Source organism: Verrucomicrobium sp. (genome assembly GCA_028283855.1).
Taxonomy (GTDB): Bacteria; Verrucomicrobiota; Verrucomicrobiia; order Methylacidiphilales; family GAS474; genus GAS474.
This window is the reverse complement of record JAPWJX010000003.1, coordinates 335,940-451,282: the sequence shown is the minus strand read 5'-3', so window position 1 is coordinate 451,282 and position 115,343 is coordinate 335,940. Positions and strand designations below refer to the sequence as shown.

At 68.5% G+C, this 115,343-nt stretch carries 82 protein-coding genes, 1 tRNA gene and 3 pseudogenes (2 of these 86 cut by a window edge); 47 read left to right on the top strand and 39 right to left on the bottom strand.

Annotated features, from left to right (window positions below):
• A protein-coding gene (gene smc, locus PW734_03355; protein MDE1170235.1) for a chromosome segregation protein SMC crosses the window boundary here: on the top strand, positions 1 to 2,257 show its 3' portion. It extends 1,475 nt beyond the left edge of the window; only the last 2,257 of its 3,732 coding nucleotides appear in the window; its start codon lies beyond the left edge, outside the window; its stop codon occupies positions 2,255 to 2,257.
• A gap of 10 nt (positions 2,258 to 2,267) precedes the next feature.
• Positions 2,268 to 2,855 (top strand): hypothetical protein, encoded by a 588-nt coding sequence (locus PW734_03350; protein MDE1170234.1) that lies wholly within the window; start codon positions 2,268 to 2,270, stop codon positions 2,853 to 2,855.
• Here the strand turns inward: PW734_03350 and PW734_03345 are convergent.
• Genes PW734_03345 through PW734_03325 form a run of 5 tightly spaced genes read right to left on the bottom strand, consistent with a single transcriptional unit; the run spans position 2,806 to position 5,728 of the window.
• Positions 2,806 to 3,267, bottom strand: a complete 462-nt coding sequence (locus PW734_03345; protein MDE1170233.1) for a hypothetical protein — start codon at positions 3,265 to 3,267, stop codon at positions 2,806 to 2,808. The two genes, PW734_03350 and PW734_03345, sit on opposite strands and share 50 nt — an antisense overlap.
• A gap of 1 nt (position 3,268) precedes the next feature.
• A complete protein-coding gene (locus PW734_03340; protein MDE1170232.1) occupies positions 3,269 to 3,577 on the bottom strand; it encodes a hypothetical protein in 309 nt (102 codons plus the stop codon).
• Positions 3,577 to 4,194, bottom strand: coding sequence for a hypothetical protein (locus tag PW734_03335; protein ID MDE1170231.1), 618 nt, complete (start codon positions 4,192 to 4,194; stop codon positions 3,577 to 3,579). Before PW734_03335 ends, PW734_03340 begins: the two co-directional genes overlap by 1 nt.
• Positions 4,195 to 4,200: 6 nt before the next feature.
• Entirely contained in the window at positions 4,201 to 5,115 is a 915-nt protein-coding gene (locus tag PW734_03330; GenBank protein MDE1170230.1) for a LysM peptidoglycan-binding domain-containing protein, read from the bottom strand.
• Between the two features lie 55 nt (positions 5,116 to 5,170).
• A complete protein-coding gene (locus PW734_03325) occupies positions 5,171 to 5,728 on the bottom strand; it encodes a thioredoxin family protein (protein MDE1170229.1) in 558 nt (185 codons plus the stop codon).
• A 70-nt stretch (positions 5,729 to 5,798) separates the two neighbouring features.
• On the opposite strand from PW734_03325, the gene recQ reads away from it, so the two are divergent.
• Positions 5,799 to 7,616 carry a DNA helicase RecQ gene (gene recQ / locus PW734_03320; protein MDE1170228.1) on the top strand — a complete coding sequence of 606 codons (1,818 nt, stop codon included), beginning with the start codon at positions 5,799 to 5,801 and terminating at the stop codon, positions 7,614 to 7,616.
• On the opposite strand, the gene PW734_03315 is transcribed toward recQ, so the two are convergent.
• Together PW734_03315 and PW734_03310 are read right to left on the bottom strand one after the other, a co-directional pair.
• On the bottom strand, positions 7,613 to 8,146 hold the full coding sequence (locus PW734_03315) for a hypothetical protein (GenBank protein MDE1170227.1): 534 nt from the start codon (positions 8,144 to 8,146) through the stop codon (positions 7,613 to 7,615). The two genes, recQ and PW734_03315, sit on opposite strands and share 4 nt — an antisense overlap.
• Positions 8,147 to 8,161: 15 nt before the next feature.
• Complete coding sequence (locus PW734_03310) at positions 8,162 to 10,621, bottom strand: DUF3656 domain-containing protein (GenBank protein MDE1170226.1); 2,460 nt, start codon at positions 10,619 to 10,621, stop codon at positions 8,162 to 8,164.
• Positions 10,622 to 10,687: 66 nt separating this feature from the next.
• Between PW734_03310 and PW734_03305 the strand changes: the two genes are divergently transcribed.
• The 9 genes and pseudogenes from PW734_03305 (at position 10,688) to PW734_03265 (ending at position 45,647) form a co-directional block, all read left to right on the top strand.
• Complete coding sequence (locus PW734_03305) at positions 10,688 to 12,820, top strand: cation-translocating P-type ATPase (protein MDE1170225.1); 2,133 nt, start codon at positions 10,688 to 10,690, stop codon at positions 12,818 to 12,820.
• Between the two features lie 42 nt (positions 12,821 to 12,862).
• Positions 12,863 to 13,090, top strand: a complete 228-nt coding sequence (locus PW734_03300; protein MDE1170224.1) for a hypothetical protein — start codon at positions 12,863 to 12,865, stop codon at positions 13,088 to 13,090.
• A gap of 62 nt (positions 13,091 to 13,152) precedes the next feature.
• Positions 13,153 to 14,430, top strand: coding sequence for a serine--tRNA ligase (gene serS / locus PW734_03295; protein ID MDE1170223.1), 1,278 nt, complete (start codon positions 13,153 to 13,155; stop codon positions 14,428 to 14,430).
• An 11-nt stretch (positions 14,431 to 14,441) separates the two neighbouring features.
• On the top strand, positions 14,442 to 16,715 hold the full coding sequence (locus PW734_03290) for a carboxy terminal-processing peptidase (protein ID MDE1170222.1): 2,274 nt from the start codon (positions 14,442 to 14,444) through the stop codon (positions 16,713 to 16,715).
• Between the two features lie 42 nt (positions 16,716 to 16,757).
• Positions 16,758 to 16,964, top strand: a pseudogene (infA, locus tag PW734_03285) (translation initiation factor IF-1).
• Between the two features lie 94 nt (positions 16,965 to 17,058).
• Positions 17,059 to 17,544 carry a YajQ family cyclic di-GMP-binding protein gene (locus PW734_03280; GenBank protein ID MDE1170221.1) on the top strand — a complete coding sequence of 162 codons (486 nt, stop codon included), beginning with the start codon at positions 17,059 to 17,061 and terminating at the stop codon, positions 17,542 to 17,544.
• Positions 17,545 to 17,876: 332 nt separating this feature from the next.
• Positions 17,877 to 38,795 carry a hypothetical protein gene (locus PW734_03275; GenBank protein MDE1170220.1) on the top strand — a complete coding sequence of 6,973 codons (20,919 nt, stop codon included), beginning with the start codon at positions 17,877 to 17,879 and terminating at the stop codon, positions 38,793 to 38,795.
• On the top strand, positions 38,792 to 45,205 hold the full coding sequence (locus tag PW734_03270; GenBank protein MDE1170219.1) for a hypothetical protein: 6,414 nt from the start codon (positions 38,792 to 38,794) through the stop codon (positions 45,203 to 45,205). Before PW734_03275 ends, PW734_03270 begins: the two co-directional genes overlap by 4 nt.
• A 34-nt stretch (positions 45,206 to 45,239) precedes the next feature.
• Positions 45,240 to 45,647: an EVE domain-containing protein gene (locus tag PW734_03265; protein ID MDE1170218.1), complete on the top strand. Its 408-nt coding sequence runs from the start codon at positions 45,240 to 45,242 to the stop codon at positions 45,645 to 45,647.
• Between the two features lie 4 nt (positions 45,648 to 45,651).
• On the opposite strand, the gene PW734_03260 is transcribed toward PW734_03265, so the two are convergent.
• The 6 genes from PW734_03260 to PW734_03235 are packed head-to-tail and all read right to left on the bottom strand — an operon-like array spanning position 45,652 to position 51,698.
• Positions 45,652 to 46,080, bottom strand: a complete 429-nt coding sequence (locus PW734_03260) for a hypothetical protein (protein MDE1170217.1) — start codon at positions 46,078 to 46,080, stop codon at positions 45,652 to 45,654.
• A complete protein-coding gene (gene der, locus PW734_03255) occupies positions 46,077 to 47,507 on the bottom strand; it encodes a ribosome biogenesis GTPase Der (protein MDE1170216.1) in 1,431 nt (476 codons plus the stop codon). Before der ends, PW734_03260 begins: the two co-directional genes overlap by 4 nt.
• A complete protein-coding gene (locus tag PW734_03250) occupies positions 47,504 to 48,097 on the bottom strand; it encodes a CDP-alcohol phosphatidyltransferase family protein (GenBank protein ID MDE1170215.1) in 594 nt (197 codons plus the stop codon). Before PW734_03250 ends, der begins: the two co-directional genes overlap by 4 nt.
• Positions 48,094 to 49,416: a glutamate--tRNA ligase gene (gltX, locus tag PW734_03245; GenBank protein MDE1170214.1), complete on the bottom strand. Its 1,323-nt coding sequence runs from the start codon at positions 49,414 to 49,416 to the stop codon at positions 48,094 to 48,096. Before gltX ends, PW734_03250 begins: the two co-directional genes overlap by 4 nt.
• A gap of 41 nt (positions 49,417 to 49,457) precedes the next feature.
• Positions 49,458 to 50,372, bottom strand: a complete 915-nt coding sequence (gene amrB / locus PW734_03240) for an AmmeMemoRadiSam system protein B (protein ID MDE1170213.1) — start codon at positions 50,370 to 50,372, stop codon at positions 49,458 to 49,460.
• Positions 50,373 to 50,393: 21 nt separating this feature from the next.
• Positions 50,394 to 51,698: a glucose-1-phosphate adenylyltransferase gene (locus PW734_03235; GenBank protein ID MDE1170212.1), complete on the bottom strand. Its 1,305-nt coding sequence runs from the start codon at positions 51,696 to 51,698 to the stop codon at positions 50,394 to 50,396.
• A 579-nt stretch (positions 51,699 to 52,277) separates the two neighbouring features.
• Here PW734_03235 and PW734_03230 point away from each other — a divergent pair.
• From PW734_03230 to PW734_03215, 4 genes and pseudogenes are all read left to right on the top strand, one after another.
• Positions 52,278 to 53,204, top strand: a pseudogene (locus tag PW734_03230) (class II glutamine amidotransferase).
• A gap of 110 nt (positions 53,205 to 53,314) precedes the next feature.
• Positions 53,315 to 54,130, top strand: coding sequence for an SIS domain-containing protein (locus PW734_03225; GenBank protein ID MDE1170211.1), 816 nt, complete (start codon positions 53,315 to 53,317; stop codon positions 54,128 to 54,130).
• A 7-nt stretch (positions 54,131 to 54,137) separates the two neighbouring features.
• Entirely contained in the window at positions 54,138 to 55,109 is a 972-nt protein-coding gene (locus PW734_03220) for a cation diffusion facilitator family transporter (protein MDE1170210.1), read from the top strand.
• Positions 55,110 to 55,281: 172 nt separating this feature from the next.
• The gene (locus PW734_03215) at positions 55,282 to 56,445 is read left to right on the top strand and encodes an NAD(P)-dependent alcohol dehydrogenase (GenBank protein MDE1170209.1); all 1,164 of its coding nucleotides are present in this window, start codon (positions 55,282 to 55,284) and stop codon (positions 56,443 to 56,445) included.
• Between the two features lie 16 nt (positions 56,446 to 56,461).
• Here PW734_03215 and PW734_03210 read toward each other — a convergent pair whose 3' ends face one another.
• On the bottom strand, positions 56,462 to 57,313 hold the full coding sequence (locus PW734_03210; protein ID MDE1170208.1) for a methyltransferase domain-containing protein: 852 nt from the start codon (positions 57,311 to 57,313) through the stop codon (positions 56,462 to 56,464).
• Positions 57,314 to 57,420: 107 nt separating this feature from the next.
• Between PW734_03210 and PW734_03205 the strand changes: the two genes are divergently transcribed.
• Positions 57,421 to 58,437, top strand: coding sequence for a low specificity L-threonine aldolase (locus tag PW734_03205; protein MDE1170207.1), 1,017 nt, complete (start codon positions 57,421 to 57,423; stop codon positions 58,435 to 58,437).
• Here the strand turns inward: PW734_03205 and PW734_03200 are convergent.
• Positions 58,426 to 59,034 carry an HD domain-containing protein gene (locus tag PW734_03200; protein ID MDE1170206.1) on the bottom strand — a complete coding sequence of 203 codons (609 nt, stop codon included), beginning with the start codon at positions 59,032 to 59,034 and terminating at the stop codon, positions 58,426 to 58,428. The two genes, PW734_03205 and PW734_03200, sit on opposite strands and share 12 nt — an antisense overlap.
• A gap of 84 nt (positions 59,035 to 59,118) precedes the next feature.
• On the opposite strand from PW734_03200, the gene PW734_03195 reads away from it, so the two are divergent.
• A complete protein-coding gene (locus PW734_03195; protein MDE1170205.1) occupies positions 59,119 to 60,252 on the top strand; it encodes a thioredoxin family protein in 1,134 nt (377 codons plus the stop codon).
• An 80-nt stretch (positions 60,253 to 60,332) separates the two neighbouring features.
• Here PW734_03195 and PW734_03190 read toward each other — a convergent pair.
• Both PW734_03190 and queA read right to left on the bottom strand, forming a co-directional pair.
• Positions 60,333 to 60,405: transfer RNA gene (locus tag PW734_03190), tRNA-Ala, on the bottom strand.
• Positions 60,406 to 60,452: 47 nt separating this feature from the next.
• Entirely contained in the window at positions 60,453 to 61,475 is a 1,023-nt protein-coding gene (queA, locus tag PW734_03185) for a tRNA preQ1(34) S-adenosylmethionine ribosyltransferase-isomerase QueA (protein MDE1170204.1), read from the bottom strand.
• A gap of 47 nt (positions 61,476 to 61,522) precedes the next feature.
• On the opposite strand from queA, the gene PW734_03180 reads away from it, so the two are divergent.
• The 6 genes from PW734_03180 (at position 61,523) to PW734_03155 (ending at position 68,568) form a co-directional block, all read left to right on the top strand.
• Entirely contained in the window at positions 61,523 to 61,873 is a 351-nt protein-coding gene (locus tag PW734_03180; protein MDE1170203.1) for a hypothetical protein, read from the top strand.
• A 27-nt stretch (positions 61,874 to 61,900) separates the two neighbouring features.
• Positions 61,901 to 63,691 carry a ClcB-like voltage-gated chloride channel protein gene (locus PW734_03175; GenBank protein MDE1170202.1) on the top strand — a complete coding sequence of 597 codons (1,791 nt, stop codon included), beginning with the start codon at positions 61,901 to 61,903 and terminating at the stop codon, positions 63,689 to 63,691.
• A gap of 69 nt (positions 63,692 to 63,760) precedes the next feature.
• Complete coding sequence (locus PW734_03170) at positions 63,761 to 64,411, top strand: CerR family C-terminal domain-containing protein (protein ID MDE1170201.1); 651 nt, start codon at positions 63,761 to 63,763, stop codon at positions 64,409 to 64,411.
• Positions 64,408 to 65,487, top strand: coding sequence for an HlyD family secretion protein (locus PW734_03165; GenBank protein MDE1170200.1), 1,080 nt, complete (start codon positions 64,408 to 64,410; stop codon positions 65,485 to 65,487). The genes PW734_03170 and PW734_03165 overlap by 4 nt, the downstream gene beginning before the upstream one ends.
• A 37-nt stretch (positions 65,488 to 65,524) precedes the next feature.
• Entirely contained in the window at positions 65,525 to 67,084 is a 1,560-nt protein-coding gene (locus tag PW734_03160) for a DHA2 family efflux MFS transporter permease subunit (protein MDE1170199.1), read from the top strand.
• 23 nt (positions 67,085 to 67,107) lie between these two features.
• Positions 67,108 to 68,568: an efflux transporter outer membrane subunit gene (locus PW734_03155; protein MDE1170198.1), complete on the top strand. Its 1,461-nt coding sequence runs from the start codon at positions 67,108 to 67,110 to the stop codon at positions 68,566 to 68,568.
• A gap of 17 nt (positions 68,569 to 68,585) precedes the next feature.
• Here the strand turns inward: PW734_03155 and PW734_03150 are convergent, their stop codons facing one another.
• Together PW734_03150 and PW734_03145 are read right to left on the bottom strand one after the other, a co-directional pair.
• Positions 68,586 to 69,047, bottom strand: a complete 462-nt coding sequence (locus PW734_03150; GenBank protein MDE1170197.1) for an Rrf2 family transcriptional regulator — start codon at positions 69,045 to 69,047, stop codon at positions 68,586 to 68,588.
• Between the two features lies 1 nt (position 69,048).
• Entirely contained in the window at positions 69,049 to 69,978 is a 930-nt protein-coding gene (locus PW734_03145; protein ID MDE1170196.1) for a helix-turn-helix transcriptional regulator, read from the bottom strand.
• Between the two features lie 169 nt (positions 69,979 to 70,147).
• Here PW734_03145 and glpK point away from each other — a divergent pair, with 169 nt between their 5' ends.
• The 7 genes from glpK (at position 70,148) to ptsP (ending at position 79,689) form a co-directional block, all read left to right on the top strand.
• On the top strand, positions 70,148 to 71,623 hold the full coding sequence (gene glpK, locus PW734_03140; protein MDE1170195.1) for a glycerol kinase GlpK: 1,476 nt from the start codon (positions 70,148 to 70,150) through the stop codon (positions 71,621 to 71,623).
• A gap of 25 nt (positions 71,624 to 71,648) precedes the next feature.
• Positions 71,649 to 73,223 carry a glycerol-3-phosphate dehydrogenase/oxidase gene (locus tag PW734_03135; GenBank protein MDE1170194.1) on the top strand — a complete coding sequence of 525 codons (1,575 nt, stop codon included), beginning with the start codon at positions 71,649 to 71,651 and terminating at the stop codon, positions 73,221 to 73,223.
• A 98-nt stretch (positions 73,224 to 73,321) separates the two neighbouring features.
• On the top strand, positions 73,322 to 74,698 hold the full coding sequence (locus PW734_03130; protein MDE1170193.1) for a carbohydrate porin: 1,377 nt from the start codon (positions 73,322 to 73,324) through the stop codon (positions 74,696 to 74,698).
• 33 nt (positions 74,699 to 74,731) lie between these two features.
• The gene (locus PW734_03125; GenBank protein ID MDE1170192.1) at positions 74,732 to 75,460 is read left to right on the top strand and encodes an aquaporin family protein; all 729 of its coding nucleotides are present in this window, start codon (positions 74,732 to 74,734) and stop codon (positions 75,458 to 75,460) included.
• Positions 75,461 to 75,548: 88 nt separating this feature from the next.
• The gene (dhaK, locus tag PW734_03120) at positions 75,549 to 76,547 is read left to right on the top strand and encodes a dihydroxyacetone kinase subunit DhaK (protein ID MDE1170191.1); all 999 of its coding nucleotides are present in this window, start codon (positions 75,549 to 75,551) and stop codon (positions 76,545 to 76,547) included.
• Between the two features lie 3 nt (positions 76,548 to 76,550).
• Entirely contained in the window at positions 76,551 to 77,180 is a 630-nt protein-coding gene (gene dhaL / locus PW734_03115; protein ID MDE1170190.1) for a dihydroxyacetone kinase subunit DhaL, read from the top strand.
• 10 nt (positions 77,181 to 77,190) lie between these two features.
• Entirely contained in the window at positions 77,191 to 79,689 is a 2,499-nt protein-coding gene (gene ptsP, locus PW734_03110) for a phosphoenolpyruvate--protein phosphotransferase (GenBank protein ID MDE1170189.1), read from the top strand.
• A 4-nt stretch (positions 79,690 to 79,693) separates the two neighbouring features.
• Here ptsP and PW734_03105 read toward each other — a convergent pair whose 3' ends face one another.
• From PW734_03105 to PW734_03085, 5 genes are read right to left on the bottom strand one after another with little or no spacing between them, the layout of a single operon-like run.
• Positions 79,694 to 80,842, bottom strand: a complete 1,149-nt coding sequence (locus PW734_03105) for an MFS transporter (protein ID MDE1170188.1) — start codon at positions 80,840 to 80,842, stop codon at positions 79,694 to 79,696.
• Position 80,843: 1 nt separating this feature from the next.
• The gene (locus tag PW734_03100) at positions 80,844 to 81,884 is read right to left on the bottom strand and encodes an aldo/keto reductase (GenBank protein MDE1170187.1); all 1,041 of its coding nucleotides are present in this window, start codon (positions 81,882 to 81,884) and stop codon (positions 80,844 to 80,846) included.
• Positions 81,885 to 81,926: 42 nt separating this feature from the next.
• The gene (locus PW734_03095; GenBank protein MDE1170186.1) at positions 81,927 to 84,200 is read right to left on the bottom strand and encodes a GH32 C-terminal domain-containing protein; all 2,274 of its coding nucleotides are present in this window, start codon (positions 84,198 to 84,200) and stop codon (positions 81,927 to 81,929) included.
• 38 nt (positions 84,201 to 84,238) lie between these two features.
• The gene (locus PW734_03090; GenBank protein ID MDE1170185.1) at positions 84,239 to 84,448 is read right to left on the bottom strand and encodes a hypothetical protein; all 210 of its coding nucleotides are present in this window, start codon (positions 84,446 to 84,448) and stop codon (positions 84,239 to 84,241) included.
• 8 nt (positions 84,449 to 84,456) lie between these two features.
• Entirely contained in the window at positions 84,457 to 85,302 is an 846-nt protein-coding gene (locus PW734_03085) for an NAD(P)-dependent oxidoreductase (protein MDE1170184.1), read from the bottom strand.
• Between the two features lie 64 nt (positions 85,303 to 85,366).
• Between PW734_03085 and PW734_03080 the strand changes: the two genes are divergently transcribed.
• Positions 85,367 to 85,969: a nitroreductase family protein gene (locus PW734_03080; protein MDE1170183.1), complete on the top strand. Its 603-nt coding sequence runs from the start codon at positions 85,367 to 85,369 to the stop codon at positions 85,967 to 85,969.
• On the opposite strand, the gene PW734_03075 is transcribed toward PW734_03080, so the two are convergent.
• The 5 genes from PW734_03075 to PW734_03055 all read right to left on the bottom strand — a co-directional run bounded on the left by PW734_03075 (position 85,966) and on the right by PW734_03055 (position 88,641).
• Entirely contained in the window at positions 85,966 to 86,514 is a 549-nt protein-coding gene (locus PW734_03075; GenBank protein ID MDE1170182.1) for a cytochrome c, read from the bottom strand. The two genes, PW734_03080 and PW734_03075, sit on opposite strands and share 4 nt — an antisense overlap.
• The gene (locus tag PW734_03070; protein MDE1170181.1) at positions 86,511 to 86,948 is read right to left on the bottom strand and encodes a hypothetical protein; all 438 of its coding nucleotides are present in this window, start codon (positions 86,946 to 86,948) and stop codon (positions 86,511 to 86,513) included. Before PW734_03070 ends, PW734_03075 begins: the two co-directional genes overlap by 4 nt.
• An 81-nt stretch (positions 86,949 to 87,029) precedes the next feature.
• Complete coding sequence (locus PW734_03065; protein MDE1170180.1) at positions 87,030 to 88,100, bottom strand: hypothetical protein; 1,071 nt, start codon at positions 88,098 to 88,100, stop codon at positions 87,030 to 87,032.
• On the bottom strand, positions 88,097 to 88,243 hold the full coding sequence (locus PW734_03060) for a hypothetical protein (protein MDE1170179.1): 147 nt from the start codon (positions 88,241 to 88,243) through the stop codon (positions 88,097 to 88,099). Before PW734_03060 ends, PW734_03065 begins: the two co-directional genes overlap by 4 nt.
• Complete coding sequence (locus tag PW734_03055; protein MDE1170178.1) at positions 88,240 to 88,641, bottom strand: cytochrome c; 402 nt, start codon at positions 88,639 to 88,641, stop codon at positions 88,240 to 88,242. The genes PW734_03060 and PW734_03055 overlap by 4 nt, the downstream gene beginning before the upstream one ends.
• Before the next feature lie 66 nt (positions 88,642 to 88,707).
• Between PW734_03055 and PW734_03050 the strand changes: the two genes are divergently transcribed.
• Positions 88,708 to 90,735, top strand: coding sequence for a chemotaxis protein CheA (locus tag PW734_03050; protein MDE1170177.1), 2,028 nt, complete (start codon positions 88,708 to 88,710; stop codon positions 90,733 to 90,735).
• Positions 90,732 to 91,829 carry a hypothetical protein gene (locus PW734_03045; GenBank protein MDE1170176.1) on the top strand — a complete coding sequence of 366 codons (1,098 nt, stop codon included), beginning with the start codon at positions 90,732 to 90,734 and terminating at the stop codon, positions 91,827 to 91,829. Before PW734_03050 ends, PW734_03045 begins: the two co-directional genes overlap by 4 nt.
• Here the strand turns inward: PW734_03045 and PW734_03040 are convergent.
• The gene (locus PW734_03040) at positions 91,793 to 92,317 is read right to left on the bottom strand and encodes an NUDIX domain-containing protein (protein MDE1170175.1); all 525 of its coding nucleotides are present in this window, start codon (positions 92,315 to 92,317) and stop codon (positions 91,793 to 91,795) included. The genes PW734_03045 and PW734_03040 overlap by 37 nt on opposite strands.
• A 29-nt stretch (positions 92,318 to 92,346) precedes the next feature.
• On the opposite strand from PW734_03040, the gene PW734_03035 reads away from it, so the two are divergent.
• The gene (locus PW734_03035) at positions 92,347 to 93,015 is read left to right on the top strand and encodes a hypothetical protein (protein ID MDE1170174.1); all 669 of its coding nucleotides are present in this window, start codon (positions 92,347 to 92,349) and stop codon (positions 93,013 to 93,015) included.
• On the opposite strand, the gene PW734_03030 is transcribed toward PW734_03035, so the two are convergent.
• Positions 92,938 to 93,963 carry a hypothetical protein gene (locus PW734_03030; protein ID MDE1170173.1) on the bottom strand — a complete coding sequence of 342 codons (1,026 nt, stop codon included), beginning with the start codon at positions 93,961 to 93,963 and terminating at the stop codon, positions 92,938 to 92,940. The genes PW734_03035 and PW734_03030 overlap by 78 nt on opposite strands.
• A gap of 136 nt (positions 93,964 to 94,099) precedes the next feature.
• On the opposite strand from PW734_03030, the gene PW734_03025 reads away from it, so the two are divergent.
• The gene (locus tag PW734_03025) at positions 94,100 to 95,188 is read left to right on the top strand and encodes a catalase family peroxidase (protein ID MDE1170172.1); all 1,089 of its coding nucleotides are present in this window, start codon (positions 94,100 to 94,102) and stop codon (positions 95,186 to 95,188) included.
• A gap of 1 nt (position 95,189) precedes the next feature.
• Positions 95,190 to 95,720 (top strand): cytochrome b, encoded by a 531-nt coding sequence (locus PW734_03020; protein ID MDE1170171.1) that lies wholly within the window; start codon positions 95,190 to 95,192, stop codon positions 95,718 to 95,720.
• A gap of 3 nt (positions 95,721 to 95,723) precedes the next feature.
• Here the strand turns inward: PW734_03020 and PW734_03015 are convergent, their stop codons facing one another.
• The 3 genes from PW734_03015 to fumC are packed head-to-tail and all read right to left on the bottom strand — an operon-like array spanning position 95,724 to position 97,940.
• Positions 95,724 to 96,212: a hypothetical protein gene (locus PW734_03015; protein ID MDE1170170.1), complete on the bottom strand. Its 489-nt coding sequence runs from the start codon at positions 96,210 to 96,212 to the stop codon at positions 95,724 to 95,726.
• 14 nt (positions 96,213 to 96,226) lie between these two features.
• Positions 96,227 to 96,523: a YciI family protein gene (locus PW734_03010; protein ID MDE1170169.1), complete on the bottom strand. Its 297-nt coding sequence runs from the start codon at positions 96,521 to 96,523 to the stop codon at positions 96,227 to 96,229.
• Between the two features lies 1 nt (position 96,524).
• The gene (fumC, locus tag PW734_03005) at positions 96,525 to 97,940 is read right to left on the bottom strand and encodes a class II fumarate hydratase (protein ID MDE1170168.1); all 1,416 of its coding nucleotides are present in this window, start codon (positions 97,938 to 97,940) and stop codon (positions 96,525 to 96,527) included.
• A 76-nt stretch (positions 97,941 to 98,016) separates the two neighbouring features.
• Here fumC and PW734_03000 point away from each other — a divergent pair, with 76 nt between their 5' ends.
• Positions 98,017 to 98,394, top strand: a complete 378-nt coding sequence (locus PW734_03000; GenBank protein ID MDE1170167.1) for a hypothetical protein — start codon at positions 98,017 to 98,019, stop codon at positions 98,392 to 98,394.
• A gap of 17 nt (positions 98,395 to 98,411) precedes the next feature.
• Here PW734_03000 and PW734_02995 read toward each other — a convergent pair whose 3' ends face one another.
• The 4 genes and pseudogenes from PW734_02995 to PW734_02980 form a co-directional block, all read right to left on the bottom strand.
• On the bottom strand, positions 98,412 to 99,914 hold the full coding sequence (locus PW734_02995) for a hypothetical protein (protein MDE1170166.1): 1,503 nt from the start codon (positions 99,912 to 99,914) through the stop codon (positions 98,412 to 98,414).
• Positions 99,911 to 101,389: a hypothetical protein gene (locus PW734_02990; protein ID MDE1170165.1), complete on the bottom strand. Its 1,479-nt coding sequence runs from the start codon at positions 101,387 to 101,389 to the stop codon at positions 99,911 to 99,913. The genes PW734_02995 and PW734_02990 overlap by 4 nt, the downstream gene beginning before the upstream one ends.
• A gap of 13 nt (positions 101,390 to 101,402) precedes the next feature.
• The gene (locus PW734_02985; protein ID MDE1170164.1) at positions 101,403 to 103,022 is read right to left on the bottom strand and encodes a hypothetical protein; all 1,620 of its coding nucleotides are present in this window, start codon (positions 103,020 to 103,022) and stop codon (positions 101,403 to 101,405) included.
• A 63-nt stretch (positions 103,023 to 103,085) separates the two neighbouring features.
• Positions 103,086 to 103,931, bottom strand: a pseudogene (locus PW734_02980) (phosphoribosylaminoimidazolesuccinocarboxamide synthase).
• A gap of 87 nt (positions 103,932 to 104,018) precedes the next feature.
• Between PW734_02980 and PW734_02975 the strand changes: the two are divergent.
• The 3 genes from PW734_02975 to PW734_02965 all read left to right on the top strand — a co-directional run bounded on the left by PW734_02975 (position 104,019) and on the right by PW734_02965 (position 109,623).
• Positions 104,019 to 106,538: a glycosyltransferase gene (locus tag PW734_02975; protein MDE1170163.1), complete on the top strand. Its 2,520-nt coding sequence runs from the start codon at positions 104,019 to 104,021 to the stop codon at positions 106,536 to 106,538.
• Between the two features lie 7 nt (positions 106,539 to 106,545).
• On the top strand, positions 106,546 to 108,309 hold the full coding sequence (locus PW734_02970; protein ID MDE1170162.1) for an ABC transporter ATP-binding protein: 1,764 nt from the start codon (positions 106,546 to 106,548) through the stop codon (positions 108,307 to 108,309).
• A gap of 69 nt (positions 108,310 to 108,378) precedes the next feature.
• The gene (locus PW734_02965) at positions 108,379 to 109,623 is read left to right on the top strand and encodes a hypothetical protein (protein MDE1170161.1); all 1,245 of its coding nucleotides are present in this window, start codon (positions 108,379 to 108,381) and stop codon (positions 109,621 to 109,623) included.
• On the opposite strand, the gene PW734_02960 is transcribed toward PW734_02965, so the two are convergent.
• A complete protein-coding gene (locus PW734_02960; protein MDE1170160.1) occupies positions 109,620 to 110,699 on the bottom strand; it encodes a hypothetical protein in 1,080 nt (359 codons plus the stop codon). The genes PW734_02965 and PW734_02960 overlap by 4 nt on opposite strands.
• Positions 110,700 to 110,763: 64 nt before the next feature.
• On the opposite strand from PW734_02960, the gene PW734_02955 reads away from it, so the two are divergent.
• The 6 genes from PW734_02955 to tatC all read left to right on the top strand — a co-directional run.
• On the top strand, positions 110,764 to 111,531 hold the full coding sequence (locus PW734_02955; protein ID MDE1170159.1) for a MotA/TolQ/ExbB proton channel family protein: 768 nt from the start codon (positions 110,764 to 110,766) through the stop codon (positions 111,529 to 111,531).
• Positions 111,528 to 111,974: a biopolymer transporter ExbD gene (locus tag PW734_02950; protein ID MDE1170158.1), complete on the top strand. Its 447-nt coding sequence runs from the start codon at positions 111,528 to 111,530 to the stop codon at positions 111,972 to 111,974. Before PW734_02955 ends, PW734_02950 begins: the two co-directional genes overlap by 4 nt.
• On the top strand, positions 111,949 to 112,797 hold the full coding sequence (locus PW734_02945) for a hypothetical protein (GenBank protein MDE1170157.1): 849 nt from the start codon (positions 111,949 to 111,951) through the stop codon (positions 112,795 to 112,797). The genes PW734_02950 and PW734_02945 overlap by 26 nt, the downstream gene beginning before the upstream one ends.
• 180 nt (positions 112,798 to 112,977) lie before the next feature.
• The gene (locus PW734_02940) at positions 112,978 to 114,129 is read left to right on the top strand and encodes a biopolymer transporter Tol (protein ID MDE1170156.1); all 1,152 of its coding nucleotides are present in this window, start codon (positions 112,978 to 112,980) and stop codon (positions 114,127 to 114,129) included.
• A 25-nt stretch (positions 114,130 to 114,154) separates the two neighbouring features.
• Positions 114,155 to 114,712, top strand: coding sequence for an OmpA family protein (locus PW734_02935; GenBank protein MDE1170155.1), 558 nt, complete (start codon positions 114,155 to 114,157; stop codon positions 114,710 to 114,712).
• 33 nt (positions 114,713 to 114,745) lie between these two features.
• A protein-coding gene (tatC, locus tag PW734_02930) for a twin-arginine translocase subunit TatC (protein MDE1170154.1) crosses the window boundary here: on the top strand, positions 114,746 to 115,343 show its 5' portion. 164 nt of this gene lie beyond the right edge of the window; 598 of the gene's 762 nt are visible here — the first part of the coding sequence; its start codon is at positions 114,746 to 114,748; the stop codon falls past the right edge of the window.

Sequence of the window (115,343 nt, the reverse complement as noted above, 5' to 3'; positions counted from 1 at the left end):
GCTCGACGCGCTGCACCAATTGGAAGAGAGCCACGCCGGCTCTCCCCCCGCCGCCCAGCATCTGCTGGCCTGCGGCGCGCGCGGGGAGATCGCCGCGCGCCTCCACGGCACCCTGGCCGACGCCTGCGCCGTGGCCCCCGGGTATGAGGAGACGATGGCCCTTCTCCTCGGCGACGCGCTCCACAGCCTGGTCATCGAGGACCAGGGCGCGGCGGAGGAAGTCCTCGCCGCCTTCGCCCGCACCGGCGCGCAGGAGGGGCAGGTTCTCCTGGCCCCGCTGCGGCTGGCCCGTCCCGCCGGGCCCTCCCTCGCCGCGCCGACGGCGGCCCGACGCTTCATCGAGGTCGTCCCTTCGGAGGCCCGCTCGCCTGAGTTCACCGAGGCGCTGGGCACCCTGCTCGACGCCCTTTTGGCCGACGCCCACGTCGTCTCCGACCTGGCGCAGGCCTGGGAGTTGAAGGCGGTCTATCTCCAAGCCGTCGTCGCCGTCCACGGCGCCAACGGGGACCGCGGCGCGCTGCTGACCCGCGGCGGCCTGATCCAGGCCGGACGCCCCGCCGCCGATCCGCTGGCCATTCTCCGCCGCCGCCCCGAGCGCCTGGCGCTGGAGGCCGAGCTGGCCGCCGCCCAGGCCGCGGCGCAGGAGGCCCATGAGGCTTCCCTGCAGGCCGCCGAGGCGCTCCAGGCCGCGCACGCCGCCTTGGACGAGGCGCGCTCCGCCGCGAAGGACGCGGAAATCACCGCCACCACCCGCCGCCACACCCAGCAGACGCTGGCCAATTCCGTCCGGGAGCTGGACAACGCCCGCGCCCGCTCCGCCCAGGAGCAGGCCCGCCTGGCCGCCCAGGCGGAGGAGGACGCCGCCCGCCACGCCCGCGTGGAGGAGGAGCTTTCCTCCGGGGAGGCGGAAGCCGCCCGCCTGGAAGAGGAGCTCGCCGCCCTTCAGGCGGAGAGCGCCGCGCTGGAGGCGGAGGCCGCCGCGCTGCGCCAGACCCTCGTCGAAAGCCAGATCGCCCTGGCCACGCTGACCGCGGAATGCCAGTCGACCGAGCAGCAGCGCGCCAGCGCGGAGCACCGCGCCGCCGAGCTGCGCGACCTGGCCGCCACCCGCGGCCGCGAGGCGCAGGACTACACCGCCCGCATCGAGCAGGCCCACGCGGAGATCGAGGCCGCCACGATGGAGCGGGAGGAGGCGGAGGCCCGCTCCGCCCAGCAGGAAACCGCCCTGCAGGAAGTGCAGTCCCGCCGCGCCGAGCAGCAGGCCTTCATCGCCCAGCGGGAGGAAGGCCTGCGGATGCAGCGCCGCAGCCTCTCCGAGGCGCAGTCCCTCCACGCCTCCTGCGAGATCAAGCTCACGGAGCGCCGCATGCACCTGACCCACCTCAACGAGCGGGTGCAGAGCGCCTACCAGAGCGTCCTGGCCGACCTGCCCCCCCTCTCCGAGGAGGAGGCCGCGACCGACTGGGACGTCCTGGGCGCGGAGGTGGCCGACCAGCGGCAGAAGCTCGACGCGATGGGCTCGGTCAACCTGGACGCCATCGCCGAGTTCGAGGAGCTTTCCCAGCGCCTCACCTTCCTGGAAGGGCAGGAGAACGACCTGCGCGGCGGCAAGGACCAGCTCCTGGCCACCATCCAGGAGATCAACGAGACGACGAAGACCCTCTTCGCCGAGACGTTCGAGCGGATCAAGGTGAACTTCCAGGAGATCTTTTCCGAGCTGTTCGGCGGCGGCAAGGCGACCCTGGTCCTGGCCGACGAGACCGACCCGCTCGAGTCCGGCATCGAGATCGTGGCGAAGCCCCCGGGCAAGCAGCTGCAGAGCGTCACGCTCCTTTCCGGCGGCGAGAAGACGATGACCGCCGTCTCCCTCCTCTTCGCCATCTACAAGGTGAAGCCGAGCCCGTTCTGCGTGCTCGACGAAATGGACGCGCCGCTCGACGAGTCGAACATCAACCGCTTCATCCGCATGGTGCAGCGCTTCACGGAGCACTCCCAGTTCGTGGTCATCACGCACAACAAGCGGACGATCAGCATGGCGGACGCGCTCTTTGGCGTGACGATGCCGGAGCGCGGCGTTTCCAAGCTGATGTCCATCAAGCTGACCGCGGAGGAGAAGGCGGCGCACGCCGGGACTCCCGCGCCGGAGCGCGTCGCCGCCCCCGTCATCCCCGTGAAGGGGGAGGACGCCGGGCCGGAACCGGAGGCCGAGGCGGTCCCGGGCGAGGAAGACGAATCCGATCCCGCGCTGACGGCGTAGGCTTTTTCTTATGGGCAGCGCTTATCAGGACGATACGCGGGCGTTCCTCAACGGCCTCCAGGACGGGCTTCCCGTCTGGGGCGCGGTGCGCCAGGGGTTCAAGGGGGCGGTGCTCGCCTCCGTCGGCCACGCGCTGACGCGGGAACCGGACCTCATCGAGGAAAAGAACGGCGGCGTTTCCGTCACCTTCCGCCGGGGACGCGTGGCGCCGGAGGATCGGGAGCGGACGGAGGCGATTGTCTCCAAGCACGGCGCCGCCCTGAAGGGCTTGGGCGTCCGCACCCGCGCCTACGGTTTCCTGGGCCTCGGCGCGGCGGGCTACAATCTTTACGAGGCCGGGACATTCGCGACCGACCTGGTGCGGCACGGCATCGCCGCCGCTTCCACGCGGACCCATCTGCGCGGCATGGGGGAGGCCTTCGTCACCGCTTGCTGCGTCTCCCTGCTCACCGCCGCGTGGGACAAGGACGCGCGCCTGTGGCAGGCGCCGATCGTCCGCGACTTGCGGGAATGGGCGCGGCTCCACCCGGAGCGGCCCGGAGCGCCGGTTAGTGAAGCGCCGCGCGCCAGGCGCGGCGCAGCTCGGGATAGAGGTTAAGCCGCCATTCCCGGCCGTCGGCGGCGGCGAGGAGGAGGACCTGCTCGTTCGATTTTTCGTCGAGCCGCTCGGCGCGCGCGATTTCGGAAAGCGGGGCTTTCCACAATTCCTTCCGCCCGCGCCGGGCGACGACGGCATCCCCCGTGAAGAAGTAGGTGGGGTGGGGAACCAGGAGGGCGAAGAGCCCCAGGGCGATGGAAAAGGGCATCAGCATCCAGGTGGCCAGGACGGTGGGGAGATGGCCGGGGGGCGGCGGCATCTGCCCGGCGGCGAAGATCCAGCAGAGGGGCGCGCAGAATCCCAGGAAGAAGAGGGCGAAGATCCAGCGGCCGACCCGGTCGCGCGCGGAGGGGCCGTAGGCGCCGCGCAGGCGGCTCAGGACGGCGGCTTCATTGGGGGGCGGTGTTTCCATCTCACATGCGTTTGACGAGCCAGAGGAGGAGGAGCAGGAGCAGCCCGGCGGAGACGAAGAAGCGGATGCGGTCCCGGCGGCGCTGCGCGCCGTGGACGCGCTCGGCGCGGCGGACCGACTCCCGCTCGATGCGGCGCGCGTCGCTGGGGCGCAGTTCGGGCTTCCAAACGGGGGGCTTCGGCTCCGGCTTGGGGGGGTTCTTGAGCCGGTCGAGCTCCTCGCGCAGGGAGGCCAGGTGGTCCGCCAGGGCCTGCTCTTCCTTGTCCAGGTCGCGCGCGCGGCGCTTGAAGGGGTCCGCGCCGAACGCCATTACTTGAACAGGATCCGGACGAAGAGGCCCAGGAGGAAGAGGCCGATGAGGAGCGGCAGGGAATAGGCGAAGCCGGCGCCGACTTTGTTCCAGAAAGCGGAGATGGGCGCGCCGCCCTCGGCGAAGGTGCCGTCTTCCAGGTGGGCGTGGTGGCGGACGGAGGCGGTCTCCAGGCGGGTCTGCGCCTGGGAGTAGGCGCCCTTGGCCTGGTCGACGATGGCCAGGGCGTGGGTCAGCTCGTGCTCCAAATCGGCGGGATCCCAGGTCTGGGGGCGGATGGTTTCCAGCTGGCGGAGGTGCTCGGTGAAGGAGGTGCGGATGGTTGTGACTTCCTCTCCCTCCCGCTTCAGCTCGAATTCCTGCTGGGTCAGGAGGACCAGGCCGCGCTTGAGCCGCTCGAGGACCTGGCGCTGGCCTTCCTCGAACTCGTACTGCTTGCGGCGGATTTCTTCCAGCTGGCGCTTCTGCCGCTCGATCTGCTCGCGGCGGCGTTCCAGGTCGAGGAGGACTTCCTCGGCCTGCTGGACCTTCAGGTTGACGTCATCGACGGAGAGGTGCTCGCGCTCGGGCGGCAGCAGCTCGTCCTCGCGGGGATCAAAGGGCTTGGCGGGGGGCATGGCGGATTAGGGGGCGGTGGGTTGCGGTTCCGGCGCGGGGGGCGCGTCGGCGGCTGGGATGGCCGGAGCGGGCGGCGGCAGCGGCGCGCCCGCCGCGGGGATGACGATCTGGGCGCCGATCTTCAGCGGCTTTCCGGCGGGCAGCGCGGCGGCGTTGGCCAGCTTGATTCGCTCGATGCCCTCGTTGATGTGTCCGGGGTAGAATTTCTTGGCGATTTTCCAGAGGGTGTCGCCGGGGGCGATGGCGTAGGTCTGGCCGACGGTGGCCGACGGGGCCGGGACGGGCGCGGGAATGACCGTGGCGGGCACGGGCGGCGGCGGGGTGCCGGCGGCGGGGGCCGTTTCCGCGGCGGGCGCGGGCGCCGGGGCGGCGCCGGGGGCGTTGGTGTCGGCGGGGGTGATGTTGGGCGCGGCGGCGGCCAGCTCCTTTTGCGTGGCGGCGAGCTTGGCGGAGAGGTCGTTGATCCGCTGGTTGGCGGCCTCGAACTCGTTGCGCAGGTTCTGGTTGTCGCTCTGCAGGGCGGCGAAGGCCTGCGCGTTCTGCACGGGGGAGTTCGGCAGGGTGGCGGCGAAGTTGATTTCCGCGGAGTTCAGCCGCTCCTGGGCCTTGGCGGCGTTGTCTGCGGTGGGCCGGGCCTTGAGGTACTGGGCCAGGTGGTACATCGCGCCGAGCGGGTCGTTCAGGTGGTCGGAGTCGAGGAGGCCCAGCTCGTAGTGGGCCTGGGCGACGTTCGGGTTGGCGCGCAGGGCGGCCTCGTAGGAGCGGGCGGCCTCGGTGAAGTTGCGCTCCTGGATGGCGGTGAGCGCGGCGTGGAAGTAGGGATTGGTGTCGTCTTCGGCGGCCAGGGTCTTGTCGTCCTTTTGGCATCCTCCGAGGGCGAGGAGGCCGGAGAGCCCGGCGATCAGGAGCAAACGCTTCATAGTCCGTCCACGGTACCAGCCGCCCCCGGCTCCGCAAGGGCGTAATACGGAAGGGCTAAGCGGCCTTCCACTTGATGTTGCACCCCAGGCTCGGCTTTTGCAGGGAGCTGGGGTGGCGGCCGTCCAGGACGGCGCACATGGCGTAGCGGAGGTCGGCCCCGGTGACGGGGATGCCGTTGCCGGGGCGGCTGTTGTCCAGCTGGCCGCGGTAGGCCAGCTTGTGCGCGGCGTCGAAGAGGAAGAAATCGGGGGTGCAGGCGGCGTGGTAGGCGCGGGCGACGGCCTGGGTCTCGTCGTAGAGGATGGGGAAGGCGATGTCGGCGGCCTTGGCCCATTCGGCCAGGGATGCCGGGGCGTCGGCGGGGTAGGCCTCCGCGTCGTTCGCGCTGATGCCGACGATGGCGATGTTCCCCGCCGCGTAGTCGTAGCCCAGCTTGGAAAGCTCGTGCTCGACGTGCTTCACGTAGGGGCAGTGGCGGCAGAGGAAGATGACCAGGAGGGCCTGGCCGTCGAAGGAGGCCCGGGCGACGGTCTTGCCGGTGACGACGTCGGGGAGGGAAAAGTCGGGCGCAGCGGTGCCCAGCGGAAGCATGGTCGAGGGGGTCAGGGCCATGAAGCGCGAAGGTAGAGCGATTTCCGTTGGAGATCAATTCGCCCTTGTGGAAAATGGCGGGTCCCGACTTATGCCCGACCGCCTCGCCGCCGCCCTCAAGGAGACCTTCGGGTTCGACTCCTTCCGCCCGCTCCAGCGGGAGATCATGGAGGAGATCCTGGCGGGCCGCGACGCCCTGGCCCTCCTGCCGACGGGCGGCGGCAAGTCCCTCTGCTTCCAGCTGCCTGCTCTGGTCCTGCCGGGGCTCACCGTCGTCGTCTCCCCGCTCATCGCCCTCATGAAGGACCAGGTGGACAGTCTCCAGGCGGCGGGCGTGGCGGCCACCTATCTCAATTCCACCCTGGACGAGGCGGAGGCCCGCGCCCGCCTGCGCGGCCTCCACCGGGGGGAATACAAGCTTCTCTACGCCGCGCCGGAGCGGCTCATGCTGCCGGGCCTCCTGGAGAACCTGGAGGCGTGGGGCCTCTCCCTTCTGGCGGTCGACGAGGCGCATTGCATCAGCGAGTGGGGGCACGATTTCCGGCCCGAATACCGGCAGATCTCCACGCTCCGCCGCCGCTTCCCGAAGGTCCCCGTCCTGGCCCTGACCGCCACCGCCACCCCGCGCGTGCGCGGGGACATCGCCGCCCTCCTGGGGCTGGAGAAGGCGCGCCACTTCGTCGCCAGCTTCAACCGGCCCAACCTGACCTACCGCGTCACGCCGAAGAGCGGCGCGTACGACCAGCTCGTCGAGTGGCTGGAGAGCGGCCCCCGGCGCGGGGAGGCGGGCATCGTCTACTGCCAGAGCCGGAAGGGGGCGGAGGCCGTCGCGCAGAAGCTCCAGGCGGACGGCGTGCCCGCCCGCGCGTACCATGCGGGCCTCGACGCCGCCGAGCGCGCCCGGTCCCAGGAGCTTTTTCTAAGGGACGAGGTGCGCGTCGTCTGCGCGACGATCGCCTTCGGCATGGGCATCAACAAGCCGAACGTGCGCTACGTCGTCCACTACGACCTGCCGAAGAACATCGAGGGATACTACCAGGAAACGGGCCGCGCGGGCCGCGACGGCCTGCCCGCCGAATGCCTTCTTTTCTTCAGCGCCGGGGACGCGGTGAAGCAGCGCCGATTCATCGAGGAGAAGGGGAGCGAGGAGGAGCGCCGCGTCGCCTCGGCCCAGCTCCAGCAAATGCTTCATTACGCGGAGGCCAGCGGCTGCCGCCGGGCGGCGCTTTTGGAATACTTCGGCGAGGCGGTGGAGCCGGGCGGCTGCGGCGCGTGCGACAACTGCCTGGAGCCGCGCGAGACGTACGACGGGACGATCCCCGCCCAAAAGCTCCTCTCCTGCGTCTACCGGATCAAGCAGGGCGGCGGCTTTTCCGTGGGGCTGGCCCACGTCGTCGAGGTGCTGACCGGCGCGCAGAGCGAGAAGGTGAAGCGCTGGGGCCACGACAAGCTCTCCACCTACGGCATCGGCAAGGAGCTGCCGCGCGCCCAGTGGCAGGAGATCGGCCGCCAGCTTTTGCGCGCGGGCTATCTGCGCCAGAGCGAGGGGCAGTTCTCCGTCCTGGAGCTGACGCCGGAGGGGGGCGCCGTCCTGCGGGAGCGGACGCCCATCTCCCTCACCAAGCCGCTGGCCCAGGCGAAGGCGCGGCCTGACAGGCGGGACCGGGGCGCCATTTCCTGCGACGAGATCCTCTTCAACCGCCTGCGCGTCCTGCGCAAGGAGCTGGCCGACGCGCGGGACGTGCCCGCCTACGTGATCTTTTCCGACGTGACGCTGCGCATCATGGCGCGCGACCAGCCGACGGACCTCGACGCCATGCGCCGGGTGAGCGGCGTGGGGCAGAAGAAACTGGAGGAATTCGGCGCCGCCTTCGCCGCCTCCGTGCGGGATTATCTGCGGGAGAGCTAGTCCCGGACGCGGCCGGGACCGGCAGCGGCTTGGCGCAGCAGGACGCGGGAGGAGCGCCGCGCGGCGGCGACTTCCGGCACCGCCTCCGCTTCCAGGAAGAGGAGGGCGGCGGCCTGCCCCGCCGCGCCGGCGGCCAGGAAGGGCGCGGCGGCCACGGGGTGCTGATGGTGGACGAGGTTGGCCCCGACGGCGGCGGAGAAGGCGCTGGCGGTCAGCAGCGCGGCCTGCGCGCCCTTGACGAGGAATTCCGCGGCCAGGGTGGAGCGGGTTTCGATGTGGGCGTCGTCTTTGGTGGGGCGGTTTTCGTCCCACGCGCGGAAGGCGCGCCAGTTCTCGTAAGCCAGGCGGGTGTCGACGGCGGCGGGCGCGAAGCCGACGCCCGGCAGCGCCTTGAGGAGGACTTTGCCGAGGAGCGGCGGGTTTTCCCGGATCGCGCGGCCCAGGTCTTTGGCCGACTCGGCGGCGGAGCGGCCCAGGACGGTGACGGCGTTGAGGAGGGCGGTGCGCAGCGGCGTGATTTCCGGGGCCATGGAACGATTTAAAAGCTATTTGCCGAGGACGGTCAACGTTCCGCTGGTGACGCCGAGCTGGTCGGCCACCTGGAGCTGGGCGCGGAGGGTGGCGGGGGAGAGGTCGCCCGCCAGGAGGCGGACGTAGCTCTCGTAGACCCGGCGCGTGGCGGCGGCGTCTTCCCGCAGCAGTTCCAGCCGGAAGTGCCGCGCGCCGAGGGCGCGGAACTCTTCCAGGAAGGCGGCGCCGCTCTGGGCGCGGCCGTGGTAGACGGTGTTGCGGCAGCCGACGTCGGCCAGGACGGGGTGGGTAGCCCCCACGCGGTCGCGGACGGCGATCTGGTGGCGGTCGCACGGGCGGCCGCAGGTGGTGTGGTCTTTCCCTTCGGAAAGGAAGGCGGCGAAGACGCAGTGCTCCATGTGGAACATGGGCATGTGCTGGTGGAGGACGACTTCCAGCCATTCCGGCGGGCAAGCGGCCAGGAGGTCGGCCAGCTGGCGGGCGTTGAGGTCGTAGGAGGCGGTGACCCGCTCCAGGCCCCACTCCGGCGCCATGAGGAGCTGCGCGGTGAGGGGGTTGGCGACGTTGAGGGAGAAGTCGCCGACTTTCCGCAGGGGGGACGCGCGGAAGTGGTGGAGCGCGCCCAGGTTGCGGATGAGGACGCCGTCCGGGGCGGCGTTCTCGATCAGTTTGAAGAAGCCCTGCTCGCCCGATTTCTGGATGCGCGGGGTGGCGAGGTAGACGAGCGCGCCGGGGGTTTCCCGGACAAGGGAAACAGCCTCTTTATAGCGGCGGATGTCCTCGAAATCGACGTAGAGGGTCCGCGCGCCCGCTTCCAGGAGGGCGCCGAGCTGTTCCAGGGAGCGGCAGAGGACGGCGCAGGCGGCGGGGCCGGGCTGCGGCGCGGGACGCGCGGGAAGGAGCCGCTGCAGGACGGGCGCGGACGGCGCGCGGATGGCGGCGGGAGCGGGCGCGGCTTTTCCCAGCGCGGCGACGGCCTCGCGGCGGAGGCGGTTGAGTTCCGCGACGGGGAGGACGACCTGGCCTTCCAATCCGTTTTCCAGCGCGGCCAGGGTGAAGCCGCTGCCCCCGAGCCGCCCCAGCTGGGCGCGGAGCCGCGCCGTGTCGAGGGGCTGGGTGCGGGCCGGTTCCAGGGGCATGGCCGAATCGAGTTCCACGCCGCCGACGCCCGCCTCCGCGCGGAGGCGCAGGGGCGTGCCGGCCTTGCCGGAGACGGTGAAGGAAAGGGGCCGGTCGGCGGGCGGGGCGTCCTGGGCGAAGGTGCGGCGCAGGGCGGCGTCGAGCCGGGGGTCGTCCGTTTGGTAGACGGCCTGGCCGGGGGCGAGGCGGGCGAAGTCGATCCGGCCCCGCTCGAAGGAAATCCGGCCTCCCGCCACCTGCCAGAGGCGGCCGCCCTGCTGGGCGTTCTGGTCGCCGCCGTCGTCGAAGAGGATGCCGTCGCCGGGGCGCAGGGGCTCGCCCTCCCATTCGATTTCCACGGTTTGCCGCCGCGCATCGACGGCGGCGACGCGCCCGGCCAGGGGGCCGCGTTTGTTGGAATGGCGGCCGTGGACGAGCTGCTGGTGGTCGACGCCGTGCATCCAGCCGGAGAAGAGGCCGCGGGAGAAGGTCAGTTCCAGCTTGCGCCGGTCGTCGGCGTCGGGGGCGGCGGGGCGTCCGGCCAGGGAGGCGTCGATCGCCTTGCGGTAGACCTGGCAGACGGCGGCGACGTATTCGGGGGACTTGAGGCGGCCTTCGATCTTGAAGCTGGCGACGCCGCGCTCGATCAGCTGCGGGATCTCCGCCACGGCGGCGAGGTCCTGCGGGGAGAGGAGGTAGCGTTTGTCGCCCAGGTCTTTCAGCGCGCCGTCGACGATGAGGTCGTAGGGAAGGCGGCAGGCCTGGGCGCATTCCCCCCGGTTGGCGCTGCGCTGGCCCAGCGACTCGCTGGTCAGGCACTGGCCGGAGTAGGCGACGCAGAGCGCGCCGTGGACGAAGACTTCCAGCGGCAGCGAGCCGGCCTCGTGCTGGAAGCGCTCCATTTCCCTCAAGGAAAGCTCCCGCGCCAGGACGACGCGGGTGACGCCCAGCCGCGCGGCGATCTGCGCCCCTTCGGGCGAGGTGATGGTCATCTGGGTGGAGGCGTGGACTTCCAGGCCGGGCGCGGCGGCGGCGGCCAGGGCGGCCAGGCCCAGGTCCTGGACGATGATGGCGTCGGTCCCCGCCCGGTCGAGGGCCAGGAGGAATTGTTCCGCCTCCGCCAGCTCGCCGGGGAAGAGGAGGGTGTTCATCGTCACGTAGCCCTTCACGCCGCGCTCGTGGAGGTAGGCGACGATCTTCGGCAGGTCTTCCAGGGTGAAGTTGTCGGCCCGCAGCCGGGCGTTGAACTTGGTCAGGCCGAAGTAGACGGCGTCTGCCCCGTTGGCGACGGCGGCGCGGACGCAATCCCAGTCGCCCGCGGGGGCGAGGAGTTCGGGGGCGGGCGCGGCGGTCATCGGGGTACGATAGGGTCAATCGGGCCCAGTTGCATGCTATTCCTATATAGGATTGAATACTCATTTATGGACGAGACCCGCCTGCGGATCGAGGGGATGACCTGCGCGGGGTGCGCGCGCACCGTGGAGGAGGCGCTGCGGGCGGTCCCCGGCGTCGCCCGCGTCGTCGTCGATCTGGGGGGCCAGGAGGCCCGCGTCGGCTGGGCGGGGGAGCCGGGCTCTTCCGAGGCGCTCTTCCACGCCGTCCGCCGCGCCGGATACCGGGCCCTGCCCGCCAAGGGGAAGGGGGAAACGCAATGGAACGGCGCGCTCCGCCTGGGCCTGCCGGTCACCGCCCTCCTCATGTTCCTGGAATGGGGCCTGGGCCTCGACCACCGCCCTTGGTACGGGATTTTTTCCTTCTGGATCACGCTGCCGGTCCTCCTGTGGGTCGGCGTCCCGTTCTACCGGGGGGCGGCGCGGCAGCTCGCCCGGGGCCGGATGACGATGGACACCCTGGTGACCGTCGGCAGCCTGGCCGCCTGGGGGCTTTCCGTGCACGGCCTCCTGCGGCCCGGCCACCAATTCCACCTCTACTTCATGGAGGCGGCGGCGATCGTCTCCCTCATCGGGATCGGACATTGGCTGGAAGGGCGGATTTCCGCCCGCGCGAACGCGACGCTCCGGCGGCTCTTCGACCTGGCGCCCGCCTGGGCGCGGCGGCTCCGCCCCTCCGGCGAGGAGGAGGAGACCGCCGTCTCCGACCTGGCCCCGGACGACTTGATCCTCATCAAGCCGGGTGACCGCATCCCGATCGACGGCGTCGTTTTCGAGAACCACGGCCAGGTCGACGAGAGCCTGCTGACGGGCGAGGCCGCGCCGGTCGAGAAGGGGCCCGGCTCTCCCGTCTACGCGGGGACGCTCAGCACGCACCGGCTGGTCGTCCGCGTCACGGGGCTGGGGCGGGAGACGGCCCTGGCGCGCATCGTCGCCTCCGTGGAGCGGGCGCTGGCCAGCCGTGCGGCGGTGGAGAAGCTGGCCGACCAGGTCAGCGCCGTCTTCGTCCCCGTCGTCGTCCTCCTGGCCGCGCTGACTTTTCTCTATTGGGTCGACGTGGCACGCCTGCCGTGGGAACCGGCGCTGGTCGTCGCCGTCTCGGTCGTCGTCGTCGCCTGCCCGTGCGCGCTGGGCCTGGCGACGCCCGCGACACTGTTGGCCGCCACGAACGCCGCCGCGCGGCGGGGCATCCTTTTCCGCGACGCGCGGGCGCTGGAAAAGGCGGGCCGGATCGACGCCGTCCTCTTCGACAAGACCGGCACTTTGACCGAGCCGGAGGCGGTGGTGGAAAAGGTGCAGCTGCTCACCCACCGGATGGGCCGGGACGAGGCGGCCGCCCTTGCGCGGGCGCTGGCTTCCTCCAGCACCCATCCTGCCAGCCGCACCGTCGTCGCCCACTTCGCCTATGCGGCGCAGATCAAGCTGACGGAGTGGAAGGAAGAGACCGGCGCGGGCGTTTCCGCGATCTATCAGGGGGAGACGGCCCGCCTGGGCAATCCCGCCTGGGTCCAGGCGCACGGCGTCTTCGTCCCGCCCTATGCCGGGCTGGCGCCGGGGGACGTCGCTCTTTCCCTGGGGCACGAGCTGCTGGCCCTGATCCATTTTAATCCGCACCGGCCCCGGCCGGAGGCGGCGGCGGTCTTGCGCCGGCTGGAGGCGGAGGGATACGCGGCCTACGTCGTCTCCGGCGATACCGCGGTGGCGGCGGAGAAGCTGGCGCACGACCTCGGCATCGCCCCGGAGCGGGTCTTCGCGCCCGTCCGTCCGGAGGGGAAGGCGGAGATCGTCGCCCGGCTCCAGAAGGAGGGGCGCCGCGTCGCCTTCGTCGGGGACGGGCTCAACGACGGGCCCGCCTTGGCCCAGGCCGATCTGGGCGTCGCCGTCCTGGGGGCCAGCGATCTGGCCCGGGAAGCGGCCGACGTGGTTCTGCTTCGCCGGGAGCGGGAGCTGGAGGCGTTGCCGGAGGTCTTGGCCCTCTCCATCGCCACGCGCCGGGCGATCGTGCAGAATCTCTTTTGGGCCCTGGCCTATAACGTCGTCCTCATTCCCCTGGCGATGGCCGGGCGGGTGCCCCCGGTGGCCGCCGCGGTGGCCATGAGCCTTTCCGACCTCTGCGTGATGGGGAACGCCTGGCGGCTCTCCCTCTGGCGGGCGCGCAAATAAAAGCCTCGCCACAATGCACCAAAAGGTGTACATTAATACACCATGCGTGAGCGAGCTTGGTGGCTGGGCGGTCTGGGCGTCGCGGCGGCGGTTTGCGCCGCCCTTTTCGTTTTCCACGGCGGATCCCGGCAGGCGTCCTCTCTTTCCCTCGATTCCCTGGCGGTGACGGCACCGGCCTTGCCGCCGCTGCCCGCGTTGCCGGACGCGGCGGTGCCGGTCCCGCAGTTCCGCCCCCCGGCGGCCCGGCTTTCCTCTTTGGCGGGTGAGTAGCGGGGAGGGTGGACGGCCCCTTGCGGGATGCGGGGGAATTTGCTCTACTGCCGCTCTCTTTCATGCTCGACCTGAAGTATCTACGCGACCACGCCGAGGAGGCGGGCCGCCGCCTTTCGACCCGCGGCCTCGACGGCGCGGCCCAGGTGGCCGACGTCCTTTCCCATGACGCCCGCCGCCGGGAACTCCTCCAAAAGGTGGAAGCCCTCAAGGCGGAGCGGAACAAGGCGAGCAAGGAAATCGGCCAGATGAAGGCCCAGGGCCGGACCGACGAGGCCCTCCTGGCGCGCATGAAGCAGGTTTCCGACGAGATCGCCGCCCTGGACGCGGCGGTCGCCGGGGTGGAGGAGGAGCAGAAGGCCCTCCTTTTGACCGTGCCCAATCTGCCCCATGCCTCCCTGCCCGTCGGGGACGCCGCCGCCAACCGGGTGGAGCGCACCTGGGGCGCGCCGCCGCAATTTTCCTTCGCGCCGAAGACCCACATGGACATCGGCGCGGCGCGCGGCCTCCTGGACCTGCCCGCGGGGGCGAAGGTCTCCGGCTCCGGCTTCGTCGTCTTCCGCGGCGCGGGCGCGCGGCTGGAGCGGGCGCTCATCAATTACCTCCTGGACTTCCACACCCGGCCCGCCGCCGGCTTTGACGCCTATGAGGAGGTCGCCGTCCCCTTCCTGGTGCGGGAGGAGTGCATGGTGGGCACGGGCCAGCTGCCCAAATTCGCCGAGGACATGTACCGCCTGGCGGAGGAGAACCTTTACCTCATCCCCACGGCGGAGGTCCCTGTCACGAACCTCTTCCGGGAGGAGATCCTTTCCGCCGACCAGCTTCCCGTCCGGCGCGTGGCCTACACGCCGTGCTTTCGCCGGGAGGCGGGCTCCGCCGGGCGCGACACGCGCGGCATGATCCGCGTCCACCAGTTCGACAAGGTGGAGATGGTCCAGATCGTCCGCCCGGAGGAGTCCTACGCCGCGTTGGAGCACCTCGTCGCCCAGGCGGAGGGGATTCTCCAGGCCCTCGGCCTCCACTACCGCGTGCTGACCCTGGCCACGGGGGACGTCGGCTTCGGCGCCGCCAAGTGCTACGACCTGGAAGTCTGGGCCCCCGGCCTCGACACCTGGCTGGAGGTTTCCTCCTGCAGCAACTTCGAAGACTTCCAGGCCCGCCGCATGGGCCTGCGCTACAAGACGGCGGAGGGTAAGAACGCCTTCTGCCACACGCTCAACGGGTCGGGCACGGCGCTGGCGCGCCTCTTCGTCGCCCTCCTGGAAACCCACCAGCAACCGGACGGCTCCGTCCGCGTGCCGGAACCGCTCCGCCCCTATCTGGGGCTCGAAACCCTCTAGAAAAAACTCCCGTGAAACGCCTCCTTTCCTTCCGCGCCTTCCTCTCCCTTCTCCTTCTCGCCGGCGCCGGATGGGCGCTGGCCTGGGCGGCGGACGGGAGCGGCGGCCTCCGCGTTCCCGACCCGGAGAAGGTGCCGCAGACCCCGCCGAACGCGGAACGGAGCCACTCCGACGTCCCCTCCCGCGCCAGCCAGCGGACGGCGGCGGAGGTGGAGGACGGAAAGATCGGCGAGGTCGTCGCCCAGATCCTGGAACGCGCCCACTATTCCCAGCGGACCTTCGACGAGGCGATGTCCCACCTTTTCCTGAAGACTTACCTCGACGCGCTCGACTACCGCCACATGGTCTTCCTCCAGGGCGACCTGGACGAGTTCAACGCCAAGTACGGCGGCCGCCTCAACCGGCTGACTCTGGCGGGCGACATCTCCCCCGCGCGGGAGGTCTACAACCGCTTCGTCCAACGGCTGAAGGAGCGCCAGGCGCAGGTCGAGGAACTGCTCAAGGCCAAGCCCGACTTCTCCGTCGACGAGAGCTTCTCCACCGACCGGAGCAAGGCCCCCTGGCCGAAGGACGAGGCCGAGGCGCGCGAGCTCTGGCGCCTCCAGATCAAGTACGAGCTGCTCCAAGGGCTCCTGGCCGACGAAAAGCCGGAGGAGACCGTCAAGACGATCTCCCGCCGCTACGCCCGTCTGGTGAAGTCGATGAAGGAAGTCGACCACACGGAGCTGCTGGGCACCTACCTCTCCGCCCTCACCCATGCCTACGACCCCCACTCCGACTACCTGACGCCGGAGGACGCGGAGAACTTCCAGATCAGCAGCATCAAGATGGCCCTGAAGGGCATCGGCGCCGTCCTCAAGACGGAGGACGGCTACCCCACCATCGTCAGCCTGGTCCCCGGCGGCCCGGCCGACCTGGACGGCCGCCTGAAGGCGAACGACCGCATCGTCGCCGTCACCCAGGAGGGGGGCAAGCCCGTCGACGTCATCGACATGAAGCTGGCCAAGGTCGTCGAGATGATCCGCGGCGAGCGGAACACGAAGGTGACGCTGACCATCCTTCCCTCCGACGCCGCCGAGGGCGTCCGCCACGACGTCACCCTGGTTCGCGACGAGGTGAAGCTGACCGAGCAGAAGGCCAAGGCCCGCATCTACGAGCGCCAGGGCCCGAACGGGACCGTGCAGCGCTGCGGCGTCGTCATCCTGCCGGAGTTTTACGAGGGGGCGGCCAACGACGTCGCCCGCCTGATCGACCGCCTCAAGGAGGAGAAGATCGACGGCCTCATCCTGGACCTGCGGCGGGACGGCGGCGGCATCCTGGAAGAAGCCATCCAGCTCATTTCCATCTTCGTCCCGCGCGGCCCCGTCGTGCAGGTGAAGAACCCCCAGGGCGTCGTGAAGGCCTTCCCCATCACCGACCAGAACCTGACCTGGACCGGCCCCCTCATCGTCATGGCGGGCAAGTCGAGCGCGTCCGCCTCGGAAATCGTCGCCGCGGCGCTCCAGGATTACGGCCGCGCGCTGGTCGTCGGGGACAAGACCACCTTCGGCAAGGGGACGGTGCAGACCCTCATCAACCTGAAGGACATCAACTGGGGCTTCACCAGCGATCCGGGCGAGCTGAAGCTGACCGTGCAGAAGTTCTACCGCATCACCGGCGACACGACGCAATACAAGGGCGTCTCCTCCGACATCGTCCTGCCCTCCCTGGAAGACTACCTTCCGATCGGCGAGGCGACGCTCCCCAACGCCCTGCCGCCCGACCAGGTGGAACCGGCCAAGTTCAAGCGCCTGACGCCCCCGTGCCCCTTCGTCAAAACGCTGCAGGACCGCTCCGTGGCCCGCATCGGGAAGAACCCGGAGTTCGACTACCTCAAGCAGGAGATCGCCCTCCTGCGCCAGCGGATGACGGACAAGACCCTCTCCCTCAACCTGGACAAGCGCCGCGCCGAGCGGGACCAGTCGAAGGACCTCAAGGAAAAGCGGGACAAGGAGCTGGCCTCCCTGCCCCCCTCCAACCACAAGGTCTACGTCCTGGACCTGACCATGCTGGAAAAGGGGGAGTCCCCCAAGCCGGTCACCCGCGCCACCCCGCCCAAGGACGCCAAGGACAAGAAGGAAAAGCCGAAGAACGGCCACAGCCCCGCCGCCGAGGGGATCGAGGACGAGGAGGACGCGGGCGGCAACTCCCCGACCGCCATCGCGCGCGACGTCGATCTGGACGAGACGGTCAACATCTTCGGCGACTACAACTCCCTCTCCGCGGGCGAGAAGCCGAAGCGGTAGTTGTTGACGCCCCGCGGCCTTTCCGGGCAGCATCCCCGTCCGATGTCGGAAAACATGATTGAACTGGAGGGCAAGATCATCACCATCTTGCCCGGGACGATGTTCCGCGTGGAGCTGGACAACAAGCACGTGGTCCTGGCCCACATTTCCGGCAAAATGCGCAAGCACTTCGTCCGCCTCACCCACGGCGACCGGGTCAAGCTGGAGATGTCCCCGCACGACCTGGAAAAGGCCCGCATCCTCTTCCGCCTCGACCGCCCCGTCGACCCGAACGCCCCCGCCGCGCGCCGCCGTCCCGGCCAGCCGCAGCGCCGCCGCCGCTAGGCGCCGCCCCTCTTTTCCCATGCCGTCCTTCGACGTCGTTTCCGAGGTCGACGAGGCCGAGGTCATCAACGCCCTCGACCAGGCCCGCAAGGAAATCGCCACCCGCTTCGACTTCAAGGACGCGGGCGCGGAAATCGTCCACGAAAAGAACGAGATCAAGCTCCGCGCCGTCGACGGCTTCAAGCTCAAGGCGCTGGAGGAAGTCGTCCTGGGCAAGCTGGCCCGGCGCAACGTGAGCCTGAAAAACATCGAGCGCAAGCCCGCGGAGGTCTCCTCCACCGGCAAAGCCAGCCAGACTCTGGCCGTCAAACAGGGGATGGAAGGGGACATCGCCAAACAGGTCACCGCCGCCGTCAAGGCGACCAAGCTCAAGGTCCAGGCCCAGATCCAGGGCCAGGAAGTCCGCGTCACCGGAAAGAACCGGGACGACCTCCAGGCCGTCATCGCCGCCCTCCGCGCGCAGGAATTTCCCGTCGCGCTCGGCTTCAAAAACTTCCGCGCTTAAGCGCGGTTTCTTGCAAAAGCGCCTCGTAATGAGGTGTGCCCGGTTGAATTAGGAATTCTAATCGGAAAGAAGCGTTGCTGATAACGTTTCCTAATAATACTCACCCTTGGGAGGGTGGCTTTTGAATTGCTCAATAGAGAGACCTATATGGCCCAATCACGTACTCACCCCCCCTAAGCGTGAGGGGCCATCTAGGAATTAAGAGAAATAAGTCTCATTAAATCAGCGAGTTACGAAAGGAGGGAGTGACCTTGCACTCCTTCCGATCATGGGCCGAAAAAGGGATGGTTAAGATTCGGAAAATAGCACTATTTTCCGTGGGGGCGGCATTTTTGTCTCTCGGGGATGTAGGATTTGCCGCAGATTGGTCCAACACAACGGGTTCCAATCCGGAAATTGTAAATAATGGCGCCGGCTCGACGACGAACACGACGACATCGGGAACGATCGATGGTGTTCAGGGCGCCAGTGACGGAAGCACCACGAATATCGTGGTGACCGGGACGGTGACGATCAATGGAGGCATCGCCAACAGCAGCGCCGGAAACGATGTCGTGACGACCGCGTCAGGCGTTTCGCTGGTGGGATGGATCAATCTCAACGCCTCCGGGACCACCGGCGCCATCGAAATCGTCAATGGGGGTTCGATCTCGCAGACCAACACCGGCAACAACGCGATTTACGGAACGGTGTACGACACGAACGCGGTTGTCCCCATCACTCTCATCAATACCGGCACCATAACGCTGGTCATCAGCAATGGGTTCCTGAACACGGTGGACGCGGTGAACGTCGGTTCCGGTGCGGTGACGCTCAGCAATTCAGGCACGATCAATTTGACGGGGGGCTCCGGCGATTCGGCTCGCGCCTTCGTCACGGAGGGGGGCGGCGCGTTCGATACCTACGCCTCCAACAGCGGAACGATTCTCGTCGTCAACAGCCAAGGGGGCGGGGCGGAGGGCCTGTCGTTAAATGGCGGGAAGGGAAACCTCTACATCACCAACACCGGACAACTGGGAACGGCGGCCAACCCTCTTTCCGGTAGCGGAACGTTTGCGATAGCCGCGACGAGCGTGGGCGCGTCGAAGACGGTTTTGAACGCGCTGGGCGGATCGATTTACGTGCAAAACCAAAGCGGCAGCACGGCCTCGGCGACGGGCATCACTGTCGGGGAGGGAAGTTCAATGCAGGTGGAGAACGACGGGCTGATTTCCGTGGTGGGATCGGGCGGGGGCGCCTACGGCATTCGCCTGGAAAATACCGCGAGTTCCGCAAGCGCGCTGCGCGTCACCAACACCGGCTCCATCGCCGTGAGTGAAACGACCGCGGGCGACGGCACCGGCATCGTGGTCGAGGATTACTCGACCAATGCCGCCATTGACGTCAGCAACAGCGGGGCGATCACCGCCACGGGCGTTGCCTACAACGTTTCCGGGGTCGAGGCGATCCGCGTGGTGTCCTGGAACACGAACACGACGGGCGCCATCACGATCACCAATACCGCCGCGATCGGGGCGACCGGGTTGGGCGCTAATGATGCTACTGCCGCGATCAGCGCGGCCAACCTGGGGACGGGGAGCGTCTTTGTCAGCAATGCGGGAGACATCACCGTCTCCAATGCGGTGGGGGGGGGTATCTCTGGGATCTCGGCTCAAGCAGGAGGAGCCTTGCTGGTGTCGAACACGGGCTCGATCTCCGGGATCGGGGCGAACAGAAGTTATGGAATCCAGGCGATAGGCCATACGGGGGGGACGACCATTGTCAACGACGGGGCGATTACCGCCACGGGGGGCGCCGCCGCGTGGGGCATCTACGCGACGGGGGATAGCGCGGCCGCGGTTTCCGTGTGGAATGGCGATTCCATCACGGCGGTTTCGGCGGGCGCGGGCCAGGCCGCGGGGATCGACCTGACGAACGCCAGCGGCGCGATCCAGGTGGTGAACGACGGCTCCATCGCCGCGTCCAACACGCGCACGACGAACAACGCGGGCGCCGTCGGCGTCAACGCCTACATTTCCAACACCAACGCCTCCGGCTCGATCGACATCACGAACACCGGGACGGTGAGCGCCTCCACCCAGGGACCGTCCCTCGGGGCGATCGCCTTCCGCGCGAATAACCAGGGCCAGGGCGACGTCTCGATGCTGAACACGGGGACGATCCTGGTTCCCAATTTCGTGGGCGGGACGAACAGCTCCGTCGGGGCTTGGCTCACCGCCCGCACGGGGAGCGTTTTCTTTACGAATACCGGCGCGATCGGAAGCGCTGCCGAAATGAGTTCCGGCGTGTTGAACATTGGCCTCAGCGGGAGCGGCGCGGCCGGGGCGTATGTCGAAAACGCCGTCGGCGGAACGATCTACGGCACGTCCGCCGCGATCAACCTCAATGGCGGCGCGGTGGTTTTGAATAACGCGGGGAGCCTCTATGCCCAGGGGGGGGCCGTGGCCCTTACCGGAACGACCGTCACGGCCACGAACAGCGGGCTGATTGAGGCGGGCTCCGGCATCCAGGTTTCCACGTTCAACATCGCCACGCTTTACAATAGCGGCACCATCACGGCGACCAATTACGCGGGCATCAACGTGCAATCTTCCGGAACGGGCATTGCGACGGTTACCAACGCGGGAACGATCTCCGCCGGTTTGTTCGGTATCGTTGCCGTCAACTATGACGGCACGGCGGGCAGCGACACGGGCACCCTGATCGTGCGCAATCAAGGCAGTATTTCCGTGGCGAGCACCGCGGATGCAAGCGCCGGCATCTTCATGGCCGCGCCCCAGCAGGGGTATTCCTTCCAGGGCAGCCTGGTGGCGGCGACCAACACCGGCACGATTTCCGTCACGGGGAGCGGGCCCAACACGTTTTACGACATCTTGGACTCCAGCTTCAGCCCCACCGGCCAGCTGGGCAACGCCTATGGCGGCATCAACACGGCGGGGGTCAGCGGCATCTCGGTGGAAAACGATGCCGATGGGCAGGAGGCCCTGGCGGTGAACGCCGCAGGCGCCTCGGTCAACGCCACTTCCACCGGCACGGGCGACGTGGTTGGCATCTGGGTGGGGAACAACCAGAGCTCCAGCGGGGCGGTGGCGACCAACGCGGGCGCGGTGACGGCCGTGGCGACCGGCGGCGGCGCTGCCAGCGGCATTGTGGCCGTCAGCGCCGCGGAGGCGAATGTTACCAACGCCGCCACGGGAACCATCCTCGCCAGGAACACCTCCTCGACGAGCACCGTCGGGGCCCTGGGCATCGATGTCCTCATTTCGGAAAACCCCTACGTCACGGGCGTGATCCAAATCGAGAACGCCGGCAGCATCACGGCGATCAATGATTCATCGTCTTCTTCCGGCTCGGCCTTTGCGATCCGGGCGATCATGAGCGGAAGCGGCGCGGGCGTGTCGGTGACGAACGACGGCGCGCTGACGGCCCTGTCGACCAACGCTTCCTACGCGACGGGCATCGACGCCGAGATCAACGACGTATGGGGCGGAACGCTGGCCGTGCAGAACAACGGGACGATCACCGTCATCGGCATGAACAATAACGCGACGGGCATCTACGCGATCAACCACTTTACCGATCCGTCCGCGCCCGTCACGGTGACGAACACGGGGACGATCGGGGCCACGAACATCGGAAACGGGCAGGGTGTGGGCGTTAACCTGGGCAACGCCGGAGACGCCACGGGGTCGGAAATCGATTTCCTGAACACCGGCACGATCAGCGCGGTGAGTTCCTCCTCCTCCGCCCAGGGGGCCGTGGGCGTCTACGCGGCGCAAGATGGAGGGGCGGCCGAGTCGGACGTGACGCTCACCAATTACGGCACGGTCTCCGTGACGGCCCAGGGCACGAACATGGTCAACGGGGTTTACGGGGTCTTTGCCAGCAGCGTGATGGGGGGAGCCGACATTTTGAACACGAACGCGGTGACCGTCGTCGCGCTGGGGGGAAATGCGGCGGGCATCTCGGGAAAGTCCGCCATGGGGTCGGTGAACGAGACGAACAGCGGCACCATCACCGTCTCCACCTCGGGCAACAACGGCTGGGGCATTTATGCTTCAGGCGGCGACGGGGCTTTCATCCAGGCGCTTAATACGTCTTCCGGCGTGATTCTTTCCCAGGGCAACGGCGGAGGCTATTACGGAATCCAGGCGGTATCGAGCGGCGACGGAACCGTGGTTCTTAGCAATGCGGGACACATTACGGTTTCCGGCACCAATGTTTTTGACGACGGGTTGGTAGCGCAGGACGGGGGAGGATCCGGCGCGTTTGAGGTTTATAATTCAGGCACGGTTTCCGCGACGAATTTTTCCGGCGACGAGGCCAACGGCATGTGGATTCACAATTTGGGGACCGGCGGCGTCACGGCGACGAATAGCGGGACGATCACGGTCTATGGCGGCGGCGTCGCGGAAGCGGTCGGCATCAAGGTGATGCCGGGGACGGCCTCCGATGTTTTCTTGAGCAACAGCGGCAATATCTCTGTCGAATCGGCCAACAGCGGGGGAGCGGAAGGCTTTTACGCGATCACGTCCAAGAATATCGTGGCGACGAACACCGGCACGTTGATGATCATGGCGACCAACGGCGGCGCACCCGCCGGCATAGACGTGAACGCCGGCGGCACTATCACGATAAATAATAGCGGGCGGATCGGCACGGCAGCCAACGCCCTTACCGGCAACCAGCCCTACGGCGTCTATGCCTGGGGTGCGGGTGCCGTGCTGGTGGAGAATGTTTCCGGCGGCGAGATTTACGTGCAAAGCCTGAGCGGCACCGCCTATGGCGTCTATGCGGCGACAACGGACACCCTGGCGGGCGGCACCATGCAGATGAACAATGCGGGGATCATCGTGGTCGTGGGCGCCAATGCGACCACCTACGGCATCGCGGTGCGCAACACGAGCGCCTCGGGGAGTGACGCGGTGTCCGTGACGAACACGGGCTCGGTGACGGTTTCCAATTCCAACCTCGGGCGGGGCATCTCGGCGCTTCAAAGCGGCCTGGGAGTGGTGACCGTTGTCAACGAGACGGGGGCGCTGATCGATGTGCGGGGGACGCAGGCTTACGGCATGACCGCGATCAGCTCCAACACAGGCGCGGCAAACGGCCTGGTGAGCGTCGTCAATCGGGGGACGGTCGACGCCGAGTATCTTGGCATCAACGCGCAGAATCTGGGCGGCAACGGCGTGACGGTTTCCAACCTGGGCGTTCTTTCCGCGTCGGGCCCGATCGACGGCGTGGGCGGCTTCGGCATCCGCGCTTACGGCAGCGGCGGGGCGGGCTTGGTCTCCGTCCTCAATGACGGTTCCATTACGGTCACCAACGATTATGGCGAAGCGATCGACGCGCGCAACGGCGGCAGTGGCGGCATCTCCGTGACGAACAGCGCCACGGGCTCCATTCAAACGGCGGCCCTGGCGGCATTCCCGGCCTGGGGCATTGGGGCGACTCTGACGGGCACCGGCGCGGTCCATCTGCTCAACGAGGGGACGATCTCCATTCTTTCCAGCGGCGGAGGGGCCCAGGGCATCCAGGCGTGGATCAGCAATACGGCCGACAGCGATGTCCTGACGGCGAGCAACGTGGGCTCGATCACGGTTTCCGACACCAACGGCGGGGCGGCCAGCGGCATCTCTTTAGTCCATCAAGGCACCGGAGGTTTGACGGCCGATAATGCCGGTACGATCTCCGTGGCCGCGACCAATGGAGGCGCCTACGGCATCGCGGCGACGGGGGGCGGAACGATCGACGTCACGAACGAGGCGGGCGCCCAAATCGCGTCGTCGTCGTCGGGCAGTGCGGCCACCCTGGGGATCAATATTACGGAAACCGCGGCGGCGGCGGTCAACGTGCTGAACGCGGGCACGATTCTCACGTCTAACACGGGTTCCTCCACGGCCTTTAACAATAGCGCCATCCAGGTGAACAGCACCGGGGGCGGGGTCACCACGGTGATTAACACGGGCAGCCTGGGCACGGCCGCCAACCCCCTGTATGCCTCCGACGCGGCCTATGACTTCGGCGTTTATATCCGGAGCGGGGCGGCCGCAACGTTCGATAACCAGGGCTCCCTCATCATGGAGCAGGGGAACGGCACGGGCGCCGTCCTGGGAGTGCAGATGGCGAATGCAGTGGGTGGCACGCAGACGCTTCTCAATGAAGGAACGATTTCGGTGGACAGTCTGGCGTCGAACCAGACGCACGGCGTCGGCGTTTATCTTTATGGAGGAACGGGGGACGTGATCATTTCCAACACGGGCACCATTGAGGCGCTGGGCGCGGGGGGCTCCTTCGCCACGGCGGTGGATGGGGAGATCTACGGCTCCGGCGTGGGCGCCACGCGAATTTACAACAGCGGCACGCTGAGCGCGACGAACACCGGCTCCGGCAGCTCCGCCTACGGCGTGTATGCCAGCAGCGGCAGCGGAACGGTGGAAATGACGAACGACGGGACGATCGGCGTTTCCGCCGTCGGCGCGGTTTACGGTGTCGATGCGGTGGGCGGGGCCGACCTTACGGTGGTCAACACGGGGACGAATTCCGTTTCCTCCACCAGCAACACGGCCTACGGAATCAGCGCGGCGATTGCCAGCGGCTCTTCCGCCGGGGCGCTCACGGTAAGCAACAGCGGGGTGGTCGACGCCTCCGGCGGCGGATCGGTCCTGGGCATCGCGGCGACGAACGCCGGGACGGGAGCGGTGACGGTGAGCAACACGGGAAGCGTCACGGTCGGACAGCCGAGCGGGACAGGCCTTTTTGCCGCGGGCGTTCAGGTCATCAATAGCAATGCGGCTTCCACGAGCGCGGTGGAGATTTTCAACGGCGGCTCGATCGCGGTGACTAATGGCGAGAGCCGGGGAATCACGGTCGATCAATACGGCTTGGGCGGCGTCTCCGTCGTTAACGCGGCGGGCGCCAGCATCTACGACAACGCCAACAATAATTACGGCATTATCGCGATCAATCACAATACGAATGCCTCCACCGGCCTGATGAGCGTCAGCAACGCGGGCGACATCACCGTCTTGGATTACCGGGGCATTTATGCGGAGAACGCGGGCGGCGGCGGCGTGGCGGTCGACAATCAAGGCACGCTGTCCGTCCTGGGCTGGTATGGAGATGGAGGCGCGCAGGGAATCATGGCCCTGGCCGACAGCGGCAGCGGTGCGGCCGTGGTGACCAACGGCGGGACGATCACCGTCGTCGGCGGCCAGGGGTGGGGCATCGACGCGGAAAGCGGCGGCACGGGAGGGGTTTTCCTGACGAACACGGCAACGGGAACGATCCAAGTGGCCTCCGGCTGGGGCGCCGCCGCGGCGCTGCACGGCGTGATCGGCGGCGACGGGGAGCTGGTAATTTCCAACGCGGGCTCCCTTGTCTCCGTCGGCGACGGGGCGGGGGCCTACGGCATCCAGGCTCTGAATACGAACGCCTCGTCCGCCGGCGCCATGGCGGTGAGCAACACGGGGACGATTTCCGTCTCCGAAACCAACGGCGGCACGGCCACCGGCATCGACGCGGAGAGCGCCGGAACCGGCGCGGTGGCGGTGGTGAACGACGGCGCGATCACCGCGGAAGGCGCGGGGGCCTACGGCATCAAGGCGTGGCTGACGAATGCCGCCGCCACGAACGGCGTCTCCGTGACCAATTACGGCGTGATCCAGGCCCTCGATCCCGGGGCCACGGCCTATGGCATCGACGCGGAGACGGCGGGCACCGGCGGTGTCACGGTGCTCAGCACCAATTCGATCACCGCCATCGGCGACGGCGGGAACGGCTATGGAATTTACGCCTCGGCCAGCAATACCAATGCGGGCGCGCCGGTGGCGGTGACCAACCTCGGCTCCCTCGCCGCCAGCGACACCAACGGCGGCGCGGCCTACGGCGTCTTCGCCCAGAATGCCGGCGGCGCGGTGGTGGTGACGAATGCGGCCACCGTGACCTCCACCGGCTCCGGCGCGGGGGCCAATTACGGCGTCTATGCGGTCTCCTCCAGCGGTGACGCGGTGACGGTGGTCCACAGCGGCTCGATCACCACTTCCGGCTCCGGCGGCGGGACCAACTACGGCATCTATGCCAGCTCGACCGGCGCGGTCACCGTGGTGGTGACGGGGAATATCGACGCGGGCGCCAGCGGCTACGCGATTGCGGTGGGCGGTTCCGCGAGCACCGCGGTGAGCGTCACGCTGGCTGGGGCGCCGATGACTATCACCGGCATCATCGACGGCAACTTCAGCAGTTCCACGCCCTCCAACTCCTACCTGAACATCAACCTGACCGGACTCACGCCGACGGAGCGGGCCGCCGTGATCAGCTATCTGACCGCCAATCAAAACTCGGGCACGCTGGTCATTGGGACGAACACCTACGTCTATCAGGACTTCACCGGCGTCACCTACAGCTTCGGCCTGAGCGATTGGTCGAATTCCACCGGCTACGTGCCGTCCGTGGTGACCAACGGCGCGGGAGTGACGACGAATCTGACGACCAACGGCGCGATCGACATGGTCCGTGGGGCGGGCGACGGCAGCACGACGAACATCAGCCTGACCGGCACCGCCGTGGTCACGGGGAGCCCGGCTTCCGGCACGGCCAACGCGGCGATCTATAACGCGAGCGATTCCGGAGTGACCGTCACGACGGCGGGAACGGCGGCGATCGACGCCAGCGGCGGGGCGGGCGGCGGCATCAAGGTGACCGGCCTGGCGACTGGCAATGGGGCGATCTTTATCTCCAACGGCGCCGCGATCACGGCGACGAACGTGGGGGCGACCGCCTTCGGCATCTGGGCGGCGGCGGCGAATACGAACGGCACGGCGGGCACCGGCGCGGTGACGGTGAGCAACGCGGGCGCGATGACGGTCTCCAGCACGGGAGGCAACACCGTCTATGGCATCAGCGCGCAGGGCGGCGGCGCCGTCGCCGTGGTGAATGACGGCGCCTTGTCGCTGACGAACCAGACCGGCGGCTCGATCACCGGCATTCTTTCGGCCTCCTCGGGAGGGAGCGGAACCGTGACGAATAACGGCACGGTGACGGTGACCGGCGGATCCGCCGGCGCCTTCACCGGCATTTCGGCGATGAGCGCGGGATCGGCCGCCGGGACCATCGTCAACAATGGCGGCGTGAACGTGATCGGCACCAGCGGCGTGGTGACGGGCATGCAGCTGGTTACGACCAACGGCCTGGCCACGGTGAGCAACCTCGGCTCGATTTACGCCCAGGGCGGCAGCAGCGGCTTTAACGTTATCGTCTCCGGAACGGGCGGCATGGCGGCCTATAACGGGGCGGGGGCCACGATCACCGCCCTTGGCGGCCAGGGAATGTATCTAAGCGATTCGGGGGCGTCCGGAACGGCCAGCGTCACGAACGCGGGCACGATCACCGACGCCATCGGAGCCGGCATCTCGATGGACAGCACGGTGAATGTCACCTTCGACAACCAAGGCGGCGGCGTGATCAGCGCCGGTACCGGAGCCCGCTTCAATATGAGCGGATCGTCCGCCTTCCTGGGCGGGAATGAGGGAACGATCGCCTTCTCTTCCCTGGGCCTCAGCGTGGCAAATTCCGGCTCGGGGGCGATCACCTTCAGCAACACGGGGACGATGACCAATGCCGGAGCCGGCACGGCAATTTCGATCGTCGATTCCTCCACCGGCACCACCGGGCTGCTTTCCGTCACCAACGCCGGGACGATTTCCCAGAGCACGGGCAACAATATCGTGGCGACCAACTACGGTACGGGGGGCGTCTACGTTCTCAACAGCGGGACGAATATGTTGTCCGGCAGCAGCGGCAGCACCGGCATTCTGGCTCGCGGCGCCCAGGGCGGAACGACGACGCTGGTCAACTCCGGCGTCCTAAGCGTCATCGAGACGGGATCGGCCGCGTTGGGCGGCCTGGCCTATAATTTCAGGACGGGCGCCACCGGCCTGGTCAGCGTCACCAATGCGGGGTCCGTCGTGGTGCAGGGAGGAAGCAACACCGACGCCAGTTACTGGGGCGGGCAAAACATCACCTCGGCCACCGGCCTGGATGTGGAGAACTGGGGCGATGGCGGAGTTCTGGTGGCGGGGCAGACCGGCTCTTCCATCTCCGTCACCAATAGCGGCACCGGCACGGCCTACGGTATCTACGCCTACGGCGCGGGCGGTGCGGTGACGGTCAGCAACATGGGAGCCACCTCCGTCTTCGACAACGGGGGCAGCGCCTACGGCATCCAGGTGGTGAATGCAGGCACGGGCGTGACGACCGTCGCGACCGGAAACATCTCCGTGGCCATGAATAATCTGGCCATCAACCTGGACTCCGCCGTCGGCCTGGCAATTTGGCAAACCAATGCGGCCAACGCCAACCAGCTGGCCTTCACGAACGCGGCGGGGACGACGATTTCCGTCCTGGAGACCAACGGGACTCTTGCCGGCTACGGCGTTTACGCGACCAATGCGGGTTCCGGCGGGATGAGCCTGGTTAATGCCGGGACGATCGCCGTGACCAATGTCAGCGTGGGGGGGACTAATATCAATGCCGGTTTCCTCGGCGGCCTCTATGCGACCAATGGCGGCGCCGGAAGTATTTTTGTCAGCAACGGGGGGACGATCTCCGTCGCCATGAGCCAGGCGTCGGGCGCCTTTTTGAATACGATGGATGCGGGCATTACGGCCCAGAACTCCGGGGGTGGCGGGGTGACGGTGAGCAACACGGGCGCGATCCAAATGACGCCGAATGTTTATAGCAGCGACGCCTATGGCATCCGCGCGCTGATCAATGCGGCGACGAATGCCAGTGCCATACAGGTTTACAACAGCGGTCCGGTTTCCCTTGTCTCCATCGGTCACGGGACCCTCTACGGCATCGACGCGGAGACGGCGGGGACCGGCGCGGTCTCCGTGCGGAACGACGGCTCGATCTCCGTCAACAGCGAGGGGGGCTACGGCATCGTGGCCCTCAACAGCAACACCGGCGCCACCGGGCTGGTCGCGGTGACCAACGGAGGGTCGATCACCGTGGCGGTCCGCAACACCACCAGTCCCTCCATGGGCATCGCGGCGGGGAACGCGGGGACCGGCGGCGTCAGCGTGGTGACGCTGGCCGGCAGCTCCCTGACGATCAACGACGCCTCCTATTTCAACGACGCGGTCACCGGCATCCGGGCTTACAACAGCGCCACCAACTCGACCGGATCGGTCGTGGTTTCCAATGCGGGCGTCCTGACCATCGCGGACGCGGGCGGGTGGGCCACCGCGGCCATCGGCATCGACGCCAGCACCGCGGGCTTGGGGACGGTCAGCGTCGTGACCACCAACGTGACCATGTACGCCTTCAACACGACCAATGGGTATGCCGCCTCCGGCACGGCGGTGCGGCTGGCGCAATCCAACGCGGCCAACACGAACCGGTTGGCTTTCACCAACACGGCGGGGACGACCCTTTCCGTCCTGGAGACCAATGCGACGGCGGCGAGCTACGGCGTCTACGCGACCAACGCGGGCTCGGGCGGCATCAGCCTGGTCAACGCCGGATCCGTATTGACCACAAATATCGGCACCATCGGCACGAATACCACCACCCTCTCCGGCATGTATGCCAGTAGCGGCAGCGGAGCCGGAGCGGTCTTCCTGAGCAACAGCGGCACGGTGACCTCCTATTCCTCCGCCGCCGTGGGGAGCCTGATCGGTCTTGGATTATACGGGGAAAGCTACGGCACGGGGAGCGTGACGCTGATCAACGACGGCACGATCCGCGTCACCGGAGGGGGGAATCTCACCAGCCTCGGTAACGGCGCGGGCCTGGCGGGCTACATTGGAAACGCCGCCAGCACAGGCCTGTTAACGGCCACCAACACGGGCACGATTGTCGCGGCGGGGGGCGCGCCCGCTTCCGGCATCTCGCTGATCAACATGGGCCTGGGCGGTGTCTCCGCCTACAACAGCGGGAACATCACCGTATCCGTCACCTATCCTAAAGGCATCTATGCCGCGGAAAGCAACACTGCTTCCACCGGCGCGGTGACGATAACGAATGCGGGCAACGTGACGATGAACAGCTTTTGGGCCGCGCAGCTCATGTGGGCGCAGAATTTGGGTTCGGGCGGGATTTCCGTGGTCAACGGCGCGGGGGCGTCCCTGATCGGCACCAACGGCTATTATGTCAGCGGCATCATCGCGGTGGAAACGAACGCGGCGACCAACAGCGCCGTCTTCGTCAGCAATGCGGGCACGATCAACCTGCAGGGCAACTACACCACCATGGGCATCGATGCGGAAAGCTCCGGGAGCGGCGGGGTGGCGGTGTCCAACACCGGCTCCATCACCAGCACGTCCTACGGCACCGGCACCGGCATTTACGCGCGGGGCACCGGCAGCGGCGCGGTGACGGTAAACACGCTGGCGGGATCCTCCCTGCAGATGAACGCCAACGGGGGCGGGGCGCAGATCGGCATCCAGGCTTTGGGCACGTCCAGCGGCGGCGTGGCGGTGAGCAACCTGGGGGCGCTGAACATTGGCATCTCCAACGGTGGGACGGGCGATTCCATCGGTATCGACGCGGAAAGCTCCGGCACGGGCGCGGTGACGGTGGTGACCACCAACATCTCCATCGTGGTCTCCGGAAACGGAACCAACGCGGGGTCCGGCACGGCGGTCAAAATGGTGCAAAGCAACGCCGCCAATACCAACCAGCTGGCCTTTACGAACACGGTGGGGCGCACGCTTTCCATTCTGGAGACGAATAGCACCACCGCGGGCTACGGCGTCTACCTGGCCAACGCGGGCACGGCGGGAATCAGCCTGAGCAACGGAGGAACCGTCACGGCCACGAACATCGTGGGGACGACGGCCACGAATGCCTCCCTCTATGGCCTCTATGCCACCAACACCGGCAATGGCGCGGTGACGGTGAGCAACACGGGCGTGGTCAGTGTCTATAACCAGGTGACGGCGACGAACGTCCAAATCGGCGCGGCGGTCGGCATCGACGCGGAAACCGCCGGGACGGGTGCGGTGAAGTTGGTCAATACGACCAATGTCAGCGTCACCGGCGGACAGGGCGTTTCCACCTCGACCCCGGCCCTCTATCCGGTGGCCGCCTTGTTGGCCGTCTCCAGCAACGGGGGGGCCAGCGGCCTGGTCAGCGTCACGAACAGCGGCGCGCTGTCTCTTTCCATGACCAATCCGGTGGGGAACTTCACCCTGCAGGGCGGGATCGTGGCGGCCAATCTGGGCGGCGGCGGAGTCGACGTTCTCAACACGGGGGCGATCACGGTGACCTCCACCCAGGTCTATACGACCCTGCAGCTCCCCGCCATCATGGTGACGAATGCCGGAAGCGGGACGGTGAACGTCAGCAACGCGGGCACCCTGACCCTGGCGGGGAACGGGACCGGCGTCATGGTTTACGGGGGGAGCAACAGCGGCGCGCTCACGGTTTCCAACACCGGCGCCATCGCCTCGACGGTGGTGAGCGGCAGCGGCATCCAGATCACCAATTCCGCCAATAGCGCCATCCGCGTTTTCAACTCCGGGAACATGGGGGGAAGCGCATCCATCAACCGTGGCGGCATTTTTGTGACGGAAGGCAACGCCGCCGCGACGGCGCTGGTCGACATCACCAACACCGGCGCGATCAGCAACGCGGCCTACGGCATCCGGGTGAGCGAGGCGGGCACCTCGGCGGCGGGCGCGGGCGTTTCCATTTTGAATACCGGGGCGCTGAACACGATTGGATACAGCTCGATCTACGCGAGCAGCGGCGGCGCGCCGATCGCCATCACGAACTACGGCGCGCTCGTTACCACCAGCGCGGGAGGAGCCGCCTCCAGCTACGGCATCTACGCCGTGAACGCCGGGGCGGGCGCGGTCACCGTCCTGAACACGAACACGATCGCCCTTTCCAGCCTAAGCCCAGGGGCGGCGATCGACGCGGAAAACGCCGGAACCGGCGCGGTAAACGTCCTGAACAGCGGCGCGCTTTCCGTCAGCAACCCCTACGCCTCCGCGGCGGGGGTCAGCAATAACACGAATCTCTACGGGTCCCTGAGCGGCCTCGTCGCCGCGGAGAACGGCACCGGCAGCACGGGGCTGCTCAGCGTGACGAACACCGGCGCCATCAACGTCTTGAATGCGGCGGCGACGAACACCGGCTCCGGCATCCTGGCGACCAACGCGGGCACGGGCGGCGTTTGGCTCAGCAACACGGCCGCCGTCACGGTGACGAATTTGGGGGGTCTCACCTCCACCCTTGGCAGCACGAGCAAAGGCATCAACGTGAGCGGCGTTTCCGGGACGACCGGCGCGATTACGGTGAGCAATCTGGGCACGGTTTCCGTGGCCAATCTGGTGACGACCAACGCCGCCATCGGCTCCGCCGTCGGTGTCGACGTGCTGATGGGCGGGCTGGGCGCGGTGACCGTCGTCACGACGAACGTCTCCGTCGTCTTGTCCGGGACCGCGGGCGACAACGCCGCGGCGTGGGGTGTCCGGCTGCAGCAGCTGGCAGGAACCAACACGAACCAGCTGGCCTTCTCCAACACGGCCACGATCACCGTCCTGGAAACAAACACGACCGGCACAAGCTACGGCCTCTCCATGGTCAACTCCGGCTCCGCCGGGATCAGCGCGGTCAACACCGGCGCGGTCACCGTCGCCAACGTCGGCGGAAACGCGGCCTTGATGGGCGTGTATCTGAATAACTCCGGCCCGGGCGCCGTCACCATGACCAATACGGGCTCGGTCAACGTTTCCAGCGGCGGGAGCGTTTACGGCGTCAATATCGCCTCCGGCGGCAATGGCATCAGCGTGGTCAATCAGGCGGGCGCGACGGTCACCGTTTCCGGCGGCACCGGCTTGGCGGTGGCGGGCACCGGCACCTCGGGAACGACCACCATTCTCAACGCCGGCTCGATAAGCAACAACGGCACCGGCAACGCGATCCTGGCGAGCGCGGCCAACGACCTCCTAATCGACAACCAGGCCGCGGGCAATCTCTACACAGCCACCTTTGTCGGCGCCGGCATCACCGCCCAGGGCATCGGAGCGGGCTTGGTGACGGTGAGCAACGAGGGGACCATCCGGGCCGCGACCAGCGCCATCGTGGTGAACCAGGGCGTCACGGGCGGCGCGGTTACCGTCGTCAATTCCGGCTCCCTTACGAATTTCAACACGGACACCGGCCGCGGCATCCAAATCATAAGTGGCGGCACCAACGCGGCCACCGTCCTCAACACGGGCGCCATCCTGGCGCACGGCATGGGCATCCAGGTTCAGGAGACGAACACGGCGGCCACGGGCGACGTCACCGTTTCCAATACCGGGTCCGTGCAGGTTTCCGGCATCAACGCGGGCCGGGTCTATTCCATCGACGTGGAAAATTCCGGACTGGGTCGAACCGTTCTGACCAACACGGCGAACCTCGCCATTTCGGCCACCGGCAACGGCGTTAACACGAATTCCGCCACGGCGATCCAGCTGATCCAGTCCAGCGCATCCAACACGAACCAGTTGGCCTTCACCAACGCGGCGGGGACCACGCTTTCCGTCCTGGAGACGAACGGGACGATCGCCGGTTACGGCATTGTCGCCAGCAGCGCCGGGTCGGGCGGAATCCTCGTAAGCAACGGAGGAACGATCGCCATTACCAATGTCGCCAGCACGACGACGGGTGGAAACGTCACCGGCATCTCCGCCACGGAAAGCGGGAGCGGCGCGGTGACGGTGAGCAACGCGGGCGGCATTTCCGCGGTGACGACGGGAACGAACAACTCCTTCGGCATCGCCACCGTCAATAGCGGCAGCGGCGGCGTGAACGTTTATAATACGGGGGGCATCACCTCGACCGGCGATGCCGCGTATGGCGTGAGCCTCAGCGGCGGCAGCGGCGGCGCGGTGCTGGCCAACGCGGGCTCCATCACCGTGACGGGGCGGGCCGGCGCCCTGGGTTTAAGCGCCATCGGGACCGGCGCGGGAGCCGTGACGGTGAGCAACAGCGGGTCGATTTCCGTCACCGATTCGCCTTCCGTGACCTGGGGCATCCAGGCGCAGAACGCCGCGACCGGCGGCACGGGCCTGGTTTCCATCACCAATTCCGGGGCGGTTCAAACCCTTTCGGGCAGCACGAATTACGGTTTGTATGCGGCGAATTTGGGATCGGGCGGGGTCGATGTCGAAAACCAGGCGGCGGGAACGATCACGGCCACCGCCAACGGCGGGATCGCCTACGGCATCTACGCGACCAACGCCGGGGATCTGGCGACGGTGAGCAACGCCGCCCAGGTGAATGCCAGCGCCGCCTCCGGCGCCGCCTACGCGATCGATGTGGAAAGCTCCGGCACCAACGGGCTCGCCGTCTATAACAGCGGCGCACTGACCGCTCGGGGCATCGGCGCCTACGGCTTGCGGGCGATCCAAAGCAGCAGCGCCGCCACCGGCGCCCTCACGGTGGTCAATTACGGGGCGATCCAGGCCCTCGATCCGGGCGCGGCGGCCTACGGCATCGACGCGGAGACGGCGGGAACGGGCGGCGTCACGGTGCTGAACACGAATACGATCACCGCCATCGGCGACGGCGGGAATGGCTACGGTATCTACGCCTTGGACAGCAACGCGGGCACAAACGGCCAGGTCTTCGTGAACAACAGCGGCGTCCTGAGCGTGTCCGATACCAACGGCGGCAGCGCCAGCGGCATCGTGGCTCATAACGTCGGCGGCAGCGTCTCCGTTTCCAACGCGGCGGCGATCACCGCCACGGGCAGCGGCAGCGGGAACAACTATGGCATCTACGCGGTTTCGGACAGCGGCGACGCGGTCACCGTCCTGACCTCCGGCAGCATCACGGCGAGCGGGTCCGGCAGCGGCAAAAACTACGGCATCTACGCCAGCTCCACCGGGGCGATCACCGTGGTGGTGAGCAGCGACATCGACGCCGGTGCCAGCGGCTACGCGATCGCGGTCGGCGGCTCGGCGGACACGGCGGTCAGCGTCACGCTGGCCGGCGTCCCCATGTCGATCACCGGCATCATCGACGGCAACTTCACCAGCTCCACGCCGACCGACTCCTACCTGCACATCAACCTGACGGGGCTGAGCGCCTCCGACATCGCCGCGGCGATCACCTACATCAACGCCCACCAAAACGCGGGCACCCTGGTCATCGGGACGAACACCTACGTCTACCAGGACTTCACCGGCGTGACCTACCACTTCGGCGACTCGGACTGGTCCAGCACAACCGGGTCGGATCCCGAGATCGTGGCCAACGGCGCGGGGGCGACGATCAACATCACCACCTCCGGATCGATCGACGCGCTGCGCGGCGCGGCCGACGGCAGCACGACGAACATTTCCCTGATCGGCACGGCGACGGTGACGGGCGCTCCCACCGGCCCGCAAAACGGGGCGATCTACAACGCCACCGACGGAAACCAGACGGTCACCACCACCAACACGGCCGCCATCGACGTGAGCGGCGGCGGGGCCAGCGGCATCTTCGTCCAGGGGCTCTCCACCGGAAACGGCAGCATCACTGTCTCCAACGGGGCCCGGATCACCGACACGAATGCGACGGCTTCCATGGCGGCCATTCTAGCCACGGCCATGGGTACCAACGGGATTTACGGCTCCGGAGCGGTCACGGTCAGCAATGGCGCCGCCCTTTCCGTCAGCAGCTTGACCGGATCGGCCTACGGCATCGTGGCCGCCAGCGGCACGGGAGCGGTCACGATCAGCAACACCGGCGCGCTGGCCATCGGCGCCATCGGCGCCAGCAGCGGAAGCATTGGCCTCCAGGCGTCGATTGCAGGAACCAATTCGACCAACTCGATCAATATCTACAACACCGGGGCGATCGCCATGCAGGCCTACGGAAACGTCACGGCCATCGCCGCGCAAAACGCGGGCTTGGGCGGGATCTCGATCTACAATTCCGGGGCCATATCGGAAGCGACGTCTATCTACAGCGTCGTCAACGGAATCTACGCTGTGAACGCCAATACGAACAGCACGGGCGCGGTGAGCGTGACGAACGCGGGGTCGATTGAAAATTCCGCGGGGTTGAATTCCGGGGGATACGGCATTTATCTCCAGAATAACGGCAGCGGCGGCGTGACCTTCCTCAACACGGCCGCCGGTCAAATCACCAACAATGTCGTCGGCCTGACGATCCTTAACACCAGCGGCACCGGCAACATCAATGTGACCAATCAGGGCAACTTCGACGGCGGCCAGGGAGTCATGATGTGGATCAGCAATACGGTGGCCAGCGTGGCGGTCAACGTGACGAACACTGGAACGATCGGCAACCGGCACAACGACATCCTGGTCTACAGCACGGGCAATATTTTCGTCACCAACAGCGGCACTCTGAACAGCGGCTACAACGGGACCGACGAGGCCCGTATCGGCGCGTTCGAAACCGGCGCGGGCAGCGTGACGCTGAGCAATTCCAGCACCATCTACAACCGCGGCAACGGCATGTACGCCGTCAGCTCGCTGACCGGATCCAACGGCCTGGTGTCCGTCAACAACAGCGGAACGATGGTCAACCAGCTGACCGGGCTGGGCAGCACCTCCTACCTAAAGAGCATTGCGGCGACCAACAGCGGCACGGGCGGCGTTTCCGTGACGAATAACGGTTTGATTTACAGCCTGGCGCCCGTGGTTTTGGACTACGGCATCGATGCGATGAGCGGCGTCGGCGCGATATCGATCGTGAACACGGGCTCCATCGGCACGGCGGCCAACGCGATCTTCGGCTACGGCGCCTACGGCATTTCGGCCAGCGGCCAAGGCGCCGTCACCATCCAGACGACGGCGGGCAGCCAGATCAACGTGGTTTCCAGCAACGGCGCCAGCGCCATCGGCGCCTACGGCATCTATGCGATGGCGGCGGACACGGTTTCCGGCGGCGCGCTGAACGTCACGAATGCGGGCACGATCACGGTGGCGGGCAACAGCGGCGGCGCGAGCAGCCGGGGTATTCTGGCCTGGAATACGAACGTCGCGGGGACCGACGCGGTGACGGTCCTGAACAGCGGCGTCATCACGATCAATCCGGGGGCGGCCGGAGAGGACACCGTGTCGATCGATGCCCGCAACGCCGGTCTGGGCGCCTTGACGGTGACGAATACCGCCGCCCTGAATGCTGGAAGGTGGAACATCACGGCCCTCATCACCAACGCGGCGAATACGAACACCGTCTTCGTCAGCAACACGGCGACTCTCAGCCCCGGCAACGCCTACTACGGCGGCGGCATCAGCGCGCAGACGACGGGAACGGGCGGCGTAACGGTCTTTAACAGCGGAGGCATTAGCGGCCAGGAAGCCTATTCGTTCACCAATATCCTGGCCAAGGCGACCGGCACCGGAACGACTGGCCTGGTGGCGGTGACCAATAGCGGTGCCCTGAGCTCCTCCGTCTTCAACCCGAGCGATGTTGGCATCGACGCGGAGAATGCGGGCGCGGGCGGTGTCTGGGTTTCCAATACCGGCGCGATCACGGAACAAGGGTTGGGAACGGGCACGGGCGGCGCCGTTATCGGCATCAACGCCCTGAACACCGGCAGCGCCTCCACCGGCTCCGTAACGGTGACCAATCTGGCGAATGTCTCCGCCTACGGCACCAACGGCCCGTCGGCCACGGCGGTCGACATCGAGACGGCGGGCCTCGGCTCCGTCAGCCTGGTGACCACGGCGGCGACCTCCTACGCCGCGACGGCGGGTCTGGCGGCGACGGGGGGAGCCTCCGCGACCGGCATCAAGCTGGCGCAGAGCAACGCCCTGAACACCAACACGCTGGCGTTGACGATCGGCTCCCCCGTCACCGTGACGCAGTACAGCGGCGCGGGGACCGCCTACGGCATTCAGCTGACAAACGCGGGAAGCGGCGGGACGCTGCTGACCAACACCGGCACGGTGTTGGTCAGCAACATCGTCACCACTCTGCCGAACGCGGGCGACACGATCTACGGCCTCTATGCGCGAAACGGCAGCGGCACGGGCTCGGTTTCCATCAGCAACGGCGGCGCGGTGACGGCGGCCGCCACCAAGAGCATTTACGCGGGCAATCTGAGCCCGCAAATCATCTACGCCCTCTATGCGGAGAACAGCGGCACGGGCGCGGTGACGGTGACGAATAGCGCCGCGCTGACCGCCACGATCAGCGGATTTGCCGACTGGACGGACCGGACGGTCGACATCCTTGCGCAAAACCTCAACACCCTTTCCACAGGTTTGGTTTCCGTCGGCAACAGCGGCACGCTGACGTTTAGCGGGGGGGATAACATGGTCAGCTCCGGCATCATCGCCAAGAATATTGGGCGTGGCGGCGTTGCCGTGACGAACACGGCGTCGATGTCCGGCCTGTATGTGGAAGGGGTAATCGGCATTCTCGCGTTTGAAGCGGCGACGGGCACCACGGGTCTCGTCTCCGTCAGCAATACCGGAAGCATCACCGCTTCCGGGGCAAACAGGGCGGGTAACACGGGTCTTTACGCTCAATCCTCCCCTTATTCCGCCACGTTTATCGACGCGGAAAACGCCGGATCGGGCGGTGTCCAAGTGGTCAATACCGGAGCGATCAGCGGCACCTTCTCCGGCGGCGCGGTTATGGGAACGGCGGGTATTTATGCCCAGAGCTTGGGCAGCGGCGCTCTCTCCGTCTCGAACACGGGGCTTATCGTATTCAGTGGCGGCACCGCCGGGCAGTTTGTCGGCATCGACGCGGAACAATCCGGCACCGGAGGCGTGTCCGTCAGCACCACGAACATTTCGATCAACGTGAGCAATGCCCTTGCCACCACTGCGGCGTCCGGCACCGCGGTGCAGATCGTCCAATCGAACTTGGCCAATACCAACCAGCTGGCGTTCACCAACACGGCGGGCAACACCCTCTCCATCGTCAGCACGAACGCGACCGGCGCCCTCTACGGGGTGAACATGACGAACAACGGCTCCGGCGGCTCCAGCCTGGTCAACGCCGGGACGATCTCCATCTCCAATCTGGACGCTCTCAGCACGAACGCGGTCACCTGGTCGAGCTACGGCCTGTCGCTGGTCGGCAGCAACTCCGCCGCGGCGACGGGCGCCTGGAACGTGAGCAACGGGGGAACGATAACCCTCAACATATCGGCCACCGGAACGACCAATCAGATTCTGCAAAACGAGGCGGGCATCCTGGTGCGGCATGCGGGGGGCGGCGACGTGGCCGTGACCAATACCGGAGTCGTTGCCCTGATCCGGGATCGGCATTCGAGGTGATTGACCAAAACGCCTCCAACGGCACGGGCGCCATCACGGTCACCAACGCGGGCTCCATTTCTTCTCACGACGGCTGGGGAATCAGCGTCCAGGCCTCCAATGCAGACGGAGGAATCACCATTCTAAACACCGGGAATATGAGCACCGGATCGGGCGGCACTGCGGCCTACGGCATCACCGCTTACGCCGCCTTGGGGACGGGATCCATCCAGGTGACTAATTCCGGAACAAATACCGTTGTGGGCGGGTCCTTGGCCGACTACGGCATCAGCGCGATCAACGCGGGGACCGGCGGAGTCAATGTGCTGAACACCGGCGCGATCACGGTGAGCGGCGGCTACGGCATCCAAGCCCAAGAGTCGGCCGTGGCCTCCACGCAGGCCGTCACGGTTACCAATTACGGGACGCTGGTCACTTACCTCAGCGGCGCGGGCTCGAATCCCTCTGCGGGCGTGACGGCGATCAGCGCGCAGAACGACGGCCTCGGGGCGGTCAGCGTGGTGAACACCAATCCCATCTCCGTCGTCGCCGCCACTTCGGGCACCAACAGCCTGGGCGGCAGCACCGCCATCCGCGAGGTCCTTTCCAACGGAGCGAATACCAACGCCATCTCCTTCCAGAACAACAGCGCCATCTCGGTGGTGGAAACGAACGCCAGTTCGACCGGCTACGGCCTCTATCTTTCCACCGCGGGAAGCGGCGGAGTAAGCGTCACGAACACCGCCACCATCGCCTTGACCAATATTAACACCTCGGGTGTCGCCAGTGGAAATCTAACGGACATCTACGCCTATAACGGCGGCGGTGCGGGGGCCATTTCTTTCAGCAATAGCGGCACGCTCACCGACTATACCTCTCTGAGCACGAGCGCGGGAGCCTCCTATAACCTCCGGGCGGTCAACGGCGGCACCGGCGGCGTGCGGGTGACAAACAGCGGCGCTATGGTCATGACTAGCGGTATCGCCTCGACCGGGGCCGGTTCGGACAATATTTCCATCAGCTCGGCGGGCAGCATCGACTTGCTCAATAGCGGCTCTCTCTGGCTCTATTCCTACAGCGGCTACAACGTATACGCCCAGGAAACGGGAAGCGGCGGGGCGATCACCATTTCCAACACGGCCACCGGCGTCTTCACCAATTACGATTACGGCCTCGTCTTCGCGCAAAACCTCGGGGGCGGCGGCGTCACGGTGAATAATGACGGCCTTATGCAGGTGATTTCCTACGGCGGCGGCGTGATCGGCGGCGGCGGCTACGGCATCACGGCCCTGAACGTCGGCGGGAGCGGAGCCTCGACGGTCAGAAATTCCGGAACGATTTCCGTGATCGGCGGCGGTGGCGGCACGGCCCTCATCGCGGCGACCAATAGCGGCACGGGCGGCGTTCAGGTGGTCAACTCCGGCACCCTGACGAATATGAACGGCAACGCCCTCACGGCCTACGGCGTCACGGTCGTGAATTCCGGAACCGGCAGCACGATCGTCAACAATAGCGGCTCCGTGGTCGTTACGAACCAGGCGGGCGGCGCGGCGGCGATCAACGTGGTGAATGCCAGCGGCGCGGTGAACGTGGTGAACAGCCACGCCATTACCGCCGTGGGCGCCGGAACGGGCAACGTCTACGGCGTCTACGGGGTCATTTCCGGCGCGGCGGCGACCAACGCGATCACCATCAGCAACACGGCGGCGATCCAGGCCGACAGCCTGGGAAGCGGCGGCGCCTATGCCATCTACGCCGCCAACGCGGGCAAGGGCGCCATCAACCTTTATAATAGCGGCACCTTGGGGACGGCCGCCGACGCCATTTCCGGCAACGGGGCGGCGGGCATCTACGCCATGGGCAACGGGGCCATCTCCCTCAACAACCAGGGCACCATCTACGTGGCGGGCGGCGCGGGCAGCACCAACGTCTCCTACGGCATCTTCCTCTCCACGGCGGACACGGCGGGCGGCGGCAACATCGTGGTCACCAACGGGGCGGGCATTTCCGTGACCGGCGGGGGCGCGGGCGCCGTCGGCATCCAGCTGCAGAACACCAATGGCGCCAGCACGGCCTCCATCGTCCTGACGAACACCGGAGACATCAGCGTGGCGGACAGCGGCGGGCTGGTGGCGGGCGTCGTCATCACCAACATGGGGACGGGTGTCGTCAGTCTGGTCAACAGCGGCAACATCGACGCCTCCGGCGCGGCCGACGGGGCGATGGGCATCGCCATCTACGCCAACGGCGTGGTCAACATCCGCAACACCGGCAACATCGACGCCACCGGCACCGGCGCCTACGGCATCTACGTGGCGGGGGCGGACGCTTCCGGCATCACGAACAGCGGGGCGATCACCATCAACGGGACGAACACCTACGGCATCTACGTCTCCGGGGTGAACCCGGTGAACATCACCAACACCGGCGTGGTCGTGGCCGACGACCCGACGGGCATCTCCATGGGCATCGTCTCCGAGACGACCGGCGCGGGCGGGATCAACATTTACAACACCAACACCGTCACCGCGCTGGGCAGCGGCCTGGGGGCCTACGGCATCCGGGGCGTCGACAGCTATACCGGCGCGGGCGGCCAGGTCACGGTGACCAACCTGAGCGCGGTGGTGGCCATGGATACCAACGGCGGCGCGGTGGTCGGCATTGACGCGGAGACGGCAGGCACCGGCGCGGCCTACGTCACGAACGCCGCCGACATCGTGGCCATCAGCGGGGACGGCGCGGGCGGCGGGGCCACGGGCGTGAAGATCGTCCAGAGCAACGCGGCCAACACCAACGGCATCGTCTTCACCAACGGCAACAGCATCACCGTCCTGGAAACCAACGCGACGGCGGCGGGCTACGGCATCCAGGTTTCCAACGCGGGGACGGGCGGCGCCGCCGTCGTCAACAGCGGCGCGGTCACGGCCACAAACGTGGCGGGCGTCGACCCGGGGAACTTGACCGGCATCTCCGCCTACGGCGGCGGCGCGGGTGCTGTCTGGGTGAGCAACGCGGGCACGGTTACCGCCATCCAGCAGGGCCTGATCAACGCCAACGCCTTGGGCCTGGTGGCGGTCAACGGCGGCACCGGCGCGGTGGAGGTGGACAACACCGGCGCCGTCCGCGTCCAGGTTTCCGATGTGGAGGCCAGCGGCTTCGGATACGGCGGCCAGGGAATTTTGGCGCAGAACACTAACGCCGCTGCGACGGGCGCGGTCGCCGTCACCAACAGCGGGACGCTTTCCATCGTCTCCCTCGACAGCGGATTCAATTACGGCATCGACGCCTCCAATGCGGGGTCGGGCGGCATCAGCATCGTCAACGCCGGCGGCATCAGCATCACGACGGGCAACTACAGCTACGGGATTTTCGCCAACGAGCTGCAGACCGGCGCCGCCGGCGGGGTGATCGTCCGCAACAGCGGCTCGATCTCCTTCGACGGCGCCCTGGGCTGGACGGTTCAAGGCATCGACGCCTTCAACGCGGGCGACGGGGGCGTGGCGGTCACCAACAGCGGCTCGATCACCTCTGGGAACGCGTACAACGCCACCGGCATCACCGCCCATGGCGGCGGAGGCTCCGGCGCGGTGGTCGTCAGCAACACGGGAACCCTTAGCATCACCGGGGTAAGCCTCCTGGGCATCGACGCGCAGAACGGCGGCACGGGCGGCCTCTACGTGCTCAACCAAGGGACTCTCTCCCTCAGCGGCGGAGGCGTGGGGGCCACCGGCATTTCCGCCAACGCCACGGCGGGCAACTCGACGGTCGATAACGAGGCCTCCTTCTCCATCAGCACGACCGGAGGGGCGGCGGTGGGCATCACCTCCACCAACAGCGGCGGGGGAGCCGGCGTGGTGCTCAATAACGGCGCTCTCACCGTCAGCGGCGGGGGCGGCGGGGCGGTGGCCATGCAGCTCATCGGGGGAGCCTCCGGCTCCCTCACGGTGAGCAACGCCGCCGCGGTCACCGCCCTGGACACCAACGGCGGCGCGGCGGTTGGCATCCGCGCCGCGAGCGCGGGCGCTTCCGCCACGATTTTGAACAGCCAGCAGGTCGCGGCGACTTCCGGCACGACAAACGCGGCGGCCTTGCAGGCTTCCCTCTCCGGCGGCTCGGGCGCGGTCAACGTGACGAACGCGGCCGTCCTTTCCGCGACGGCGGGCGGCACGGGTGCGGCGGCGGGCATCGACGTTTCCAGCGCCTCCTCCGGCACGGTTTCCGTGGCCAACGGCGGAACCATCCAGGCCATCTCCACCAACGGCGCCGCCTACGCGATCGGGGTCAACTCCTCCGCGGCGGGAGCTTCCGTAAGCGTGGTCAACACGGGCTCCCTGGGCACGGCGAGCAATGCCATTTCCGGCCAGACCAGCACCGGCCTCTTCGCCTACGGGAACGGGACTGTTTCCGTCAACAATGGCGGCGCGGTCTTCGTGGCCAGCCAGGCGGGCACGACCAATCAAGCCATCGGCCTGGATGTGCGGAACGGCGGCGCGGGCGAGACGGGCGTGAGCAACGACGGGGCCATCACGGTCACCGGCACCGGCGGCGGCGCGACGGCCATCCGGGCGTCCAGCACCGCGGGCAGCGCCCTGGTGAGGGTGGCCAATACCGCGGCCGTGAACGTCGACGACACGGGCGTGGCCGCCGTGGCGGTCTACGGCATCGACGCGCAGAACGGAGGATCGGGCGACGTGGCGGTCACCAACAGCGGCGTTCTCACCATCGGCCACGACGGGGAGACGAACGGGGGCACGGTGTACGGCGTTTCCGCCACCTCCCTGAGCGGCGCGATCAGCCTGGTCAACCTGAACAGCCTGAATGTTTATGGCCGCGGCGGCACGACGTACGGCCTCTACGCCGCCTCGGCCAACGGGGGCACGGTCAACATCAACAACATGGCCGACATCACGCTCTCCGGCACGGGCGACCTTTACGGCATCTACGGCAGCTCTACCGGCGCGGTGAACATCTACAACGGCGGCAACGTCGTCGTGCCCACCGGTTCCACATCCATCGCGGCGGGCGGCGCGCAGAACACGGTGGTCAACGTGACCCTCTACAACTTCCCCACCGTCAGCGGCGTCATCAACGGCAACGCCTCCCTCTCCGGCGGCCAGGAGGCGGGGTCTTCCTACCTGCACCTGAACCTGACCGTCCCCAGCCAATACGCCGCGGACGCGACGGTGGCGGAGAAGTATCTGACCGAGCACCCCACCGGCGGCACCATCACCATCGGCGGCGTCACCTACACCTATGAGAACTTCACCGGCGTCACCTCGGACATCACCCTCCAGTCCACCTCCGGCAACCTGGGGAACAACCCGCAGCTCCAGACGATGGTCAACACCCTCAACCGCAATGTGCTGACCGACCTGGCCTTCGAGGGGGTCCTCCTCGACAACCGGCTGGAAATGATCCGCAGCGGATTCACCGGCGGCATGGATTGGAGCGGCATGAGCCTGGTCTCCGCCGACGACCCGACGCTCTCCCAGGTCTCCGGCCAGCTCTACGCCTTCAACCCCGCCATGCAGATGGAGGAGGCGACGATGAGCGACACGCCGGACCAGATCAGCGGCGAGGACCCGATCCTGCGGCGCTGGGGCACCTTCATCACCGGCAACGCCATCCTGGCCAGCCAGGGGGCGACGGCCAACCAGGCGGCGGTCGACTCCACCACCGTCGACTTCAACATCGGCACCGATTACCGGCTGAGCAAGGAATGGACCGTTGGTCTCCTGGGCGGCTACGGCCGCACGACGGCGAACCTGGACGAATACGGCAGCCGCCTGAAGGTGAGCGACTACCGCTTCGGCCCTTACGGCAGCTACAGCAAGGGCGATTGGTATGTGAACGGCCGCGCCTACTACGGCTGGAGCGTCGGCAGCTCCATCCGCGCCATCCCGAATGCCGGCGGCGTGGCCGCCAACGGCAAGCCGGACGGCAGCCAATACGGCGGCGCGTTCGACACCGGCTACAAGTTCCACGCGGGCAACCTGACCTATGGCCCCGTGGTGGGCCTGCAATACGCCCACATGAACATCGATTCCTACCAGGAGACCGGCGCGGGATTGAACAACCTGGCCGTGGGCAGGCAGAGCGTCGACTCCCTCATCTCCAGCCTGGGCGCCCGCGTCAGCTACGACTTCCACACCACCTGGCGCCGCGTCGTCATCCGGCCGGAGGTCGACGTTTCCTGGGAGCACGAGAACCTCGATACCACGCAGACCATCGGCGAGGCCTTCGTCACGCCGGGCACCGGCACCTTCGTCATCAACGCCAGCGGCCTGCCGCGCGACGCGGCGGTGCTGGGCGGCGGCGTCAGCGCCATCCTCAACAGCGGCTCCCTCCTCTTCCTGCGCTACGACGCCCAGATCGGCCAGGCCAACTACAGCGCCCAGAGCATCACGGGCGGCCTCCGCATCGTGTATTGACCGGTGGCCTCCCGGCCTCTTTCCTGTGAGGCCTATGGCCTCATGGATCATCAAGCAGGAGCCGACCTCCTACCCCTTCTCCCAGCTGGTGAAGGACAAGACGACCGCCTGGACCGGCGTGCGCAATTTCCAGGCGCGGAACAATCTCCGCGCCATGAAGAAGGGGGACCGCCTCTTCTATTACCATTCTGTCGAGGAGCGGGCCGTCGTCGGCCTGGCGAAGGTGGCTAAGGAGGCCTATCCCGATTCCACGGCGGAGGAGGGGGACTGGTCGTGCGTAGACGTGGCGGCCGTGAAGGCTCTGCCGAAGCCGGTGACGCTGGACCGGATCAAGGCCGATCCGAAGCTGAAGGAGATCGCCCTGGTGCGGCAGAGCCGCCTCTCCGTCGTCCCTCTGGCGGAGGCGGAGGCCGACCGCCTGGAGCGGCTGGGCGGCCTGTAAAGGGTTAGTCCAGCGGGGTGACTTCCCCGATGAGGAAGGAGTTGGGCTTGAAGACCTCTCCCTTGAAAACGTCGCCCCAGACGCAGTGGCGTTCCATGTCGTTTTCCTTCCGGAACTCCCCGGAGCTGATGGAAAGGACCATCCGGCGCCGGTCGTGGGCGGGGCCGACGCCGTTGACCCAGCCCCAATTTCCCTGGATGACGAAGGTTTTCCGGCCCGGTTTTTTTTCCCAGGTGCCCTCGATCGTGCGCCCGCTCAAGCCGAGGGGCTTGGACTCGAACGTGCCGTCCTTGCGGAAGAGGTAGTAGGAGAAGCCGTCGCTGATGGCCAGGCTGCCCCGCTTCTCGATGGCCCGGGCGGGGTCGAGGTCTTCCGCGCGCAGGGCCGCCGCCAGGACGAAAAGGGAGAGGAGGGTAAGGAAAAGGCGCCTCACCGTTTTTTGCGGGCCGACTCGGCCCGGCCGGATTGCTTGCCGATGATTTTGGAAACGCGGGTGGAGGGGTCGAGCGTCTCCTTTTCCCGCCAGACCCAGCGGATCGGGCAGCCTTCCAGCGGGAATTTCTCCCGCACCTTCAGCTCCAGGTAGCGCTGGTAGGCGGGGAGGAGGAGCTTGCGGCTGTTGACGAAGGCGACGAGGGTCGGCACGGGATGGGGCTTGTCGTCGTCCAGCTGGTGGGTGGCGTAGTAGAGCTTGAAGCGGCGGTTGGCCACGGAGGGGGGCAGGTAGCGTTCCTGCGCCTTTTGCAGCGTCTCGTTGAGCGCGGCGGTGGGAATGCGCGCGCGGCGGCTTTTTTCGATCCGTTCCACGGCGCGCAGGATATGCTCCACGCGCTCGCCGCTCTTGGCGCTGGTGAAGAGGACGGGGGCGTATTCCAGGAAGAAGAGGTCGTGCCGCAGGGCGTTGAGGTATTCCTGCTCCCGCTTCTTTCCCGCGTCTCCCTGTTCCTGCACCACGTCCCATTTGTTGAGGACGATGAGGCAGGGGCGGACGGCCTCGGCGATGAGGCCGCCGATTTTCTTGTCCTGCATCTGCACGCCGGCGGTGGCGTCCAGGGTCAGCACGCAGACGTTGGCGCGGTTGATGGTGTGGGCGCTGCGGCCGGTCATCTTCACCTCCAGGGGATCGGAGACTTTCCGGCGCTGGCGCATGCCCGCGGTGTCGATGAGGGTGAAGGGGCGGTTCTTCCAGCGGAAGGGGACGTCGACGGAGTCGCGCGTGGTCCCGGCCACGTCGCTTACCAGGGTGCGGCGGTCGCGCAGGAGGGCGTTGACCAGGGAGGACTTGCCCACGTTGGGCCGTCCCAGGAAGGCCAGGCGCAGGGGCTGCTCCGGCCGGGCGGCGGCCTCCTCCTCCGTGGGCCAGCCCTCGGTGAGGGTTTCCAAAAGTTCCTGCACGCCCAGGCCGTGCGCGGCGGAGATGGGGTAGACCCCCTCGAAGCCGAGGCGGTGGAACTCGTCGGCGCGCTCGCCCAGGGCCTCGGTGTCGAGCTTGTTGACGGCGACGAAGACGCGCCGCCCTTCCCGCTTTTCCCCCATGCGGCGGAGCTGGCGGGCGATGTCCTGGTCGAGCGGGGTGAGCCCCTCCCGCCCGTCGACGACGAAGATGATTTCCCCCGCCGTCTCCAGGGCGATCTCCACCTCCTGCGCGATGGCGGCGGCGAAGCCTTCCCGGTCGCCCAGGCCGATGCCGCCGGTGTCGACGAGCTCGAAGGCCCTTCCGTCAAAGCGGCAGGGGGCCACCAGGCGGTCCCGGGTCACGCCGGGGCGGTCGTGGACGAGGGAAATTTCCTTTCCGGTCAGGCGGTTGAAAAGGGCCGACTTGCCCACGTTGGGGCGGCCGACGATGGCGACGGTCTTCATGCGTGGGGAGGGTGTGGGGGTTGTTTGGGCCCGGCCTCCAGCGCGTGGAGGCCGTCGCGCAGGTAGAAGAGGGCGGAGACGGCGGTGAAGAATCCCGCCGCGTCGCAGAGGAGGCGGGTTATGGAAAGCTTGAGGAGGGCGGCGCAGATGGCGGCGAAGACCAGGCAGGTGGAGACTTTCCCCGTCCAGTGCGGGCGCACCTCCACGGGGTGGTGGAGGTAGTGGAGCGTCAGCGCGCCGACGGTCAGGAAGACGTCCCGGCTCACCACCAGGACGGGGAACCAAAGCGGGAAGGCCGGGATCGACCGGTAGTGGACGACGGAGAGGGAGACGAGGGCGGTGAAGACCAGGAGCTTGTCCGCCAGGGGGTCGAGGATGGTGCCCAGGCGGCTCTTTTGGTTCCAGTGGCGGGCCAGGTAGCCGTCGACGCCGTCGGAGACGGCGGCCAAAAGGAAGAGGCCGAAGGCGAGGAGCCGCAGCCGCTCGTCCGGCGCGCCGCGCTGGTCGCCCTCCGCGTAATAGAGGAGGGCCCCCAGGAAGACCGGCACCAGGAGGATGCGCCCGATGGTGATCCGGTTGGCCCAGGTCATGCGGGGGCGTGGGCGCCGAGCGCGCGGTCGATGCGGGTCAGGACGCGGGCCTTCCCCAGCACTTCCAGGAGGTGGTAGAGGCTGGGGCCCACGGAACGGCCGCTGGCGGCCAGGCGGACGGGGTGGATGTAGGCGCCGACTTTCTTGCCCTCCGCCTCGGCCAGGGCCTTGAAGCGGGTTTCCAGGGCGGCGGCGGTGAAGTCGTCGGCCTTTTCCAATTCCGCGCGGAGGCGCGTCAGGTTGGCCAGGCCTTCCGGCGTGAAGACCTTGGCGACGGCGGCGGGGTCGAAGGCGAACTCTTCCTGGAAGAAGTAGCTGAGCCATTCCGGCAGCTCGCGGCCCAACTTGATCTTTTCCTGCACGATGGCCAGGGCGGCGCGCAGGTAGGCGGGGTCATGGCCGGCGGGAAGGACGCCCGCCTCCGTGAGGAGCTGGACGGCCAGGGCCTCCAGGCGCTCCATGGGGGCCTTGCGCATGTACTCGCCGTTGAGCCAGAAAAGCTTGTTGGTGTCGAAGACGGCGTTGCCGCGCTTGATCTGGGGCAGGTCGAACTTCTCGATCGCCTCCTGCATGTCGATGATCTCGCGGTTCTCCTTCGGCGACCAGCCGAGGAGGCAGAGGTAGTTGCGCACGGCCTCCGGCAGGTAGCCGGCGGCGATGTAGTCCCCCACGGAGGCGCCCTGGTCCCGCTTGCTCATCTTGGAGCCGTCGGTGTTCAGGATGATGGGGATGTGGGCGTAGCGCGGCGCGGGCAGGCCGAGGGCCTCGAAGATGGCCAGGTGCTTCGGCGTGTTGGAGAGGTGCTCCTCCCCCCGGATCACGTGGGTGATCTTCATCTCGATGTCGTCGATGACGTTGACCAGGTGGAAGACGGGGGAGCCGTCCTTGCGGACCAGGACGAGGTCCTGGTCGTTGGCGCGGTCGAAGGTGACGTCGCCGCAGACCAGGTCCGGCACCACGATGGGGGTGCGGGGGATCTTCAGCTTGAGCGCGCCCTCGTGCTCGTAGACTTTTCCCTCCTCCCGGAGGCGGTCGACGTATTTCTTGTAGATGTCGTTGCGCTGGCTCTGGAAGTAGGGGCCGTAGGGGCCGCCCTTGTCCGGGCCTTCGTCCCAGTCCAGGCCGAGCCACTGGAGCCCCTTGAAGATGATGTCGACGGCTTCCTGCGTGTTGCGCGCGGCGTCGGTGTCCTCGATGCGGAGGATGAGCTTGCCGCCGGTGTGGCGGGCGTAGAGCCAGTTGAAGAGGGCGGTGCGGGCTCCGCCGATGTGGAGGAGGCCGGTGGGGGAGGGGGCAAAGCGGACGCGGACGGAACTCATGGAGCCGCCACGCTAGCCTCCGCCGAGGCGGCCCGCCAGCCCTATTGCACCCAGCCGCTGGTGAAGGTGACCACGGAGGCGTCCTGCGCGGCGAACCACTGCTCGTAATGGGTCCGCGCCAGCCGGAATTCTCCGGGCATCTGCATGAGGAGGGTGAGGGCGCCGACCCCGTCGAAGTAGCGGGCGTTGCCGTCCTGCCCCAGGTGGGCGAAGAAGCCGTTCAGGTCCCGCGCCTCGACGTGCCGCCAGAGGAGCTCTTCCCAGACGGCGCAGTCTTTGAGGATCTTTTGGTCGACGGGGAAGGGGTGCTCGAACCGGGGGCCGACGTGGCAGCCGTCGATGCTGACGATGGTCTGGAGCCGCCTGCCGTAGCGGGCGGCGGCCTCCCCCACCGCGCGGGCGAAGCGGGCGGAATGGCTTTGCGGGCCGGGGGGCTTTCCGGCGGCCACTTCCGGGAAGAGCCCGCCGCAGAGGACGGGCAGGAAGGTGAAGGGCCGCTCGATGCCGCGCAGTTTCCGCAGCGCCTGGAGGAGGACGAGGGGAAACTCGATCGAGTGCTCGCCGACGTGGGCTTCCAGGTCGGCCAAGGGGAAGGGGCAAGCGGCGGCGATTTCCTCCCCCAGGGCCTTTTCCACCTGGACGGTGCCGAGCGGCGTCCGGTAGGGGCGCGCGTCGAGGCTCCAGGGAAGGCTGGCCCGGTGGCCGACGCCGAGGATCAGGTAGACGTCGGCCTCCGCGGGCCGCCGCAGCCACGGCGCGAAGGCGTGGCCGTAGGCGCGCGGGGAGACGCGGAAGTCGATGTGGGGGGTGACGATCGCGCGGGGCGGCGGCAGGTCCTTCTCCGCGTCCGGCTCCCAGGGGGCGCCGTCCGCTCCGCCGAAGAAGGCGCGGAAGTAGTCGAGGGCGGCCTCCGGCTCTGTCGGATAGCAGGTCCCGGCGCAGCGGGCTCCGATCATCGCGCAGGCCATGGGGACGCCCTAGATCACGGTCCCGTGCGGGATGACGGCTCCCTTCGGGATGACGACGATGCCGTCGCGGATGAAGTAGTTGGGGCCGTCGTGGTTGTCCGGCTTCCCCTCGGGGGAGATGCGGACGTCGTTTCCGATCCGCACGTTCTTGTCGATGATCGCGCGGTCGACGTAGGTGTTGTGGCCGATGCCCAGGCGGGGCAGGCCCTGGGCCTCGGCGGCGCGGACCTGGGCGTCGCTCTCGTAGAAGTCCTGGCCCATGAGGATGGCGTTCTTCACCGTGGCGCCGCTGTGGATGCGGCTGCGGATGCCCGCCACGACGCGCTCCAGGTGGGCGTCCATGACGATGCAGCCGTCGGCCAGGACGACTTTTTCCATCTGGCTGCGCGTCACCTTGGAGCCGGGCAGCGGGCTGTTGTGGCTGTAGATGGGGGAGGAGGCGTCGAAGAAGTCGAACTTCGGCATCTCCTCGCACAGGTCGAGGTTGGCTTCGAAGAAGGCCTTGATGGTGCCGATGTCCTCCCAGTAGCCGTTGTAGAGGTAGGCGTGGACCTTGTGGGTTTGCAGGAGGCTGGGGAGGATGTCCTTGCCGAAGTCGGGTTTGGTGCCTTCCAGGGCCTGCTTAAGGACGTGGCGGTTGAAGATGTAGATGCCCATGGAGGCCAGGTAGCGCGGCTCGTCGGCGGAGGCGCCGATCTGCTCCAGAAATTGGGGGCCCAGTTCCAGCGTTTTGAGGACGGCGGGGTCCTTCGGCTTCTCGACGAAGCGCCGGATCTTCTTTTCCCCGTCGATCTCGATCAGGCCGAAGCCGGTCGCCTCCGCGGGGCCGACGGGGATGGTCGCCACGGTCACGTCGGCGCCGGACTGGAGGTGCTGGGCCACCAGCTTGCGGAAGTCCATCCGGTAGAGCTGGTCGCCGGAGAGGATGAGGACCAGCTCGTGCGGGTGGTTGTCGAAGTGCTGGAGGTTCTGCCGCACGGCGTCGGCCGTGCCCTGGTACCAGGCGGCGCCCTTCGGCGTCTGCTGGGCGGCCATCAGCTCCACGAAGCCGTGGGTGTATTGGTCGAAGCGGTAGGCCTGCTGGATGTAGCGGTGCAGGGAGCTGCTGTTGAACTGGGTGAGGAGGAAGATGCGGCGGAAGCCGGAGGTGATGCAGAGGGAAATCGGGATGTCGACGAGACGATATTTGCCCGCCAAGGGAACGGCGGGCTTCGAGCGGTCGAGCGTGAGGGGGAAGAGCCGGGTCCCCGCGCCGCCCCCGAGGATCACCGAAAGCACGTCGCGGGAGGAGACCAGGGGAGGCGTCGATTCCATGGTGGTACCATTAGGAGGCCGTGGCCGGTTGGCAAGGGGGTACATTCAGGAAAGGGCCGGACGGACTGGCCATCGCGCCAGGGCCGGGCCGACCGGGAGGGGGATCCAAGGGGGGACATCCGTCCCCCCTTGCGTCTGTAAGCGTTTTGTTCGGAAGACGGCGCGCTGGCGCTGGCGCGTTAAAGTTGGGCCCTTGCTTCGTTTCCTGCGCTGGCGCGGTACTTAGGGCCGCCCGGTTCCGTTCCGGCTCAGTTGAGTGCGTCGTGGGCTTACTCTGGGATGGGGATTGGACTTACCCGCTTTCTCTTCGCCCGGCGGGCCGCTGCCCGGGCGGACCCACCCCCCTGCCGGACCGGCGGGCCCCGACCCATAGACCGGAGACGGAATGGGGCGCCGCTCTCATGTCCCAGGGCAGGAAGCACCCCCAGGGCCCAACTTTGCGTGCGCCGGCAGCCCGCGCGGCGCCCACCGGCCCGGGCTTTTACAGACGCAAGGGGGGCTCAGCCCCCCTTGGATCCCCGAGGGAAGGCCAGAAACCCATTGCGGCGGCTTCCGGGGACGGGCTAAGCTGGCCTTCCCATGTGCGGCATTGTGGCTTATCTCGGCGAAAAAGAGGCGCAACCCCTTCTCCTGGACGGCTTGCGCCGTCTGGAATACCGCGGCTATGACTCCAGCGGCATCGCCACGCTGAAGGGGGGCCGCCTTCACCTGGCCAAGAAAGAGGGCCGCCTCCAGGTCCTGGAACACTTCGTCCGGGAAGAGCCCCTGCCCGGCCACATCGGCATCAGCCACACCCGCTGGGCCACCCACGGCGTCCCCAGCGACACGAACGCCCACCCCCACACCGACCGCTCCGGCCGCCTGGCCCTGGTCCATAACGGCGTCATCGAAAATTACCGCACCCTGCGGCAGAAGCTCCTGGCCCTCGACCACGCCTTCAAGTCGGAGACGGACACGGAGATCCTGGCCCACTTGGTCGGCCACTATTACGACGCGATTCCCGCCGGCACCCCTTCCCGCCTCCTGAGCGCCGTCCAGCAGGCGCTCCAGGAAGTGCAGGGCACCTTCGGCTTGGCCGTCATCCACCAGGACTCCCCGGAAGAGCTCGTCGGCGCGCGGCGCGGCAGCCCGCTTATTCTGGGCATCGGCAAGGAGGGGAACTTCTTCTCCAGCGACGTGACGGCCATCGCCGGGCACGTCAACCAGGTCGTCTACCTCAACGACGGCGACATCGCCTGCCTGACCCCGGGCTCCTTCGCCATCACCTCCCTTTCCGGCACCGCCCCGCAGTACGAGATCAGCGAGGTGGACCCGATCGAGGCCCAGTCCGAGCTGGGCGCCTACTCCCACTACATGCTCAAGGAGATCTTCGAGCAGCCCCAGGCCCTGCGGGAGGCCTTCCGCGGCCGCCTCGACGTGGCCGGGTCGACGGCCAAGCTCGGCGGCCTCTCCGTCCTTTCGGAGGCGGAGCTGCGGGACGTGGAGCGCATCGTCATCGTCGGCTGCGGCACCGCCCGCCACGCGGCCCTGGTCGGCGAATACCTGATCGAATCCCTCGCCGGGACCTCCCGGTGGAGGTCGATTTCGCCAGCGAGTTCCGCTACCGGAACCCGCCGATGGACCGCAAGACCCTCTTCTTCGCCGTCAGCCAGTCCGGCGAGACGGCCGACACCCTGGCCGCCCTGCGCGAGGCCAAGAACAAGGGCTTCCGCGTCTTCGGCATCTGCAACCGCGTGGGCAGCTCCATCGCCCGCGAGACCAACGGCGGCGTCTACATGCACGCCGGGCCGGAGATCGGCGTGGCCGCCACGAAGTCCTTCACCAGCCAGGTGATGATCTTCACCCTCCTGGCGCTTTTCCTGGGCCGCCGCCGCCGCCTCTCCGAGGTGCAGGGGAAGGAGATGATCGAGGCCATCGAGCATCTCCCCGGCCTGGTTTCCCGCGTCCTGGAGCAGAGCGACGCCGTGCGTGACATCGCCGAGCGCTACCAGAGCGTCCAGAGCATGATCTTCCTGGGCCGCCTGCAGCAATATCCCGTCGCCCTGGAAGGGGCGCTGAAGATGAAGGAAATCACTTACATCAAGGCGGAGGGCCACCCCTCGGCGGAACTGAAGCACGGCATCATCGCCCTCATCGACGAGGCGACGCCCGCCGTCCTCATCTGCACTCAGGACGACGTCTACGACAAGAACGTCTCCAGCCTCCAGGAAATCAAGGCCCGCAACGGCTCCGTCATCGCCGTGGCCAGCGAAGGGGACGAGGGCATCGCCTCCATGGCCGACGAGGTGCTCTATATCCCGAAGGCTCCGGCCTTCCTCCAGCCGATCCTGGCATCCGTTCTTCTTCAGCTGTTGGCCTACCACACCGCCGCCGCGCTGGGCCGGGACATCGACAAGCCCCGCAACCTGGCCAAGAGCGTCACCGTCGAATAACGCCGCCATGGGCCACGATCACGACCACAACCATGATCACGCGTGCGGCCACGATCATCACGGCCACGATCACGAAGGCCACCATCACCACCACGGCTACAGCCACGCCGCGGGCGTGACGGACGAGGGGCGGCTGGCCCGCGCCTTCTGGATCATCTTCGCCTTCATGATCCTGGAGGTGGCCGGCGGCCTCTTCTCCGGCTCCCTGGCCCTCCTGGCCGATGCGGGCCACATGATTTCCGACGCCATCGCCCTGGGCATGAGCTGGGCCGCCTGCCGCCTGGGCCGCCGCCCGGCCGACGCCGCCCGCTCCTACGGCTATAAGCGGCTGGAAGTCCTCGTCGCCTTCGTCAACGGCTGCACCCTGCTGGCCGTCTCCGCCTGGATCCTGTGGGAGGCGGCCTACCGCTTCCGCAACCCGTCCCCCGTCCTGGGCGGGCCGATGCTGGGGGTGGCCGTCGCCGGGCTGTTGGCCAACGTCTGGTCGTTCCTCATCCTCCACGGCGGCAGCCGGGAGAACCTGAACATGCGCAGCGCCTGGCTCCACGTCCTGGGGGATTTGATCGGCTCCGTCCTGGCCATCGCGGCGGCGGGGATCATCCTGGGCACGGGCTGGTCGCCGATCGACCCGCTCCTCTCCATCGCCGTCGCCCTGGTCATCGTCAAGGGGGCGTGGGGCGTCGTCCGCTCCGCCGCGCACATCCTCCTGGAAGGCGCGCCGGAAGGCCTGGACATCTCCGCCCTGCGGGCCGAAGTGGCGGCGCTCCCCGGCGTGGCCGACGTCCACCACGTCCACGCCTGGTCGATGACCATGGAGGAGGCCCTCGTCACCCTGCACGTCCGCTGCGCGCCGGGCGGGGAAGCCGCCGCGCTCGTTCCGGCGATCCACACGCGGCTGCGGGAGCGCTTCGGTATCGCGCACGTCACCGTGCAGGTCGATCCGGACCAGTGTCCGGACGCCCACCACGGGCACGCGTAAGCCGGCTTTTTCGGCGCCTATTGCTAGTGGTTTGGCGTCTTCTGCCGATGGCGGAGACGCCCCGCCGGGGCTATATTCCCTCCATTCAACCCCCGCCCGCGCCCGCGGGCATAAGGAGACCCGCATGTGTGCCAGCCACGACAGCTTTCCCCAAGAAGACCGCTCCCCGCGAATGGAGCGCCGCAAGTTCTTGATGACCGGAGCGGCCTGGGCCGCCGCCCCCTTTTTGGGAAGCCTGGCCGCGGCCTCCCCGGCGGCTGAGGCGGCCGCTCCTTTTTTTGCCCGCGCCTATGGCGCGTCCGGCCCGAAGGAGCCGCTCAGGCCGATGCGGATCCAACGCCGGGCCATCGGTCCCCATGACGTGCTGCTCGACGTGCTTTACTGCGGCGTCTGCCATTCGGATATCCACACCGCCCGCAACGAGTGGGTGCCGATGATGCCGACCCAATACCCCAGCGTCCCCGGCCATGAGATCGTGGGGCGGGTGAGGGAGGTCGGCAGCGCGGTGACCAAGTTCAAGGCCGGCGACATCGGCGGCGTGGGCTGCATGGTCAACTCCTGCGGCGCGTGCGAGAACTGCGAGGCGGACCGGGAGCAGAACTGCCTCAAGGGCGCCACCTTCACCTACAACTCGCCCGACCCGGTCCTGGGCGGATTCACCTACGGCGGCTACTCGGACAAGATGGTCGTGCCGGAACACTTCGTGATCCGCATCCCCCCCGGCATGGATTTGGCGGCGGCCGCCCCGCTGCTCTGCGCGGGCATCACCACGTTTTCTCCCATGCAGCATTGGAAGCTGGCGGCGGGCCAAAAGGTCGGCGTGATCGGCCTGGGCGGCCTGGGCCACATGGCTGTGAAGCTGGCCGCCGCCCGCAAAGCGGATGTCACCGTCTTTACCACGACCCCGGGCAAGATCGCCGATGCCGCGCGCCTGGGCGCGCGGGAGGCGGTGCTGTCGACCGACGCGGAGGCGATGAAGCGGCACGCCAGGAAGTTTGACCTGCTGATCGCCGCCGTGCCGCAGGCCTTTCCCATGCAGCCTTTCTTAAGCCTCCTGAAGCTCGACGCGACCCTGGTCAACGTCGGGGCGATGGACGCGCTTCAGGGTTTGGTCGGCATGGAGCTGGCCTTTGGGCGGGCAAGCGTGGCCGGTTCGGTCATCGGGGGCATTGCGGAGACGCAGAGAGTCGTCGATTACTGCGCGGCGCGGAACATCAAGGCTGACGTCGAGCTGATCCCCATCCAAGACATCAACCGGGCCTACGACCGGGTCGTGGCGAAGGATGTCCGCTACCGGTTCGTCATCGACATGGCGTCGCTCAGGAAGGACGCCTAAAACCGAAGGCTCCGGCTTAGGCCGGAGGCAGGGGAGGGGGGACGGCGGCCCCGGCGGGCGCCCCGTTCGCGCGCAGGATCCAGATCTGTTCCTTGCCGTAGGCGGGCGGGTTGCGGTGGAAGTCGGAATACTCCGCCTCCGGATGGAAGCCGCACAGCTCGGCCAGGTAGCGGAACTCGTGGCGGAAGGTCCAGCGCATCTCCAGCACCTGGTCGACCTGCCGCAGCACGTTCCCCTGGGCGCTCTTTTCCACGTAGCGCCAGTGCTCCTTGAAAATCTGCGGCATCACGTTGTTCTCCCGCTTCAGGCATTCGGCGACGACCTGGTTGCCGGAGGGGTGGGCCATGGTGCGGGACTGGAAGATGCCGGTCTGCTGCCCGGGGGCGATGTACTTGAGAAGAGGGTCGAAGATATCGACGATCAGCTTGCCGCCCGGCACCAGGTGTTCCCGCGCCTTCTGCAGGCACCGGCGCTGCGCTTCCGGCGTGAGAAGGCACTGGAAGGAGCGGTAGGCGATGATGATGAGGGAGAATTTCTGCCCCAGGTCGAAGTCGGTCATGTCCGCCAGGTGAAGGTGGAGGCGGCCCGCCTTGTCCGGCGGGAGCTGGGCCAGCTTTTCCTTGGCCAGCCTGAGCATCGGCTCGCTGTTGTCCAGGCCGTGCACGTCGACCCCCGCGGAGAGGAGGGAGAAGGTGATCCGGCCGGTCCCGCAGGCCAGTTCCAGGACCGGGCCGCCGGCGCGGCGCGCCTCTTCCAGGTAAAAGGAGGCGTCGTCGTGCTTGGCGGACCAGGAGGAACGGCACTCGGCGTCGTAAACATCGACCTGCAGGCCGGGGCGGGAATAGAAAACGGGCAGCTGGGCGTCCATGCGTCTCTCCCTTCTATAGCTGGCGCCATGCCATTGGCGAGGGTCTTTGAGGGAGGTAATTTCACCCCCTTTACCCATGCCCGGCTTTAGGTATCTTTGAACCCCCCATGCGCTACGAGTTTACCAGCGACAACACGGCGGGCGTCTGCCCGGAGGCCTGGGAGGCCCTCCGGGAGGCCAACGCCGGCTTCGTCCCCTCCTACGGCACCGATCCGGTCACCCAGCGGGCCGCCGACCTCTTCCGCGAATTTTTCGAAACCGATTGCGACGTCTTCTTCGTCTTCAACGGCACGGCGGCCAACTCCCTGGCCCTGGCCTCCCTCTGCCAGCCCTTCCACAGCGTCATCTGCCATGAGGCGGCCCACATCGAGACCGACGAGTGCGGCGCGCCGGAGTTCTTCTCCAACGGCACCAAGCTCCTCCTGGCCAAGGGGGAGCACGGCCGCCTGGCCCCGGCGGAGGTGGAGGCCCTGGTCACCAAGCGGACCGACATCCACTACCCCCGCCCGCGCGTCCTTTCCCTCTCCCTGCCCACCGAGCTGGGCACCGTCTACACGCCGGAGCGGATCGGCGTCCTTTGCCAGACCGCCGCGCGGCACGGGCTGAAAGTCCACGTCGACGGGGCGCGCTTCTTCAACGCCGTCGCCGCCCTCGGCGCGGCGCCCAAGGCGCTGACCTGGCAGGCGGGCGTCGACGTCCTCTGCTGCGGCGGCACCAAGCAGGGCATCGGCTTCGGCGAGGCCGTCGTCTTCTTCAACAAGGATCTGGCGCAGGAATTCGGCTACCGGTGCAAGCAGGCCGGGCAGCTCGCCTCCAAGATGCGCTACCTGGCCGCGCCCTGGGTGCGGATGCTGGAGGGCGACGCCTGGCGCAAGGGGGCCGAGCAGGCCAACCGCTGCGCGCGGCTCCTGGAAAGCCTGGTGCGCGGCGTCCCCGGCGTGGAGGTCCTCTATCCCGTGGAGGCCAACGCCGTCTTCCTCAAGCTCCCGCCGGAGGCCCACCAGCGCCTGGCGGCCAAGGGTTGGTCCTACTACACCTTCATGGGCGACGGCGCCCGCTTCATGTGCTCCTGGGCGACGCGGGAGGAAGCCGTGCGGGAGCTGGCCGCCGATTTAGCCGGCTAATTCCGCCTCAAACGCCTTGAGGTAGAGAAGCAGGAAGGCATGGCGCTTTTGCGCCGCCTTCTTGCCCGCCCGCGTGTTCATCCGGTCCTTGAGGAGGAGGAGCTTCTCGTGGAAGTGGTCGAGCGTCGCGCCCTCCGTGCCGTACATCGCCCGTCCGGCGTAGCCGCCGTAGGCAAACGCCCGGCCGATGCCGATCGCGCCCAGCGCGTCGAGCCGGTCGGCGTCCTGGACGACCTTTCCTTCCGGCGTCCGCATGGGCGGCCGGTCCTTGCCGCCCTTGAAGGACATCGTGCCGATGATCTCCGCGACATGGGCGACCGTCTCCGGCGGCACGCGGCGGCGCTTCATCCAGGCCGCCGCCGTCCGGGGGCCGATCTCCGTGTCGCCGCCGTGGAACTTGTGGTCGGCGATGTCGTGGAGGAGCGCGGCCAGGCCGACGACGAAGAGGTCGGCCTTCTCCTCCCGCGCCAGCCGCAGGGCGTGCCGGTGGACCCGCTCGATGTGGCTCCAGTCGTGGCCGGAGGATTCCTTGAGGCACTTCCGGCGGACGTACGCGGCGGCGGCCTGGAGGACGGCTTTCTTTTGGACGGTAGTCATGGGGAAAACTAGGCCCAGGATTTCCTTTTTCCCAGCGTCCACACAGGGCAGCCTTTTCCCGTGAACCGAGGTGCATGGCTGGGGTTGGGTTTCTTTCTGGCGTGGGTTTTCAATTCTGCGGCGGAGCCGTTCCAGGACCTTTCGTTTGACGCGGCCCTTCTGCGGGCGGCCCAGGAAAACAAAATTGTCCTCGTCGACTTTTTCACGACCTGGTGCCAGCCCTGCAAGATGCTGGACGAGACGACGTGGAAGGACCCCGCCGTCATTGGCCTTCTTCGGGAAAAGACGGTGGCGCTCCGCATCGACGCGGAAAAGGAGGCTCCCTTGGCGCAGCGGTACAACGTCCACGCCTACCCGACGGTGGCGCTGATCAAGCCGGACGGCACCATGATCGACGGGTTGGTTGGCTATCGGGACGCTAAAACATTCCAGGCCGATTTCCTGGCCTCCCTATCGGGCAAGACGAGCTTCATGCGAGCGCAGGAGGCGGTCGAAAAGGCGCAGGGGGACGCCCAAAAGACGGCGCAGGCGCGCTTCCAGCTGGGGCAGGAGCTGGTCCGGGAAGGCAAAGACCAGGAGGCGCTGGCCGAATACCTCTGGTGCTACGACGTGGGGATGGCTCAGGTTCCCGCGATGGTTGGAGTGAGGGATAGCTTTTTGACGATGAGCATCGGCCAATTGGGAAAGCGCTATGCCCCCGCCAAAGAAGCGCTGCAGACGCGGCGAAAGGCAGCGGGAAAAAAACTGGAAGAAAACCGAGCCGACATGGGGGCCTTGCTCGACTTCGTGGCGTTGACGGATGCCTTGGAGGGCAAGCAGGCCGTCCTGGCCTATTTCGACGCGCTGCCTCCCGGTGATCCGCGCCGTCCGTTGGTGGGGAAGCTGGTTTTCAGGCAGTTCTTGGAGGCGAAGAGGTATGGGGATGCCGTGGAGGCGCGGCCTTATGTCACGTTTCAGGCGGAATTCGCCGCCATGCTGAACGCCGCGCAGAGCCCCAGCCAGCAGGCCCTTCCCGAGAATGCCCGCGAGCGGCTGCACGCCTATGTCCTGGAGGACGGCGCCATCGAGGCGGAGGCCCTAGCGGGCGCCGGAAAGCTGGACGACGCCGGGGAGCTGGTGGGGAAGATTCTTGCCATGGACAAGTCGGAGAAGACGCGGGCGATGCTCCACGAGCATCTGACCCGGGCGGGGCATGCGGAATTGCTGAAGGCGGAGTGAAAGGGACGGGGTAACCGACGCCCGGGGGATTTCCGCCTCGCTCGGCTTTCGGCTTCCATGAATTTTCGGAAGAAAATTCATGGAGCCTAGGGGATTCGAACCCCTGACCTCCTCAATGCCATTGAGGCGCTCTACCAACTGAGCTAAGACCCCTTCAAACGGAACTCTCTTGGTTAGCGGAAACGGCCTTTCCCGCAAGCCTAAAGAATCAGCATGGCGTCGCCATAGCTGAAAAAGCGGTATCCCTTTTCCACCGCCTCCTTGTACGCCGCCAGGGTCCGCTCCTGCCCGGCAAACGCGCAGACGAGCATGAGGAGGGTCGATTTGGGCAGGTGGAAGTTGGTCAGGAGGGCCCCCACTTTTTTAAACTGGTAGGGGGGGTGGATGAAGATGTCGGTGGAGCCGTGCTGGGGCTTGAGGGAGGGGGCGCTTTCCAGGACGCGCGCGCTGGTGGTGCCCACGGCGACGATCCGCCGCCCCGCCGCCTTTTCCGCCAGGCCGGCCGGGATCTCGAACCGCTCCCGGTGCATGATGTGGTCCTCGACCCGGTCGACTTTCACCGGGCGGAAGGTGCCGATGCCGACGTGGAGGGTGACGAAGGCGTGGTCGAAGCGGCCGAGCAGTTCCGGCGTGAAGTGGAGGCCCGCCGTGGGCGCGGCGACGGAACCCGCCGCCGCCGGGTTGGCGTAGACGGTCTGGTAGCGGTCCCAGTCCTCGGCGGCCGCCTCGGTTTCCGCCAGGGCCTTGCGGCGCTTGGCGATGTAGGGCGGGATGGGCATCTGGCCGAAGGCGTCGAGGTCGATGTCGCCGAAGAAGCGCAGGACCCGCTCGCCGCTTTCCAGGGTCTTGAGGACCTCCGCCTCCACTTCCTGCGGCGGGCCGACGCGGGAGCGGAAGCGCAGGCGCATGCCGGGCATGGCGCGCTTGGCCGGTTTGACCAGGGTCAGCCAGTGGCGCGGGCTGGTTTCCTCCACCAGGAGGAGGGTGAGGGGGCCCGCGTCGGTCTCCGCATCCAGGGCGGCGGGCAGGACGCGGCTGTTGTTGAGGACGAGAAGGTCTTCCGGCGCGAGGAATTGCGGCAGGTCGGCAAAGGAGGCGTGGACGAGGCTCTCCTTCGCCCGGTCGAGGACCAGGAGCCGGGAGCCGGTGCGCTCCGCCGCCGGGTGGGCGGCGATCTGCTCCGGCGGCAGGTCGAAGGCGAAGTCGTTGGTCGAGAGGCTCATAAAAAGGCGTAACCTTAGGGGCCGTGCGCGGTCAGTCCTAGTACAATATGAAGAAGCATCTCTTGCGCGGCGCGGCCCTGGCGGCCCTGGCCGCCGCCCTGTTGGCCGTCAGCCCCAGCTCCGCCTCGGCGGGCGTCGCCGTCGGCCTGAACATCGTCATCCCTGCGGGCAATCCCCCGCCGCCGCCGCCGGCGCCGTCGGTGGTGGAGCCCAGCTATTACGCCTCCCCGGAGCCCGGCATGGTCTGGATCAATCCCCAGTGGCATTGGAACGGCCGTTCCTGGGTCTGGTGGCAGGGTTACTGGGAGCACCCGCCCCGCCCCCACGCGGTCTGGGTCCCGGGCGGTTATGTCCAGGCCCATGACGGCTACCATTATCGCGGCGGGCACTGGCGTTAACCGGTCCCAGGCGGTAGGGTGAGGGGCGTGGACGGTTCCGCTTCCAACAAGCCCTTTCTGCTGAAAGCGTGGCTGGGGCTCCGCCTCTGGCTGGCCGAGAAGGCCCGCCCGACGGAGCTCCAGATCACGCTGCTGTGGGCGGGCGTCGTCGGCTTCGCCGGGGGGATGGCGTCCATCCTCTTCCGGCGCGGGCTGAAGGCGGTCCAGCTCCTCCTTACCCACCAGAAGGGGGATCTCCTTCTCTCCTCCATCCGTTTCCCGTGGTGGGAGCGGCTCCTCCTGCCGCCGCTGGGCGGCCTGCTGGCGGGGGCGCTCCTTTATTACGGCACGCGCCTTTTGCGCGGGCAAAGCTCCGGCGACTACATGGAGGCGGTGGTGCTGGGGGACGGCGTGGTGCCCGCCCGGCCCACGCTGGTGAAGAGCCTTTCCTCCCTTTTCACCATCTCCTCCGGCGGCTCGATCGGCCGGGAGGGGCCGATGGTGCAGCTCTCCGCCATGCTCGCCTCCCTCCTGGGGCGGCGGTGCGGGCTTTCCACCACGCGCCTCCAGCTGCTGGTGGCCTGCGGCGCGGCGGCGGGCATCGCGTCCGCCTACAACGCGCCGATCGGCGGCGCGCTTTTCGTGGCGGAGATCGTGCTGGGCTCCATCGCCATGGAGAGCTTCGGGCCGCTGGCCTTCGCCTCCGTCGTCGCCACGCTGACGGTGCAGCGGGTCTTCGGCGGGCGGCCGGTGTTCGAGGTCGACGGGTTCGAGCTGGTTTCCAACTGGGAGATGGTTCCCTATCTCTTCCTGGGCCTCTTGGCGGGTTTCCTGGCCCCGCCCTTCCTGGACCTGCTGGAGCGGAGCGAGCGGCTCTTCTCCCGCCTGCCGCCCAATCCGATGTTCCGCCTGGCCCTGGGCGGGCTGGCCGTCGGCCTTCTCTCCCTTCTCACCACGGGCGTGTGGGGAAACGGCTATGAGGTGGTCAACGCCATCCTGCACCTGAGCCTCATCTGGCAGGCCGTCCTGCTGGTCCTGGTGCTGAAGGTGATCGCCACGGCGGCGACGGTCGGTTCCGGCGCGGTCGGCGGCGTCTTTACCCCCACCCTCTTCGTCGGCGCGGCGCTGGGCCTTCTCTTCGGCACGCCGTTCCACGCCCTTTGGCCGGAGCATGTCGCCTATCCCAACGCCTACGCCCTGGTCGGCATGGGGTGTTTCCTGGCCGCGACGACCCACGCGCCGCTCATGGCCATCGTCATGCTTTTTGAGATGACGCTGGACCACGCCATCATCCTGCCGCTCATGGTGGCCTGCGTGACGGCGCACTACACCTCCCAGGGGTTGCGCCGCCGCTCCATCTACGCCGCCGCTCTCCTGCGGAAGCGCGCGGCCATTCCCGCGCTGCCCGCCGGGGTCCTGCGCGTGCGGGATCTCCTGAAGGCCGATCCGCCCCGCGTCCCGGAGAACGCCCACTTCGCGGAGATCGCCCGCGCCTTCGCCTCCCACCGCTACAACTTCCTTTACGTCGTCGACGCGCGGGGGCGCTTCCGGGGGGCCATCGCCCTGCACGACATCAAGGCCTACCTCCACCAGCCCGACCTGGCCGGGCCGGTGGTGGCCGCCGACCTCCTGCGGGACGATTTTCCGCGCCTGACCCCGGACGAATTCCTGGCCGAGGCGCTGGGCGTCTTCGCCCGGCACGAGGGGGACCGCCTGCCGGTCGTCGCCTCCCGGGAGGAGCCCGTCCTCCTGGGCACGTTGTCCAAGAACGACTTGCTCCTCTCCCTGGCGCACGCCCCCGCGGCGGGCCGCGAGGCGGCCGGAATGCCCGCCGCTTAGGCGGCGATTCAAACAACTGTTTTAAATAAGCGATTGACGGTTCAAACATTTGTTTGAATCATTCGTTTCATGAAAGCGCGCGATACCGAGGCGGCCTCCCGCATCCTGGAGGCGGCGGGCGCCGTCTTCGCCGAGCGGGGCTACGAGGGGACCACCATCCGGGAGATCACCGCCCGCGCCAAGGCCAACGTGGCCGCGGTGAACTACTACTTCGGCGACAAGGACCGCCTCTACGGCCGGGTCCTGGCGGAAGCCTGCGTCGCCTCCAAGATCGACATCGATTCCCTGCCCGGCCGTCCCGCCGCGCGGCTGGAGGCGTTCATCTTCAAATTCGTCCACCATCTCCTCAACCCCGGCCGCCCGGCTTGGTACGGGCAGGTCATGGCCATGGAAATGGCCAAGCCGAGCCCCGCCCTGGACCGCGTGGTGAAGGAGACGATCGAGCCCCTCTGCGCCAGCCTCCGCCACCTTCTCAAGGAACTGGCGGGGCCGGGCTTCACGCCGCTGGAGATCGAGATGATGTCGGCCAGCGTCATCGGCCAGTGCCTCTACTATGTGCAGAAAGGGGCCCTTATCCCGCGCATCTATCCCCACCTTCACCGCGTGGCCGATCCGGCCGCCCACATCGCCCGCCACGTCGCCTCCTTTACCCAGGCCGGCCTGGAGGGGCTGAAGAAAGAAAAGAAACCGGCCCGCAAACCCGCCGGAGCCAAATCATGAGCCAACCCCATTCCCACCCCCATCCCGCCGGCATCAACCAGGAGCAGGCGGAGACCAACCGCATCCAGGCCCAGACCAATCGCGAGCTGGCCAAGGCCCAGCAGCAAGCCCCGGCCAAGCAAGGCGAGGGCGGGGAAAAGAAGGACGGCGAGGCCAAGAAGGCCGAGCCGCCCTCTCCCCGAGCCAGAAAGGCCCTGGCCGTCGTCAAGCAGCCGAAGGTCTGGATCCCGGCGGCGGCCGTCCTCTTCTTGATCCTGCTGGGGCTGGTCTACCACGCCTTCACCCACGAATCGACGGACGACGCCTACACCACCGGCCACGTCCACAACATCGCCTCCCGCGTGGCGGGCACGGTGATCGAGGTGCGCGTGGACGACAACGAGCGGGTGAGGAAGGGGCAGATCCTCGTCGTCCTCGACCCGACCGACTACCAGGTGCAGGTCAACCAGGCGCGCGCCGATTACGAGAAGGCGCAGGCCGACTACAACCGCCTGCTCCCCCTGCGCGGGGACGCCGCCATCTCCCAGCAGGACTTTGACAACGCCACCGCGCTGATGCAGACGACCAAGGCCCGGCTGGAGGACGCCCTCAACCAGCTGGACTACTGCACCATCCGCGCCCCGTCCGACGGCCGCGTCGGCCACAAGGACGTGGAGGCGGGCAACCGCCTGACCGTGGGCGGCGCGCTCATGGCCGTGGTGGAGGACATCTGGGTCGTCGCCAACTTCAAGGAGACGCAGCTGGCCAAGATGCGCGTGGGCCAGAAGGTCGACGTCGAGGTCGACGCCATCCCGGGCAAGACCTTCGAGGGGACGGTCGACTCCATCTCCCCCGGGTCCGGGTCCACCTTCGCCCTCCTGCCGCCGGACAACGCCACGGGCAATTTCACCAAGATCGTCCAGCGCGTGCCGGTGAAGGTCCGTTTCGACGCCGACTCGATCCGCGGCTACGAGGGGCGCCTGGTCCCCGGCCTTTCCTGCGTCCCCTCCGTTTCCCTGCACGGCGGCCGGGACAAGAACGACCTCGCCCCGGAACGTCCGGAGCGCGAGGCGATCTCCTCCGAGGCGGCCCGCTAGGCCTCCCCCCGGACCCTTCCCCCCGCCCTCCCGCACGATGAACGCGCCGGCCGCCAACGAGCCCCTCTCCCGGGAGCGCCTTCTGGCGCTCTTCGGGGTGATGCTCGGCGCGTTCATGGCGGTGCTCGACATCCAGATCACCAACGCCTCCCTCAACGACATCGCGGGGGCGATCGGCTCCGCCCTGGACGAGGCCTCCTGGATCTCCACCGCCTACCTGGTGGCGGAGATCATCATCATCGGCGTCTCCGCGTGGCTGGGGCGGGTTTTCTCCATCAAGAAGTATCTCCTCTTCTCCTGCATCTCCTTCACGTTCTTTTCCATCTGCTGCGCCTTCGCCCACTCGCTGAACATGATGATCTTCTTCCGGGCGCTCCAGGGGCTGACCGGCGGGGCGCTCATCCCGCTGGCCTTCTCCCTCATCATGATCCTGCTGCCCCCGGCCAAGCGGACGATCGGCACGGCGGCCTTCACCGTCACCGTCATCTTCGCCCCCGCCATCGGGCCGACCATCGGCGGCTGGCTGACGGACAACTACGGCTGGCAGTGGATTTTCTTCATCAACCTGGTCCCCGGCCTCATCATGACGGCGCTCATCGCCGCCTTCCTCCCGCAGGACCAGGCCCGCCACGAGCTGCTGAAGGAGGGCGACTACCTGGGCATCTTCTGCATGGCCCTGGGTCTCGGTTCCCTGGAATACGTGCTGGAGGAAGGGGAGCGGAAGGACTGGTTCGGCAACCCGGTCATCCAGCGCTTCGCCGTCATCGGCGTCGTCTTTACCCTGCTCTTCCTCATCATCGAGATGCGGTCGAAGAAGCCCTTCCTCCACCTGAACGTCTTCCGCTACCGCAGCTTCACCCTTTCCAGCCTCATCCAGTCGGTCCTGGGGCTGGCGCTCTACGGCAGCGTCTACATCATCCCGCTCTACCTGGCGCAGGTGCAGCGCTACAGCCCCTACCAGATCGGCCTGACCCTCATGTGGGCGGGCATCCCGCAGCTTTTCCTCATCCCCTTCGTCCCCTGGCTGATGGGCCGTATCGACATCCGGCTCATTATCGGCACCGGCCTCTGGCTCTTCGGCGCCAGCTGCTTCCTCAACGCCTACCTCTCCCCGGACTACGCCATGGACCAGTTCCAGTTCGCCAACGTGATCCGCGCCATCGGCCAGCCGCTCATCCTGGTGCCGCTCCTCTCCATCGCCACGGCGGGCGTGCCGCGGGAGGAGGCGGGCTCGGCCTCCGCGCTTTTCAACATGATGCGCAACCTGGGCGGCTCCGTCGGCATCGCCATCCTCTCCACGGAGGTGACGTGGCGGGAGCACCTCCACTCCGTCCGCGTGGGGGAGATGGTCACCGCGTACACGCCCGCCCTGCGGGCCCGGCTCGACGCCCTGACGCAGACCTTCGTGGGGAAGGGGATCGACCCCGCCACCGCCGCCTCCTACGCCCTCAAGGCGGTCGACAACGCCGTGCGGAAGCAGTCCCAGATCATGGCCTTCAGCGATTGCTTCTACATCATGGGCTGGTGCCTTTTCCTGGCCAGCAGCCTTCTCCTTTTCGTTCCGAAACCCAAAGGGCACGCCGCCGGCGGCCATTGAAAACCAAAATCCCCCCCACTCTTATGAAACGCATCCCGCTCCTGTTCTCCCTGGCCCTGCTGGCCGGCTGCTCCGTCGGCCCCGACTATCACAAGCCTGCCGCCGTCACCGCCGTGCCGCCCGGCTGGAAGGAGGCGCAGCCCGCCGACCGCCTGCCCCGCGGCCCGTGGTGGGAGCTCTACCATGACGCCGAGCTGACGCGCCTGGAGCAGCAGGCGCAAGGGCAGAACCAGGACCTGCGCGCCGCCGTCGCCCGCGTCGACCAGGCCCGCGCCGTCGCGCGGCTGGAGGGGGCTTCCTTCTTCCCGCAGCTGACGCTCGACGCCCAGGCCCAGCGCCAGCGCCTGACGGAGAACAACCCCACCTTCCAGCAGTTCCAGCTTCCCAACACCAAAATCCCCTCCGCCACGGTCAATAGCCGCAGCGTCCCCATCGACCTGAGCTACGAGATCGACGTCTGGGGCCGCGTCCGCCGTTCCTTCGAGTCGTCCCAGGCCCAGGCCCAGGCCTCCGTGGCCGACCTGCAGAACATCCTGCTGACCCTGCAGTCCGACGTGGCCGTCGACTATCTGACCCTGCGCGAATACGACCGCGAGCTGGCCATCCTGCGCGCCACGGTCGACACGCGGAAAAAGTCGCTGGAGATCAACCAGAAGCGCCTGCAGGCCGGGCGGGCGACCGCCCTGGACGTGGAGCAGGCCAAGACGGAATTGGCCAACTCCGAGGCTTCCCTCGCGCAGGTCGAGGAATCGCGCGCCCACATGCAGGACGCGCTGGCCTACCTCTGCGGCGAGCCGGCCAGCAGCTTCGCCCTGGCGGAGAACCCGCTGCCGGTCGACGCGCTGCCGCCCGCCATCCCCGCGGGCATCCCGTCCGACGTGCTGGAGCGGCGCCCGGACGTCGCCGCCGCGGAGCGGACGCTCAAGGCGCGCAACGCGCAAATCGGCGTGGCCACCGCCGCCTACTTCCCCACCATCAGCTTGACGGGGAACTACGGCTACCTCAGCTACAGCGCGGACAACCTCTTTACCCATCCCAGCAGCGTCTGGGCCATCGGGCCCTCCGTCTCCCTGCCCCTCTTTACCGGCGGCAAGACGGCGGCGCAGGTCCGGCAGGCCAAGAGCCAGTATGAGGAGGCCGTGGCGCAGTACCGCGGCGTGGTCCTGGGGGCCTTCCGCGATGTGGAGGACGCCCTGGCTTCCACCCGCACCCTGGCCAAGCAGGCGGAGGCGACGGGCCGCGCGGCCAAGAGCGCCAGCCACGCGCGCGAGCTTTCCGAGCAGCGTTACAAGGCGGGCGCGGTCGACTACTTCGAGGTGACCGAGGAGCAGCGCCTGGAGCTTTCCGCGCAGCGCGCGGAGGCGCAGGTGGCGGGCCAGCGGCTCTACGCCAGCGTGCGCCTCGTCAAGGCGCTGGGCGGCGGCTGGGATTCCAGCGTGCTGAAGGGGGAGAAGCCCGGCCCGAACCCGGTCGACGCGCCGTAAGGCGCGGGCGGGCCGCCTTAAATCTCGAAGTGGAGGGTCTTCTTCGCCGCGGCGTCCAGCTCGGCGGAGCGGTCCAGGAGGGTTTCCAGCGTGGTGCCGTCCAGGATCCCGGCCATGGCGTCCCGCACGTCCCGCATGACGGCGCGGATGAGGCAGGTCTCCACGTCGGGACAGTCGGTGCAGGGCTCGAAGGCGCTCTTGCTGGCGCAGGGGATGGGGGCCAGGGGGCCGTCGATGGCGCGGATCACCTCCCCCAGGGGGATCTTGTTCGGGAGGCGGGCCAGCTGGTAGCCGCCGCCCTTGCCCATCTTGCTCTGCAGGATGCCGCCGTTGCGCAGGTCGCGCAGGATGGCCTCCAGGAATTTCTTGGGGATGCGCTCCTTGGCGGCGATCTCCTGGATGAGGATGGGCCCCTTGCCGCGATGGCGCGCCAGGTAGAGCGTGGCCCGGAGGGCGTATTTGCCGCGTTTGGTGAGCACGTTAGGGCACGGTAGCGGTTTCCTCCGCCGGATCAAGGCCGCGCCGGTATTCCCCCGGGGCGGCCCCGGCGGAGGCCTTGAAGACGCGGGCGAAGTAGCCGGGGTTCTCGAAGCCGACGGCGAAGGCGATTTCCGCGACGGTCAGCGCGGTGCGGCGCAGGAGCTCCCGCGCCGCCTCCACCCGCTCCGCCGTGATGTAGGCGGCCAGGCGACGGCCGGTCTCCTGGCGGAAGAGGTGGGAGAGATAGTCGGCCGAGCAGCGGAGTTTCCCCGCCAGGAAGGCGGCGCCCAGGGCCGGATTGGCCAGTTCCTCCTGGATGAGCCGCCGAATGGCGGCGACGCGGGCTTTTTCCGCGGCGGGGCGGCCGCTCTTGGGCGCGCCCCGGCGCGGCAGGGCCGCGTCCAGGGCGCTGAGGTAGGCCAAAAGGAGGCCTTTGGCGCCCAGCTTGGCCTGCCAGTCGGAGCGGCGGCCCATTTCCAGGATCTGTCCCAGGTAGAGGCCCAGCAGCTCCGCTCCGGGGCTAGCCAGCTGGAGGTGGGAAGGGTCCCCCGCGCCGTGGAGGGAGAGGCCGATGGCGCGCGGGTAGAGGGAGACGGTGAGGATTTCCCGCGGGGGCTCGTCCGGGCCTTGGGCGGCGCAGGCGGCGTGGCCGGGGAGGATGGCCATCTCCCCCGCGCCCAGGATGAGGCTCTCGTCCGGCAGGGAAAAGCGGCCCCGGCCCGCCAGGGCCGCCGCAAAAAGGGGCCGTCCGCTCCCCGGCGCGAAGCGGCGCAGGGAGGGGAATTTGAGGACGAAGCGGCCCATCTCAACTTGTTGCAGGAGGTTGAGGCACAGCTCGTGGCTCTTGGAAAAAAGGAGGGCTTCCGGGGTGATTTCCGCCGGGGCTCGCTTAACCCGAATGCGGGGCGCCTCCCGCGTTTTATCCGCCATGACGGCCATGCCTAAGATTTTTATAGGAATTATAGGATTTTTTACCACCCCCAAGTTTGCCAAAGCCGAAAAACAATCGATGCTTATGGAACGCGTCTCCTTTTTGGGAACCCTTTTTTGCCAAACTTAATCTTTAGGTTACGGTAACCCCCTCACCCCCCCCTTTCCTATGAAATACATCCTAGCCATCGACCAAGGTACGACGAGTTCTCGAGCCATTGTTTTCGATCACGACGGCGCGATCAAATCCGTCGCCCAAAAGGAATTCACCCAGTTTTTCCCCCAGCCCGGCTGGGTGGAGCATGACGCCAACGAGATCTGGGCCACCCAGTCCGGCGTCCTGACCGAGGCGATCAACGCGGCGGGCCTTTCCTACAAGGACATCGCCGCCATCGGCATCACCAACCAGCGCGAGACGACCCTGGTCTGGGACCGCAAGAGCGGCCAGCCCATCCACAAGGCCATCGTCTGGCAGGACCGCCGCACCTCCAGCTTCTGCGACCAGCTGAAGAAGGAAGGCAAGCAGGAGGTCATCCAGAAGAAGACCGGCTTGGTCATCGACGCCTACTTCTCCGGCAGCAAGGTGCGATGGCTTTTGGACAACGTCCCCGGCGCCCGTGAAAAGGCGGAGAAGGGCGAGCTGGCCTTCGGCACCATCGACAGCTGGCTGGTCTGGAAGATGACCGACGGCAAGGCCCACGTCACCGACGTTTCCAACGCCTCCCGCACCATGCTCTTCAACATCGAGAAGGGCGACTGGGACGACGAGCTGCTCGACATCCTCAAGGTGCCCCGGGCCCTCCTGCCCAAGGTGGTCTCCAATAGCGAGGTCTACGGCGAATACCACGGCGTCCCCATCGCCGGCGCGGCGGGCGACCAGCAGTCCGCCCTCTTCGGCCAGGCCTGTACGCAGGAAGGCATGGTGAAGAACACGTACGGCACCGGCTGCTTCATGCTGATGAACACCGGCACCAAGCCGATGCTCTCCAAGAACAACCTCCTCACCACCGTCGGCTGGAAAGTCGGCGGCAAGACGGAGTACGCCCTGGAAGGAAGCATCTTCATCGCCGGCGCCGTGGTCCAGTGGCTGCGCGACGGCCTGGGCATCATCCAGAAGTCGAGCGACGTGGAGGCCCTGGCCGCCAAGGTGCCGGACAACGGCGGCGTCTATCTGGTTCCCGCCTTCGCGGGCCTCGGCGCGCCGCATTGGGACCAGTATGCCCGCGGCACCCTGGCCGGCCTGACCCGCGGCTCCACCGCCGCCCACATCGCCCGCGCCGCGCTGGAGGCCATCGCCTTCCAGACGGCCGACGTCCTCCAGGCCATGGAGAGCGACGCCAAGATCAAGCTCAAGGAGCTGCGCGTCGACGGCGGCGCCTGCGCCAACAACCTGCTCATGCAGTTCCAGGCGGACATCCTGGGCGTGCCCGTCGTCCGCCCCGCCGTGACGGAGACGACCGCCCTGGGCGCCGCCTACCTGGCGGGCCTGGCCGTCGAATACTGGAAGGACTCGAAGGAGATCGCCTCCCAGTGGAAGGTTGACCACCGCTTCGAGCCGACCATGAAGTCCGACCAGCGCGCCGCGCTCCGCGCCCAGTGGAGCAAGGCCCTGGAACGCTCCAAGGGCTGGGAAGCCAGCGCCTAAGAAAGTTCCCCCCGCGATCCCCCCCATGAGCGACCCCCGCCCCGATCTGTTTCGCCGCCTGGAAGACCCGTCCCCCTGGGACGTCCTCATCATTGGCGGCGGAGCGACAGGGCTGGGGTCCGCCGTGGAGGCGGCTTCGCGCGGGTACCGGACCCTGCTCGTCGAGCAGGTCGACTTCGCCAAGGCGACCTCCAGCCGCGCCACCAAGCTGGCCCACGGCGGCGTCCGCTACCTGCAGCAGGGAAACATCGCCCTGGTCTACAGCGCGCTGCGCGAGCGCGGGCTGATGATCCGCAACGCGCCGCACCTGGTGCGGCCCCTCAGCTTCATCATCCCCGCCTACCGTTGGTGGGAAAAGGCCTTCTACGGCTTCGGCCTGGAGATCTACGAGCTGATGGCCGCCGCGGGCCGCCTCAGCCTGGGCCACTCCCACGTTCTGAGCCGCGCGGAGACCATCCGCCGCCTGCCCACGGTCAAGCAGAAGGACCTGCGCGGCGGCGTCTCCTACCACGACGGGCAGTTCGACGACACGCGCCTGGCCGTCGCCCTCCTGCGCACCTTCGAGGACCAGGGCGGCACCGCCCTCAACTACACGACGGCCACCGGCTTCGTGAAGAGCGGCGGCAAGATCTCCGGCGTGCGCCTGCGGGACGAGGAAACGGGCCGCGAATACGAGGTGAAGGCCCGCGCCGTCCTCAACGCCACCGGCATCTTCACCGACCAGGTCCGCCGCTTGGACGACGCCGGCGTTTCCGAGATGCTCTCCGTCAGCCAGGGCACCCACATTGTCCTGGACCGCTCCTTCCTGCCCTCGCGGGACGCCCTCATGATTCCCAAGACGGAAGACGGGCGCGTCCTCTTCGGCGTGCCGTGGCACGGCCGCGTCGTCGTCGGCACCACCGATTTGGGCGTGCCCAAGCCCGTCCTGGAGCCGCGCGCCCAGGAGGGAGAGGTCGAGTTCCTCCTCCATCACGCCTCCAAATACCTGGACCGCCCCGTCGGCCGCGGCGACGTCCTTTCCATTTTCTCCGGCCTGCGCCCGTTGGTGAAAGCGGGGGAGGGGCAGAGCACCAAGCAGCTTTCCCGCGACCACACCATCGTCACCAGCGGCGCGGGCCTGGTCACCATCACCGGCGGCAAGTGGACCACCTACCGCCACATGGGCGAGGATGCCGTCAACCACCTGGAAGAAGCCGCCGGGTTCGCCGCGCGGAAGTCGGTCACCGCCGGCCTTCACCTGCACGGGTGGATGGAGCCCGCCCCCGGCGCCGCGCCGGACATCGAGCACGTCTACGGCAGCGACGCCCCCGCCATCGCCGCCCTGGCCCACACGGAGCCGGGGCTGGAAGGGCTCCTGCACGCCCGCCTGCCCTACCGCCGCGCGGAAGTCGTCTGGGCCGCCCGCCACGAGCACGCCCGCACGGTGGAAGACATCCTGGCCCGGCGTACGCGCGCCCTGCTGCTCGACGCGCGCGCTTCCGGAGAGGCCGCGCCCGAGGTGGCGCGCCTCTTGGCGGCCGAATTGGGCCGTGACGAGGCCTGGCAAAAAAACCAGGTCGAGGCGTATCAAAAGCTTGTCCAGGGCTACGTCCTCCACTAAACCCTAAGGCCTCGATTCCGGCATTTGCGTCTTTCTTCAATTTCGCAGAAACCCAACCAACCCACCCAACAACACCAACAAACCGTAGGACTACCCTGATGAAACACCACCCCCCGCATGGCTCCTTCCCCAAGAAGGCGCTCTGGGCCCGTCTCGGCTCCGCCGCGCTGGCCCTCCTCGCCCTGAACGCCGCGCCGCTCGTGGCCGGCACGACGACCACCACCGACTCGACCGACGCCAAGGAACTGGCCGTCGCGGGCACCGGTGACGACATCTGGCACCGCAAGTACCTGACCGGCGACTGGGGCGGCGAGCGCACCAAGCTGGAAGACCAGGGCGTCACCTTCGGCATGAACAACATCGGCGACTTCCTGGGGAACGTCACCGGCGGCGGCAGCGCGGGCGGTCAGCACGCCACCTACTTCGGGCGTCAGCGCGGGTCGGTCGACATCGACCTGAAGAAGCTGGCCGACTTCGACGGCGAGTTCTTCGTCACCGGCATCTACCAGTACGGACGGAACCTCTCCGGCAACTACCTGAACGTCAACACGCTCACCAGCTCCATCGCGGGTACGGAGTCCCTCCGCCTCGACCAGGCCTGGTACCAGCAGGGGCTCTTCGAAAGCCGCGTGAAGATCAAGGTCGGTCAGCTGGCCGCGGTCAACGACTTCGGTTCCACCGGCTTCTTCGACATCCTGATGAACGACGAATTGGGCTACGCCCCGAACGCGCTGTTCCCCACCGGCCAGTCCTTCAGCCCGAACGGCCGCCCCGGCGCCGAGCTGAGCCTGGACCTGCGCGACATCACCCCGGGCCTCTATGCCAAGGCGGGCGTCTTCACGCCCTCCAACGGCTACCGCGATCCGGATGACGACGGCGTGCACTACAGCAACTACTTCAACTACGGCGAGACTTACGCCTTTGAGGTGGGCTACCAGGAGCAGAAGACCGACTACGCCGGCCTCTACAAGATCGGCGGCAACTACGGCCGTCGGAACACCGACTACACCGGCTATACCGCCACCGGCACGCAGACCTTCAACAACGACTACAACATCTACGCGGAAGCGACCAAGAGCGTCTACCACCCGCGGCTGTCCAACGGCAAGCTGGACACCACCAAGGGCCTCGACCTCTTCGTCTACAACATCGGCGCTCCCGGGGACCGCAATGCTTACGAGTATGAGTTCATGACGGGCGGCCGTTACACCGGTCCGTTCTCCAGCCGCCCGATCGACAAAATCGGCTTCGGCTTCATCTACAACCGCTCCGGCGGCAACCAGGACTACAACACCGCCGTCAACCCGACCGGTGCCCCCCTGGGTGGTGAAACCGTCGTCGAACTCGACTACCAGTACGCCGTCACCCCCTGGTTCAAGATCCAGCCTGACTTCCAGGCCATCTTCAACCCCCGTGGCGACTCGGCCCGCTCGGACATCCTGATCCTGGGCGTCCGCACGATCGTCGACTTCTAAAGAGTCCCGGAAAACCCAAACAGAAAAACAAATATGTCGCCTTTTCTAGGTGAATTCATGGGAACCCTCGTCTTGGTTCTCCTCGGTGACGGCGTGGTCGCCAACGTGCTGCTGAACCGGTCGAAGGGCCAGAACTCCGGGTGGATCGTGATCACCACCGGCTGGGCCTTCGCGGTCATGGTCGGCGTGTTCACCGCCACCGCCTTCGGCAGTGCGGACGCCCACCTGAACCCGGCCGTTACCTTCGGCCTGGCCGTCCTCTCCGGGGACTTCAGCAAGTTGTCCACCTACGTTCCCGCCCAGTTCCTGGGCGCGTTCGTCGGGGCGATCCTGGTGTTCCTTCACAACTATCCGCATTGGCGCGTGACGGAAGACGCCGGCCTCAAGCTGGGCGTCTTCTCCACCGGGCCGGCCATCCGTTCCACCTTCTGGAACCTGGTCAGCGAAGCAATCGGCACCGCCGTCCTCGTTTTGGGCGTCGTGGCGATCTTCTCCAAGGCGGTTTCCGCCACCGGCTTGGCCGTTGGCCTCGGGCCCTTCCTGGTGGGCGCTTTGGTGTGGGGCATCGGCCTCTCGCTGGGCGGCACCACCGGTTACGCCATCAACCCCGCGCGTGACCTTGGGCCCCGCATCGCCCACGCCCTTCTGCCGATTCCCGGCAAGGGCAGCTCGGATTGGGGCTATGCCCTGGTCCCGGTCGTCGGGCCGCTCGTCGGCGCCGGCCTGGCCGCGTATATCCTGAGGTTCGTTAACGTCGTCTAACCGGCGACTCCGGGGGCGCCCGCTACGGCGGGCGCCCCTTTTTTTTCCCAATTTTTCCCGCTCACAACCCCCAACCCGAAAGAAAGCCATGAAAAAGCTGATCAACTCGCCTGAAAACGTGGTCGTCGAAGCCCTCCGGGGCATGGAAAAGGCCCACGCGGACATCCTTAAAGTCAATTACGAGCCCGCCTACATCGCGCGTGCGGGCGGTCCGGCCAAGAAGGTGGCCATCGTCTCCGGCGGCGGCGCCGGCCACGAGCCCCTGCACGGCGGCTTCGTCGGCAAGGGCATGCTCGACGCCGCGTGTCCCGGCGCCGTCTTCACCAGCCCCACGCCGGACCAGATGGAGGCCGCGACCAAGGCCGTCAACGGCGGCAAGGGCGTCCTGCACATCGTCAAGAACTACACCGGCGACGTGATGAACTTCCAGATGGCCGCCGACCTGGCCCGCGCCGAAGGCATCGAGGTGGAGAGCGTCGTCGTCGACGACGACGTGGCGGTCGAGAACAGCACCTGGACGGCCGGGCGCCGCGGCGTCGGCGGCACCGTCCTCATGGAAAAGATCGCGGGCGCGGCGGCGGAAGCCGGCGCCTCCCTGGCGGAAGTCACCGCCATCGCCAAGAAGGTCAACGCCCAGGTCCGCAGCATGGGCATGGCCCTCACCTCCTGCACCGTGCCTCACGCGGGTAAGCCCACCTTCGACCTCCCGGAGGACGAGATGGAGATCGGCGTCGGCATCCACGGCGAGCCGGGCCGCAAGCGCGTGAAGCTGGCCCCCGCGGACGAGGTCGTCGACATGCTCATGAAGCCGATCCTCTCCGACCTGCCCTTCAAGTCGGGCGACGAGGTCCTCCTCTTCGTCAACGGCCTGGGCGGCACGCCGCTCATCGAGCAATACATCGTCTATCGGAAGGCCGCGGAGATCGCCGCCGCCGCCGGCCTGAAGGTGACGCGCCACCTCGTCGGCCCCTACATCACCAGCCTGGAAATGGCGGGCGTTTCCATCACCCTCCTCAAGCTGGACGCGGAACTCACCAAGCTGTGGGACGCTCCCGTCCACACTGCGGGCCTGCGCTGGGGCGTCTAAAGAATGAGCGACACCCTCACCGCAGAACAGGTCGTCCAGTGGCTGGGCCGCGCCGCGGCCGCCATGGAGCAGAACAAGGAGCGGCTGACCGCGCTCGACTCGGCCATCGGCGACGGCGACCACGGGGCCAACATGGCCCGTGGTTTCCACGCCGTGGAAGGGAAGCTGCCCGGCTTGGCCGGCAAGGACATCGGCACCCTCTTCAAGACGGTTGCCATGACCCTGATCTCCACCGTCGGGGGGGCCAGCGGCCCCCTCTACGGCAGCTTCTTCCTCCAGGCCGCCGGACCGGCCAAGGACAAGGCCGCTCTGACCCAGGCCGAGCTGGCCGCCTCCTTCGAGGCGGGCCTCAAGGGCATCACCAACCTCGGCAAGGCCGTCCTCCAGGACAAGACGATGGTCGACGCCCTGCAGCCCGCCATCGAGGCCCTCAAGGCTCCCGCGCCCCTGGCGCAGGCCGTGAAGGCCGCCGTCGAGGCGGCGCAGAAGGGCGCGGAGGCCACCATCCCGCTCGTCGCCCGCAAGGGCCGCGCCAGCTACTTGGGCGAGCGCAGCGCGGGCCACGCCGACCCGGGCGCCTCCTCCTCCGTCCTGCTGCTTCAGGCCTTGGCGGAAACCGTCGCGGGCGCGTAAGCTAAGGGAAATGGTCGGGATCGTTCTTGTTTCGCACAGCCGGGCGTTGGCGCAAGCCACGCGCGAGTTGGTCGCGGCGATGACCGGTCCCGGCCTTCCCCTGGCCCTGGCCGCCGGCACCGGCGAAAACCGGGCCGAGCTGGGCACCGACGCCACCGAGATTCTCGAGGCGCTGCAAACGGTGCTCAAGGAGGACGGCGCGCTTCTCCTCATGGACATGGGCAGCGCCCTTCTTTCCGCGGAAACCGCCCTCGGCTTCCTGGAAGACGCCGACCGCGCGCGGGTCCGCCTCTGCGCGGCCCCCTTCGTTGAAGGCGCGGTGGCGGCGGGCGTCTCGGCCAACCTCGGCCTCTCCCTGGACGAAGTGGCCCGGGAGGCGGAAAAGGCGCTCAAGCAGAAGGAAAACCAGCTGGGCGTGCCCCAGGCTCCGGCGCCTGTCCCGGCGGCGGAGGCGGCCTTCGCCAACGGCGCGGAGAAGAGCGTCGAGGCCGTCATCCTCAATCCGCACGGCCTTCATGCCCGTCCCGCCGCCAAGCTCATCCAGGCCGCGGGCCGCTTCAAGGACGCCGACATCACCATTTCCAACGCCACCACGGGCCGGGGCCCCGTCTCCGCCCGCAGCCTGAGCAGCGTCGGCGGGCTCGAAATTCTCCAGGGGCACACCGTCCGCCTCGGCGCGCACGGCCCCCACGCCGGGGAGGCGCTGGAGGAGTTAAGGCAGCTCATCGCCGCCGGCCTGGGAGAGGAAGTCTCCCCGCTGCCCGCCGCCGTCCCGCAAAAAAAGCAGGAAAAAGCGGCGTCCACGCCGCGCGGAGAGGCCGTCGCCCAGCCGCTCGGCGGAGGGCTTGCCCTCGGCCCCGCCTTTTTTGCCGATGCCGCCTTGCCGGAAGTCGCCGCCGCGCCCGGCGCGGGCGCCGACGCGGAGGCCAAGCGCCTGGAGGCCGCCCTGGCCACGGCGCGGAAAGACCTTACCGCCGAATACGGAAAGGCCCACGCCTCCCTCGGCGCGGAGCGCGCGGCGATCTTCGAGGCCCAACTCCTCCTCCTGGACGATCCTGCGCTGGTGGAGACGGCCCAATCCCTCATCAAGGAAGGCCAGGCCGCGCCCGCCGCCTGGCGGGAGAGCGCCGCCCGCCTCGTCGCCCATTACCGCGCGCTGGAGGACGAATACCTCCGCCAGCGCGCCGCCGACATGGTCGACGTGGGCCGCCGCGTCCTGGCCGCCCTGGGCGTTTCCGTGCCGCCCGTCTTTGACCTCCCGGAGCCGGGAATCCTCGTCGTTGACGACCTGGCGCCGAGCGACGCCGCCTCCCTTTCCCCTCGCCGCGTCCTGGGCGTCCTTTGCCGCGACGGCGGCACCACCTCCCATAGCGCCGTGCTCCTGCGCGGCCGCGGCATCCCGGCCCTCGTCCAGGCGCGGGGCCTTCTTGAGGCCCTGCGGGCGGGGACGACCGTCGCCTTTGACGGCACGTCGGCGGAGGTGTGGATCGATCCCGATCCGGCGCTGCGCCAAAAGTTGGAAGCTCGCCGCCAGGCGGAAGCCGCCGCGCGCGCCGCGGAGGAGAAGGCCGCCCTTGAGCCCGCCGTCACGAAGGACGGGCATCATGTCGAGGTCCTGGCGAACATCGGCGGGGAAAAGGACGCAGCCTCGGCGCGCGCCAAGGGCGCGGAAGGCGTGGGCCTCCTGCGCACGGAGTTCCTTTTCCTGGACCGTCCCACCCCGCCGAACGAGGAGGAGCAGGTCGCCCTTCTCGAGAAAATCTTCGACGCCGCCGGGAAGATGCCGGTGGTCGTCCGCACGCTCGACGCGGGCGGCGACAAGAATCTGCCCTATCTCCACATGGCTCCGGAGGCCAATCCTTTCCTGGGCGTCCGCGCGTTGCGGCTCTGCCTGCGGGAGCCGGAGCTTTTCCAGACCCAGCTCCGCGCCCTCCTGCGCGCCGGGGCGGGGCGTGACATCCATCTTTTGCTCCCGATGGTCAGCGACCTTTCCGAGCTGCGGCTGGCCCGCGCCGCGCTGGAGACGGCGCACGCCGCCCTGGAAAAGGAAGGCCGCCCGCACCTCTGGCCCGCGCCGCTCGGCGTCATGATCGAGATCCCCGCCGCCGCGCTCCTGGCCGATTCCCTGGCGCGGGAGGCTGATTTCTTCTCCATCGGGACCAACGACCTGACCCAATACGCCCTGGCCGCCGACCGCGGCAACTCCGCCCTGGCGGCGCTTCAGGACGCGCTTCACCCGGCCGTGCTCCAGCTGATCGCCTCCGTGGTGAGGGCCGCCCACGCGCACAAAAAGAAGGTGGCCATCTGCGGCGAGGCCGCCGGCGATCCCGCGGCGGCGCAGGTCCTCGTCGGCCTCGGCGTCGACGAGCTGAGCATGTCCCCCGCGCGCATCCCCGCCCTCAAGGCGCGGCTGCGGGAGTGCGCCTACGGCGACCTTCAGGCCTTGGCCGCCAAGGCCCTCGCGCTGGAAAACGCCGCGGCCGTCCGGGCCCTCTTCGCCAAGAAGTAAGGCGTCAGCTTTCCCGGCGGTCGAGCCGGTAGGAAAAGAGCGTCAACCCCAGCGCGACCACGGCGAACGCCGCGCCCAGGAAGGGCAGGCGGGTGAGCGCCCACCCGGCGTCGATCGCGCGGCCGCCGACCCAGGCCCCGGCGGCGTTGCCCAGGTTGAAGGCGCCGATGTTGAGGGTGGAGGCCAGGTTGGGCCCCTCATGCCCCTTGTCGACGACGCGGGTCTGGAGCGTCGCGCAGCAGGCAAAGGAGGCCGCTCCCCACGCGATCATGTTGAGCACCGCCCAGAGCGGATGGGTGCCCGTGACCTGGAAGAGGACGAGGATCGCGGTCAGGGCGACGAAGATGCCGATGAGGGCGGGCATCAGCTTCCAATCGGCCAGCTTGCCGCCGATATAGTTGCCCAGCGTGAAGCCGACGCCGAAGAGGAGGAGCACGGCGCCGACGCGGTGCGGGGCGATGCCCGTGACCGTCCGCAGGTAGGGGGCGATGTAGGTGAAGAAGGCGAAGAGGCTGATGGAGGCGCCGACGCTGATCGCCAGGGCCAGCCAGACCTGGGGAGAGCGCAGGACGCGCAGCTCCCGGCGGAATCCGGCCGGCTTTTCCTGCCGGGAGGGCGGCAGCCAGTAGGCGACGGCGGCCATCGCCGCGATGCCGATGGCGGTGACGGCCCAGAATGTGGACCGCCATCCGGCGGCCTGCCCCAGCATGGTGCCCAGCGGCACGCCGATGATGTTGGCGATCGTCAGGCCGCTGAACATGAAGGCCATGGCCTGGGCGCGCTTTTCCTTCGGCACCAGGCTGGCGGCCTCCACCGATCCGATGCCGAAGAAGGCGGCATGGCAGAAGGAGGTGAGGACGCGCGCCGCCAGGAGGCACGTGTAGTTCGGGGAAAGGGCGCAGGCCAGGTTGCCCGCGGTGAAGATCGCCATCATCCAGCCCAGGGTCGCCTTCCGCGGCAGGCGGACGGTGAAGAGGGCCAGGAGCGGGCCGCCCAGGGCCACGCCTAGCGCGTAGGCGGAGATGAGGAGCCCGGCCCGCGGGATGGAGACGGAGAGATCCTGCGCCACTTCCGGCAGCAGGCCCATGATGACAAATTCCGTCGTGCCGATGCCGAACGCGGCAACGGCCAACGCCATGAGAGGCCAGTTCACTTTAGGAGATGGAGACGGGGAACGGGTTGCGCTCTTCGAACTGGGCCTGGTGCCAGTAAGGATAGGCCGGGGCCACCTTGCTGGCGGCGTCGAGCTTGGCCGTCTGCGCGGCGGTCAAATTCCAGCCCACGGCGCCCAGGTTCTGCCGCAGCTGCTCCTCATTCCGCGCGCCGACGATGACGGTGGAGACGGTGGGCCGCTGCAGGAGCCAGTTGAGGGCGACTTGCGGGACGGTTTTGCCGGTCTCCTTGGCCACTTCGTCGAGCGCGTCGACGACGCGGAAGAGATATTCGTCCTCCACCTGCGGGCCCTTGTCGTTGGAGAGCTGGGAGCGGAGGCGGGTCGTCTCCGGCAGCGGCGCGCCGCGGCGGATCTTGCCGGTCAGGCGGCCCCAGCCCAGCGGGCTCCAGACCACCGCGCCGACTTTCTGGTCGACGCCCAGGGGCATCAGTTCCCATTCGTACTCGCGCCCGACGAGGGAGTAGTAGGCCTGGTGGGCGACGTAGCGGGCCAGCCCGAGCCGTTCGGAAGCGGCCAGGGATTTCATGAGGTGCCAGCCGGAGAAGTTGGAGCAGCCGATGTAGCGGACCTTCCCGGAGCGGATGAAGCCGTCGAGGGTCTCGAGGGTTTCCTCCACCGGGGTGAGGGCGTCGAAGCCGTGCATCTGGTAGAGGTCGACGTAGTCGGTCCCCAGGCGGCGGAGGCTGCCTTCCAGGGCGCGGGTGAGGTGCTGGCGGGAGGAGCCGACGTCGTTCGGCCCTTTTCCGGCGCGGAAGGTCGCCTTGGTGGAGATGAGCACCTGGCCGCGCCGCCCGGCGATGGCCCTGCCCAGGACTTCTTCCGAGGCGCCGTCGGAGTAAATGTCGGCGGAGTCGAAGAGGTTCAGGCCCGCTTCCAGGCAGATGTCGACGAGGCGCGTGGCTTCCTGGGCCTGGGTTTCGCCCCAGGTCTTGAAGAATTCGTTGCTGCCGCCGAAGGTGCCGGTGCCGAAGCTAAGGACGGGGACCTTGAGGCCCGAGCCGCCGAGTTGACGCGTTTCCATACGATTAATTCATATTTATTGAACTAATGAACCCGGGGCAAGCTACTTCTCCGGCGCGGCCTTGACGTCCTGGAAGACGGCATTGCCTTTTTCCACCACCAGGGAGACGTTGCGCGCGCCGTCCGGGATGTCGGCGGTGTTGTCCTCCACGTCGAAGAGCCGCTGCCCGCCGGCCTCGAAGAGGGCGCGCCCGTTCTGCAGGCGGACGGCCACCGCCAGGGGGGAGGCGGCGGGGAAGGGGGCCGTGCCGAGGTCTTCCTGCCTGAAGTCGGCCGTTCTGAAGAGGCGGGCTTGGCCGGACGCCTGGTCGAAGGAGAGGGTGTAGCAGAATTTGTGGCGGCCGTTGTCCCGCACGGTCAGCCCCGCGCGGCTGTCCGGGGCGAGGGTAAGGGAGGCTTCCAGCACGCCGCGGCGCAATCCCTTGGCGTTGAGATAGGCGCGGCGGCCGTTGGCGGCGCCCTGCATGCCGCCGGGCACCTCGATCCAGTCTTCATCCTTTTCCGGCTCCCACGGCCCGGCGTTGGTGCGGAAGCTTTTCTCGTAGGCGGCGATGGTCACCGTGCCGGAGAGTTTTTTGCCCGGGAGGGAGGCGGTGAGGACGGCCTGGCCCGGCGCGAGGGCGATGGCGGTGGCGTTCCGGGCGTCGGCCGCCTGGACGGCGACGATGGCGGGGTTGCTCGACTTCCATTCGATCGGCGCGGTGTCGATGGAGCGCGGGAAGACCTGCGCGCCGACGGCTTGGCGCTGCCCGATGGCGACTTTGTAGTAGGAGCGGCCGGTCAGGAGGTGGGGCGGCAGGAGGGCGTCCTCGTCGCGCCAAATGGAGCCCATCGTGTAGTCGACCAGGGAAACGCAGCGGGCCTTGCCCCCTTCGGCGAAGAGCGCGCAGCCGTCGCTGGATGGGGAGGGAAAGACCCAGCCCGCCACGTGGCGGTAGCCGTCGTTGGCGAAGACCTCGACGATCGAGTCGTCCAGGTAGACGCGGAGGCGGATTTTTCCGTCGACGGGGTCGAGAGGGGCCTCGACGACGGGCTTTTCGTCGGCCATGCCCAGCCGTCCGGCGCGGGAGCGGTCCAGCAGGAGAAGGTGCTTCTCCGCGTCGTAGGTAACGCGGGTCTCCTCGCTCGGGCCCTTGCGCAGGATGAGGCCGCAGCGTTTGGCCGCGCCGGGTTCCAGGACCAGCTCCAATTCCCGCTCGATGCCGGAGGGCAGGATCTTTGGCGCGGCAGGGTCGATGGCCAGGTTTTCCCACTCCCTCTTTTCCCCGCGCAAGTCTTCCAGTTCCGGCGCGGGCGTTTCAAAGAGGCAGATCCCTTCCGGGAGTTTCCTCAGGGAGAGGTCGACGGGGAGGCTCTGCGCGCCCGCCCAGGGGGTGCCGACGCGGGGCTGATCGAAGCGGCTCAGCCAGCTTATGAAAACGCGCCGCCCGTCGGGCGCGCCGCTCCAGCTTTGGGAGGCGTAGAGGGCGCTGCGGTGGGAAAGGGGGAGGGCGTCGGTTTCGGCGGTGAAGGCCTTGCCGTCGAAGGACCCGATTTGATACGCCGCCCCCGCGCGGGAAAGGACCCATTTTTTTTGCGGGCCGCCGTCGACCGGCAGCTCGAAGAGGTCCGGGCACTCCGTGGGGATGGGGGCGGCGCTCTCCTCCCGCCACTCCCGCAAATTCGTGGAGGAGTAGATGTGGAGGCGCGCCGCGCCGACGACGAGGACCCACTTGTTTCCCGGCGCGTACCAAAAGACCTTTGGGTCGCGGAAGGAGGGCTCGTTCGGCAGGGCGGGGATGACCGGGTTGCCGGGATATTTGAACCAGGACTGGCCGTCCGGGCTGTAGGCCATGGCTTGGCTCTGGCCGGCGCCCTTCAGATGGTAGGTGAAGAAGGAGACCAAGCCCGGCTGCCCGCCGGGGAAAAGGCCGCTTTGGTTGCGCGCGTCCAGGACGGTGCTGCCGGAGAAGACGGAGCCCAGCGCGTCGGGCGCGATGACGGGGCCCAGGAGCTTCCAGTGGACCAGGTCCTCGCTTGTCGCGTGGCCCCAGTAGGTGCCGGTGTTGAGGGCGTCCGGCAGCCGCGAATACTGGTAGCACAGGTGCCACTCCCCATTGAAATAGACCAGCCCGTTCGGGTCGTTCATGTACCCGAAGGGCGGGGTGAAGTGGTATTGCGGCCGCCACAGGCCGGCGTAGCGGAGCGGATCCGCCTCCTCTTTCCGCAGGAGCTCCCGGTAAAAGGATGCCTGGTCGGCCGGAATGGCGGGTTCCGCCGCCCAGCCCGCCGCGATGGATAGGAGCCAAACCGCCGCCGCGGCGCGCGCTAGTTTCATGAGCCCCAGGATGGGGCGCCCAGGTGGCGAGGCAAGCTTTAGCGCCGCCCGGGCACGACCAGCAGCAGGACGCCCACCGCCAGCGCGGCGACGCTGATCGCGGGGGAAACCCAGACGAACTCGTGGGTGTGGGTGGTGATGTCGAGCGAGCCGACTTGGGCGATGTGGTGGGGCTTCACATAGGTGAAGCCTTCGTAGACGAGGCCGAGGGCGCCGCCCGCGATAAGAAGGATGCCGAGGAGTTTCATGGGCGAACCTAATCCCGTTTCGCCCCTTTGTCCAATAACCGCATGAGGCCGATGAAGTCGTCCTCCCCCCAGCCCGCCGCCAGGCCCCTTTCATAGAGGCTCCGCAGGTGGGCGGTGTGCTCCAGCGGCAGGGAGAGGGAGGCGGCGGTTTCCAGGGCCAGGCGCAGGTCCTTCCCCATGTGCTTGAGGGAGAACTGCGGGGCATAGTCGGCGGCGCGCAGCTTCGGCTGCTTGAGCTGCGCCACGCCGGATTGGGAGACGTTTTGCGCGAGGGCGCCGAAGTAGACGTCGTCGGAAATGCCCGCGGCCCGGGAGAGGGCCAGGCTTTCGCAGAGGGCCTCGGCCACGCCGGCGATGTTCAGGTTCATCGCCAGCTTCAGGCTGGAGGCGCTCCCCAGCGGGCCGATGTGGAGGATCGTCTTGGAAAGGGGCTCCAGGAAGGGCCGCGCCTGGGCGACGGTTTCCTCCGCGCCGCCCAGGTAGAAGACGGTCTGGCGGGCTTCCGCCGCCGGCTTGCTGCCGGTGAAGGGGGCCTCCAAAAAGCGCGCGCCGGTCTTCTCCACCTGCGCGGCGAAGGCGCGGGTCCACTCGGCGGAGATCGTGCTGGCCTGGATGACCAGCTGGCCGGGGCGCAGCGCGGGCAGGACCAGGTCCAGCACCGCCTGGACGGCGGGCGGATCGGCGACGACGAGGAAAACGGCGTCGGCCCCGGCGGTGGCGCGGGCCGCGTCGGGCTCGAAATGGGGGAAGTCCTTCGGCGTCCGGTTCCAGCAGCGGACCTCGTGGCCGTCGTCGATCAGGTTCTTGGCCCAGGCGGCGCCGATCAGCCCCAGGCCCAACACGGAAATCTTCATAGGCTCCCAAGGTGCGGCGCGGACCCCTTTTTGACAAGGCGGCGGGGGGCCTTATGTTTTTTCCATGAAGCCGACCCCCCGCCAACCCGAACATTCCGCCGACCGCCTCTTCGTCGACCGCTGGTCGCCCCGCTCTCTCCTGCCGGAGCCGATCCCGGAAGCCGACCTCCTGGTCCTGTTGGAGGCGGCCCGTTGGGCGCCCTCGTCCTACAACAACCAGCCGTGGCGGATCCTCTACGCCCGCCGGGAGACGGCGGCTTGGCCGGCCTTCTTCGACCTCCTGGTCGAGGCCAACAAGGGGTGGGCCAAGGACGCCGCCGCCCTCCTTCTCTTCGTCTCCCACCGCTTCTTCGAGCATAACGGCAAGCCCTGCCCGACCCACTCCTTCGACACCGGCGCGGCGTGGGAGAACCTGGCCCTCCAGGCGGCGGCCAAGGGCTACGTCGCCCACGGCATGCAGGGGTTCGACGCGGAGAAGGCGCGGGCGGTCCTTGAAGTGCCGGAGGGCTTTGCCGTGGAGGTGATGGTGGCCGTCGGCCGCCAGGGGCCGAAGGAGGCGCTGCCGGAGGAGCTGCAAAAGCGGGAGGAGCCGAACGGCCGCCGCCCGCTGGCCGCCACGGCGGCGGAGGGGAAGTTCACCGCCGCCCTCCTGCCCAAAAAAGACTAACGGATTTTTTCCAGCTCCCCGACCGTCCAGGGCCGGTCCCGCCCCGCGCTTTCCCGGCGCGCGGCGGCCACCGTCTCCGACGCGACCGGCGGCGCGGCGTTCCCCCACGCCTGGCCCGCGTAGGTTAGGACGGCGGCGATTTGCGTGTCCGTGAGCAGCTCGCCCCACGGCGTCATCGTGCCGTTGTACGCGTGGCCGCGCACGATGACCGGCTCCACCAGCCCGCCCAGGACGATGCGGGCCAGCTGCCGTTCCGTGCGCCCTTCCTGCCGGAGGACGAAGGGGGAGCCCGCCAGCGGCGGATAGTAGCCGGGCAGCCCCTGGCCGTCCGGCTGGTGGCAGACGGCGCAGTTCCGCGCGTAGAGCGTCTTGCCCAGCGCCACCGGGTCGGCGGCGGTCTCCGCCGCGTCGGGGGCGGGACCTTCCTCCTCGTAAACGTCGGCGCGGAAGTCGCCGTTGTAGAATAGGAGGTAGCCCAGCGCCCAGAGCGCCAGGAACCCGTACGCCAGCGCGAACCAGAGTGGGACGGGACGCGGCGCGTTCATGGGCGGCGGAGGGTCAGGAGGTAGGAAACCAGATCGTCCCCCGCCGGGGAACCGATCAGGAAGGCGTACCCCGGCATGCCCGGGTGGCTCTCCCGCAGATAGGCGCGGAACCAGGCGGCGTCGGGGTGGCGGCGGCCCGCGTCGGCCAGGTCGGGCCCCAGGCGGAGGCGGCCCAGGACGGGCGTCGCCGCGTAGTCCGGCGCGGTCGTGCGGCGCGGGCCCCAGCCCCGGTCGGCGTCGGCCGCCACGTCCCACGGGGCCAGCTGCTGGGTGTGGCAGCCCGCGCAGCCCAGCGCGCGGTAGAGGCGCGCGCCCTTTTCCAGGCGGGCTTCCGCCGGCTTGCCCGGGAGCTGGAGCGCCGGGGCCAGGCCCAGGACCAGCCAGGAGCCGAGCGCGCCGCAGGCGGCCAAAAGGAAAAGGCCGGTCCGCTTCATCGCTTCACGCGGCGCGCCGCCAGCTGGAAAAGGGCCAGGAGGAGCAGGAGCCATCCCCCCGCGCGCGCGGCCAAAAAGGGGCTAAGGAGGCTGCCCAGCGCCCGCCAGGGAACGTGCGGGTCCCGTTGGCCGAAGGCCTGCAGCAGCCCGCCGCAAGCCTCCGCGCCCAGGAGCAGGAAAAGGCCCGCGCCCGCCGTCCACCCGGCGGCGGGCGGAAGGGAGAGGCCGGAGGCCAGGGCGACGCCGACGAAGCCGAGGAGGCCCAGGTCGGCCCACGCCGTCTCGCAAAAAGTGAATTGAAAGAGCGCCGCGCCCGCTGCGGAGGGAAAGGAAGACGCCGCCCAGGACCCACAGCGCGCCCGCCGCCAGCGCCCAGCCCAAGGCGCGCCGCCCGGCTCGCGGAGCGGCCTCCGCCAGGGAGAGCCCCAGGGCCAGCGCGGGGATGAGGAGAAAAAGCGAGGCGGCGGCGCCGACGGTGCCGATCCACAGCGGCACCGGCCCGCCGACGAAGCGCCCCCCGCCGAGCGCGCCCGCCCCCAGGAGCCACGCGGCCAGGGCCAGCGCGGCGGGGCCGCGGCAGGGAACGGGCGCGGCCGGCCAGCCGTCGTAGACGACGGCCAGGGCAAGCGGGACCAGCCAAAGGCCGAAGAACGCCCCTTCCGCCCAGCCCGCCGCCACGGCGGCCCCCAGGCCGAAGGGGGATGCGGGGAGGGCCCGCGCGAGGAGAAGCAAGGGCAGCGCGGCGAAGGCGGCCAGGGCCCAGGCTTCCGCGGCGGAAAGCTCCGGCGCGGCGCGGCGCGCCGTCCAGGCGCCCAGGAAAAGAAGCGCGGCGGAGCCCAGGAAAAGGAATTCCGCCCGCCCCCCGGCCAGCTGAAGAAGGAGGCCCAGGTTCCATAAAAGCCAAGCGGCCAGAAAGGCGCGCCGCCGCCAGGGGCCCCACGGCTGCGGGCAGGCGATGGCCAGGCCGCGCTCCGCCCCGGCCAGGGAGGCCCATCCGAAGGCCAGGCATTCCGTGCCCGCGCGGGAGAGGGACTGCCAGGCCGCGCCCCACGCCTCCGCGCGGCAAAGGGCCAGCGCGGCCAGCCAGGAAAGGCCCAGGCCCAGGGCCAGCCAGAAAAGCCCCGCGCGGCGGAAGAGGGGCGCGGGATTCACAGGCCCGGGCCCCGGTCTTCCTCCCGCTCCCGCCGCAGGCGGCGGGCCTTCCGCCGCATCAGGGCGTAGCCGCCCCACAGGCCGCCGGCCGTGCAGAGGAGGTAAAAGAGGACGATCAGCCAGGGATTGGTCCAGAGGCTCATGGCTTGGAGGGGGCCTGCTGCTGCAGGAAGCGGACGTGGGCGGCGATGTCCCGGCGCTGCGGCGCCGAAAGGCTTTCGGCGTAGCCCTCCATCTTGCCCTTGCCGTGGGTGATGATGTCGAAAATCTGCGCGTCGGTCAGGGCGCGGGCGTGCGCGCCGGTCAGGTCGGCCACGCCGGGGATGCCCAGCTTGGCGGCCATGCCGTCTCCCCGGCCCTGGTCCCCGTGGCAGGTCTGGCAGTAGGTGGCGTAGTCCTGGCGGCCCCGCGCCGGGGAGGCGGCGCGCTCGCGCGGTTGCGGCTCCGGCCGCCCGCGCAGGTAGGTGGCGGCGGTCATCCCGCCCCAGAGGGCGAAGGAGCCTAGGAAAAGAAGCAGAGCCAGATAGCGAAAGCCGAGCACGGGAGCCGGATCATAAATCGTTCGTCAAAAAAGGGGAGTCGGATTAATTTATAAAGACCGGCCCCTATGGAAAAAATCGACCGCCTGCTCAAGGAGCTGGAAAAGGAATCGGGCTACGCCAGGCCCGGGAGCGACGACGGGCAGCTGCCCCTGCGCGAGATCTTCGCCAACCTGCGGGACGCCTCCCAGGACCAGCCGGAGCTGGCCGCCTTCCACGCCTGCGCGGGCCACGCCGTCGCCCACATCGAGGGGGTCCTCGACGCCCTCCGCCCCTGGAGCGAGGCCGACCTCTCCCTGCTGGGCGCGCTGCGGGCGGAGCTGCCCCTCCTCCGCGCCGATCCCGCCCGCCCCTTCCACCCGCCCGCCGCCGCGGAAGCCCCCGCGCCGCAGGAGGCCGCCTCCTCCGCGCCGGAGCCGGAGGCGGAGAAGCCCATCCTCCTCAACCTGGGGGACGGGGAGATGCTTCAGGAATTCGTCATCGAGTCGTCCGAGCACCTGAACCAGATCGAGGTGGGCATCCTCCGCTTGGAGGAGCGGCCGAACGATCCCGACACCCTCCACGCCATCTTCCGCGCCTTCCACACGTTCAAGGGGAGCGCGGGCTTCCTGGGCCTGGAGCCGGTCAAGCGCGCCGCGCACGAGCTGGAGAACCTCCTGGACCTGGCGCGGCAGGGGAAGCTGGCCGTCACCACCGCCGTCATCGACGTCATCCTCTCCGGCTCCGACCTGCTGCGGCAGTTCGTCGTCGAGATCCAGACGCGCCTGCAGGGGCGCAAGTCGGGGGAGGCGATCGCCATCCCCACCGCCAATTTGATCGAGCGCGTCCGCCGCGTCGCCTCCGGGGAGGCCCCCGCGGAGGCCGACGCCGCCGGCGCGGAGACGCGCCCGGCCCGGAAAGAGGAAGGCGGGCACAACATCCACGCGGCGGTGAAGGTCGACGTGGCCAAGCTCGACGCCCTCTTCGACCTCGTAGGGGAGATGGTCGTCACCCAGGCCCTCGTCGCGCAGGACCCGGGCGTGCGCTCCTTTTCCGCCGAGCGGCTGGGCCGGAACCTTTCCCATCTGGGCCGCATCACGGGCGACCTGCAGAAGACCGCCATGTCCCTGCGCATGGTCCCCATCCGCTCCACCTTCCAGCGCATGCAGCGCGCCGTGCGCGACCTGGCGGGCAAGCTTGGCAAGCGGGTCGACCTGGTGCTGGAGGGGGAGGAGACGGAGCTGGACCGCACCCTGGTGCAGGAGATCGCCGACCCGCTCCTCCACATGGTGCGCAACTCCGTCGACCACGGCATCGAGATGCCGGAGGAGCGGGAGCGTGCGGGCAAGGCGCCCGCCGGCACGCTGGCCCTGCGCGCCTTCCAGCGGGGCGGCTCCATCGGCATCGAGATCGCCGACGACGGCGCGGGCCTCAACCGGGAGCGCATCCTGGCCAAGGCGCGGGAGCGCGGGCTGGCGGCCCCGGACGCCGTCCTTTCCGACGCGGAGGTCTTCCAGCTCATCTTCGCCCCCGGCTTTTCCACCGCCGCCACGGTCAGCGAGGTCTCCGGCCGGGGCGTGGGCATGGACGTGGTGCGGCGCAACGTGGAGAAGCTGCGCGGCCGGATCGAGATCGCCTCCGCCCCCGGGCGCGGCTCCACCTTCACCCTCCTTTTGCCGCTGACCCTGGCGATCATCGACGGCCTCATCCTGCGCGTCGGCGAGCAGCGGTACGTTCTCCCGGCGCTTTCCGTGCGGGAGTCGATCCGCATCGCGCCGGAGATGATGGCCACCGTCCACGAACGGCATGAGATGGTCGGCCTGCGCGGCGTGCTTCACCCGCTCATCCGCCTGCACGCGCTCTTCGAGGTGCCCGGCGCGGTCACCGATCCCGCGGCGGGCCTCGGCGTCATCGTGGAGGCGGGCGCGCAGAGCGGCTGCCTCCTGGTCGACGAGCTGGTCGGCAAGCAGGAGATCGTCATCAAGAGCCTGGGCCCTTCCCTGCGCCACGTGCGGGCCCTTTCCGGCGCGGCCATCCTGGGGGACGGCAGCGTGGGCCTCATCCTGGATCCGGCGGCGCTCCTCCAGCCGGAGCGGGAGCCCGTGGCCGCCGCATGAGCCCGGCGGCCCATCCCAATGCGGCGGCCTTCACGGTTGCCTTGGGGGACGAGGCGCTCCGCCTGGCGCGGGACTGCCGCGCCACCTTCAAGCGGTTCCACCCGGACATCCCCTTCTACATCGTCGACGAGCGGCTCTACCGCTGCTTCGCCCCGCAGAACTTCATCGGCAGCACCTCGGAGATCCTCGCCCTCCGCTCCCTGGTCGGCCATTTCCTGTCCCGGCGGCACGGGAAGCTCCTTTACCTCGACGCCGACATCGTCGTCCTGGGGCCGCTCGACGCGCTTTTGACCGGCGCGGCGGTGACGGTGACCGCCGACCTCGACTATCCCTACGGTTTCGGCGAGCCGCTGCTCAACTCCGGCGTCGTCGCCGCGGCGGAGCCCGCGTTCTGGAGCGCCTGGATGCGGGAGATCTATTCCCAGCTCATCCCGGTCATGCCCGACTTCCTCGACCAGCTCGCGCTGCGGGAGCTGTGCGGGCGGCGCGCGTTTCCCTTCTTCCAGGTGCCGGAGAGGGAGGAAAAGACCTTCTACAACCTCTCCGCGAAGATCCATCCCGGCGCTTGGCGGGAGGAGGCGGGCGAGCTTTGGAAGGGCGACGCGCTGCTCAAGCTTTGGCACTTCGCGGGCGGCTCCGGCAGTTCCAAGAAGGGCGCCGACCTGCCCGACCCGGTCCGCCGGGTGCTGGAAGCCCGCCGCGCCGCCGCCGCCCCGCACCACGGCTCGGAGGGGGAGGAAAACGGAGCCCTGCGCGCCTGGATCGAGGCGGACGCCCCCGTCTTCCAGGCGGAGGTGGAGGCCTTTTTTGCCCACCTTCCCAGCGTCGTGCGGGAGGATTTTTCCTTCCGGAAGGAGAATTTTCTGCCGGGCGTCTACGTCAGCGACGCGCCGACCTGCTGGGACCGCTTCCGGAATTTGGACGGCACCGGCCTCCACGCCCGGACCCTGCCGGGGGTGCCCCGGATCGTCTACGCGCGGGACCCGGCGCGCCTCCACCAGCCGGATGTGGAGGAGGGCTGGGACTGGCAGGGCTACGACGGGGAGTCGCTGGCCCTCTACTTCATGAGGCGGCCCGCCGCCTCCCAGACGTAGGCGAAGGCGGGGGAAAAGTCGCCCGGCCGCTCCGCCAGCTCGCGCGCCAGCGCCTCCGGGGCGACGAAGCGCAGGGCGGTGATTTCCTTCGGGTCGGGGGTGAAGGGCCCCTCGTGCCGCCCCTGATAAATCCAGACGAACTCCTGGCCCGTGCGGGGGCCGGCCTCCAGCTTCAGCAGCCGCTCCAGCGGCGGCGCGGCGACGCCCAGCTCCTCCGGCAGCTCCCGCCGCGCGGCGTCGTCGTAGTCCTCCCCGGCGTTCAGGTGGCCGCTGCAGGAGGAGTCCCAGCAGTCCGGGTTCATGTCCTTGTCCGGGGAGCGGCGTTGGAGGAGGATTTCCCCCCGGGCGTTTTGCAACAGGATGTGGACCGCCCGGTGGCGCAGGCTCCGCGCGTGGACCACGGAGCGGCGCTCCGTTCCGACGACGCGGTCTTGTTCGTCGACGATATCGAACCGTTCTTCGGCGGGGGCGGGCGGGTGGAAGTCCATGATGGCATTAAATATGCTGAACTTTTTCCATGCAAGTGAGCTCGCGCGCCCATTTCACGGCGGCCGATCTCCGCTTCGTCGTCGATACCCTGGCCCACTCCGCCAAGGAGGGTGACGCGCTCCTCCAGCTCCTGCCGGAGGCGGGCATGCTGGACCGCTTTTTGGACGAGCCCCGGCTCCATGAAGTCCTGGTGGAGCGGCCCGCCTGCATCGCCGTCTCCCCCGACTTTTATTTCTACGTCCTGGTCCGCCGGGCCCTTTTGCGGCACGGCCTGGACGACCGGCGCCTGTGCGATTACCTGGCCCGGATGCTGGCCGCCTTCACCCACCAGCGGCATCTCCAGCCCGCCGCCGGGAAAGAGGCGGGACGCTCCTTCGGCTACCTGGGGGACATGCTGGCGGCGGCTGACCAGGCTCCCGCCGCGCAGACCTTCGGCCTGCGGCATTACCTGGCCGATTACGCGCTTTTCCTCTGCGGGATCTTCAAGGAGCGGGTGGAGGCGCGTCGGCACGGCGCGCCGGGCGTCGGCTTCTACGAGGCCGTGGGCCAGAGCAGCTACCGCTCCGCCGCCGCCTGCCCGGAGGCGCAGCGGCACAACGTGCGCGATTTGTTCGAGCGGCTAGCGGAGGCATTCCGCGAGGTCCGCGTCTCCCTCAACGACGTGGCCGACCGCACCCTCCATTGGGAGGCGGGCTGAGGAGGCGGAGTCGCGGCGGGACGGCTTCAGGGCCTCGCCCCGGCCCGCCAGCTCCTGGATGATGGTGTGGATCGTGTGCGCGCGGCGGGGGTGCAGCAGGTCCAGGGGAAGCCGCAGCGCGTGGCGGGAAGGCCGGGCCAGGACCGTGGCGTCGCGCGGATCCTGGATGTAGGTGCGGTGCCGCATGTGCCGGTAGTAGAAGCCGACCCAATCCCCGCGCTGGTTGATTTCGCGGAAGACGTGGCCCGCCGCGCGCCAGGCGGAGATGGCTTGGCGGCCCGCCGCGCGGGAGGAAAAATCGCGCTTCAGGGCCCGGCCGGAAACGGGCGTCGAGTTTTGGCCGTAGCCGTCCAGGCCGAACTCCAGGGCCGCCGTCTGCGCCAGGCCGCCGCCCAGGCTGTGGCCGTCGGTCACGATTTTGGAGTCGGGGTAGGCCTCGCGGATGCGGGGCATTTGCCTCGCCAGCTCCCCGCGCAGGCTTTCCCAGGCCGCGCCGCCGTCGTTGAACAAGTCGGAGCGCAGCTGGGAAAAGGAGTTCGTGCCCCGGAAGGCGATCACGACCTGCTTGGCCCCGGCGTTGTGAAACGCAATGAAGTGGTTGGTCCCGTCCGCCGCGCGGCCCGAGTGCTCCAGATCGGCCCGCCATCCATCCGGCAGGGTCACGGCGCGGTCCTGGAAGTCCGCCCATGGCCGGTGGGCCGCCAGGGCCAGCTTCGCGGCGGTGATGTCCTGGAGGGAGAGGTCCGCCTCCGCGACCGGCGAGGCGGCGGGCGCGGGCAGGGGGGAAACGGCGGGAAGAGAGGGGCGGGGAATGTCCGCGGGAGCGGCCATGGGGGGATGGATCGAGGCGACTTGGGCGTGGCCGCGCGGCGCCAGGAGCAGGCCGCCGAGGAGGGCGAGGGGAAGGAGCGCCGTGCCGCGGGGAACCGGAATGCCTTTCAACGTCATGAGCGCCGACGCTGAAGGGCCGATGTAGCGCCTCCGCGACCGGGATGTGCCATCCCGGCATATTTTTTGTGACAGAACGGTGGCGCTTCTAGAAAATTGACCCGTCTCGGGCCGCCCGATAGCGTCCGGTATCCTTATGGCCAACGACCCTTCCTCCCCTCGCCCGCCGCTGTCCGGCGGAGCGATCCTTCTCCGGCTTGCCGCCATCGGCGCGCTCCTGGCCGCCTTGGCCGGGGCCTTCCTCTACGCGGGCGGCTGGCTGACGCCGGGGAAGCTCGGCCCGCACCGCTTCCTGGCCCTTCTGGAAAAGGCGGGGATCCACGCGGGCTACCGCCGCAATCATGCGAAGGGCCTCTGCGTCGCCGGGTATTTTGAAAGCAACGGCCAGGGCGCCCGTCTTTCCAAGGCCTCCGTCTTCCAGGCCGGGCGCGTGCCGGTGGTGGGCCGCTTCTCCATCGGCGGGGGCGATCCCCGCGGCGCCGACGGGCCGCAGGCCGTCCGGGGCCTGGGCCTCCAGTTCCACCCGGCCGACGGCCAGGAGTGGCGGACGGCGATGATCCACTTTCCCGTCTTCCCCGTGCGCACGCCGGAGGAGTTCTACGGCCTCCTGGTCGCCACCGCGCCCGATCCCGCCACGGGCAAGCCGGACGGGGCCAAGGTGAAGGCCTTCCTGGGCAGCCACCCGGGCGTCGCCCGCGCGCTGGGCGTCATCCAGACCACGCCGCCGCCGCCCTTTGCCGACGCCGCCTACCACGGCCTCAACGCCTTCTATTTCACCAACACCTCCGGCGCGACGGTGCCGGTGCGCTGGACCCTCGTCCCGGAAAATCCCGCCGCTGCCGCTGCCGCGGCTGAAGCGGGCGAGCCGGACAAGAACATCCTTTTCGACCAGCTCCTGGGCCGCCTGGAAAACGGCCCGCTGCGCTGGCGGCTGGTCCTGACGGTCGGCCGCCCGGGCGACCCGACCGACGACGCCTCCACGGCCTGGCCCGACGACCGCGAGCAGGTCGACGCGGGCACCGTCGTCATCGAGCGCGCGGTGGGGGACAAGGAAAGCCGGGCGCAGGACCTCAACTTCGATCCCCTCGTCCTGCCCCCCGGCATCGCCCCTTCCGCCGATCCGCTCCTGAGCGCCCGCTCCGCCGTCTACTCCCGCTCCTTCACCCGGCGCGCCGGGGAGAAGCTGGCGCCCGGCTCTTCCGAAACCTTCCAACCCCGCCCCTGACATGAATCCCACCCGCTTCACGCCGCTTTCCCGGCTCCTCCATTGGACGATGGCCGCCTGCGTCCTGGCCATGCTCTTCATTGGCGTCTCCATGGTCGCCTCCCTGGCCGATTATCATAAGCTCGTCGCCATCCACCGGCCGCTGGGCATCGCCATCCTGGTCCTGGCGGCGGTCCGCCTCATCAACCGGATCCTGAACCCCGCGCCGCCCTTCCCGCCGACGATGGGGGCGCTGGAGCGCGTGGCCGCCAAGGGGTCGGAGTTCCTCATGTACGCCCTGATGTTCATCCTGCCGCTGGTGGGGTGGGGAATGCTCTCGGCCGCCAGCTATCCGGTGGTCCTGATCGGCGGGCTGCGGCTGCCGCCGATCCTCCCGCACGACCTGGCGCTCTACGCCGCGTTGCGGAAGGCGCACACCGTCCTGGCCTATCTTTTCTTTGGAACCTTTTTGGCGCACCTGGGCGCGGTGCTTTTCCACACCTTCGTCATCCGGGACGGATTGCTCCGCCGGATGACCGGCGGGCGGGAGTAGGGGCTAGCGCGTCCGCTGGGTTAAGCGGAGGCCTGCGGCGCCCAGGGCGATGACCCCGCCGGCGGCCGCGGCCAGGGGAAGTAGGGGAAGCTCCTGACGGGCGGGCGCGGCGGCTTGCGGCGCCGTGCGCTTCATCCCGCGCGCCTCGCGGGAGACGCAGGTGTAGGCCAGATTCACCGAGCGGTCGGCTCCCAGAAGGCTGCAATTATAAGGGGCGGGCGCGCCGTCCGGGCCGGGCAGGGTGGCCGCGAAGGTGGGGAGAAGCGTCGGCTCCATTGGCGGCAGATGGCGCGGGGGATGGGCGCGGAGGTAGGTTTCCTTCGCCGCGTCGGTCATCCGGCACACCTGCGTCTTGGGGCCGCTGGCCTCGCACTGGAAATCGGCGGCCTGCGTGTCCGGGCCGGGCAGGGTGGCGGCGCGGGCCTGGCCGCCGGAAAGGGTGAGGCCCCCCAGGAGGGCCAGGGGCAGGAGGGCGCCGGATCGCTGCTTCATGGAGTACAATTCGGCTATTGGCCGAACCACTCCTGCAAAAAGGGCTGGTGCTTGACCGGCACGAATTCGACGAAGCGGTAGGAGGCGACGTTTTTCTTCAGGAAGGGGTCGTCCGCCATGAAGGCCTGGAACTCTTCCAGGGAATCGCCCCGGCCCACGATGAAGCCGCCGGTACGCGGGTTCATGGGCCCGGAGAGGAGAAGGATCCCCTGGTCGTAGCCGGTCTGGAGAAAGTCGCGGTGGACGCCCAGCGTCTCGGCCACCACCTCGAGCGGCGCGGTGTAGGTGATTTCGATGTAGAAGTGCTTCATGTTAGGGGTGGGTCATTTCTTCCGGCTTCACCAGGCCGTCGAATTCGGCGCCGGTGAGGTAGCCCAGCTCGATGGCCACGGCCCGGAGGGTCGAGTGCTTCACGTGGGCCTCGTGGGCGATCTGGGCGGCCTTGTCGTAGCCGATCTTGGGGCTTAAGGCGGTCACCAGCATGAGGGAGTCGGAGAGGTAGTGGGCGATCTTCTCCTTGTTCGGCACGATCCCCTCCACGCAATGCTCCACGAAGGAGCGGCACGCGTCGGCCAGGAGGCGGACGGAGTGGAGGTAGTTGTGGATCATGACGGGCTTGAAGACGTTCAGCTCGAAGTTGCCCTGGGAGCCGCCGAAGCCGATCGCCGCGTCGTTGCCCATCACCTGCACGCAGACCATGGTCATCGCCTCGCACTGGGTGGGGTTCACCTTCCCCGGCATGATGGAGGAGCCGGGCTCGTTCTCCGGCAGGGTCAGCTCTCCCAGGCCGCAGCGGGGGCCGCTGCCCAGCCAGCGGACGTCGTTGGCGATCTTCATCAGCGACACGGCCAGGGTGCGCAGCGCGCCGGAGGCCATGACCAGCTCGTCATGGGCGGAAAGGGCGGCGAATTTGTTCGGCGCGGTGACGAAGGGGTGGCCGGTCAGCTCGGCGATCTTCGCCGCCACGCGCGCGGCGAATTCCGGGTGGGTGTTCAGGCCGGTGCCCACGGCGCTGCCGCCCAGGGCCAGCTTGTCGAGGTCGGGGAGGACGCTTTTGATCCGCGCCAGGTCGGCTTCCAGGAGGGCGACGTAGCCGGAGAATTCCTGTCCCAGGGTCAGCGGCGTGGCGTCCATCAGGTGGGTGCGCCCGATCTTCACGATGGGGGCGAATTCCTTGGCTTTCTTGTCCAGGGCGGCGCGGAGCTTTTCCACGGCGGGCAGGAGGGTCTTTTCCGTCTCCAGCGCCGCGGCGATCGACATGGCGCCGGGGAAGGTGTCGTTGGAGGACTGGGACATGTTCACGTGGTCGTTCGGGTGGACCGGCTTCTTGGAGCCCAGCACGCCCCCGGCCATCTCGATGGCCCGGTTGGAGATGACCTCGTTGACGTTCATGTTGCTCTGGGTGCCGCTGCCCGTCTGCCAGACGCGCAGGGGGAAGTGGTCGTCGAGCTTGCCCGCGGCCACCTCGTCGGCGGCCTTCACGATGAGGTCGCACAGCTCGGGGGAGAGCTTGCCCAGGTCCCGGTTCACCAGGGCGCAGGCCTTTTTAAGGGTGCCGAAGGCGTGGACCACTTCCCGCGGCATCAGGTCGGGGCCGATGTCGAAGTGGATGAGGGAGCGGGCCGTCTGCGCCCCGTAGTAGCGGTCGTTCGGCACGGGGATCTTCCCCATGCTGTCCGATTCCATGCGGGTGTTCGGAGGCTGGACGGCGGGCGCGGTGTGGCTCATAGGCCGCCTAGGGTGCCCCCTCCGGGCCCGTTTTTGAAGTTGAAAGAAAGGCGGCGGGGGGGAAGATCGCAGGCCCATGAAGCATATCCTTTCCGCCCTGCCCCGCATCCTCCTCGGCGTTCTCTTTACGGTCTTCGGCCTCAACGGCTTCTTCCACTTCATCCCTGCGCCGGAGATGTCCGGCGACGCGGGCGCCTTCATGGGCGCGATTTTCCACAGCGGCTATTTCGCGGTGATCTTCGCCTGCCAGCTGATCGGCGGCGTGCTGCTCCTGCTGGGCCGGTTCGTCCCGCTGGGCCTCGTCTTCCTGGGGCCGGTCCTGGTCAACATTCTGGCCTTCCACGCGACCATGGCCCCCTCCGGCGCGGGTCCGGGCATCGCCTGCACGGTGCTTTGGCTGATTGTGGCCTACCAGAAGCGGGCGCTGCTGGCGCCCTTCCTCCGGCACCATTAAGACGCGGAGCGGGCGCGCTAGCGCGCCGCGCCGCGCGCGGCCAGCAGGTCCATGGTCCGCAGGTCTTCCCGGCGGTTTGCGTCGGCGCTGCGGAGCATGACCTGGAAGGCGGTTTTTAAGAGGGCGTCCTTTTCCGCGGAGCCCAGCGCCGCCTTTCCGGCGGGCGTGTCGAGGAGCGCCTCCACCGCCGCCGGGTTGTGGTGGGCCACCGCCAGCGCGGCCATGCGGGGAAGGGTCTGGGGATCGACCTGCGCGGCCATCTTCCGCCACGTTTCCGGCGTCCAATCCTGGTCGCCGCCCTCGCCCGCCCGCACGACGTGGGTGGCGAAGGAAAGGGTGGCGGCCTGGCCGGACGGCAGCCCCATTTTGGCGCGGCCCTGCGGGTCGCCGTACGCTTCCAACAGGTCGCCGTAAAGGCGCGGCAGCACCTGGGAGTAGAAGAGGGATTTCTTGTCCGCGGGCAGGAAGCCGACGTCGTCCCGCAGCCAGCGCTGGCCGATGACGTCGGGCGGGGCGGGGAAGGCCGCGCGGGCCTTTTCCCCGGCCTCGCTTTCCAGGAAGGCGCTCACCTCGTCCTTTCCGCCGGGCGGCAGGCCGCCGATGGCGTTGGCGAAGGCGGCCCAGACTTCCTCCTTCGTGCGGGGCACCCGCCGCCACGCGCCGGAGGAGACGCCCCCCGCGACGATCTGGTGGGCGTAGGACTGCATCTCCGTGTAGAGGGCGGGGTAGGTCTTGAGGACGTCGTCCCCCTGTGCGGCGGTTTGGGTGAAGGGGTTGCCGTCCCCCAGCGCCTGGAAGAGCGCGCGGTGGCGGGCGGAGGTCTGCGCGGGCGTCTCGCCGGAGGCCAGCAGGGCGTCCATTTCCGGGCCGTAGCCGATCAGCTCGGAGCGGCCCATGGCGTCGGGGCCGAGGCGGTCGAGGCTGGGCCGGTCGTAAAGGTAGTCCAGGAGGATCTGCTGCTGCCGGAAGAGGGCGTGGAGCGCCTCGTGCCCTTCCACGCTCATGTCGAGCAGGGCGTTGTCCCGCGTGTCGAGCGGCAGGAGCCGGGCGTCGATCTCCGGCGGCTGGAAGAGCTGGGCGGCGGCCTGGGGGTAGAAGACGGAGGCGACGTTGCGGTAGATCTCGTTGAAGGAGCCCGCGCCGCTGGTGGCGGCTTCCACCGTCTTCCAGGTGCCGTCGAAGGCGGAGAGGGTCCGCACCGGCACGTGGCGGACGATTTCCGGCTGGAAGTCGACGCCCGGGGCGGGCCAGACGCCGAAGCTGAGGCGGAGCAGCTCGGCGGTGTCGGTGAGGCCCTGCGCCGTCTTTTCCTTTCCGATGCCCAGCGCGGCGCGGAAGGCCTTTTCCCGTTCCGCGAAGGGCGGGGGGCCGCCGGCGGGGACGCGCGGCGTGAGGGAGAAGGCGGGGGCGGCCGCGGGGAGGGGCCGGGGCGGGGAGAAATCCCCCGCCAGGCCGCCGAGGCCGGCCAGGAGCGCGCCTTCCAGCGCGAGCCGTTTGAGGAGGGCGGGGCGGCGGATCATCGCGCGCGGCCTTCTTCGCGCCGGGGCAGGGAGGGCTCTTGGCGCGGGGTTTCGTTGAAGGAGGCGGAGAGGGCGGTGAAGAGGCCGCGGTTGGCGGGCGCGGCGGGGAGCCGGGCCTGGCGCAGGGTCATCAGGCTTTCCAGCGCTTCCGGGCGGCCGAAGGCCTGGGAGAGGTCGGCCAGCCGCTGGACGGTTTCCGGCTCCACCTTGGCGGCCATGGCGTCCCAGTCCTTCTTCTTCCACGCGTCCGGGCTTTCCGGCCGGTCCAGGATGAGGTGGTGGAGGAAGGCCATCGCGTGGACGGGGCTCGGCGGAAGGTCCATCTTTGCCAGGCCGCGCGCGTCACCGAGGTCTTCCAGGATCTCGCCGTAGATTTCCGGGAGGACTTCCGCGTAGAAGCGGACGCGGTTGGGCAGGGAAAGCTTGCCGAGGTCGGCGGTGAGGATCCGCTCCTGGATGTCCAGGGGGAGGGCGGGGAAGCGGCGCAGCGTCGAGGCGCCCTCCGGACTGCCCAGGAAGCGGCTGACCTCGTCCCGCTCCTCCGGGTCGAACCAGGTGCCGCCGGTCGTGGCGTAGACGGCCGCCCACAGCTCCTTCTTGTCGCGGGGCAGGCCGTCCCAGCGGCCGCTGGAGACGCCGTCCATCACCACCTGGCCCAGGTAGGAGCGCAGCTCGTTGTAGAGGAGGGGATATTCGGCCAGGGCCGTGTCGTTGGAGGCGCCGGAGAGCTCGCGCTCGAACCGTTGATGGCGGGCGGCGGTTTTTCCCGCCGTTTCCTGGGAGGCCAGGAGCGCCTCCAGCCGGGGGCCCAGGCCGTGGCTCTTGGTGGCGGAAAGGGGGGCGCCCTTGTCGCGGTCGGGGAAAAGGAGGTCGAGGAGGATCTGCCGCTCGGCGAAGACGGCGTGCAGCCCCTCGTGCGCCTCGACCGAGCGGGCCTCCCGCAGGTGGTAGGGGGTGTCGAGCGGCGGCAGCTGGAGCTGGATTTTCGCGGGGGAAAAGTAGGTCGGCGTGACGATGGGAAAGACGTTGGCGAAGGGGTCGCGCAGGAAAGGGGGGACGGAAACGGGAGCCATGGTCAGGCCGCCTTCCTGCGCCGGATCGACGCCGGGCCGGTAGGAGGCGTAGTTCCAGGCCGCGCGGGGGCGGAGGAGGGAGGGGTCCGTGTCGAGGCCGGGCGGCGGCCAGGAGCCGAAGCCGAGGGCGACGAGGTCGGCGGTGTTGGCCGTCGTCTCCGCCTCCGTCCCGCCTTCCGCGCCGAGGGTGCGGAGGAAGGCCCGGTTGACCGCGTCCTCCCCGCGCAGCCGCGCCAGCTTGGCCGCGGGCAGGGGCGGCATCGGCTGGCTCCAGCGGTGGGCGGCAAGGTGCAGGGAGGCCGTCGGCGCGGGAGCGGGCCGCCGGGTGCCCTGGAGGTTCACCAGCCCGGCGAAGAGCGTGGCCTGTACGGCCAGCTTCTTAAGCAGGGTGTGGCGGTCCATGGGGCGGGCCTTTTTACTTGGCCAGCGCCACGGCGGCGTCGTGGGCGGGGGCTTGAGCGGGGGCGCGGCGGAAGGCGTCCGGCGTCAGGCGGATTTGGTAAAGGCGGAAGCGGGGGTCGGGCCGCTCTTCCTCCTGTTCGCCGCGCGGGAGGTTTTCCAGCGGCGGCTGCTGGACGGCGGGCGGGGGGAGCTTCTCGAGGTCGGCCCCGGCGTCGAGAAGCTGCAGGACGATGCGGCGGCCCGCCAGCTCGTTGGCGTCGGAGGATTGGAGGGAGATGGCGATCGCGCCGTCCAGGAGGACGGCCTTCTGCTCCGGGGTCAGGGCGTGGCCGGGCTGCCCGGCGGTGGCCAGGAGCGCGCCGAGGGCCTCCGGCTGGCGGTGGCGGACGGCCAGGCGGCAGAGGGTTTCAAAGGCTTCCGGCTCCGCCTTGGAGGCCAGGTGGCGCCAGGCGTCCGGCGTCAGGGTCTGGGGCTCGCCCTCTCCGGCGTGGAGCAGGTGGAAGGCGAAGGAGACGGCGTGGGGCTTGCCCGTTTCCAGGCCCAGGCGGGTGCGGCCGTCGGCGTCGCCGTAAAGCTCCAGCAGGTCGCCGTAGGCGTCGGGCAGGACCTTGTCGTAAAGGGAGGCGCGGTTCTTCGGCAGCATGGAGAACGTCGCCTTCAGGAGGAAGTTTTCCAGCGGCGGCGCGGGGAACTCGGCCCGCAGGGCCTGGCCGCGCGGCGTGGCCAGGAAGGTGTCGATCGCTTCCGGCGGCGTCCCGGCGGGGCGCCCGGCGTCGACGGCGTTGTAGACGGCGGCGGCGAGTTCTTCCCGCGTTTCCGGGACCCGCTTCCACGTGCCCGTGGAGATGGCGCGGGAGAGGAGGTCGTGAAGGGAGACTTCGATTTCCGCCTGGAGGAGGGGGGTCATTTCGGCGGCTTCCTGGCTGAAATGGCCCAGGGCCCGGTTTTCCAGGATTTCCTGCCGCGCGGCGGTCTGCTCCTTCGTCTCCCCGACGGAGAGGACGGCGTCCAGCGCGGGGCCGTGGCCGAACTCCTTCGACGCGCCGACCGTCTTCGCCGTGACGGGGAAGAGGAGGCTTTCGATTCGGTCCCGCTCCAGGATCATGGCGCGGACGGCCAGCCGGGAGGAAAAGAGGGTGTCGGCGGCAAGTTCCTGGTTCGGCGGCGGGAGGGTGGCCTGGATCTCGGAAGGCTTGAAGAGCTTTTCCTTGGCGACGCCGTAGGCCGTGCTGAAGGGATTGCGGGCCTGGGGCGGGAAGAGGGGGGATCCGGCGATCGAGGCGCCGGGGCGCCCCGGCAGGACGGTGGCGGAAAAGTCGACCGGCGTCTGGAGAAGGAGGTCCGGATCGCTGTGGACGCCCGCCACGGGCCAGCCGCGGAAGCCCAGGGCCACCAGCTCCGCCGCGTTGGCCGTGAAGGAGGGGTGGCCGAATCCGGCGGCCCGCTCGAATTTCTTCAGGGCGTCGCCCGGGGCGACGGGGCCGCGGACGGAGAGGGGATCGATGAGGGAGAAGGTGCGGGGGGCCGCGACGGGGGCGGCCTGCTGGGCGCGGGCAGGAAGCCCGGCGCCGAGGCCGGAGGCCAGGATCAGTTCAGCGGCGATACCTTTGAGAAAAGCTTTGGACGCGATCATAAGGAGGCGTCCGCCAAAGCAGGTACCGGGCCAGGTACCGAAAGTACCCTAAAAATGGGCCTTTTAAGCGCCCAGCCGCTCGACGGCTTCCCGGTAGCGGGCGGCCGTTTGGGCCACGATTTCCGGAGGCAGAATAGGGCCGGGCGGGCGCTTGTCCCAAGAGAGGGTTTCCAGGTAATCGCGCAGGAATTGCTTGTCGAAGCTGGGGGGGGAACCGCCGGGGCGGTAGCCGTCGGCGGGCCAGAAGCGGGAGCTGTCCGGCGTCAGGGCCTCGTCGATGAGGAGCAGCTCTCCCTGGGGAGTCAGGCCGAACTCGAACTTCGTGTCGGCCAGGATCAGGCCGCGCGGGGCGGCGTAGGCGGCGGCCCAGCGGTAGAGCGCCAGGGTCTTCTCCCGCAGCCGCTCGTAGAGCGCGTCGCCCACGTGGGCGCGGGCCCCGGCCTCCGTCAGGTTCTCGTCGTGGCCCGCCTCCGCCTTGGTGGAGGGGGTGAAGAGGGGCTCCGGCAGGGCCCCGGCTTCCCGCAGGCCGGGGGGCACGGCGTGGCCGCCGACGGTGCCGCGCTCCCGGTATTCCTTCCAGCCGCTCCCGGCCACGTAGCCGCGGACGACGCATTCCAGGGGGATCACCTCGCACCGGCGGGCGCGGGTCAGGCGGCCCTCCCATTCCGGCCGGCCGGCGCCGGCGGGCAGGTCGTAGCCCAGGACGTGGTTCGGGCAAAGGGGGCGGAGGAGGTCGAACCAGTGGCGGGAAAGCCGGGTTAGGAGGCGGCCCTTGTCCGGGATCGGGGTGGGCAGGACCACGTCGAAGGCGGAAACCCGGTCGCTGGCGACGATCCACAGCTCCTCCCCGTAGGCGTAGAGGTCCCGCACTTTTCCGCTGCGGAGGGCGACCGGCTCGGGCATCGCTTTCCTAACTAGGGTTTTCGCGCGGGGAGAACAAGGGCGACCTTGCCCCTTGTCTTGCGCCGGGCGGTGCCTCTATTACTTTACCCGCCCATGTCTGACGCCCCCTCCCTTCCGCGCATCGTCGCGCGGGCGAAGTTCCTCTACGAGGGGGAGAAGAAATTCCTCATCCAGGGGGCGACGTACGGCCCCTTCCGCCCCCGCACGGAGGGCGGCCCCCACCTGCCCGCGCCGGAGGAGGTGGAACGCGATTTCCAGCTGATGACGGCGATGGGGGTCAACACCCTGCGCATCTACCACCCGCCCCCGGCGTGGTTCCTGGACCAGGCGGCGCGCCACCGGCTGCGCGTCCTCGTCACCCTGCCGTGGGTCAAGCGCGTCCTCTTCCTGGACGACCGCGCCGTCCTCTCCCAGATCCGGGAGAACCTGATTTCCGCCGTCCGGCAGAACGCCGGGCACCCGGCCCTCCTCGGCTACTTCATCGACAACGAGATTCCGCCCGACCTGGTCCGCTGGTACGGGCCGCGGAAGATGGAGGCGTTCCTCGACAGCCTCGTCGCCCTGGTGAAGAAGCACGATCCCGGCGCGCTGGCCACCTACGCCAATTTCCCGCCGACCGAGTATCTCCTCCCCGCCGGCGTCGACTTCCTTTCCTACAACGTCTACCTGCACGAGGAAAAGGACCTGGCCAACTACCTGGCCCGCCTGCAGAACCTGGCGGGGGAAAAGCCGCTCATCTTAAGCGAATTCGGCATGGACACCATCCGCCACCCGCAGGCGGAGCAGGCGGAGCTGCTGAAGCGGCACGTGAACACCGTCTTCAAGGCGGGCCTGGCCGGGACGATCATCTTCTCCTGGACCGACGAGTGGTTCACCGACGGCGTCGACATCGAGGACTGGGCCTTCGGCGTCGTGACGAAGGACCGCGCGCCGAAGGAGGCCTACCGCGCCCTCCAGCCGATCCTGGGCGGCGGCGACCGTCCCCTCCACGACCGCTTCCCCCTGGCGCAGGCGCCGCGCGTCTCCGTCGTCGTCTGCTCCTACAACGGGGCCAAGACGCTGCGGGACTGCCTCGTCTCCCTGGAGGCCCTCGACTACCCCGATTACGAGGTGATCCTGGTCGACGACGGCTCGACCGACGACACTCAGGCCATCGCCGCGCAATTCCCCCGCGTGCGGAACATCCGGCAGGAGAACAAGGGCCTCTCCGTGGCGCGCAACGTCGGCATCGCGGCGGCCACCGGCGAGATCGTCGCCTTCACCGATTCCGACTGCATGGCGGACAAGGACTGGCTCTATTTCCTCGTCCAGGCGATGCTCCGCGGCGGCTTCAAGGCCGTCGGCGGGCCGAACATCTCCCCTCCCGCGACCGACTGGGTGCAGGCCACCGTGGCCGCCGCGCCCGGCTCCCCCAGCCACGTCCTTTTGACCGACACCGTGGCGGAGCACGTCCCCGGCTGCAACATGGCCTATTACAAGAGCGCGCTGGAGGAGATCGGCGGCTTCGATCCCGAATACCGCAAGGCGGGCGACGACGTCGACCTCTGCTGGCGCCTCATGCAGCGCGGCTACCAGATCGGCTTCTCCCCGGCGGCCGTCGTCTGGCACTACCGGCGCTTCACCGTGAAGGCCTACTTCGGCCAGCAGACCGGCTACGGGGAGGCGGAGGCCCTCCTGCGCTACAAGCACCTCAACTACTTCGGCACCACCGGCTCGGCCATCTGGCACGGGCGCGTCTACACCCAGGTGCGGATGGACCCCCTCTTCCTGCGCCCCGTCGTCTACCACGGCATCTTCGGCACCGGCTTCTTCCAGTCCGTCTACCCGCGCAACGAGAATCCCTTCCTCCAGCTCTTCGGCAGCCTGGAATGGGTGGTCCTGGCGGCCATGGTCCTGGTCCTCTCCATTCCGCTGCCGCCGCTGCGGCTGGTGCCGCTCATCCTCTTCGGCCTCACCGTCCTTGCCGGGCTCTCCTACATGACGCGCGCGCGCATCGAGCCGCGCTTCGACGGCGTCCGCTCCCGCCTCCTCCTCTTCTACCTGGCGGTGGCGCAGCCGCTGCGGCGCGGCTGGGCGCGCTACTTCACCTGGCTGCGGGGCAAACGCACGCCCCCCGCCGTCATCGCCGCGCCGGAGAAGGAGCCCCACGCCTCCAGCGGCTTCTGGAGCGCCGGGCACCTCACCTTTTGGAGCGAGGGCGGCCGCGAGCGGACCGAGCTGCTGCACGAGGTGGAGCGCCTGCTCGACGCGGAGGGCTGGAACTACTCCCCGGACACCGGCTGGACCGATTGGGACCTCCACCTCTTCGCCAGCCGCTGGTGGAACCTGCGCCTGCGCACCATGACGGAGATCTACCCGCACGGGCGGCGGCTCACCCGGGTGGGGAATTTCCTCGTCGCCAGCACCTTTTCCAAGCTGATCGTCGGCGGCCTGATCCTTTTCGGCACCGCGCTGACCGTCACCTCCTGGAGAGTGGCGCCGTTCTTCGCCGGGACCCTGGGGCTCTTCCTCTTCTTCTGGCTCCTGCACGGCCTGCGCCTGCGCCACCGGGTGGCGGAGGGAGTCCACGTCGCCGCCATCCGCGCCGGCCTCCAGGCCGTGCGCAAGGAGTAGCTTTCCCATGGGCCTCTACCGCCGCGTCATCGGGTGCTACCGCGAGCAGCTGCCGCAGATCGGCGTGGCGCTGGGGCTTTTGGTCCTCAACGTCGCCTTAAGCCTTCTTAAGCCGTGGCCGGTGAAGTGGATCCTGGACACCCTCCTGCCCACCGCCCACGACCACGCCGTGCCCTGGCGGGACACCGCCCTCACCACGGGAGAGGAGGTCCTCGTCGCCACCCTGGGCGTCGTCGTCATCTACCTGCTGGGCGGCCTGGCCGGGGTGGGGCAGAACTACCTGATGACCCGCATCGGCCTGCGGGCGCTCTTGGAACTGCGCACCCGGCTCTACGCCTGCCTCCAGCGCCTCCCCCTCCACTTCCACGACCGGCGGCGCAGCGCCGACTCCACCTACCGCGTCGCCTACGACGCGCAGGCCGTGCAGACCTTCTTCAACCGGGGCTTCGCCTCCGTTGTCGGCGCGCTGGTGACATTGGGCGGCGCCTTCGCCGTCATGTACTCCATGGACCGGCAGCTGGCCTGGGTTTCCCTGGCCGTCGCGCCGTTTCTTTGGGCGGCCATCGCCTTCTACGCGGGCCGCATCCGGCGGGAGAGCAGCGACCTGCAGAAGGAGGAGAGCGACGTGCTGGCCGCCGCCAGCGAGGGGCTGGGGGCCATCCGCGTGGTCCAGGCCTTCAACCGGGAAGAATACGAGGTCGGCCAGTTCGTCCGCGAGGCGCGGGAGAGCTACGGCGCCAACCTGAAGCTGACCCTCACCAATTCCCTTTCCGGCCTCGTCGTCGGCCTCATCACGTCGGCGGGCACGGCGGCGATCCTCTACCTGGGCGTCCGGCACGTCCTGGCCGGGCAGATCGGCGTGGGCGACCTCTACGTCTTCCTTTCCTATCTGGCCACGCTCTACCAGCCTCTGGAACAGCTTTCCTACACCGCCTGGGCGATGGAGGGGGCGGCGGCGGGCATGGAGCGGGTCTTCGAGGTCCTCGACGCGGAGGACACCGTGCCGGAGAAGCCGAACGCTCCCGCCCTGCGCGGCGTGGCGGGCCGCGTCGAGCTGGAGCAGGTCGCCTTTTCCTACGAGGAGGGCCACCCGATCCTCCAGGGGATCGACCTGGAGGTCCGCCCCGGCCAGACCGTCGCCCTCGTCGGCGGGACCGGCGCGGGGAAGACGACCGTCCTCTCCCTCATCGCGCGCTTTTACGACCCCACCTCCGGCACCGTCCGCATCGACGGCGCCGACCTGCGGGAGGTGAGCAAGAAATCGGTCCGGGAGCAGATCGCCATGGTGCTGCAGGAGACGATCCTTCTCTCCGGCACGGTGGAGGAGAACATCGCCTACGGGAAGCTGGGGGCCAGGAAGAGCGAGATCCGGGAGGCCGCCCGCCGGGCCCAGGCCGACGCGTTCATCAATAAGCTTCCCCAGGGCTACGACACGCCCGTGGGCGAACGCGGCGTCCGCCTCTCCGGCGGGCAGCGCCAGCGCATCGGCATCGCCCGCGCCTTCCTGAAGGGCTCCCCCATCCTCCTCCTGGACGAGCCGACGAGCGCCCTCGACCCGGAGACCGAGTCCGAGATTTTGGAGACGCTCCGCGCCCTCATGAAAGGCCCGGCGACCCTCATCGTCACCCACCGCCTGAACACGATCCACCACGCCGACGTGATCCACGTCATGGAGGGAGGAAAGATCGTCGAGAGCGGCACGGGGCCGGAGCTTCTGGCCCGGGACGGCCTCTACGCCCGGCTCTGGCGGGCGGGCAACTTCGGCGGCTAATTTAGCTGAAATGGCCGGGGCGGCCTCCTTTGGCAGAATTCCTGCTTTCCGCGGGGGTCGTTTCCGCCCATGCCCAACCTGCCCGACAGCCCCGCTTTTGCTTTGCCCGCTTTACTTAAAGCGGGCGCGGCGACGTCGGCGGAGCTGATCGACCCCGGCGCGGTGCGCGGCCTGCGGCGGGATCCGGACATCATCCTCTCCGTCCCCGTCCGCTTCTTCACCCTGGAAGGGCAGGCGGCGGCGAACGAGAAGAAGTTCACCGCCTTCCGCCGGTTGGAAATCGGCGCGCCGGGCGAAGCCTACAACATGGTGGCCGACATGGCGCCGATCAACCTCAACGGCTCCTTTTCCTGCCTGGGCGACCTGCGGATCGCGCTCGCCCCGGCGGTCGTCGTCGGCGTCCTGCCCGCCGATTCCCGCGGCGCCGCCACCGGCCTGACGCACGAGGCGCTCCACGCCCTCCAGTGTCGCGTCCACACCCTCGACCGCCTCCTCCTCTCCGGCCCGGGCAAGGAGGAGACCTGGGGCTCCTCCGTCCGCTACGGCCACGGGCCGGAGCTGGAGGCCATCCTGGCCGCCGAGGAAACGCCGGAGGAAACGGCGGCGCGGCATGACAAGCTCCGCCATATCGCCAGCGGAAAGAATGGCGAGGAGCCGGAGGTCTACGGCCTCCAATACGCCGAGATCCAGGCCTGTCTCCACCAGCTCGTCCACGCCAGCGCCTCCGGCTGGAAGGCGCTCCCCGCCACGCCGGAGGAAGCCCGCGCCGCCTTCGAAGGGCCGCTCTCCGGCCGCCCCGCCCATCCCGACTATCCCCTGGCTACGGAGGAAAACTGCGCCGCCGCCGAGGCGCTCTACGAGCTGAAAGAGAGCGCCGCGGCCAAGCTCTCCCCCGCCCAGCGGGAGCGGTTCTTTGCCGAGGCGCTCCCCGCCGTCTACGGCGACCTCCTCGAATTCTACGGTGACCCGGAAGGGCGGACGAAGATGGGCCTGGAGCCCAGCCCGGTCCACGGCCGCGCCCTTCTTCAGCGGATCGCGCAGGAGTGGCTCCAGCCGGTGAGCGACCGATGGCCGAAGGAGCGGTGGCAGGCCCTGGCCGCCAAGGCGGAGCCGGAGACGCGCCCGCTCCTGACGCGCCTGGCGGCGGAATGCCGGGGCCTCGACGCGGCCCGGGAGGCGATGGAGGCGACGGCGCCGCCGCGCCGGGAACGGATCGAGCTGCCGCGCTTGGAACCGCAGGCGTTGGCGGGAGTGGTTTTTGATCGGCCCGGCCAGGCTGCCGAGGCGGGCGACGCCCTCTCCCTGGTCCGTTAAGCTTTCGCGCGGGCCTTGCCCTGGGGAGGGCCGGCGGGTTTGATCGGCGCGCCTTTTTTGCCGGAATGGGCTTCCTTGAAGCCGGGGTAAAAGCGTTCCGCATCGTCGCGCCAGCCGGCGATCTTCGCCTCCAGCTCGGCGATCTCGCCGCGCGCGGTTTTCAGCTGCACGGGCAGCGTCTTGGCCATCAGCCGCTCGATGCGGGAAAGCTCCGGCCCCTCCTCCAGGGTGGAGAAAGCCCAGGCCGGGTCCTTCTTGCAGTTCTGCGCCTTGACGCTGAGCTGGGTGATGGAGGCCAGGAGCCGCCCCGTGCGGGCCAGGATGTAGGAGACGGGCGTCTCGCCGTCGACGTCCTCCTCGTCCAGGCAGAGGGTTTCAAGCGATTCGAGCAGCTCCACGTCGCCCGCCAGGTAGGCGGCCTGCGCGGCGTGCCACCGCTCCCGCATCTGCGGGGTGATCGCCTTTTCCCCGTGGCGGTCCGGGTGGAGGCGGCGGGCCATGGAGCGGTAGGCGGCCTTCAGCCGCGCCTCCCGGTCGGGCGGGAGCTGTTTTTTGCCCGCGCGGGAGGGGAGGGAGGAGGCGGCGGCCTCCGCCTCCGCGCGCTCGGCCTCGGCTTCCTCCTCGTCGGCTTTCATGCGGGAGCGGAGGGCCTCCTCCAGGTCGTCGGGCGGCTCGGGATCGTCCTGGCCGTTTTGGCGGCGGGCCTTGCGGTCCAGGATGTCGCGGTAGGCGGCGGCGCAGCTTTGGTTGCGGAACCAGGTGCGCGTCTCCACCTCGAAGACCAGCTCCCGCAGGTCGGCCAGCTTCGATTGGGCGGCGCGCAATTCTCCCACCAGGCCGCGGAAGGTCTGCTGGAGCCAGCGCTCGAACGTGGGCTTATCCTTTTCCTGGAAGCGGGACAGGGCCTTCTGCGTGTCGGCAAAGCGGGTCTGGGCCTGGCGGTATTTCTTCGTCGCGGCGGCGCGGATCGGGCCCGCGTCGACCATGACCAGGGGGCCGCGCTTCGGCGCCGGGGCGGGGCGGGGCGCGCCCTTCGGGGCCAGCTTGAGGTAACGGGATTTGCGCGGCAGGGACATGATTAGTGCCGGAAAACTGGGTCTGGGTTGACGCCCCCCGCGTTCAGTACCATCATGAGATGGTATGGTGATTGTACCCTGGGTCAACTTTTTTGCCGAGAGCGGCGGACTTCTCTTTGCCTTCGGCCACTCGACGCCCGCCGGCAAATTCGTCATCGCCGCCCTGCTGCTGGCCTCCCTTCTCTCCTGGTCGGTCATCATCACCAAGCTTTCGGAGTTCCGCCTGGCCCGCCGCCAGGACGCCCGCTTTTTCCAGAAGTTCCATTCCAGCCGCCGTCCCCTGGCCATCTACCTCTCCCGGGAATCGTTCCCCGGCTCCCCCGCCTACGCGGTCTACGCCGCCGGGTGCCGGGAGCTGTGCTACCACCTGGTCGGCTCCACGGAGCTGGACGGGGCGGCCGCCGCCCGCCTGGCGGAGGCGGAGCAGTTCGAGCGCCTCAGCCCCACCGCGCTGGAGGCGGTCGACGCGGCGCTGGGGCAGGCCGTCGGCGTCCAGTCCCTGCAATTGGAGTCGCGCATGATCATCCTGGCCACCGCCGTCAGCGGCGGCCCCTTCCTGGGCCTTTTGGGCACCGTTTGGGGCGTCATGGACGCCTTCACGGACATCGCCATGGCGGGCAAGGCCAGCCTGGCCGCCATGGCTCCGGGCGTCTCCGGCTCCCTCATCACCACCGTCACGGGCCTCCTGGTGGCGATTCCCGCCATGTTCGCCTACAACTATCTGGTCGTCACCCAGCGCGGCCTCACGGTAGGCTTGGACAACTTCGCCACGGAGCTGGCCTCCGCCTTCCGCCACCGCTTCGCGGAGCGGAGCCGCGCCATCGCCGAATGAAGCGCGGCCTCAAACGGTTCAGCGACCGGGGCGGCCATTCCACGATGGCGGAGCTGAACGTGACGCCGATGCTCGACCTGGCGTTCGTCCTCCTCATCATCTTCATCATCACCACCCCGCTTATGGAGGGGAGCCTGGAGATCAACCTGCCCTCCGCCGCCGCTAAGACCCCGCCGCCGGAGGCGGGCGCGGTGAAGACCGTGGAGGTCGACCGTTCCGGGGCGGTTTCCCTGGCCGGGCGGCGCTGCACGCTGCCGGAACTGGAGGCGGAGCTGGCCCGGCTCCACGCCGCCGACCCCAAGCTGGCCGTCGTCGTCCGCGCCGACCGCGACCTGCGCTACCAGCAGCTGGTCGACGTCTTCGACGCGCTTCAGCGCGCGCAGGTGACCCGGCTGGGCCTCATGCATCTGGACGCCGATGCCCCCGCAGCCAAGTCTCCTTGATCCCGAGCCGCGGCGGCCCGCCGCCGCGCGTCCGGAGGGCGGGCGGCCGCTCCGCTTCGGCCCCGTCTTTTGGGCGGTGGCGCTGGCCCACGCGCTCCTGCTCCTCCTCCTTTCGCTCTGGTCGCTCCTCCACCCGGCGCTGGAGCCCGCCCGGACCAGCGCCGGCGCGCCGATGGAATTGATCGAGCTGCCCGGCCCGGCCGCGCCCGCCGCGGCGTCCGCACCCGCCCCCGCGCCTCCGGCTCCGCCCGCTCCGCCTGCGCCGGAACCGGTCCCGGAGCCGACGCCCGCCCCCGCCCCAGAGCCGGCCCCCGAGCCCGCGCCGGAGCCTCCGCCCGCCCCCAGCCAGATCGTCCTGCCGCCGAAGCCCCCGGCCAAGCCGAAGCCCGCGCCGGAAAAGCCGAAGGCGGAAGCGCCTCCCACCCCGCCCCAGCCGAAGGCCGCCCCGGCCAAGCCCGCGTCCCACGCGCCGAAGATCAGCCTGAAGGAGGTGACCCGCACGCCGTCCAAGACGCCCGCCGCGGCCGCCTCCTCCAGCGGCGTTCCCGGCACGCCCGCCGTCCGGCGCGGGGCGGGGAAGGCTTCCTCCTCCGCTTCCGCCGGGGCCGCCGCGCCCGGCGTCACCTCCGGGGGCGTCGCCTCCCGCCTTGGCGCGGCCTTGTCCGCCTCCGGCGCGGCGGCGCCGATCGAGGTGGGCTCCGGTTCCGGCGGCCCCCCGGGCGACCCGACCTACTACGACCTGATCCGCCAGCGCATGTACGCGGAGTGGGACCAGCCCGTCGCAGCTCGCCGGCCGCTCCCTGCGGGCCAAGATCCAGATTAAAGTTGAAAAGGACGGTACCGTTACCCAAGCTGCGCTCCTGGCCACCTCCGGCAACCCGACGTTCGACCAAAGCGCGCTGGCCGCGGCGCGGCGGGTGGGGAAGCTTCCCCGCCCTCGGCCCGACTCGGTGCCGGAGCGCGTGGTCATCAACTTCAAACTGGCCGAATAACTTTCACCCCTATGCTCCGCTCCCTCTTCCTCCTCCTCCTCCTGGCCCTGCCCCTCTCCGCGCAGGAAGTCGACGTCAGCGGCAACGGCCGCATCCCCGTCCGCGTCCTGCCCTTCTCCGGCGGCGGGGAGGCCGATTCGGCCACCCGCGTCGTCGTCGCCGACTTGAACCGCACCCTCCTCATCGAGGCGGGCACCGCCGCCAACCCGAACGCCCGCGCCACCGCCAGCGCCGTCTGGAGCAACGGCACCCTGACCGGCCAGCTCACCCAGGGCTCCGCCTCCCTCTTCTCCCGCGTCTACACCGGCCAGTCCCGCCGCGCCGCGCACGAATTCGCCGACGATGTCCTCTTTGCCCTCACCAAGGTGAAGGGCTTCTCCTCCTCCCGCGTCGCCTGCATCTCCGCCCAGGGCGGGGCGAAGGAAGTCTACGTCAGCGACATCGACGGCGCGGGCGCCGTCCAGCTGACCGGCGACCGCACCATCAGCGCCCACCCGAAGTGGAACCCGGACGGCAAGGAAATCGCCTACACCTCCTATAAGAGCGGCTATCCGGACGTCTACGTCATCCACCTTTCCACCAGCGTCCGCTCCAAGGTCTCCTCCTTCCCCGGCATCAACACCGGCCCCGCCTTCTCCCCGGACGGCTCCCATCTGGCCCTGACCCTGAGCAAGGACGGCAACCCCCTCATCTACGTCATCCCCTCCGGGGGCGGCTCCGCGCGGCGGCTGACCCAGGGCCCCGGCACGGAGACCTCCCCCTCCTGGTCGCCGGACGGAAGCAAGATCGTCTACGACTCCGACGAGCGCGGCTCCGTCCAGCTTTACATCGCCCCCTCCGGCGGCGGCGCGGGGACGCGCCTCTCCACGGCGGGCTCCGGCAGCTCCTACGCGGCGGAGCCGGATTGGTCGCCGGACGGCAGCAAGATCGCCTACACCGCGCGCAGCGGCGGGCAGTTCCAGGTGGCGGTCTATGACCTCGCCACCGGCCGCGCCCAGCTGGTCACCACCACCGGCGGCCTGGACCCCTCCTGGACCCGCAATTCCCGCCACCTGGTCTACGCCAAGGGAGGCTCCCTCTACCTCCTGGACAGCGTCTCCCGGCAGACCGCGCGGCTCGATAACAACTTGACGCGCTGTTCCGAACCGGCAGTGTCCCGTTAAAAATCACTTCTCTTACCCCTTTATTATGAAGCTCCTTTCCCGCCCCGCCGTCCTCCTGCTCTCCGCCGTCCTCGTCCTGGGCGGCTGCGCCAACCACTCCAAGAAGTTCTCCGGCCCCTCCGGCGGCAGCACCGACATGGCGGGCCTCCCCGGCCAGGGCGGCGACGACACCCTCAACCCCAACGGCCTGGCCGCCAACGCCCGCCCCGACGGCGTCAACCCCGACACCGACGTCGACTACAGCGTCCTCTCCGCCGAAACGATCTACTTCGACTTCGACAGCAACACCATCCGCTCCAGCGAGCGCGGCAAGCTGCAGAAGATCGCCGACTGGCTGAAGGAAAACCCCGGCAAGCGCCTGATGCTCGCCGGCCACACCGACATCCGCGGCACCCCCGAGTACAACCGCGGCCTGGGCGAGCGCCGCGGCCTGGCCGTGCGCGAGTACCTCGTCGGCCTGGGCATCGAGGCCTCCCGCCTCTTCACCATCTCCTACGGCTCGGAGCGTCCCGCCGTCCAGGGCAGCGACGAGGCCGCCTACGCCAAGAACCGCCGCGTCGCCCCCGGCGTCATCACCAAGTAAACCGGTCCCGGCCGGCCCGGGTCCCGTAATCGCTTGAAGGTCGACGATCCCACGCCGAAGTCCTTCCTGGACCACCTGGAGGACCTCCGGTGGGTCATCATCAAGTCGGCCGTCGTCTTCGCCGTGGCGGCGGGCGCCAGCCTGGCCTTCACCAAGCCGCTCCTCCAGCTCCTCTACGAGCCGCTGCGCCGCGCGGGCCAGGACCCCGCCCAGATGCTCCGCGTCCTGGGCGTTATCGACCCCCTCTCCATCCAGCTCGACCTGGCGCTGATGGGCGGCGTCCTCGTCGCCCTGCCCTTCGTCCTCTACTTCGTCGGCCAGTTCGTCCTGCCCGGCCTCACCCGGCGGGAGGCGCGGGCCCTCTTGCCCGCCTTCTTCGCCGGGGCGCTCCTCTTCGTCGGCGGGGTCGTCTTCTGCTTCAAGCTCCTCCTGCCGCAGACCCTGCGCTTCTTCTTCGACCTGGCCGCCTGGCAGGGCTTCCGCACGGAATGGACGGTGCAGAACTACGTCGACTTCGTCCTGCAGATGCTCCTGGCCTTCGGCCTCTCCTTCGAGCTGCCGCTCGTCCTGGTCCTCCTCAACGTCCTGGGGATCGTCTCCAGCGCCGGCCTGCGCCAATACCGGCGGCACA

Bases quoted from the DNA above. Each gene is read 5' to 3' on its own strand.
- PW734_02945 (MDE1170157.1), top strand. From the start codon at position 111,949: ATGCCCCCGCAGCCAAGTCTCCTTGATCCCGAGCCGCGGCGGCCCGCC.
- PW734_02965 (MDE1170161.1), top strand. From the start codon at position 108,379: ATGCCCAACCTGCCCGACAGCCCCGCTTTTGCTTTGCCCGCTTTACTT.
- PW734_03170 (MDE1170201.1), top strand. From the start codon at position 63,761: ATGAAAGCGCGCGATACCGAGGCGGCCTCCCGCATCCTGGAGGCGGCG.
- PW734_03020 (MDE1170171.1), top strand. From the start codon at position 95,190: ATGAATCCCACCCGCTTCACGCCGCTTTCCCGGCTCCTCCATTGGACG.
- PW734_02995 (MDE1170166.1), bottom strand. From the start codon at position 99,914: ATGATCCGCCGCCCCGCCCTCCTCAAACGGCTCGCGCTGGAAGGCGCG.
- PW734_02960 (MDE1170160.1), bottom strand. From the start codon at position 110,699: ATGTCCCTGCCGCGCAAATCCCGTTACCTCAAGCTGGCCCCGAAGGGC.
- PW734_03025 (MDE1170172.1), top strand. From the start codon at position 94,100: ATGGCCAACGACCCTTCCTCCCCTCGCCCGCCGCTGTCCGGCGGAGCG.
- PW734_03235 (MDE1170212.1), bottom strand. From the start codon at position 51,698: ATGGAATCGACGCCTCCCCTGGTCTCCTCCCGCGACGTGCTTTCGGTG.
- PW734_02985 (MDE1170164.1), bottom strand. From the start codon at position 103,022: ATGATCGCGTCCAAAGCTTTTCTCAAAGGTATCGCCGCTGAACTGATC.
- PW734_03205 (MDE1170207.1), top strand. From the start codon at position 57,421: ATGCGCTACGAGTTTACCAGCGACAACACGGCGGGCGTCTGCCCGGAG.
- ptsP (MDE1170189.1), top strand. From the start codon at position 77,191: ATGGTCGGGATCGTTCTTGTTTCGCACAGCCGGGCGTTGGCGCAAGCC.
- PW734_03340 (MDE1170232.1), bottom strand. From the start codon at position 3,577: ATGGCGTTCGGCGCGGACCCCTTCAAGCGCCGCGCGCGCGACCTGGAC.
- PW734_03040 (MDE1170175.1), bottom strand. From the start codon at position 92,317: ATGGACTTCCACCCGCCCGCCCCCGCCGAAGAACGGTTCGATATCGTC.
- PW734_03305 (MDE1170225.1), top strand. From the start codon at position 10,688: ATGGACGAGACCCGCCTGCGGATCGAGGGGATGACCTGCGCGGGGTGC.
- PW734_03180 (MDE1170203.1), top strand. From the start codon at position 61,523: ATGAAGAAGCATCTCTTGCGCGGCGCGGCCCTGGCGGCCCTGGCCGCC.
- PW734_02990 (MDE1170165.1), bottom strand. From the start codon at position 101,389: ATGGACCGCCACACCCTGCTTAAGAAGCTGGCCGTACAGGCCACGCTC.
- PW734_03345 (MDE1170233.1), bottom strand. From the start codon at position 3,267: ATGGAAACACCGCCCCCCAATGAAGCCGCCGTCCTGAGCCGCCTGCGC.
- PW734_02970 (MDE1170162.1), top strand. From the start codon at position 106,546: ATGGGCCTCTACCGCCGCGTCATCGGGTGCTACCGCGAGCAGCTGCCG.
- PW734_03035 (MDE1170174.1), top strand. From the start codon at position 92,347: ATGCAAGTGAGCTCGCGCGCCCATTTCACGGCGGCCGATCTCCGCTTC.
- gltX (MDE1170214.1), bottom strand. From the start codon at position 49,416: ATGAGTTCCGTCCGCGTCCGCTTTGCCCCCTCCCCCACCGGCCTCCTC.
- glpK (MDE1170195.1), top strand. From the start codon at position 70,148: ATGAAATACATCCTAGCCATCGACCAAGGTACGACGAGTTCTCGAGCC.
- serS (MDE1170223.1), top strand. From the start codon at position 13,153: ATGCTCGACCTGAAGTATCTACGCGACCACGCCGAGGAGGCGGGCCGC.
- PW734_03095 (MDE1170186.1), bottom strand. From the start codon at position 84,200: ATGAAACTAGCGCGCGCCGCGGCGGCGGTTTGGCTCCTATCCATCGCG.
- PW734_02950 (MDE1170158.1), top strand. From the start codon at position 111,528: ATGAAGCGCGGCCTCAAACGGTTCAGCGACCGGGGCGGCCATTCCACG.
- PW734_03265 (MDE1170218.1), top strand. From the start codon at position 45,240: ATGGCCTCATGGATCATCAAGCAGGAGCCGACCTCCTACCCCTTCTCC.
- PW734_03200 (MDE1170206.1), bottom strand. From the start codon at position 59,034: ATGACTACCGTCCAAAAGAAAGCCGTCCTCCAGGCCGCCGCCGCGTAC.
- queA (MDE1170204.1), bottom strand. From the start codon at position 61,475: ATGAGCCTCTCGACCAACGACTTCGCCTTCGACCTGCCGCCGGAGCAG.
- PW734_03335 (MDE1170231.1), bottom strand. From the start codon at position 4,194: ATGCCCCCCGCCAAGCCCTTTGATCCCCGCGAGGACGAGCTGCTGCCG.
- fumC (MDE1170168.1), bottom strand. From the start codon at position 97,940: ATGAGCCACACCGCGCCCGCCGTCCAGCCTCCGAACACCCGCATGGAA.
- PW734_03075 (MDE1170182.1), bottom strand. From the start codon at position 86,514: ATGAACGCGCCGCGTCCCGTCCCACTCTGGTTCGCGCTGGCGTACGGG.
- PW734_03145 (MDE1170196.1), bottom strand. From the start codon at position 69,978: ATGGCGGATAAAACGCGGGAGGCGCCCCGCATTCGGGTTAAGCGAGCC.
- der (MDE1170216.1), bottom strand. From the start codon at position 47,507: ATGAAGACCGTCGCCATCGTCGGCCGCCCCAACGTGGGCAAGTCGGCC.
- PW734_03010 (MDE1170169.1), bottom strand. From the start codon at position 96,523: ATGAAGCACTTCTACATCGAAATCACCTACACCGCGCCGCTCGAGGTG.
- PW734_03155 (MDE1170198.1), top strand. From the start codon at position 67,108: ATGAAACGCATCCCGCTCCTGTTCTCCCTGGCCCTGCTGGCCGGCTGC.
- PW734_03215 (MDE1170209.1), top strand. From the start codon at position 55,282: ATGGAGCGCCGCAAGTTCTTGATGACCGGAGCGGCCTGGGCCGCCGCC.
- PW734_03135 (MDE1170194.1), top strand. From the start codon at position 71,649: ATGAGCGACCCCCGCCCCGATCTGTTTCGCCGCCTGGAAGACCCGTCC.
- PW734_03225 (MDE1170211.1), top strand. From the start codon at position 53,315: ATGGACCGCAAGACCCTCTTCTTCGCCGTCAGCCAGTCCGGCGAGACG.
- PW734_02975 (MDE1170163.1), top strand. From the start codon at position 104,019: ATGTCTGACGCCCCCTCCCTTCCGCGCATCGTCGCGCGGGCGAAGTTC.
- dhaK (MDE1170191.1), top strand. From the start codon at position 75,549: ATGAAAAAGCTGATCAACTCGCCTGAAAACGTGGTCGTCGAAGCCCTC.
- PW734_03250 (MDE1170215.1), bottom strand. From the start codon at position 48,097: ATGACCTGGGCCAACCGGATCACCATCGGGCGCATCCTCCTGGTGCCG.
- dhaL (MDE1170190.1), top strand. From the start codon at position 76,551: ATGAGCGACACCCTCACCGCAGAACAGGTCGTCCAGTGGCTGGGCCGC.
- PW734_03210 (MDE1170208.1), bottom strand. From the start codon at position 57,313: ATGGACGCCCAGCTGCCCGTTTTCTATTCCCGCCCCGGCCTGCAGGTC.
- PW734_03000 (MDE1170167.1), top strand. From the start codon at position 98,017: ATGAAGCATATCCTTTCCGCCCTGCCCCGCATCCTCCTCGGCGTTCTC.
- PW734_03100 (MDE1170187.1), bottom strand. From the start codon at position 81,884: ATGGAAACGCGTCAACTCGGCGGCTCGGGCCTCAAGGTCCCCGTCCTT.
- PW734_03080 (MDE1170183.1), top strand. From the start codon at position 85,367: ATGAAGCCGACCCCCCGCCAACCCGAACATTCCGCCGACCGCCTCTTC.
- PW734_03220 (MDE1170210.1), top strand. From the start codon at position 54,138: ATGGGCCACGATCACGACCACAACCATGATCACGCGTGCGGCCACGAT.
- PW734_03315 (MDE1170227.1), bottom strand. From the start codon at position 8,146: ATGGCCCCGGAAATCACGCCGCTGCGCACCGCCCTCCTCAACGCCGTC.
- PW734_03015 (MDE1170170.1), bottom strand. From the start codon at position 96,212: ATGAAGCAGCGATCCGGCGCCCTCCTGCCCCTGGCCCTCCTGGGGGGC.
- PW734_02935 (MDE1170155.1), top strand. From the start codon at position 114,155: ATGAAGCTCCTTTCCCGCCCCGCCGTCCTCCTGCTCTCCGCCGTCCTC.
- PW734_03160 (MDE1170199.1), top strand. From the start codon at position 65,525: ATGAACGCGCCGGCCGCCAACGAGCCCCTCTCCCGGGAGCGCCTTCTG.
- PW734_03130 (MDE1170193.1), top strand. From the start codon at position 73,322: ATGAAACACCACCCCCCGCATGGCTCCTTCCCCAAGAAGGCGCTCTGG.
- PW734_03060 (MDE1170179.1), bottom strand. From the start codon at position 88,243: ATGAGCCTCTGGACCAATCCCTGGCTGATCGTCCTCTTTTACCTCCTC.
- PW734_03325 (MDE1170229.1), bottom strand. From the start codon at position 5,728: ATGGCCCTGACCCCCTCGACCATGCTTCCGCTGGGCACCGCTGCGCCC.
- PW734_03045 (MDE1170176.1), top strand. From the start codon at position 90,732: ATGAGCCCGGCGGCCCATCCCAATGCGGCGGCCTTCACGGTTGCCTTG.
- recQ (MDE1170228.1), top strand. From the start codon at position 5,799: ATGCCCGACCGCCTCGCCGCCGCCCTCAAGGAGACCTTCGGGTTCGAC.
- PW734_03125 (MDE1170192.1), top strand. From the start codon at position 74,732: ATGTCGCCTTTTCTAGGTGAATTCATGGGAACCCTCGTCTTGGTTCTC.
- PW734_03050 (MDE1170177.1), top strand. From the start codon at position 88,708: ATGGAAAAAATCGACCGCCTGCTCAAGGAGCTGGAAAAGGAATCGGGC.
- PW734_03090 (MDE1170185.1), bottom strand. From the start codon at position 84,448: ATGAAACTCCTCGGCATCCTTCTTATCGCGGGCGGCGCCCTCGGCCTC.
- PW734_03280 (MDE1170221.1), top strand. From the start codon at position 17,059: ATGCCGTCCTTCGACGTCGTTTCCGAGGTCGACGAGGCCGAGGTCATC.
- PW734_03070 (MDE1170181.1), bottom strand. From the start codon at position 86,948: ATGAAGCGGACCGGCCTTTTCCTTTTGGCCGCCTGCGGCGCGCTCGGC.
- PW734_03085 (MDE1170184.1), bottom strand. From the start codon at position 85,302: ATGAAGATTTCCGTGTTGGGCCTGGGGCTGATCGGCGCCGCCTGGGCC.
- PW734_03165 (MDE1170200.1), top strand. From the start codon at position 64,408: ATGAGCCAACCCCATTCCCACCCCCATCCCGCCGGCATCAACCAGGAG.
- PW734_03300 (MDE1170224.1), top strand. From the start codon at position 12,863: ATGCGTGAGCGAGCTTGGTGGCTGGGCGGTCTGGGCGTCGCGGCGGCG.
- amrB (MDE1170213.1), bottom strand. From the start codon at position 50,372: ATGATCGGAGCCCGCTGCGCCGGGACCTGCTATCCGACAGAGCCGGAG.
- PW734_03330 (MDE1170230.1), bottom strand. From the start codon at position 5,115: ATGAAGCGTTTGCTCCTGATCGCCGGGCTCTCCGGCCTCCTCGCCCTC.
- PW734_02955 (MDE1170159.1), top strand. From the start codon at position 110,764: ATGGTGATTGTACCCTGGGTCAACTTTTTTGCCGAGAGCGGCGGACTT.
- PW734_03030 (MDE1170173.1), bottom strand. From the start codon at position 93,963: ATGACGTTGAAAGGCATTCCGGTTCCCCGCGGCACGGCGCTCCTTCCC.
- PW734_02940 (MDE1170156.1), top strand. From the start codon at position 112,978: ATGCTCCGCTCCCTCTTCCTCCTCCTCCTCCTGGCCCTGCCCCTCTCC.
- PW734_03310 (MDE1170226.1), bottom strand. From the start codon at position 10,621: ATGACCGCCGCGCCCGCCCCCGAACTCCTCGCCCCCGCGGGCGACTGG.
- PW734_03350 (MDE1170234.1), top strand. From the start codon at position 2,268: ATGGGCAGCGCTTATCAGGACGATACGCGGGCGTTCCTCAACGGCCTC.